This is a genomic window from Paraburkholderia fungorum, from assembly GCF_046026025.1.
Lineage (GTDB): Bacteria > Pseudomonadota > Gammaproteobacteria > Burkholderiales > Burkholderiaceae > Paraburkholderia > Paraburkholderia fungorum_E.
The window spans coordinates 57,672-140,454 of sequence record NZ_JAQQFL010000024.1 but is presented as its reverse complement, the minus strand read 5'-3'; the positions used below and the strand labels follow the sequence as shown (position 1 = coordinate 140,454).

Genomic DNA, 82,783 nt, shown 5'->3' with positions numbered 1-82,783 from the left:
GCCGCAAAGAAAAGTAGGCAAAAGAAAGCGGCTCAAACCGCCAGCTCATAAGCGGGTCCCCTGGCTTGGAGGGGGCAGTGGTGCATCTGGAATCGGTGCCCCCGCACACTCCGCACTGGTGACAAGGCACTCATTCGCTCCCACTCCGCACTACGTGCGTCGCGGACGGGTCTGCCAGGGAAATCAGGCGCTACACTTTGCAGAGCTGACGTTTTTTGGAAACGGGTTTCGGCGCGCGCAGCGCCGCCGGAAGTATGACGGCTTTGTCACTATGGCTGAATGTGCGAGGGCACGGATTCCAGATGCACCACTACCTCCTCCAAGCCAGGGGACCCACTTAAGAATTAGCGGTTTGAGCCGCTTTCTTTTGCCTACTTTGCTTTGCGGCAGGCAAAGAAAAGTAGGTGCCCCCCCGCACAGGGGGAACGCTAATAGACCACTAACAAAGCAAGGAAAGGCCAACACCAACACCAACGCCAGCACCAACACCACAAAACCACACCCCCCAAGCGCGAGCAAAAAAAACAACTTCCTCAACCACCCACAGCAACAGAAGCCACAGAAGAAGGACACAAAGGCGCAACAAACCCACCCCCCTTCCCGGCGGAGCCACCTTTAGGCACAGCAGAAACCATAGCCTGCACAGCAGCAGCCACCTGCAAAGCAATCCGCTGCAACGCCGCCCGATGCCCATTAACCAGCGCGTCATAGCCGTCGCCAACCGGCTCACTCACCACACTCCGGCAAGTCATCACAGCAGTCCCACGCACGGCCCGCACACTCCACACCGCATCGATCAACGCATGCGACCCCGGCCATGACTCGAACCGCTGCACATTCATGCTGACCCGGTACACCGGCGTCGCATCCGGATACGCAGTGCCATACACATCGATCGTGTTCAACTGCTGCGTCAGACTGGTCGACAAAGCACGGCGAATCTCGTCACCCGGCAACGAAGCCCAGCGCTCCTGCTCGAGCACCTTGACCTGCGTCGGTCCGGTCTGCACCACAAGCTGGTTCTTCGCCACCTGCGGCGGCACATCGATCGGCGCGACTTCGATCAGCCACGCCGGCGCAGCCGAAGTCCGCGCGCTAACCGGCGCCGCGGACCCGGCCGGCACACCATCGGCGCCGAGCGTATAAAAGCGGCTGCTCGGCGACGAACACGCCGCCATCGCCACCAGTCCGGCCAGAGCGCCGACATAAACAGCGCCGCGCACAAGCCCGCGCGGTGGGCGGGGGAGCCGGGCAAACATCATGGTTTATCTCCTGTTTTACCGCGCAACAGCGATTCCGGATGACGCTCCAGATAATCCGACAGCGCATTCAGCGACTGCAATGTGCGTGTCAGTTCCTGCAACGCCTGATGAACATCCGACTGCAACGGCGAGTCCTGCTGCAAGGTTGCCTCGGCCGAACCGAAGGTCTGCTTTGCCGCGGCCAGGGTGTCGCGCGCCTGCGGCACGACTTCCTTGTCGAGTCGCGTGAACAGCTGATCAGCGTTTTTCAGCGCGCTGTTCAGGTTCGAGCCGATCTGGTCGAACGGCACCTTGTCGAGCTTCTTCGCAATGTCGGCGACTTGCAGTTGCAGTTCGTCCAGCGTGTTCGGAATGGTCGGCAATTCGAGCGGATCACCCGTCACGTCAACCGTGGCCGGCGGCGCTTTCGGGAAAATATCGAGCGCCACATACAACTGGCTCGTAATCAGATTGCCGGTGCGCAACTGGCCGCGCAGGCCATGCTTGACGAGCTGTTGCAGCAAGGTTTGACCGGCGAGCGTGCCCGGGGTCGGCGCAGTTTCGCGGAAACGCTTGCCGAGGCGGTCCGGGTACAGGTTCATTGTCACCGGCATCGTGAAGCTGCGCGTCTTCGGATCGTAGTCGATGCCAATGTTGGTCACCTGGCCCAGCACGATGCCGCGGAAATCCACCGTAGCGCCAACCGACAAACCACGCAGCGACTGGTTGAAGTTCATGACCACACGCAACGGCACGCCGTCCGGTTCACGCATCGCGTCCGATTCATCCGGGGCGAGGCGGAACGTCATATTGTTCGGCGCCTGCGCGCCCACACCCTGGCCCATTGGCGACTGGAACGACAAACCGCCGACGATCACCGTCGCGAGCGATTGCGTATTCAGTTTGAAGCCGCTCGAGTCGAGCCGCAGATCGACCCCGCTCGCATGCCACCAGCGCGAGTTGGTGCCGACGTACTGGTCGAACGGCGCCGATACGAAGACCTGCATTGTCACGCCGGTGCCGTCCTTGTCGAGCGAGAAACCGACCACCTGACCCACCTGCACGCGCCGGTAGAAAATCGGCGAACCGATGTCGATCGAGCCGAGCGACTCGCCATGCAGAATGAACTGGTGGCCCTTCTGGTCGCCCGTGATAGGCGGCGGCGTTTCGAGGCCGACGAAGTTTTTCTCGGTGTCCGGCGAATGACCGGCGTCCGCGCCGATGTATGCACCCGAGAGCAACGTGGTCAGTCCGGACACGCCACTCGCGCCGACGCGGGGACGCACCACCCAGAAACGCGAATCCTTGACCGCGAAATTTTCGCCTTCCTTGGTGAGCTGCACCTGAACCAGCACGTGCGACAGATCTTTGGACAACGTGATGGTCTTCACCGAGCCGACGTCGACGTCCTTGTACTTGACCTTGGTCTTGCCTGGCTCGAGGCCCTCGGCGCTAATGAAACTGATGGCGATGGTCGGGCCTTTTTCGGTCACCGATTTGATCACGAGCGCGATGCCGATCAGCGCGGCGATCAGCGGAATCACCCAGACGAGCGAGGGCAGCCAGCGGCTGCGTGGCTCGATGTCGGGATCCGGCAATTGAGGCGGCAGCTTCGGTCCGTTCGAATCGTTGCGCGGCGCATCGGAGGCGGGCGTCGGTCCTTGCGGGCTAGTCATGGTCGAGGTCCTGAGGTTTTGGGGTACTGCCTTCCACGTTGTCCCAGATGAGCCGTGGATCGAATTGCATGGATGCCATCATCGTCAGGATCACCACCGAGCCGAAGGCGATCGCGCCCGGTCCGGCCGTGATCACGGCAAGCGACTTGAAACGGACCAGCGCGACGGTCAGCGTGACGACGAACACGTCGAGCATCGACCAGCGCCCGATCTTTTCGACCATCCGGTACAGCGTGGTGCGCTGATCCGGCCGCCAGCGCGAGCGGCGCTGCGCAGTGGCGGTGAGCAGCACGAGCACACTGAGCTTGAGCATCGGCACCATGATGCTGGCGATGAATACGATCACGGCCAACGGCCAGTCGCCCGAAGTCCAGAAGTACACGACACCGCTCATGATGGTGTCGTCTTCCGACCCGAGCAGCGACGACGTGTGCATCACCGGCAGCAAATTCGCCGGAATATACAGCAAGGCCGCGGCGATCAGCAGTGCCCAGGTGCGCATCAGGCTGTCAGGGTGGCGCCGGTGCAGTACCGCGCCGCAACGACTGCAGTGTTGCGGCGTGATGGAACGGATGCGCGGCTCCACGCGTCCGCACGCGTGGCAAGCGACCAGGCCGGCGCTCTTCGCGGTCACGTATTTCATCGTGCGCTCATCCTTGATGCGGCGCCGGCGGCGCGCCCGGCGGCAATGCGGGTTGAACCGTGCCTTGCACCGCAGGCGGCGCGGGCGGCCCATCAAGCGAACTGACGGCAAGCGCCGCGCTGTCAGCGGCGGTGCGCGGCAGCGGTCTCTTGCTGCGGTCGTTCAATTCGTCGGCGAGGTCCCACAGCACGCGCGGATCGAACGTCACGACCACCGCGATCATCAGCGTCAGCACGCCGAACGCGAAGAGCGCCGCTTCGGGAATCACGCGTGCGAGACTCACCATCTTCACGATGGTAATCAGCACGCCGAGCATAAACACTTCGATCATGCCCCATGGCCGCACGAACTGAATGGCGCGCAACACGCGATTGAAGGCGAGCGGCACATAGCCGGCGCGCAGCGGGATCAGCACGTAGAGCAGCGCGACCAGTTCGGTCAGCGGGAACAGGATGGTCGAGCAGAACACCATGACCGCGACGATCTGCATGTCCTCGCCCCATAGCGCGATGAGCGCGCCGAACAGGGTGGTTTGCGAGGTGATGCCGTTGGTTTCGAGTTCGACGATCGGGAAAGCCTGGGCGATGATGAACGTGATCAGCGCGGCCAGCGTCATCGCACAGATACTGTCGAGCTTGCGGGAGACGCCGCGATAGAGCGTCGCGCCGCAGCGCGGACAGCGCGCGACCGTGCGCCCGACAAGCCGCGGCTTGCTGAACAGGGCATCGCATTCATGGCACGCGATCAGGTTGTCATGTTCCATACGGCAGAAGGGCTAACGACGTGAGGACGGGCGTGCAATGCCGGTTTCGGGGCAGGGCCGGAGAAAAAGTGCAGCAATCAGCGTGGAACAATAGTATCAAACGCGCTTTGCCGCTGCGCCAGGCGTTGAACCCGGTGCAAGCGGTGAACCGGGCGTCGTCGAAAACGGGACTAGTCTTACACAAAAATGCTTCTCTCAGACAGCCTCCGTCCCCAATTGTTCAATGCCGGCCGGCAGGCGGGAGAATTTTCATGCGGGTGGCATTCAGCTCAGTCGGCTTTGCATGGGATCAGGGTAAGCGCTTTGCATGGGACGGGAGTAAGCGCTAAAGCGCTGACTCCCGTCGACAGCTTTGCATGGGACGGGAGTAAGCGCTAAAGCGCTAACACCCGTCGACAGCTAAAACGCTAACTCTGGTCCCCCGCAGCCAGCTTTTTCCGCTTGCGGTAGCATGGCGGCCTTGGCGTGTGCCGCAGCCGCCAGCCTTTCCATCAAATCGCACGATGCCGCATGCATGGGCGGCGTGGAATAGCCGAGCCGGCTGCGCCGTTAACCTCTCTTAGCTTGCGTTGACCTGTCATGGCACTCAATCCTTCTTTCGGCGGCCGGGAGTCGTACACGCGGACGGCTATCGCTTTTCACTGGCTGATCGCGCTGCTGATCGTATGCGGCTTCTCGCTCGGTTGGGTGATGACCGACATTCCCGGCTTCACGCCCACCAAGCTGCGCTACTTCTCCTGGCACAAATGGATCGGTGTGACGGTGTTCGCGCTCGCCGTGTTGCGCATTCTGTGGCGCGCCACCCATGCTTCCCCGCCGATGCCGCGCCGCATGCCGGCCTGGCAGCGCGGCGCCGCGCATCTCACGCATCTGCTGCTCTACGTGCTGATGATCGTGATTCCCGCTTCCGGCTATCTGTATAGCTCGGCGGCCAACGTGCCGGTGGTGTACCTCGGGCTGATTCCGCTGCCGCGTCTGATCGCACCGGACCCGCATCTCAAGGAACTGCTGAAAAACGTGCATATCGCGCTGAATTACACATTGCTCGTGCTGGTCGCGTTGCATGTCGCGGCGGCGCTCAAGCACCAATGGCTGGACCGCGACGGCTTGCTGTCGCGCATGCTCCCTTTCATCAAATAAGGATAACCATGAAAGTTTCGTTTTATCGTTACATGCTCGCGGCGTTCGCAGCAGCCTCGCTGACCGCGGCCGGCAGTGCGCTCGCGCAGGTCGACGTCACCAAAAGTTCGGTGACGGCAACCTCGAAGCAGATGAACGTGCCTGTGGAAGGTAAATTCGGTAAATTCACCGCGCAAGTGAAGTTCGACCCGGCAAAACCGGCCGACGGCAGCGCACAGTTCAGCATCGACGTCGGCAGTTACGACCTCGGTGACGAAAGCTATAACGACCAGGTTCGCGGCAAGGACTGGTTCGACGCGAAGACCTATCCGAGTGCAACCTTCGTCTCGAGCGCGATCGCCCCGGCCGGCGGCAATCAGTTCAAGGTCACCGGCAAGCTGACCATCAAGGGTAAATCGCAGACCGTCGTGGTGCCGGTCACGGTCACGCAGCAGGGCGCGACGCAGACATTCGACGGTTCGTTGCCAATCAAGCGCTCGCAATTCGACATCGGCACCGGCGAATGGAAAGACACCTCGGTGGTCGCCGATGAGGTGGTGATCAAATTTCATATCGTTGCCGCACGCAAGTGATAGTCGCTGCGCTCGTTGGGCGCAGCCGCTATCCTTCAAGAATTTCAGAAACGTAAGGAGCCTGAATTGAAAACTTCCCTGTTGATCGCTGTCGGTGCATTGGCGTCATCTTTCTCGCTCGGCGCATTTGCTGCCGTCGACACTTATCAGCTCGACCCGACCCACACGTATCCGAGCTTCGAGGCGGATCACTTCGGCGGCCTCTCGGTGTGGCGCGGCAAGTTCGCCAAGAGCTCCGGCACGGTCACGCTCGACCGCGCGGCCAAAACCGGCACAGTGGATGTCACCGTCGATCCGGCTTCAGTCGAGACCGGCAACACCAAGCTCGATGAGCATCTGAAAACGGACGCGTTCTTCGACGTCGCCAAGTATCCGTCGGTGACCTACAAGGGCACGGATATCAAGTTCGACGGCGACAAGCCGGTCGAAGTGATCGGCAACCTGACGATCCGTGGCGTGACCAAGCCGCTGAATCTGAAGATCGAATCGTTCAAGTGCATGCAGCACCCGGTGCTCAAGCGTGAAGTGTGTGGCGTGGAAGCGAGCGCTCATTTCGACCGCAGCGAATACGGCATGGACTTCGGCGCCAAGTACGGCTTCAGCATGGACACCAAGCTGCATATCCAGTCCGAAGGCATCAAGCAATAAGCGCTTTAACCAGCCTTTCGCCGATTTGTATTCAAGGCGAGTCATGGTACGGCGCGTTGCGCCGCAACAAAAAAACCGCTTCGTTCGCTTTTGCGACGAAGCGGTTTTTTATTGGCCGCCTGAAACGCCGAAAGCCTTGCGCGGCGGCCACGGCTTATTTGCCGCTCGCATCGGTTTAATTTTTCAGGTACATAGAGCGCTGGTTCCGTACTGGTTGTGCGCGCACCCAGTTCGGCAATGTCCAACGTAAAACCTACGTTAAAAATATTTCGCGCGCATTGGAGATCTGCATGAATACAACGACAGCAGCAAGCCTCGCGGGGAGCCGGCAGAATTCGTGGCGCGCGGTGGTTGCCGCCTCGATCGGCAACGCGCTGGAATGGTTCGATCTGGTGGTCTATGGTTTTTTCGCGGTCATCATCGCGAAGCTGTTTTTCCCGGCGGGTAACGACACGGTTTCGCTGCTGCTGACGCTGGGCACTTTCGGCGTGTCGTTCTTCATGCGGCCGCTCGGCGCGATCGTGATCGGTGCTTACGCCGACCGCGCCGGGCGCAAGGCGGCGCTCACGCTGTCGATCCTGTTGATGATGTGCGGCACGCTGATCATCGCGGTTCTGCCGACGTATCAGAGCATCGGCATCGCGGCGCCCGTGATTCTCGTGCTGGCGCGTCTCATGCAAGGTTTTTCGGCGGGCGGCGAATTCGGCAGCGCCACGGCCTTTCTTGCGGAGCACGTACCGGGGCGGCGTGGTTTCTTCGCGAGCTGGCAGGTGGCGAGCCAGGGACTGACCACGCTGCTCGCGGCCGGCTTCGGCGTGGTGCTGACCGGCAAACTGTCGCCGGAGCAGATGGCCTCGTGGGGTTGGCGCGTGCCGTTCTTCTTCGGTCTTCTGATCGGACCGGTTGCGTGGTACATCCGCACCAAACTCGACGAAACGCCTGAATTCCTCGCGGCGGAAACCACCGCGACGCCGTTGCGCGATACCTTTGCCAGCCAGAAGCTGCGCCTCGTGATCGCGATCGGCGTGGTGGTGCTCGGCACGGTGTCGACCTATCTGGTGCTGTTCATGCCGACGTACGGCGTGAAGCAGTTGGGATTGGCGCCGTCGGTTGCGTTTGCGGCGATTGCGCTGACCGGCTTGATCCAGATGGTGTTCTCGCCGCTGGTCGGCCATCTGTCGGACCGTCACGGGCGCACCACGATCATGCTGATCTCGGCGTTGCTGCTGCTTATCCTGATCAATCCGGCCTTCGTGTATCTGGTCGCGCATCCGACCTTCGGCACGCTGATTGCGCTGCAGATCGTGTTCGGCTTTCTGATGACCGGCTACTTCGCGGCGCTGCCCGGTTTGCTCTCCGAGATGTTCCCGGTGCAGACGCGTACCACGGGCATGTCGCTGGCCTATAACATCGCCGTGACGATCTTCGGCGGCTTCGGGCCGTTCATCATCGCGTGGCTGATCAGCTTCACGGGGTCGAAGGCCGCGCCGAGCTACTACATGATTCTCGCCGCGGCCATCAGCCTGGTGGCGCTGATGGCCGCGCGCCGCAAGCTTGGGTTTCGCTGAGTCTGTGCTGCGTTACGCTGCCCGGCGATAGCGTCTCGCGACAGCGCAGGGCAGTCGCCCGGGTGGAGAGATAGTCAGACAGCGCCGGGTGACAACACAGTCGTGAAGGCGGTAAACGTAAAAGGCCGGTTCGTGAGAACCGGCCTTTCTTTTTGCGAGCGGGTCAGATGTCCGCGTGCGGCAGGATCAGACTTGTGCGCCTGCGTTTGGATCGTCCGGATCGGTGCGTTCCTTCTTGTCCTTCACCAGATCTTCGCGCTTCACGCCGAGCCACATGGCGAGCGCCGCTGCGACGAACACCGACGAGTAGATACCGAACAGAATACCGACCGTCAGCGCGAGAGCGAAGTAGTGCAGCGTGGGGCCGCCGAACAGGAACATCGACAGCACCATCATCTGCGTGCAACCGTGGGTGATGATCGTGCGCGACATCGTGCTGGTGATCGCGTGGTTGATCACTTCGATCACGGTCATCTTGCGTTCGCGGCGGAAGGTTTCACGAATCCGGTCGAAGATAACGACGGATTCGTTCACCGAGTAGCCGAGCACCGCGAGTACCGCGGCCAGCACCGACAGCGAGAACTCCCACTGGAAGAACGCGAAGAAGCCGAGAATGATGATCACGTCGTGCAAGTTCGCGATCACGCCGGCGATTGCGTACTTCCATTCGAAGCGGAACGACAGATAGATCACGATGCCGATGACCACACAGGCCAGCGCCATCAGGCCGTCGGTCGCGAGCTCCTTGCCGACCTGCGGGCCGACGAACTCGACGCGTTGCAACTGCACCTGCGGGTCCTGGCCCTTCAGCGCGCCCATTACCTGGTCGCTCTGTTGCGCCGACGTGTAGCCCTGCTTGAGCGGCAGACGGATCAGCACGTCGCGTGAGGTGCCGAAGTTCTGCACCTGCGCGTCGGGATAGCCCAGCTTGTTGAGCGTGCCGCGCACCGGTTCGAGCGGTGCGGCGCCCGGATACTGCACTTCGACGACGGTACCGCCGGTGAATTCCACCGACAGATGCAGCCCGCGATGTAGCAGGAAAAATACAGCAGCGACGAACGTCAGCAGCGAGATTGCGTTGAAGATCAACGCACGCTGCATGAACGGAATGTCTTTGCGGAAACGGAAAAATTCCATGGTCTTGTTCTCCGGGACTCAGCGGGATGAACCCGGTTTCTGCGGCGTGTTCGACGAACCCGACGCGTCGCGACGGCGCACGGTCGGCTTGCCACGCGCCTGTGCAGCAGCTTTGGCCTTGGGCTTGGCGCTTGCCGCGGCGACGGCACGTGCGGTGTCGGTCGCGGCGTCGTCGTTACCCAGGTAAGCTGCAGCGCCGTCGATACCTTCCGGTTGCGGACGCCACACCTGACCGATGGCCAGCGACTTGAGCTTCTTCTTGCCGCCGTACCAGAGGTTGACGATGCCGCGCGAGAAGAACACCGCCGAGAACATCGACGTCAGGATGCCGATACAGTGAACCATCGCGAAGCCGCGCACCGGGCCGGAGCCGAAGGCGAGCAGCGCGAGGCCGGCGATCAGCGTGGTGACGTTCGAGTCGAGAATCGTCGCCCATGCATGTGCGTAGCCGTTCTGGATCGCCAGTTGCGGCGGCGCGCCGTGGCGCAGTTCTTCGCGCACGCGCTCATTGATCAGCACGTTCGCGTCGATCGCCATACCGAGCGCGAGCGCGATAGCGGCGATACCCGGCAAGGTGAGCGTGGCCTGCAACATGGACAGCACGGCGATCAGCAGCAACAGGTTGACCGACAGGCCGATCATCGAGATCACGCCGAACAGCATGTAGTACGCGATCATGAAGACGGCGATCGCGACGAAGCCCCACACCACCGAGTGGAAGCCCTTGTTGATGTTGTCCGCGCCAAGGCTCGGGCCGATCGTGCGTTCTTCGATGATGTCCATCGGCGCGGCCAGCGATCCGGCGCGCAACAGCAGCGCGAGGTCGGCGGCGGCTTGCGGGTTCGGCTGGCCGGTGATCTGGAAGCGGTCACCGAGTTCCGACTGGATGGTCGCCACCGTCAGCACTTCGCCCTTGCCCTTTTCGAACAGCACCATCGCCATCGGCTTGCCGATGTTGTCGCGCGAGACGCTGCGCACTGCGCGGCCACCCGCCGAATCCAGACGGATATTGACCGACGGGCGTTGATGTTCGTCGAAGCCTGCCGATGCGTCGATGATGCGGTCACCCGTGAAGATGATCTGCTTGCGCAACAGCACCGGCGTCTGGTTGCCCTGGGTGAACAGTTCGTCGCCCGGGGGCACCGGGTCGCCCGGATTCGGATGCGTGTTGACCGGGTCGGCGAGACGCGCTTCGAGCGTTGCGGTTCGGCCGATGATGTCCTTGGCCTTCGCCGTGTCCTGCACACCCGGCAGTTCCACCACGATACGGTCCGAGCCTTGCTGCTGGATCACCGGCTCGGCCACGCCGAGTTCGTTCACGCGGTTATGCAGCGTGGTGATGTTCTGCTTGAGCGCGGCGTCCTGCACGGCTTTCTGCACCGCCGGCGTGAACGTGCCGACCAGTTGCACACCGCCGTCCGGGTTCGTTTGCGAGGCCCACTGGAGTTCACTGATGCTGCGGCTCAATTGCTTGGATGCCGCATCCGCCGTGGCCTGGTCGGCGAAATTGATCACCACCGTCTGGTTGACGCGGTTCACGCCGCCGTCGCGGATGTTGTTGTCGCGCAGCATGGTGCGAGCATCCGATGCATCGGAGTCGAGCTTCTTGTTGAGCGCGCCGGCCATGTCGACCTGCAGCAGGAAGTGCACACCGCCGCGCAGATCGAGACCGAGGTACATCGGCAGGGCATGCAAGGCGGTCAGCCAATGCGGCGACGCGCTTTGCAGGTTCAGCGCCACGACGAACTGCGGATCGGTCGGGTCGCTGTTCAGCGACTTCTGCAGCAGGTCCTTCACACGCAATTGCGTGTCGGTGTCCAAGAGCCGCACGCGAATGTTCGCGTTGGTCGACGAATTGTCGAACGTGACGTCTTCAGGTTTGATCTGATTGGCAGCAAGCGCCGCTTCGACCGCCGACAGCGTAGTCGAGTCGAGTTTGACCGTTGCCTTGCCGCTCGACACCTGCACCGCCGGCGCTTCGCCGAACAGATTGGGCAGGGTGTACACGAGGCCGATGACCAGAGCCACCAGCATCACGGCGTATTTCCAGAGGGGGTAGCGATTCATGAGTGGTCCAACGGGAAGGTTGGCTTGGAAGCGATGCGTCCGGCGATGAGCGCGGGCGGTTCAGCGTTGTTTTGCGAAAACCGCCGGCGAGGCCGCGCCGGACGCGAGAGAGCAGGCCTTACAGCGACTTGATCGTGCCCTTCGGGAGAATCGTCGTGACCGACGCTTTTTGCACGGTGATTTCCGTGCCTTCCGAAATTTCGACGCCGACGTAAGCCTCACCCACCTTGGTCACCTTGCCGACGATGCCGCCATTCGTCACGACTTCATCGCCCTTCGCCATGGCGGAGAGCATGTTGCGATGTTCCTTCTGGCGCTTCATTTGCGGGCGAATCATGATGAAGTACAGCACGCCGAACATCAGGATCAGCGGCAGGAAGCTCATCAGGTTCGATTCAATGCCACCTGTTGCTGTGCCTTGGGCGAAGGCATCGGTAATGAACGACACGTTGGTCTCTCCGTTATAAATCGAAACAATCAAAAAAATCAGCCGGTTATTCTACCACTGGCCTGACGGGGGTCGGCGCGGCGAATCGGCTTTCCGATCAACCGTTTAAAGCCTTTTTTGCCGTGCGCGAAAGTTAATTGTAAGGTTTTCCGCGCAGTGCCAACCGATTCTTCCGTCAAATTCGTTAGTCTCGTCAGCCAATTCCCGCTTGATTCCCGTTTGCCGGCTAGCCGATGCCGCGCGCGCGGTTCTCATGGAAGCGCTTGCGGAAGGGCTCGAACAGTTTTGCGTCGATCGCATCGCGCATTTCCTGCATCAATTCGAGGTAATAGTGCAGGTTGTGAATCGTGTTCAACTGCGCACCGAGGATTTCCCCTACACGATGCAGATGGTGCAGGTAGCCCCGGGTGAAATTTCGGCAGGTGTAGCAACCGCATTGCTCGTCGAGCGGGCGTAGCGAGTTCTTGTGCGCGGCGTTGCGGATCTTGATGTCGCCGAAACGGGTGAAGAGCCAGCCGTTGCGCGCGTTGCGGGTCGGCATCACGCAGTCGAACATGTCGACGCCGGCGGCCACGCCCGCCACCAGGTCTTCCGGCGTGCCGACGCCCATCAGGTAGTGCGGCTTGTCGGCCGGCAGCTTCGGGCCGATATGGTTCAGCACGCGCATCATGTCTTCTTTCGGCTCACCGACCGACAGGCCGCCGATTGCGAGACCGTGGAAATCCATGTCCGCGAGACCCGCCAGCGATTCGTCGCGCAGGTCCTCGAACATGCCGCCCTGCACGATGCCGAAGAGCGCGTTCGGATTGCCGAGGCGGTTGAATTCGTCGATCGATCGTTTGGCCCAGCGCATCGACATGCGCATCGAATCGGCGGCTTCCTGATGCGAAGTCGGTACGTTGTTGGTCGCGTACGGCGTGCATTCGTCGAATTGCATGACGATGTCCGAGTTCAGCACCTTCTGGATCTGCATCGACACTTCCGGCGACAGGAAAAGCTTGTCGCCATTGATCGGGGACGCGAACGTGACGCCATCTTCAGTGATCTTGCGCAGATCGCCAAGCGAAAACACCTGAAAACCACCTGAGTCCGTCAGGATCGGTTTCTTCCAGCCCATGAAGCTGTGCAGGCCGCCGTGTGCCTCGATCGTTTCCAGGCCCGGGCGCAGCCACAGGTGAAACGTGTTGCCGAGGATGATCTGCGCGTGCATTTCTTCGAGCTCGCGCGGCTGAACCGCCTTCACCGTGCCGTAAGTGCCGACCGGCATGAAGATCGGCGTTTCGACCACGCCGTGATTCAGCGTGAGGCGACCGCGCCGCGCCTGGCCGTCGGTGCCGAGCAGTTCGAATTTGAGGCCGTTGTCAGGGCGGGCGGGGGTGTCCTCGCCGTGGCTCGCGCAGGTATTGCAAGTACCGCTTGTATCGTGGGTATGACCGTCGGTCATGGAGACTCCTGTGCTACCGGAAAACAGTCCGGCGCAAATAGTGGATGCCGCCGGGTAAGCCACGGCGGCTGGGTAAAGAAAACTCGAGATACAACAACGATCCGCAGCGGCACGCGTGCGCAAGAAGGCCGGAGCGATTGCCGTTACACCAACACGGCAAGGAGCGGCAGACTACCGCGCGCGCTGCCGGCGCGCAACGCTATCGCACGGGAAATCGCCGTGCGGCACGGAACGGTTCAGACATCGCGGCGCGTCAGCAACATCGCGTCGCCATAACTGAAGAAGCGGTAACGCTGTTCGATCGCATGTCGATACGTTTCACGGATAGTCTCAACGCCCGCGAATGCCGACACCAGCATCAGCAGCGTCGACTTCGGCAAATGGAAATTCGTCACGAGCCGGTCGACCACGCGGAATTGATAACCGGGCGTAATGAAAATATCGGTTTCCGTGCTGGCCGCGCCGAGCGGGCGTCCGGCCGCTTCGGCATCGCGCGCGGCGGCTTCGAGCGCGCGCATCGACGTCGTGCCCACCGCGATCACGCGGTTGCCGCGCGCGCGCGTCGCCGCGATCTTGTCGGCGAGCGATTGCGGCAGGTGATACCACTCGCTGTGCATCTTGTGCTCGGCCAGATTCTCGACCCGCACCGGCTGGAAGGTGCCCGCGCCGACGTGCAGCGTGAGGGTCGCGCGCTCCACGCCGCGGGCGTCGAGCCGCGCGAGCAGCGCGTCGTCGAAGTGCAGGCCGGCGGTGGGCGCGGCCACCGCGCCGGGGTTCTGCGCGAACACCGTCTGGTAGCGGGTTTCGTCGGTCGAGTCGGGATCGTGCTCGATGTACGGCGGCAGCGGCAGGCGGCCGAATTGTTCGATCAGCGTCAGGCAGTCGTCCGGGAAATGCAACGTGTAGAACGGCTCGACGCGCTCGCCGACCGTCACGTCGAACGCGTCGGCCAGACGAATCGTGGTGCCCGGCTGCGGGCTCTTGCTCGCGCGGATCTGCGCGAGCGCTGTGCGCTCGCCGGTCAGACGCTCTACCAGTACTTCGATCTTGCCGCCACTGGCCTTCTGGCCGAGGAAGCGCGCCTTCAGGACTTTGGTATCGTTGAAGACCAGCAGATCGCCGGGCGCGATGCACTCGGGCAGCTCGGCAAAGCGGCGGTCTGTGAGACGCGCGGGGCTCACCGTGTTGTCCACTTCGAGCAGACGGCTGGCGCTGCGCTCAGGGAGCGCCACTTGCGCGATCAGCTCGGGTGGCAGATCGAAATCGAAATCGGAAAGCGTAAACATGCGGACGACTGGAAGCGAATTGGGACTGAATTGAGCCGAAGCCGGAGCCGGGCGGCTATGATTGCGGGACGCCTGAGCGGCCCGCGGGGCCGCACGCTATATGGCGGCGACACCTTTGACAGCCGATATTGTACTTGCGAAGCAACCCATGCCTTTGTCCGAACGCCGATTGCCCTCCGTTACCGATGAAGTGAGCGCCGAGCCGAAGCGCCGCGTCTCGCGGGGTAAAGCAGCGGCGGCGGACTTGAGCGAGCCCGGCGCGGGTGTCGCGCAAGAGAGCGACAAGGCCGCGCGGGAAGACGAAATGGTTGACCCATTCGGTGACAAACCCGCGGGCAAATCCGCGGGCAAAGGCGCCGGCAAGCCTGCTGCCAAGGCTACTGCGAAACCCGTGGCCAAACCCGCCGACAAGCTCGCCAAACTCGGTCTCACGCGCGACATCGATCTCGTTTTGCATCTGCCGATGCGCTACGAAGACGAAACCTCGCTGACACCGATTGGGCACCTGCTGCCCGGCGGGATCGCACAGACCGAAGGCGTGGTGTTCGACAACGAGATCGCCTATCGCCCACGTCGCCAGTTGCTGGTGAAACTGCGCGACGACGCCGGCGACGAACTCGTGCTGCGTTTTCTGAATTTCTACGGTTCGCAAGTCAAGCAGATGGCGATCGGCGCGCGGCTGCGGGTGCGCGGCGACGTGCGCGGCGGTTTCTTCGGCATGGAGATCGTGCATCCGGCGGTACGCGTGGTGGACGAAGACACACCGCTGCCACAAGCGCTGACGCCGGTGTATCCGAGCACCGCAGGCGTGACGCAGGCGTATCTGCGCAAGTCGATCGACAACGCGTTGTCGCGCACGTCGCTGCCGGAGTTGCTACCCGCGCCGATCGCGCAAGCTCATCTGCAGCCGCTCGGCGTGCCGGCCCTGATGGATGCCGTGCGCACGCTGCATCACCCGGGCGCGCAATCGGATGAGACCGCGTTGATCGACGGCACGCATCCCGCGTGGGTGCGCATCAAGTTCGAGGAATTGCTGGCGCAGCAGATGTCGTTGAAGCGCGCACATGACGAGCGCCGCACGCGTGCGGCGCCGGCCATGCCGCGCCGGAAACTGGGTGACGAAGCGGCGCTCGTGGCGCGTTTGCTGAAGGCGCTGCCGTTTTCGCTGACAGCGGCACAGGAGCGTGTGGGCGGCGAGATCGCGCTCGATCTGACCCAGCCGCATCCCATGCAGCGGCTGCTGCAGGGGGATGTCGGCAGTGGCAAGACGATCGTGGCCGCGCTGGCCGCGGCGCAGGCAATCGATGCGGGTTACCAGGCCGCGTTGATGGCGCCGACCGAAATCCTCGCGGAACAGCACGCGCGCAAATTGCGCGGCTGGCTGGAGCCGTTGGGGGTGAGCGTCGCGTGGCTGGCCGGCAGTTTGAAGACCCGCGAAAAGCGCGCCGCGATCGAAGCGGCGGCGCTCGGCACGGCGCAGTTCGTGATCGGCACGCACGCAATCATTCAGGATGCGGTCGAGTTCGCCCGGCTGGGGCTCGTGATCGTCGACGAACAGCATCGTTTTGGCGTGGCGCAGCGGCTCGCGTTGCGCGCGAAGGCGCAGAACGCGGCCGACGGCGCGCACGATTTTCAGCCCCATCAACTGATGATGTCGGCAACACCGATTCCGCGCACGCTGGCGATGACCTATTACGCCGACCTCGACGTGTCGACCATCGACGAACTGCCGCCTGGACGCACGCCGATCCTGACCAAGCTGGTCGCCGACGCGCGGCGCGAAGAGGTGATCGGCCGCGTGCGCGAAGCCGCGCTGACCGGACGGCAGGTGTACTGGGTGTGTCCGCTGATCGAGGAAAGCGAGACCTTGCAGTTGCAGACCGCGGTGGAGACGTACGAAACGCTGGTGGCCGCGCTGCCCGAATTGAATGTCGGTCTGGTGCATGGCCGCCTTGCGCCGGCGGAGAAGGCGGCGGTGATGGACGCGTTCACGCGCAACGAGGTGCAGTTGCTGGTGGCGACGACGGTGATCGAAGTGGGTGTCGACGTGCCGAATGCCTCGCTGATGGTGATCGAGCATGCGGAGCGGTTTGGGTTGGCGCAATTGCACCAGTTGCGAGGGCGGGTGGGACGCGGCAGCGCGGCTTCGGTTTGCGTGCTGCTCTATACCGGGCCGCTGTCGATCACGGCGCGGGCGCGTTTGCAGACCATGCGGGAAACGACGGACGGGTTTGAAATCGCCCGGCGCGACCTCGAGATTCGCGGTCCGGGGGAGTTTCTCGGCGCCCGGCAGTCGGGTGCGGCCATGCTGAGGTTTGCCGACCTGCAGAATGATCAGTGGCTGATCGAGCCGGCCAGAGAGGCCGCCGCGGCTCTGCTCGAAAAGTATCCCGAAGTCGTGATGCAGCACCTGGCCCGGTGGCTCGGCGCTCGTGAGCAATATCTGAAGGCTTGAGAAGCGGTCTTTGATGGCGTGTCCTTGATGGCGGACACGCCCGTCTGCCCACGTACAAAAGACCAAAAAGTTGGCGAACCGACCCTATAGGTGTATAACTAGAACCTATCGAACTATCTGCACTGATTGATCCCCCAATGACGCTCACCGAATTGAAATACATCGTTGCGGTTGCTCGCGAGCGGCACTTCGGCCGGGCCGCCGAGGCGTGTTTTGTCAGCCAGCCGACCTTGTCGGTGGCCATCAAAAAGCTCGAAGACGAACTTAACGTGCAGATTTTCGAGCGCGGCACGAGCGAAGTCAGTGTCACGCCGATCGGTGAACAGATCGTCACGCAAGCCCAGCGCGTTCTGGAACAAACGCTTGCCATCAAAGAGATCGCGAAACAGGGTAAAGACCCGCTGGTCGGGCCGCTGCGCCTTGGCGTCATCTATACGATCGGGCCGTATCTGCTGCCCACGCTGGTCAAGCAGATGATCAAGCGCGTCCCGCAGATGCCGCTGATGCTGCAGGAAAACTACACGATCAAGCTGATCGAACTGCTCAAGCAGGGCGAAATCGACGTCGCCATCATGGCGTTGCCGTTCCCGGAAACCGGTCTGATGCTGCGCCCGCTCTATGACGAGCCGTTTGTCGTCGCCTTGCCGTCCGGTCACGCGTGGGAAACCCGCCCGAAGATCGACGCTGAGGATCTCAAGCAGGAAACCATGCTGCTGCTCGGCAGCGGCCACTGCTTCCGCGATCACGTGCTGGGCGTGTGCCCGGAACTGATGCGTTTCTCGCAGAATGCGGACGGCATCCAGAAGACCTTCGAAGGTTCGTCGCTGGAAACCATCCGTCATATGGTGGCAAGCGGCGTCGGCATTACCGTGCTGCCGCGCATGTCGGTGACTGAGGTCAAGCCGCACGCCGGCGGTATCGACGCCGGCCTGCTCAGCTACGTCGCGTTCGGCGAACCGGTGCCGGATCGCCGCGTCGTGCTCGCCTGGCGCAAGAGCTTCACACGGATGCCCGCGATCGAAGCCATTTGTGACGCCATCAACGCTTGCGATTTGCTGGGCGTCAAAAAGCTCGAACTGCCCGTCGCCGTCAATTAGGCGGCGCGTCGCACTCAGGCCGACGGCCTCGCAACCCGGCGGTTGGACGGCCGCCTTAAGTGCCGATAGTTGCAATCCCTATCGAATAGATAAAATTAATCAAACACGATAATTCGATAGCATTGTTATAGTGTCCTCCATGGATCGCCCGATCCCCAAGACCCGGAGGAACTCATGACGCAATCGCCGCAATCGAACCTGCAGCAAGTCCAAACCGTCGCCGCTCAATCCGCTCGCGTGACCCCCGGCAGCTTCGCCGCCTCGGTGCGCAGCTTGCGTACGGTTGCGCTGTCCCTGCTGGTCGATCGGGCTTTATCCGCTTGAGCCGCAGGTATTGGCGCGCCATATCTCTCCCCGCATTCCGTTCCCAATAAAAGTTCCTCAGGAGTCCCGCATGTCCGAACGTAAGCTCACCAATGCAGCCGGCGCACCCGTCGCCGACAACCAGAATTCGATGACCGCCGGCGCGCGCGGTCCGGTTGTCCTGCAAGACGTCTGGCTGCTCGAAAAACTCGCTCACTTCGATCGCGAAGTGATTCCGGAACGCCGCGTTCACGCCAAGGGTTCGGGCGCATTCGGTACGCTGAAGGTCACGCACGACATCTCGCGTTACACGAAGGCCAAGGTGTTCGCCGAGGTCGGCAAGGACACGCCGCTCTTCATGCGCTTTTCGACGGTGGCAGGCGAGCGCGGCGCCGCCGACGCGGAGCGCGACGTGCGCGGTTTCTCGATCAAGTTCTATACGGAAGAAGGCAACTGGGACGTGGTCGGCAACAACACGCCGGTGTTTTTTATCCGCGATCCGCTGAAGTTCCCGGACTTCATCCACACGCAAAAGCGCGACCCGTACACCAACATGCGCAGCAATGTGGCGGCATGGGATTTCTGGTCGCGTCATCCGGAGTCGTTGCATCAGGTCACGATCCTGATGAGCGATCGCGGCATTCCGAAAAACTACCGGCAGATGCATGGCTTCGGCTCGCACACCTACTCGTTCATCAACGCGAACAACGAGCGCTTCTGGGTGAAGTTCCACTTCAAGTCGATGCAGGGCGTGGAGAACTTTACCGACGCCGAAGCGGCACAAGTGGTCGCACAGAACCGTGAAAGCGCGCAACAGGATCTGCTCACGAGCATCGATGCCGGCAACTTCCCGACATGGCGTTTTGCCATCCAGGTGATGCCGGAAGCGGAAGCCGCGAACTATCGCTTCAATCCGTTCGACATCACGAAGGTGTGGTCGCAGAAGGACTACCCGTTGATCGACGTTGGCACGATCGAGTTGAACCGCAACGCGGCGAACTATTTCGCGGACGTGGAGCAGGCAGCATTCACGCCGGCCAACGTGGTGCCGGGCATCGGCTTCTCGCCGGACCGCCTGTTGCAAGGCCGTTTGTTCTCGTATGGCGACACGCAACGCTACCGGCTCGGTACCAATCACCATCAGATTCCGGTGAATGCGCCGCGTTGCCCGGTCCACCATTCGTTCCATCGCGATGGCGCGATGCGCACGGACGGCAACCTCGGCGGCAACGTGAACTACGAGCCGAATCGTTTCGGCGACTTCGCGCAGGACAGCAATGCGGCGGAGCCGCCGCTTGCGGCGGGCACGGTCGATCGTTACGACCATCGTCTGGACGAGGACTACTACACGCAGCCGGGTATGTTGTTCGCGCTCTTCGATGCCGCGCAACGCCAGCGTCTGTTCGGCAACATCGCACGCCATATCAACGGGGTGCCGCAAGAGATCGTCGCGCGTCAGATCGAGCATTTCCGCCGCGCCGATCCGGCCTATGCGCAAGGCGTGATCGCCGCGCTGGCCGAGCTTGCTGAAGGCGGCAAGAAGTAAGCAGGTGAAGTGAATCGATGCAGGAGGGCGGGGCGCATCGGCGCCCCGCCGGTAATGATACGAATCGAAGGAGCACGATCATGATCCAGATGATGATGGCCACCATTGGCGGTGCGTCCGCCGTACGCGGCGCGCAACAGCGGCAAGCATTGACGCTGCGCAAGTTAGCGGGATTTGCGATCGTCTTGAGCGGATGGGCGGTGATCGGCGCGCAAGCACTGCAGCACGCGCTGAGCGCGTGATCGTGCATGAGGCCGTGGGTGCGGCAAGCGACCACGCGTCACACGAACACAGCTCTTTTCTAAGATAAACTGGCGGGCGTTCGAAGTGCCAGGTTTGCTATCCGCATGCCGTCACTTTGCCAAGCGGTTCGTATCACTCTTCAAGGGAGTCATCATGGCCAAGAAAGAAGCTGTACAGCACGTCAATATCGGAATCAGCGACAAGGATCGCAAGAAGATTGCAGAAGGTCTGTCGCGACTGCTCGCCGACACCTACACGCTGTACCTGAAGACCCACAACTTCCATTGGAACGTGACGGGTCCGATGTTCAACACGCTGCACCTGATGTTCGAAACGCAGTACAACGAGCTGGCGCTCGCGGTCGATTCGATCGCTGAACGTATTCGCGCGCTGGGCGTGCATGCGCCGGGCAGCTACAAGGAATTCGCGAAACTCTCGTCGATTCCGGAAGCGGACGGCGTGCCGGCTGCGGAAGACATGATCCGCCAACTGGTGGAAGGTCAGGAAGCCGTGGTGCGTACCGCACGCGCGATTTTCCCGTCGACGGAAGCCGCCAATGACGAGCCGACCGCCGACCTGCTGACGCAACGCATGCAAACGCACGAAAAGACCGCGTGGATGCTGCGCTCGATGCTGGCTTAAACGCCTTGGCGTTCGGGGCGTTCTGGGCGTTGTGCCCGGAATGTCGGCGCGGCGCTCGAGCGTTGCGTTGAATGGCAAGCCAAACAGGCCTCCCTTTGCGGGAGGCTTTGTTTTTTGCGGCGTCTGATCCGGACTGCGCCTGGGTTTGGGTCCCGGTTGCGGACTCTGCTGCGAACTCGGTTGGGGCGCCTAGCATATCGGCCTTCGCCGGCCTGAAGTCTGTCTGCCGTGCGCATCCCGTAAAATAGCGGCACCGTCTGCACTTCACCGAATCCGCCCATGTTCGCCCGACTTCCCCTGTATCTGCGCCTCGTGCGTATGGACAAGCCGATTGGCAGCCTGCTGCTGCTATGGCCGACACTCAATGCGCTGTGGATTGCATCCGGCGGCCACCCTCCGTGGCCGCTGCTGGTGATCTTCACGGTGGGCACGGTGCTGATGCGCTCAGCGGGTTGTGCGATCAACGACTACGCGGATCGGGACTTCGACCGCTACGTGAAGCGCACGGAAAACCGTCCGATTACGTCGGGCAAGATCAAGGCGTGGGAAGCCGTGGCGCTGGCGGCCGGCTTGTCGCTGCTAGCCTTTCTGCTGATTTTGCCGTTGAATACGCTGACCAAGGAGCTATCGGTGGCTGCGCTGTTCGTCGCCGGTTCGTATCCGTTCACGAAGCGCTTCTTTGCGATTCCGCAGGCGTATCTGGGCATTGCGTTCGGTTTCGGCATTCCGATGGCGTTCGCCGCCGTGCAGGATCACGTGCCGATGCTTGCGTGGGTCATGCTGCTGGCTAACGTGTTCTGGTCGGTTGCGTACGACACGGAATACGCCATGGTCGATCGCGATGACGACATCAAGATCGGCATTCGTACTTCGGCATTGACCTTCGGCCGCTTCGATGTGGCGGCGATCATGCTTTGCTATGCGCTCACGCTGGGAATTTACGTCGGCATCGGCATGATGCTCGGCTTCGGTGTGCTGTATTGGCTGGGATGGGCGGCGGCGGTGGGCTGCGCGATCTATCACTACACGCTGATCCGCAATCGTGACCGGATGGCGTGCTTCGCCGCGTTCCGTCACAACAACTGGTTAGGCGGCGCGTTGTTTGTCGGCATTGCCGCGCATTACGCGGCTGCTTCGTTTTAATTCTTTCGCACCGGCCGACCACCAACCGCCAACCGCGCTTACAGCTTGCCGAACTCGTCGCCCATTTCCTTGGCGCGCGCATCGGCGGCAAGCACGCCGCGTACGATTGCGTCCTTGATTCCGCTGGCATCGAACGACGCCAGCGCGGCCGCCGTGGTGCCGCCCTTCGACGTCACCCGTTCGCGCAACAGGCTCGGCGGTTCGTCCGAGTTGGCGGCCAATTGCGCCGCGCCGGTGAAGGTCGCGACCGCCAGCGCGCGGCCTTGGGCTTCATCCATGCCGAGTTGGCGCGCGGCTTCCTGCAACGCTTCGATGAAATAAAACACGTAGGCGGGACCGCTTCCCGAGATCGCGGTGACGGCGTCGATCTTCGCTTCGTCATCGAACCAGACCGTTTCGCCGACGGCGCCCAGCACCTGCGACGCGAGCGCGCGGCCGGTTTCGCCGACGCTGCCGGTCGCGACGAGGCCCGTTACACCCATGCCGATCAGCGCGGGCGTATTCGGCATCACGCGCACGATGCGAGCATGGCCGTTCAGCCAGCGCGACATGTCATCCATGCGAATACCCGCGACGATGCTGATTGCCAGTTGCGAGGCTTGCAGATGCGGCGCCAATGCCTCGGCGACGTTCTTCAGGATCTGCGGCTTCACCGCCAGCACGACTGCGTCGTACGACGCGAGCACCGCGTCTGCAGCGGCACCGGTCTTGATGCCGAACTGCTGCTCATTGCGCTTGCGCGCGTCTTCGTTAGGATCGATCGCGTACAGATCGGCGGGTGCGACGCCGCGCTTGATGAGGCCGCCGATCAACGCCGCCGCCATGTTGCCGCCACCGATAAAAGCAATTTTCATGATGTTCCGAAAGAGGTTCCGTGAGGGAGTCCGAAGAATCTGGCTAAGGTCAGTTTGGGTAATCTCGCGCGCCGAAGATCGCGGTGCCGACGCGCACGATCGTCGCGCCTTCCCGCACGGCGGCTTCGAGGTCGCTCGACATGCCCATGGAGAGCGTATCGAGTTCGAGGCCGTCATTGCGCAGGCGTTCGAACAGTTCGCGGAGTTGCCGATGCGGCACGCGTTGCTCGTCGATATCGCCGGCAGGTTCCGGAATCGCCATCAGGCCACGCAGATTCAGCTTCGGCAGCGCGGCGATGGTCTGTGCGACTTCCACCGCCTCGGCAATGCTCACGCCGCTTTTCGACGCTTCACCACTAACGTTGACCTGCAGGCAGACGTTCAACGGCGGCAGGTTGTCCGGGCGTTGCTCCGACAGCCGCTGCGCGATCTTCAGGCGGTCGACCGAATGGACCCAGTCGAAATTCTCGGCAACCGGTCGCGTTTTGTTCGATTGCAATGGTCCGATGAAATGCCATTCGAGCGCGGCCCGCAGATCGGCCAGCGCTTCGACTTTGGCGAGAGCTTCCTGCACATAGTTCTCACCGAACGCACGCTGACCGGCTGCGTATGCTGCGCGCACGTCTTCGGCGGGAAACGTCTTGGAGACCGCGAGCAAGGTGATCGAATGCGCGCCGCGTCCTGCGGCTTGGGCGGCGAGGGCGATGCGCTGCCGCACCGCTTCGAGGTTGTGAATCAGATCGGGCATGGAAGGGAGCCGGAGGGCCTGCGAAAGACAATGGTCGAATTATACGGACGCTGCCGCCTCGTGCCGCAGCCGGACACGGACACGGACACGGACACGGACACGGACACGGACACGGACACGGACACGGACACGGACACGCGAGGCTGCTTGCGGTGGCGCACCGCAAGTTACGTACCGCGCTTCGCGTTCGCGTTGGCGGTCAAAATCGATCGCTTCAGGTGGACAGCATATGCTCCACCAGTTCGATCCAGTGCGCGACCGGTGTCGATGTGCCGCTTTGCAAATGCGCAATGCAGCCGACGTTCGCCGACACAATCACCTGCGGCTCCTGCACCTGCAGCCGCTCGAGCTTCTGATCGCGCAGTGCGTACGAAAGCCTGGGTTGCGTCAGCGAGTAAGTGCCGGCCGAGCCACAGCAGAGATGGCTGTCGGCGGGCAGGCGCACTTCCACGCCGAGCGCCGCCAGCAGATGTTCGACCTTGCCGCGCACCTGCTGGCCATGCTGCAAGGTGCACGGCGGATGGAACGCCACCGTATGGATCGCGCGACGGCGCGTCACAGCGACGAGCGCCTCTTCGAACTCCGGCAGAATCTCCGCGACGTCGCGTGTCAGTTCGGTCACACGGCGCGCTTTTTCCGCATAGACGGGATCGTCGCGCAGCAGATGCGCGTATTCCTTGACCGTCGCGCCGCAGCCGGACGCGTTCATCACAATGGCTTCGACACCTTGTTCGACATACGGCCACCACGCGTCGATGTTGGCGCGCACGTCGTCGAGTGCTTCCTCGTGGTAGCCCAGGTGCAGACGGATCGCACCGCAACAGCCGGCTTCCGGTGCGATCAGTGTTTCCACGCCGACCGCGTCGAATACCCGCGCGGTGGCGATGTTGACGTTCGGCATCATCGCGGGTTGCACGCAGCCCGCGAGCATGAGCATCTTGCGCGGATGGTGCGCGGTCGGCCATTCAAGCGCACGCTGCCGCGCCGGCACCTTGTCGCGCAGTTTTTTGGGCAGGAGCGCACGGACATGCTGACCGAGGCGCATGGTCGGCGTGAACAGCGCGCTGTTCGGCACGAAGCTGGCGAGCAGCCGGCGCACCATCCGCTGACTGAACGGGCGGGTGACTTTCTCCTCGGTGATCTTGCGGCCGATCTCGACCAGCCTGCCGTATTGCACGCCGGATGGGCAGGTGGTCTCGCAGTTACGGCAGGTCAGGCAACGGTCCAGATGGACCTGGGTGCTGCGCGTGACCGCCGCGCCTTCCACCATTTGCTTGATCAGATAGATGCGTCCGCGCGGGCCGTCGAGTTCGTCACCGAGTATCTGATAGGTGGGGCAAGTCGCCGTGCAGAAGCCGCAATGCACGCAATTGCGCAGGATGGCTTCGGCTTCGTTGCCATCGGGCGTGTTGCGAATGAAGTCCGCGAGGTTGGTTTGCATCGCGTGGCTCACAAGTCGGGGTAGAGACGACCGCGATTGAAAATGCGGGCTGGGTCGAAGGCGGTTTTCAGGCCGCGATGGATTTTCATCAGCGGCGCGGGCAGTGGCGTGAAGACCCCCGCGCTGCGGTCGTAACCGATGCCGGTACGGAAAATGGTGGCATGGCCGCCGGCCTGTTTGGCGCTGATACGCACGGTTTGTGCGTCGGTGTCGGTGATCCACCAGCGCTGGCTGCCGCCCCATTCCATCAGTTGCGCGCCGGGTAATTGGAGCGGCTCGGTGATCGACGGCAGCGCGAGGCGCCACAGCGCGGCCTGCGGCGGGATGGCCGCAAAGAACGAATCGGTCTGCTCGCGCAGGCCGGCCCAGAAGCGCTCCGCCTCGACAGCGTCGACCACTTCGCCGCCGAGCGCCGTGCGCGCCGCCTTGACCGCGGCTTCCGCGCCGGCCATCCGCACGGCCAGCGTGCCGTGACGCCATGCGCTCGCGGTAATCGGCAGCGGCCGGCCGCCCCATTCGTTGAGCTTGCGGACCGCGTCTGTGCCGTTCATGTCGAATTTGAGCGTGGCTTCGGCCTGCGGCAGCGGCAGCACCTTGACCGACAACTCGAGGATCAGACCCAGGGTGCCGAGCGAGCCGGCCATCAAACGGGAGACGTCGTAACCGGCGACGTTCTTCACCACCTGGCCGCCGAAATGCAGTTTTTGGCCTTGCCCGTTCATGATGACCGCGCCGAGCACGAAGTCGCGCGCCGCACCGGCGGCCGGGCGGCGAGGGCCGGCTATGCCCGCTGCGATGCAACCGCCGAAGGTGGCCTGCAGCCCGAAGTGCGGCGGTTCGAAGGCGAGCATCTGATCGTGTTCGGCGAGTGCGGCTTCGATCTCCAGCAGGGGCGTGCCCGCGCGGGCCGTGATAACCAGTTCGGCGGGGTCGTAAGCGATGATGCCGCGATAAGCGCGCGTGTCGAGGATCTCACCTTCCAGCGTCTGACCGTACCAGTCTTTGGTGCCACCGCCACGGATACGCAATGTGCGCCCTTCGGCGCTGGCCGAACGCACGCGTTCAGACCAATTGGCGACGATGTCGTCCTCTTCCATGGTGCCCTGCTTCGTTGTGTTTCGATCGATTGTACCGGGCGGCGGCTCGCTGGCAACCCGGAGCGGACCCGCATCGGGTAATCAGGGTGGGAGCTGGGAAGCATGGCGGGCGGGGGGCATGCGGGATGCGTAGGCGGGGGAATGGGGCGGGGAGCGGACTGCGAGGCGGGCTGATGGAGAGTGGGGGCCCGCAAGCAATGTGGACCAAGCGGATCCGCACGGCGGGCGCGCCATGTGACGCTGCGCGCCCGTTCCCGGCCGGCAACGTCACAAGCCGTTTTAAAACCGCGGCAGGTCTGGATGCGGCAGCAAGCCGCCGCGCACGTGCATCTTGCCGTACTCGGCGCAACGGGCGCGGGTGGGAATGCCCTTGTCGGGATTGAGCAGGCCCGGCGCGTCAAAGGCGCGTTTGACCGCATGGAAGGTGTCGCGCTCTTCGGGCGAAAACTGCACGCACATCGAGTTGATCTTCTCGATGCCCACGCCATGTTCGCCCGTCACCGTGCCACCCAGTTCGACGCAGGTTTCGAGGATGTCGCAACCGAACGCCTCGGCGCGGTGCCACTCGTCCTGATCGTTGCCGTTGAAGAGGATCAGCGGATGCATGTTGCCGTCGCCGGCATGGAATACGTTGATGCAGCGCAGGCCATACTTCTTCTCCATCACTTCGATACGCGCCAGCAGCGGCCCGATACTGCGGCGCGGCACGGTGCCGTCCATGCAGTAGTAGTCAGGCGAAATGCGACCTGCCGCCGGAAACGCGTTCTTGCGCCCGGACCAGAAGCGCAGCCGCTCACTTTCCGAGCGTGAAATCTGGATGCGGGTGGCGCCCTGTTCACGCAGCACCGCGGTCATGCGCACGATTTCGTCGGCCACTTCTTCCGGCGTGCCATCCGACTCGCAGAGCAGAATCGCCGCTGCATCGAGGTCGTAGCCCGCATTGACGAACTCTTCGACGGCGCGCGTAGCCGGTTTGTCCATCATCTCCAGACCGGCCGGGATGATGCCTGCTGCGATGATGCCGGCGACCGCGTTGCCACCTTTCACGACGTCGTCGAAACTGGCCATGATGACCTGCGCCGTTTGCGGCTTCGGGATCAGCTTGACGGTCACTTCGGTGACGATCGCGAACATGCCTTCGCTGCCGATCAGTACCGCCAGCAGATCGAGCCCTGACGCGTCCGGCGCGAGCGAACCGAATTCGACGATTTCACCTTCCATGGTCACGGCGCGAACACGCAGCACGTTGTGCACGGTGAGGCCGTATTTGAGACAGTGCACCCCACCCGAATTCTCGGAGACGTTGCCGCCGATCGTGCAGGCGATCTGCGACGACGGGTCAGGCGCGTAGTACAAACCGTATGGCGCGGCGGCTTCGGAAATCGACAGATTGCGCACACCCGGCTGTACCGTGGCGGTTCGGGCGTACGAGTCGACTTCGACGATCTTGCGAAAGCGCGCGAGCGACACCACGACGCCGTGACGGATCGGCATCGCCCCGCCGGACAAACCAGTGCCGGCGCCGCGCGGCACGATCGGCACGTCGAGCCGGTTGCAGATTTGCACAATGCGCTGGACCTGCGACTCCGTCTCCGGCAATGCGACCGCCAGCGGCAGACGCCGGTAGGCGGCGAGACCGTCGCACTCGTAGGCGACGGTGTCTTCTTCGCGGTACAGCAGACAGTGGGTCGGCAGCACGGCCATCAGCGCCTGCACGACTTCGCGCTGGCGCTGGGCGAGCACTTCGGCCGTCAGTTCGACGGGTGCGTTCATATGACTTGTCTCCTGATGTCGTTCACTCTGCGTGCCCGCTCTGGCCTGGTCGTGGGGCAGCAGGCGTTGCCGCTGCTGCCGCAACTGAGCTAATGACGCCTCAAGCTGCCCAGGAAAAGATCTTGCCCGGGTTCATCAGATTGCGCGGATCGAGCGCGTGTTTGATGGAGCGCATCGTGTCGACGGCGACTTCACCGTGTTCTTCGAGCAGGAAATTCATCTTGTGCAGACCGACGCCGTGTTCGCCCGTGCAGGTGCCGTCCATGCGCAGGGCGCGCTGCACGATGCGATGGTTCAGGCGCTCGGCTTCGACGAGCTCTTCCGGCTTGTCCGGATCGATCAGGATTGCGACGTGGAAGTTGCCGTCGCCGACATGGCCGACGATCGGGCAGGGCAGCGGCGACGCGTTCAGATCCTGCTCGGTTTCCACCACGCATTCCGCGAGGCGCGAGATCGGTACGCAGACGTCGGTCGTGACGGCGCGGCAACCGGGCTTCAGTTGCAGCATCGCGAAGTAGGCGTTGTGGCGCGCGTTCCATAGGCGGCTGCGGTCTTCCGGCCGGGTCGCCCATTCGAAGCCTTCGCCGGCATTTTGCGCCGCGATCTCTTGCACCAGTTCGGCTTGCTCTTTAACACCGGCTTCGGTGCCATGGAATTCGAAGAAGAGCGTTGGCGCTTCACGCAATGTCAGGTTTGAATGGCGATTGATCGAGCGGATCGCAAGCGAGTCGACGAACTCGACGCGCGCGATCGGCACGCCCATCTGAATCGTTTCGATCACCGCGCGCACGGCATCGCCCATCGACGGGAACGTGCAGACCGCGGCCGAGACCGCCTCCGGCTGCGGATACAGGCGCACGGTAATTTCGGTAATCACGCCGAGCGTGCCTTCCGAGCCGACGAACAGACGCGTGAGGTCGTAACCCGCCGACGATTTGCGCGCACGTGTGCCGGTTTTGATCACGCGGCCGTCGGCGAGCACCACCGTCAGCCCAAGTACGTTTTCGCGCATCGTGCCGTAGCGCACGGCATTGGTGCCCGAGGCGCGCGTAGCCGACATGCCGCCGATGCTCGCGTCTGCGCCCGGGTCGATCGGGAAAAACAGGCCGGTGTCGCGTAGCGCTTCGTTCAACTGTTTGCGCGAGATGCCGGGTTCGACCGTGACGGTCAGGTCTTCGGCATTGATCGACAACACGCGGTTCATTTCCGACAGGTCGATCGATACGCCACCCTGGACCGCAAGCAGATGTCCTTCGAGCGACGAACCGTTGCCGTAGGGAATGATCGGCACGTTGTATTGGCCGCACAGCTTGACGATGGTTTGCACGTCTTCCGTATTGCGCGCGAATACGACGGCGTCGGGCAGTTGCGGATCGAACGGCGATTCGTCGCGGCCATGGTGGGCGCGGACGGCTTCGGCAGTGGAGACGCGCTCGCCGAAGGCGGCTTTGAGGGCAGTCAGCAATTCGGCGGGAAACGGCCGGCGCAACGGGGCCGGCGGCACGGGATGATTCACGCATGTCTCCTGATAGTAAGGCGGAGCTGTTCTACAGCTTGTGCTTCATTTTACGCCGATCGCCCGCAGGCCGGCGTCGGGCGCGGCTGCCGCTCCTATAATGGCGGCGACCTCGCGAAGCGCGCAATATGGATAACCCGGTGGCTTGCTTACCGGATTCACCGGATGGATTCATCGGTGCCGCGCAGACGCATTGTCACTGAACGAATGCATGGGAGACATCATGGGCAACCGCTTGAGCAAGATCGCCACCCGTACCGGCGACGACGGCACCACCGGTCTCGGCGACGGCCGCCGCGTACGTAAAGACAGCGCGCGGATCGCCGCAATTGGCGACGTTGATGAGCTCAATTCGAATCTCGGCGTGTTGCTGTGCGAATCGTTGCCCGACAACGTGCGGGCGGCCCTGGTCGCAATTCAGCACGACCTGTTCGATCTCGGCGGCGAGCTTTGCATTCCCGGTCATACGATGATTACCGACAAGCAGCTTGGCCGACTCGACGGCTGGCTGGCCGACTACAACGCGACGCTGCCGCCGTTAAAGGAATTCATTCTGCCCGGCGGCTCGCGCGCGGCCGCGCTTGCGCACGTGTGCCGGACGGTGTGCCGGCGCGCCGAACGCTCGATCGTCGCCCTCGGTGAAGGCGAGCCGATCAATGAGGCGCCGCGCCAGTATGTGAACCGGCTGTCCGACCTGTTGTTCGTGCTCGCTCGGGTGCTCAACCGCGCGGACGGCGGCAGCGACGTGTTGTGGCAGCACGATCGCAGCGCCGGCTAACACCACGATTCGGTCCCTTTAAGCACCGCAAGCACTGTGACAATTTGCCCGGGTCAAAATATCTCCTTAAAAATGTATTGTGTATGCATCTTTAAGGAGAAGTAGCCATGACCGCTCTCACCGCCGACCAGATCGCCCGCGTCAAAGCCACCGTACCCGTGCTCGCCGTACACGGCACGACCATCACCAAACACTTCTACAAGCGCATGTTCGCGCACCATCCTGAGTTGAAGAACGTGTTCAACCAGACTCACCAGAAGAGTGGCAATCAGCCGGAAACGCTCGCGAAAGCGGTGTATGCGTACGCCGCCAATATTGACAACCTCGGCGCGCTGGGGCCAACCGTCTCGCGAATCGCCCATAAGCACGCGAGTTTGAATATTCGGCCGGAGCAGTATCCAATCGTCGGGCGGCACCTGTTGGGCGCGATTGTCGATGTGCTTGGCGACGCGGTCGATCAGGAGACGCTTGGCGCATGGGAAGTCGCTTATGGGCAGCTCGCGGATATCTTTATTGGCGCGGAGGCCAAGCTCTATGAAGGTGCGGCGTGGAGCGGTTTTCGGCCGTTCAAGATTGCGCGCAAGGAAGTGGAGAGCGAGGAAATTACGTCGTTCTATCTGACGCCCGCCGATGGCTCGCCGGCTTGCGGCTTCGAGCCTGGCCAGTATCTGAGCGTGACGCGTTTCGTGGATGAACTCGGCGTCGATCAGCCGCGGCAATACAGCTTGTCGGATGCGCCGAACGGAAACTGGTTGCGTATCTCGGTGAAGCGCGAGGCCGGCTACGAAGATCTGGCCCCCGGCCTTGTATCAACCCTTCTGCACGACGGCGTGGAAGTGGGCGAAGTGGTGCATGTCAGTGCGCCGATGGGCGAATTCACGCTGAACCGCAAGACGACGACGCCCGTGGTACTGATCAGCGGAGGCGTGGGCGTGACGCCGATGACCTCGATGCTGTCCACCCTGCTCGCGGACCAGAGCGAGCGCCGCGTGATGTTCGTGCATGCCTGCCGCAACGGGCGCGTACATGCGTTCCGGCAGTGGCTTAACGATACGGTCGCAGCGCATCACAACGTCACACGCGCGGTGTTCTACGAGGCCATTGAAGCGTGCGATCACCCCGGCGTCGACTACGACTTCGAAGGCCGCCTCGACCTCGCGAAAATCGCCGGCAAGGTGATGGTTCCCGATGCGGATTACTACGTTTGCGGGCCGGTGCCGTTCATGCGCGCGCAATGCGAGGCGTTGGCCTCGCTTGGTGTGGATGCAGCGCGGATTCATACCGAAGTGTTCGGTTCAGGCGCGGTGCAGTGAAGCAAGGACGCATGGCGGGTGACGTGTGAAAGCACGTGTAGGGCGCGCCATGCGCCTCACCCAATCGCCAGTGTGACGGGCTTGCCGATCCGGCTCATCATTTCGACGAGCGTGTCGATAGTGAACTTGGTGGTTTTCATGTTGACTACGTCAGACACGCGCGGACGCGACACCATAAGAATCTCCGCTGCCTCAGCCTGCTTCAGATGATGCTGTTCGATCCAGCTGGACAGCTCGGTCATCAACTGCTCCTTGAGCAGCCGCGTGTCGTTGATCTGTTTCTGCGAAGCCGCGTGCAAGCGCTTCGCTTCTTCGGCGGAGAAGCCGAGTTCGAGAAACAGGTTCGCACCGGGTTTGGTTACGTGACGGATTTTTGTGTCGATCGTCATTTGTTAAGCTTTCCTATCTTTGATGATGGCTCGATACCGCATCTCGGCAATCTTTCTATCCTGCGGCCCCAGCTTCTGCGTTTTCTTCTGGAAGCAATGCAGTACGTACAGCGCTTCCACGAACTTGGTGACGTACATCACACGGTAGATGCCGTCGGCTTCCCTGATGCGAATCTCGCGTGTTCCTGCACCGATCGAATCAAACGGCTTCCAATCGTCCGGGTCAAGGCCAGCCTGAATCTTGCCAAGCTGAAAACCGGCCCGCCGACGGGGTTCCTCGGGAAAGGCGAGTAAATCGTGATAGCTGGAGCCCATCCAGCGAAGTTCTTTTTCCTGCTCCATAGCCGCCTTTCATGTACAAAATTTTATACGCAACATCCAGCCTGGTCAAGTCGTATCCGACCCGGCAACGAGTTGTCACGGTACATAAGCGGCGCCTGAAGCACCATTCGTCCGTTTGGCCAATAAAAAAACCCGGCTCGACGAGCAGGGTTTTTCGATGAAGCCACTGCAGCAATCGCGCAAGTGCGCAAGGCACGTCAAGCGACGTTCAATTGCCGCTGCCGCGCGCCACGCGCCGTTGTTTGACCGCTTCGGCGAGACCTTCCAGCACGGCGATGCTTTCGTCCCAGCCGATGCAGGCATCGGTGATGCTCTGTCCATACGTCAGCGTGCAGCCTTCCTGCAAATCCTGGCGGCCCGCGATCAGATGCGATTCCACCATCACGCCAACAATCCGTTCGTCACCCGAAGCAATCTGGCGGCCGATATCAGCGCATACCGGAATCTGGTTCTCATGCTTCTTCGAACTGTTCGCGTGGCTTGCGTCGATCATCAGACGCGCCGCGAGACCTGCCTTGCCGATATCGGCGCATGCCGCGTTGACGCTGTCCGCATCGTAGTTCGGCGTCTTGCCGCCGCGCAGGATGATGTGGCAGTCCTCATTGCCGGCGGTCGAGACGATGGCCGAGTGGCCGCCCTTGGTGACCGACAGGAAATGGTGCGGCTGCGACGCGGCCTTGATTGCGTCGACAGCGATCTTGACGTTGCCATCCGTGCCGTTCTTGAAGCCGACTGGGCACGACAGTCCCGAAGCCAGCTCGCGATGCACTTGCGATTCGGTCGTACGCGCGCCGATCGCGCCCCACGAGATCAGATCGGCGATGTACTGCGGGCTGATCATGTCGAGGTACTCGGTGCCGGCCGGCAGGCCGAGTTCGTTGATACGCAGCAGCAACTCGCGCGCGGTGCGCAGGCCGTCGTTGATCTTGAAGCTGTTGTCCATGTGCGGGTCGTTGATGAGACCCTTCCAGCCCACCGTCGTCCGCGGCTTTTCGAAGTACACGCGCATCACGATTTCGAGTTCGCCGGCGAAGCGCTTGCGCTGTTCGACGAGACGCCCGGCGTATTCCATCGCCGCCTTCGTGTCGTGAATCGAGCACGGTCCGATGATGACGATCAGACGGTCTTCCATGCCGTGCAGGATGCGATGCATCGCGTTGCGCGAGTTGTAGATCACGTCGGACACCGTTTCGTCGCAGGCGAATTCGCGGATCAGGTGAGCGGGCGGCGTGAGTTCTTTCAATTCGCGGATACGGACATCGTCGGTGTTGTGCGGGGGCATGTTTGTTCTCCTGAATCGGGTCGTAGCGTGTTCGCGCGGCAACGAGGGCTGCGATCAGACGGCGATCAGGCAGCGATGCCAGGGCGAACAACAATCAAAAAGATTTCAACGGCAAAAGTTTCAAAGGCGTGGGGCGAAAAAAAACCGCCAGGCTAGCTGGCGGTTTTCGTGAATTCTGAGTGTCTTGCGTGCACTAACACCCCTCTCGATCCGCCAGCGGTCTGAGATGCCAAAAAAAGTAAAAGTAAAACTTGGCGGACATGGCGAAATAGGTCGCTGGTCAAAAAGGGTGAATGACTTTATAACCCGTGCAAGCGCGGCTGGCAACCCGCAGGGTGTAAAAATGCGGTAATTCCGCATACTTCGCGCATTCTATGCACGAAGTATGCGTCTACATCAAAATCAGGCCGTACCGCCAACCGTCATCCGGTCGATACGCAGCGTCGGCTGGCCGACGCCTACCGGCACGCTCTGACCTTCCTTGCCGCACACGCCGACGCCCGAATCGAGCTTCATGTCGTTGCCGATCATGCTCACGTACTTGAGCGATTCCGGACCGCTGCCGATCAGCGTCGCGCCCTTCACCGGGTAGGTGACCTTGCCGTTTTCGATCATGTACGCCTCGGAGGCCGAGAACACGAACTTGCCGTTTGTGATGTCGACCTGGCCGCCGCCGAAGTTCACCGCGTACAAACCGTTCTTCACGGACGCGATGATTTCCTGCGGGTCTTTGTCGCCGTTGAGCATGTACGTGTTGGTCATGCGCGGCATCGGCAGTGCGGCATACGACTCGCGGCGCGCGTTACCCGTGACCGGCATTTTCATCAGGCGCGCGTTCAGCGTGTCCTGGATGTAGCCCTTCAGGATGCCGTCTTCGATCAGCGTCGTGCACTGGGTCGGATTGCCTTCGTCGTCGATATTCAGCGAGCCGCGGCGGTTCGGCAGCGTGCCGTCGTCGACGACCGTCACGCCCTTTGCCGCAACCCGCTCGCCGATCTGACCCGCGAACGCCGACGATCCCTTGCGGTTGAAGTCGCCTTCGAGGCCGTGGCCGATCGCTTCGTGCAGCAGCACGCCGGGCCAGCCCGGTCCGAGCACGACCGACATCGCGCCGGCCGGCGCCGGGCGGGCGTCGAGGTTGACGAGCGCTGCATGCACGGCGTCGTCGACGTAACCCGACAGCACTTCGTCGGTGAAATAGCCGTAGTCGAAGCGGCCGCCGCCGCCGCCGCTGCCGATTTCGCGGCGGCCGTTCTGCTCGGCGATCACCGTGACCGACACACGCACCAGCGGGCGGATGTCGGCGGCGAAACCGCCGTCGCTACGCGCGACCAGCACCACGTCGTATTCACCGGCGAGGCCTGCCATCACTTGCTGGATGCGCGGATCGCGGCCGCGCGCCATCTGTTCGATGCGCTCGAGCAGCTTGACCTTGGCGGTCGCGTCGAGCGAATGCAGCGGATCGGAGGGCAGGTACAGATCGCGCCCGGCGATGCCGGTCAGCGACGAGGCCGCCTTGATCTTCTGCTTGCCGCCGCCAGCCTTGGCGATCGAACGGGTGGCGAGCGCCGCCTGACGGATCGCTTCGGGCGACAGATCGTCTGAATAGGCGAAGGCCGTGCGGTCGCCCGACACGGCGCGCACACCAACGCCCTGGTCGATGCTGAAGCTGCCCGACTTCACGATGCCTTCCTCGAGACTCCATGCCTCGCTGCGCGTGTACTGGAAATACAGGTCGGCGTAATCGATCTTGTGCGTGAAGATCTCGGCGAGCGTGCGGGTCAGCAGGGATTCGTCGAGACCGTAGGGCGTCAGGAGAATGTCCTTGGCGGTGGCGAGATTACGGATACCGGGTTCGATGATGTTCATGCGAAGTATGTTCTGCTCGATACGAAGGATTCGGTTAGCGCTTCCATCACTGGGATATGGGTGACAGGCGCCGCACTTTCAATGTCAGGTAACACATCAGCAGCTCAGCACGCGGTGACGCCAGGCGGGCAGACTCTGCCGCACTTCGTCGATGCGCGCACGCTCGAGATTGCCGGCCACCACGCCGGCGCCTCCGTCGCGCACCGCGACGAGTTCGCCCCACGGGTCGATCAGCATGCTGTGGCCCCATGTCCGGCGGCCGTTCTCATGTTTGCCGCCTTGCGCGGCGGCCAGCACGTAGCACTGGTTTTCGACCGCCCGGGCGCGCAGCAGCATTTCCCAATGCGCGCGGCCGGTGGTGTAGGTGAACGCCGACGGCACCACGATCAGCGCGCAGTCGCCCATGCGCCGGTACAGCTCCGGAAAGCGCAAATCGTAGCAGACCGACAGGCCGACCCGGCCGAACGGCGCCTCGAAGGTGCGGACTTCATCACCGGGGCGGATGGTGCGCGCTTCGTCGAACGATTCTTCGCCCTTTTCGAAGTTGAACAGATGGATTTTGTCGTAGCGCGCGGCTTCGTTACCGTGCGGGTCGAACACCAGCGTGGTGTTCAGCACGCGTGCCGGTTCCTGCGACATCAACGGCAACGTGCCGCCGATTACCCACACCTTGTGGCGGCGCGCGGCATCGGCGAGAAAACGCTGGATCGGGCCGTCCTGGTAGGGCTCGCGTAGGGTGAGCTTGTCCGTGTCCTTGAAGCCCATGAAGCAGAAGTACTCGGGCAGCAGGACGAGTTGCGCGCCGTCGGCGGCGGCTTCGCCGATCAGGCGTTCCGCTTCGGCCAGATTGCGCTCGCGATCCGGTGTGCTCACCATTTGCAACGCGGCAACACGGAAGGCGCTTTCGGGGAACCCGCCGGACGCCGCAACGGGCGATGCGGTGGACGAAGCAGCGGACGAAGATGAAGAGACGTGTGTTTCGCTCATGAGCGTTTCGAAAAACTCCCGGCAAGGCGGCGGCGCGAACCGCTGGCGCCGCCTACGTCGTTCAAGGCTGGCTGGGACCCGGGGTGCGGCACGGCGCTTTTCTGATCAAACACAGGATCGGATCGGGCTTAGTGCGCGCCCACGGTCGAAGCCGGAGCGTCCATCTTACCGCGATCGCTCTTCACCCGCTCGACGTGCGGTTTCGACCACGAACCGGTGATCGCGTACTCACGCGCAAACGCCGTGGAGACCGATTTGCTGAATGCCAGATCGGCCACCAGCGCGCCCAGCCCGAGGAGCGGATTGATCACGGTCGCGGCGATCACGGCGGCGCCGGCGCTGACGGTCGGCACGATCTGCACGTGCAGATCCTGGGTTTCCTGTGCCAGATCCACCGAGCCTTTCATTTCAGCGCGGGCCGGTGCCGTCACCATCTCGAAGTTCTCGGTGCGGCCAATGCCATTATGGATCTCACCCGTAGCGGTGACGTGATCGAACGGCAGCCCTTCGCCGATCACGTCGCGGAAATTGAGCGTGGCGAAGCGCTCGAGGCTTTGCAGGCTGAGCACGCCCAGCAATTTTGCGACACCCGGGTCGACCTTGAGAATCTGCCCGTGGCGCAGGTCGACGGCCAGATTGCCGTTGAGCGTCGGGTAGTCGATCGTGGTTGGACCGCCGCGCCACACCACCTTGCCCGACAGCGTGCCGTTGCCGGCCTTGAGCGTGTGCGGCTGGCCGAAGCGCTCCAGCAACGCGCCGGCGTCCTTGATGTCGAGCTTGAAATCAAACACGGTACGGCGCGGCGTCGCTTCGTCGGCGGTGTTGCCGAGGCCCGTCGAGGTGCGCCAGTTGGCGGTGGCGCTTAGCGTGGCGGCGGGGTTGGTGATGTCGAGCTTGTCGAGTTGCCAGACCGGCACGCCGTCTTCCTCGAAGTTGTGCGCGTCGACTTCGAGCCGGCCAACGTTGCGATCGCGCACGATCAACTCGTTGACCACCAGATCGATCGACGGCATGTTCTGCGCCGGCGCCGAAATGGCCTGACCGAGCAGATCCTTGTCCGTGGCGGACGGAATCACCACGCGGGCAAAGCGCGCCTGCAGCGTGCCAGGCGAGGCCTTATTGGCGCCCGGCAGCCAGGAAACGTGGCCGGACACCTGGTTCGACGCGATGTTGGCCTGCCATTTGCCGTCCGTATGCGACGCGCCGACGATCACGCTATCCCAGTGCCGCTTGAGCAGCGTCAACGTGCCGATATGCAGCGCGAAGCGGTTCGGCAGGAACTGCGCGACGGCCGGATTCGGCGTAGCCGGTGCTGCTGCGGCGGGCGCGGGAGTGGGCGCGTCCTTGTTGCGCATCTGCGTGAGCAGCGCGCGCCAGGCGTCGGCGTCGAACGTTTCGAGGTCGACGGTGGCGATCACGCCATCGGACGGCAGGTCGGCGGGCTTGTTGACGCCGATCGCGCCGCTTACCACCGTCGGCGGTGTCTTCGACCCGGTTTGGGGCTCGTAGCGCAACAAATAGGTGGCGGCGATCGGACCGAAGGTGAGGTCGGCGCGCTCCAGGCCGGCTTCGCTCGTGTCGGTGGACGGCTTGACCGCGAAGCGCAGCGGCATTGGCATGCCGACCGGTTTGTCGAACGGTGCGGGGAAGTCGAGCGCAAGGCCGGTCAGATCGGAGTTTGCCGTGACCTCGGGCAAGCGCCCCTTCGCGCCGCGCACATTGAGCGCGTAGGGCGCGCTGCCGCTCATGCGCGTCAGCACCTCGGCGGCCGGGCCATGCAGATTCAGGCCGCGCGCCGCATCGACGGCGATGTGGCCGCCGAGGGCGAGCGCATAGGTGCCGTCCTGCTTCAGGCCGCCATCGGCGTGCACGTCGCCGCCGAGGAACTGGCCTGAGAGCCGGTCGAGCTGCGCGGTATGTTCGGTGAAGTGCACTTTGCCATTCAGTTGCGACAGCGGCGGCACGTTATCGACGGTCAGTCGGTTGTTGTGGAAGCCCACCGCGCCTTCCACACCGATATGCGGCTTCGGCGTGCGCGGCACGGTCAGTTTGAGCGCCAGCGCCGCGGGACCTTCGGCACGCACTTTCCCGGTCGCATGTTTGGACATGATGCCGAGCGAGCTCTCGTTGACGTAGTCGAGCATGTCGGCGAGCGGCCCACGGCCGTTGCCCGTGATGACGAGATCCGACGCCCTGGTTCCGAGATCGTCGATCTTGCCGTTCACCTTGTTCAACGCGACCTGCTTGTAATGGGCGCGGTCGATGTCGAAGCGCAGCAGGTTCTGCTTGAGTTCAAACACGCCGTCGATGCCGTCCAGCGGCGGCCACACGTTCGGCGTGCCGTTCTTCATCTTGCGCGGCGGGTACGGCGAAGGGTCGAACTTGCCGCCCTTGAATGGCGCAACGATATGGAAGATTCCGGCTTCCGGCGCGCGGGAGTAGGGGAATTTGGTCAGGTCGCCGTGGATTTCGATCGTCGCGCCGCGTGATGTGCCGGCTTGCAGCCCATGGCCCAGGTAAATGCGCAGTTTTTCGCTGATGCTGGTCGGCAGATAGCGGACGATGCGCGTGACCTGCGCGCGCTGGAAGTCGGCCTTCAGATCGAGCGAGCCGCGCCCGTGGCCGGGGTTGCTGTAGTTGGCCGTGGCGGTGGCGTCCGCGTCTGCGTTCGCGATGCCGAAGTCGGCCAGCTTGACGGTGAAGGCAGGGTGATTTTCGCCCGGCGCCTTCGGCGTGATGGTCCAGTCTGCCCGGCCATGCAAACGGTCGAGTGTCAGGCGCGGGTCGTCGAACACGCCCGGTAGCGTAATCGCGACGTTGGAGGTGTCGAGCGTCGCGGTGCCGTGTTTCTCGTCGGCGTCGACGCTGCCCCACAGGTTTTCAATGCCGGGAATGCCCGCGCGCGGGTGATTCAGCGCGGTGAGTCCCGGCGGCGGTTCCTGCGCGGCGAAGCTGATGCCTTGCAGATCGCCCTTGAAGCGATAGCGCTCGATCGGCTCGGCGCCGCTTGGCCGGCGGTCGCCGCCCGCCTCGCCCGATTCCGGTTTGCCGCGTTCCACCTCGATCACATAGTTCGCCACCATGCCGCGCGGATTGAAGCGCACCAGACTGTTCAGCAGGGGGCGCGGCAACGGCAGCGCACGGCTGAATTCGGCGAGGATGCCCAGGTCGACGCGGTCGCCGCTGAAGCTGACGAGTTGCCCATGCTGCAGCGAGGCGGTCCGGAAGCGGCCGTTCAACGTGGATAGCGCGAGGGTGCGAGTGAGCGGCGTGCCGTCGTCGAGCGGCGGCTGGCCGAGCTCGGCGTGCAGATTATTCAGTTGCAGCGTGTAGTCGCCCTGGTTGACCGCGACGCGCCACGAGAAGTTGGCGATCGGAACTTCCAGTTTGGGCTGGGTCGGGCGGACCCGCATCGAAACATTCGTGCCGGCCAGTTGCCCGCTGGCCGACGTCATGCGGCCATCGGCGAAATCGCCCCAGATCGCGTTGTCGATGCGGCCGGCGAACGTCTCGATCGGGAAATTGATGTAACGCGCCAAGGTCGGCAGATCGACCGGGCCGGTCGACATGTAGACCTGGCCGGCCCAGTTGACCGGCTTGCCGATCGCGGAGAGGCGGGCGTGTTTGAAATGCGTACGGAAGTCGATCGGCCCATGCAGGACCTGGCCGTCGGCGGGTGCCTGCAATGCGAGCCGGTGGTCGTAGCCGTCGTTGAGAATCGCGATCCGGATGTCGCGCAGGGCGAGTTCCGGCGCGTCGTGCTCGGCATCGCGCCAGCGCAGCACCCCGCCGCGCACCACGATCGCCTGCTGGCGCAGGAGCCACGTGGACAAGGTGTCGTTGCCGCTGTGCCGGGTTGGCACCGGCACACCCGCCACCGAGATGACGCCGTCGCTGTTGCGCGACACCAACACGTCCGGCTGATCGACGATCAGGCTGGACAGTGCCGGATGGAATTGCCAGAGCGACTTCCACGAGAGCGTGGCGGTGGCGTGCGGGATGGTCAGCGCCGCTTTGCCGTCGGCGTCGCGGATAACGATATCGGTGACGTCGAGGCCCGGCTGAAAACCGCTCCAATGCGGCGCCAGCTTGCCGATGGTGAACTGCGTGTGGAGCTTTCCGGAGACCGTGGCTTCGATGCGCGGCCGGAACGAGTCGACCCGCGGCAGCAGCACGTAACGCAGGCCGAGAAAGAGACTCGCCGCGATGAAGTACAGGACGAGCGCCAGCGCCAGGACCACGTGAAGGGTCCGACGCAGCACGATGTGGTCGCTTCCGCTCGCAGGCCGGACCTGCCCTGTTTCGTGCGGGTCGGCGGATTCGTTTCGCTCGGACATGCTGCGGCGGGTGGGCGTATGGTAGTTTTGCGAATTAACGACGAAATGTAACACACGGGAAAGCGTCGGCGGACCTCCGGCAAACCCTTTCTACATGCCGTCTCGCGACCTGCGCGAGGCGGTCTGGCTCCACTTGGACCCGTGTGCTACAGCGAACTGAACCACGCTGATAAAGCAACGAGCGAGCCAGACCCTTGATGACCGACGCCACTCTCCTGAGTTCCAGCTATTCACATTACGCGGCGCGCGCCGCGGCGGCCCGTCCGCAAATTGTGGCGCATGTAGCGGCGCTCGCGTCCGCGCCTCTCACACGCGAACGGATCGACACGCGCTTTGACGCGCTGTGTGCCGAGGCGGCCGGCACGGGCGGCGGCCCATTGAGCGAGGATGCACTCAAACGGGCTTTGCGCCAGTTGCGTACCGAAGTATTTTGCGCCGTGATGGAGCGCGACCTGGCGGGCGAGGCGGATGTCGCGGAAGTCACCGGCGCGATGACCGATCTGGCGGAAACGACGATCCAGCGTGCCTTGGCGGTCGTGTCCGCCGAGCTCGAAGCGCTTTACGGCGAACCGCGTGGACCACAGGGCGAGCGGCTCGCGCTCGGCGTGGTCGGGATGGGCAAGCTCGGCGGGCGTGAGTTGAACGTGTCGTCGGATATCGACCTGATCTTCGTCTATGAAGAAGACGGTGAGACCGCGGGCGCTCAGCGTTCGCCGATCGCGACGCAGGACTTTTTTACACGGCTGGGTAAGCGCCTGATCGGCGCATTGGCCGAGGTGACCGCCGACGGTTACGTCTTCCGGGTCGATATGCGCTTGCGGCCGAACGGCGATTCGGGGCCGCTCGTATGCAGCCTCGGCATGCTCGAAGAGTATTTCTACGTGCAAGGCCGGGAGTGGGAGCGTTACGCGTGGATCAAGGGCCGGCTCGTGTCCGAAGGGGCGAGCGAAGCGGCAGTGCGGCTGCAAAAGCAGCTCGACGCGATCGTCACGCCGTTTGTCTACCGGCGCTATCTCGACTTCGGTGTGATCAGCGCGATTCGCGCGTTGCATTTGCAGATTCGCCAGGAAGCGCAGCGGCGCGCCTCGATGCGGCCTGACAAGGCTGACGACATCAAGCTGGGGCGCGGCGGCATCCGCGAAATCGAATTCAGCGCGCAGGTGTTTCAGCTGATCCGGGGCGGCCAGGATGCCGGCTTCAGAGTGCGTCCGACGCTCGCCGTGTTGCGGCACGCGGCGACCCACGGGCTGATCGATACCTCGGTCTGCGTGAAGCTTTCACAGGCGTACCGCTTTCTGCGCGAGCTCGAACACCGCCTGCAATATCGCAACGACGCACAAACTCATGCGATGCCGGTCGATCCCGAGGAGCGTGCGGCGCTCGCGCGCGCCATGGGTTGCGACGACTATGCCGCGCTGATGCTCAAGCTCGACGCGCACCGCGAATTCGTCGAACAGCAGTTCGACCAGATTTTCGCCGACAAGGTGAGTGGCCGCGACGGTTGCGGCGCGCCGGAAGACGGCGCGGCGGCGTGGGTATGGAGCAGCGCGCTCGCCGACGACAGTGCTGACGAAGCGCTGCGTGCGCGTCTGATCGAACTCGGCGTGCCCGAGCCGGACGAGCTGCTGGCGCGTTTGCGCGCAGTGTGGCAGTCGTCGCGTTACGCGGGGCTCGCCGAGCGTAGCCGGCAACGCTTCGATATCGTCGCTCTGCGCGCGCTGGAAGCCGCGCGTACGCTGGAGCCGCCCGAGCGGCGTGGCGATACGGTCGCGCGTCTGTTCGACCTGCTCGAAGCCGTGAGCCGGCGCGGCGCGTACCTCGCGCTGCTGACCGAGTATCCGCAGGCGCTGCATCGGGTGCTGTCGGTGCTGGGTGGCTCGCGCTGGGCCGCCGGCTATCTGATTCGCCATCCGCAATTGCTCGACGAACTTCTCGACGATGAGGCCATGGACAGTCCGTTCGACTGGCCGGAGTTCAAGCGCACGCTGCGCTTGCGTCTGGCCGCGGCGGATGGCGTCGAGCAACAGATGGACCTGCTGCGCCACGCGCACCAGGCCGAGGTGTTTCGCATCCTGTTGATCGATCTGGCCGGCAGGCTGAGCGTCGAGCATGTAAGCGATCGCCTGTCCGAACTCGCCGACGCCGTGCTCGACGTCACGCTCGAAGCAGTCTGGAAGCAATTGGCCAAACGCCACCGCGAGGCGCCGAAGTTCGCCGTGATTGCCTACGGCAAGCTGGGCGGCAAGGAATTGGGTTACGCGTCAGACCTCGACGTCATCTTCCTCTACGACGATCCGGACGATGCCGCCGCCGACGTCTACGCCACCTACACCCGCCGCCTCATCACCTGGCTGACGACGGCGACCGGCGCGGGCACCTTGTTCGATGTCGACTTGCGGTTGCGGCCGAACGGCGAATCGGGTCTGCTCGTTACCGATCTGGACGCATTCCGCCGTTATCAACTGCGCGAAGGCGATGCCGCGAACACCGCATGGGTGTGGGAGCATCAGGCCTTGACCCGCGCGCGCTACTGCGCGGGCGACGCCGAAATCGGCGCGAAATTCGAGCAGATCCGCGAACAGGTGCTGACCACGCCGCGCGAGGCCGGACCGCTCGCGAAGGAAATCGTCGAGATGCGCGAGCGCGTCGAGGCCGGGCATCCGAACCACACGACGCTATTCGACCTGAAGCACGATCGTGGCGGCATGGTCGATATCGAATTCACCGTGCAGTATTGGGTGCTGCTGCACGCGGCGCGCGATCCCGAACTGATCCGCAATACCGGCAACATCGCGTTGCTGCGCGAAGTGTCGCGCTTTGGCTTGATGAGCGAGGCGGAAGCGGAGACGGTCGGCGCGGCTTATCGGACTTACCGGAAGTTGCAGCACAAGCTGCGACTGGATGGGATGGAGAAGGCGCGGGTCGATCCCGCGCTGGTGGTGACGGAGCGAGAGGTGGTGCTGGGGCTTTGGAAGCGGGTGTTTTCCAGCCCGAGTTCCTAGGCCGCCAGCATTTCCTTCGCGTGCTTGCGTGTCGTGGCGGTGATCTCCAGTCCGCCGAGCATCCGCGCGACTTCTTCGACGCGGCTCGCGCGGTCAAGCGAGGTCACGCTGCTAACCGTGCCGCCCTTGCCGTTGCCGGCCTTCGTCACCTGGAAGTGATGGTCGCCACGCGCGGCGACTTGCGGCAGGTGCGTGACGCACAGCACCTGACGCGCCTGTCCCAGTTGATGCAGCAGCCGTCCAACCACCTCGGCGACGCCGCCGCCGATGCCCGTATCCACTTCGTCGAAGATCAGAGTTGGTGTCGGGCTCGCGGCGCTCGCAATGACCGCCAATGCGAGACTGATCCGGGCCAGTTCGCCACCAGAGGCTACCTTCGCGAGCGGCCGCAGCGGCACGCCGGCATGACCGGCGACGCGGAATTCGATCTGTTCGAGCCCATGCGCGCCGCCTTCAGGCAGTTGCACCAGCGCCACTTCGAAGCTGCCGCCTTTCATCGACAGTTCGTGCATGCCGGTAGTCACGGCGGTGCCCAGGGCTTTGCCGGCCTTGGCGCGGGCCTTCGACAGTTTCTTCGCTTCGGTGAGGAAGGCTTCTTTCGCCTTGGCTTCGGACGCATGCAGACTGTCGAGATCGGCTGCAGCGTCGAGCGCGGCGAGTTGCGCTCGACGCGCTTCATGCTCTTGCGGCAGCGTTTCGGGCTGCAGGCGGAATTTGCGTGCCGCCGAGTGCAGCGCGTCCAGACGCTTTTCGACCTGGGCGAGCCGGTCGGGATCCAGTTCGAGCTTCTGCGCGTAGTGACTGAGCGAATAGGCCGCTTCCTGCAACTGGATCTCGGCCGGTTCCAGCGCCGCCAGCACGTCGTTCAGCGCCGGGTCGATCTCGGCCAGGTCACGCACCTTCGACACGATCGAGGCGAGGTGCGTGATCATCGCTTCGTCCGATTCGGACAGTGCGGTGAGCGCTCCTTGAACGCCGTCGATCAGATTGGCTGAATGCGACAGGCGCCGGTGCTCGGTGTTGACCTCTTCCCATTCGCCCGGCTGCGGCGAAAGTTTGTCCAGTTCGGCGAGCTGCCAGGCAAGCCGTTCGCGTTCCAGTTGCAGTTCGCGGTCGCGCGTTTGCGCATGTTCGACAGCCTGAACCTTCTCGCGCCACGACCGCCATGCACGCGTGACGGTCGCCGCGGTTTCCGTGAGGCCGGCATGGGTGTCGAACAGTTCGCGTTGGGCGTCCGGGCGCATCAGCAACTGGTGTGCATGCTGGCCGTGAATATCCACCAGCATCTCGCCGACTTCGCGCAACTGCGCGAGCGTCGCCGCCGTGCCGTTGATGAACGCCCGCGAGCGGCCGTTCGCATCCACCACGCGGCGCAGCATCACGGTGCTGTGATGACCGTCGTCGGCAGTCGCGCCGAGCGCCAGCTCGTCGAGCCATTGCTCGAGTTGCGCATGCGTGTCGAATTCCGCGGTGATGTCGGCGCGGCTCTCGCCGGTGCGCACCACGCTCGCATCGGCGCGAGCGCCGAGCGCAAGGGCCAGCGCGTCGATCAGGATCGACTTGCCGGCGCCTGTTTCGCCCGAGAAAACGGTAAAGCCGCTGTCGAATTCGAGATCGAGCGCGGCGACAATGACGAAGTCGCGTATCGAGAGGTGGCGAAGCATGGAGGTCGTCTGGTGAGCTTGATGTTCAGGGTTCGGCAGCGTGGTGTTCGCGGTCCGGCGGCCGGCGCTGCCTTCTGGCGGTTGGCATTCCGGCGGCCGGCGGTCCGGTGTTCCGGCGGCCTGGCCGCTCAGGGCTTGGGATCTTCTTCGTGCGACGGGTATTCGTTCCAGTGCAGCTTCTTGCGCAGCGTCGCGAAATGGCTGTAGCCGACCGGGTGCAGCATCGGCACGGTATGACGCGAGCGGCGCACTTCGATCGTGTCGCCCAACTCCAGCGAGGTGAACGACTGCATGTCGAAATTGACGTTCACTTCGCGTCCCGAGACAATCTGAATGCTCACCTTAGAGTCGTCCGGTAGCACGATTGGTCGATTCGACAGCGCATGCGGCGCGATCGGCACCAGCACGATGCCTTGTAATTGCGGGTGCAGGATCGGCCCCTGCGAGGACAGCGCGTAGGCGGTCGAGCCCGTAGGCGTGGCGACGATCAGGCCGTCCGAGCGCTGGTTGTACATGAAACGGCCGTCCACCGAGACATGCAGTTCCGCCATGCCCGAGAAACCGCTACGGTTGACCACCACGTCGTTGAAGGCAAGTGCGTGATAGATCGGCGCGCCGTCGCGCATGATGCGCGCTTCGAGCAGCATGCGTTCTTCGCGCTCGAAGTTGCCGGAGAGCATTTGCGGCACGATCTCGCGCATGTCGGAGATCGGAATGTCGGTGATAAAGCCGAGCCGCCCGTGGTTGATGCCGATCAGCGGTGTGCGGTAGGGCGCAAGCTGGCGGCCAATGCCCAGCATGGTGCCGTCGCCGCCCAGCACCACGGCAACGTCGGCACGCGCGCCGATCTCGGCGGGACGCAGCGCCGGATAGTCGGCGACGCCGATTTCGGCGGCGGTGTCGGCTTCGAAAACGACCTCGAAACCGCGTTTCGCGATACACGAGGCGAGCGCGGTCAGCGGCTCGCCAATGCCCGGCGTATTGTTGCGCCCGACGAGCGCGACGGTCTTGAACTGGCTAGTCACTTGCATGCCGGCATTACACCATAGGTAGGGCCTGAAAAGAACCGCAGACAGACCCGGTAGCGGGCCTGTTCAAGCGGGCTGCCAGAGCATTGAGCGATTATCGCTAGAATGGTGAAGCCTTGATGACACGGGTGCCGGTTGTTGTGCCGCGGCCTGCCACCGGCGGACTTGCCGCAATGGTGGCTGGCGGGGCGCCGGGCCCGAGCTTCGGCGACGCGCTGACACTGATGCTGGACACGCCACCAGTCAAGGCGCGGCACGGAATACCAGGCGCCGTCCCGCCAACCGGCGGCGCGATAGTCAGGGGTTGGCGCTGTTAGCGCTCGCTGTAGTCGCGTCATTGAGCTAAAATTTTCCGTCATGCTAGATCCCCGCGCACAAACCCTCCTCAAAACGCTGATCGAGCGCTACATCGCCGAAGGTCAGCCGGTCGGCTCGCGCACGTTGTCACGCTATTCCGGTCTCGAACTGAGCCCGGCCACGATCCGCAACGTGATGTCCGACCTCGAGGACCTGGGGCTCGTGATCAGTCCGCATACTTCGGCGGGCCGGATTCCGACGCCGCGCGGCTACCGGTTGTTCGTCGATACCATGCTGACGCTGGAATCCGCCGCGGACGAAGAAGCGGTGATGCGCATCGTCAAGACCACGCTGCAAGCGGGCGAACCGCAGAAAGTCGTCGCCGCGGCGGCTAGCGTGCTGTCCAATCTGTCGCAGTTCGCCGGTGTGGTGCTTACGCCGCGCCGCAGCCACGTGTTCAAGCAGATCGAGTTCATGCGCCTGTCGGACAAGCGCATCCTGCTGATCATCGTGACGCCCGAGGGCGACGTGCAGAACCGCATCATGGCGACCCAGCGCGACTTTTCGCCGTCGCAGCTGGTGGAAGCCTCCAATTACATCAACGCGCACTTCGCGGGCCTCTCCTTCGACGACGTGCGCCGCCGTCTGCGCGAAGAAATCGACGAACTGCGTGGCGACATGACCACGCTGATGCACGCCGCGGTCACAGCCAGCACGGACGAATCCGATACCGGCGAGACGGTGCTGATTTCCGGCGAGCGCAACCTGCTCGAAGTAGCCGACCTTTCGTCGGACATGGCGCGCTTGCGCAAGCTGTTCGATGTATTCGACCAAAAAACGAGTCTCCTTCAGTTGCTCGACGTGTCGAGTCATGCCGCGGGCGTGCAGATTTTCATCGGCGGCGAATCGAATCTGGTGCCGATCGAGGAAATGAGCGTGGTGACCGCGCCATATGAGGTGAACGGCAAGATCGTCGGCACGCTCGGCGTGATCGGGCCAACCCGCATGGCCTATAACCGCGTGATTCCGATTGTCGACATCACCGCGCGGCTGCTTTCCCTCACGCTCAGCCAGCAGTAGCCCGAGCTAACTATCCGGTTTGGGCTGGCTGCGGCATCTCGTGCTGCAAATGATGCGCGACGGCGCGTGGTTTGCCAATTGGCCGAATGGCCAGGGGTCCCTGGCGGACCTCGCAATGGACCGCGCCGCTATAATGAATTCCACTTGAACCGACTCGCCGCCCACAGCGGTTATCCCTGTTGCCTATGCGCTTCGACCTCGAGCGGCCTTCACAGAACGCCACGTCACACCGTGTCGCCGTGCTGCTGATCAATCTCGGCACGCCTGACGCGCCGACGCCGCGTGCGGTCCGTCGCTATCTCACGCAGTTCCTGTCCGATCCTCGCGTGGTCGAAATTCCAGCGCTGCTCTGGCAAGTGATCTTGCGCTTGTTGATTTTGCCGTTCCGCAGCCGTGCCTCGGCGAAAAAGTACGCGGCCGTGTGGATGCCGGAAGGCTCGCCGCTGCGTGTCTTCACGGAGAAACAGGTGGAGAGTCTGCGCCATCTGTTGCAATTGAACGACTACACGGTGCTGGTCGACTACGCCATGCGCTACGGCACGCCCGGCATTCCGGCCATGCTGAACCAGTTGAAGCTGGCCGGCGCCGAGCGCGTCTTGCTCGTGCCCATGTACCCGCAATACTCGTCGTCGACCACCGCCACAGCTTTCGACGACGCCTTTTCAGCGCTCAAGCGCATGCGCAATCAGCCGGAAATCCGCACGGTGCGGCAATACGCGGATCATCCGGCGTATATCGCCGCGCTCGTTGCTCAGGTGCATCACTACTGGCACCAGCATGGCCGGCCGGATTTCGCGGCAGGAGACAAGCTGGTGCTGAGTTTTCACGGCGTGCCCAAGCGCACCATGGATCTCGGCGATCCGTACCACGAGCAATGCCAGCAGACCGGCGCCTTGTTGACGCAGGCGCTGGGGCTGACGCAGGTGGAATGCCGCATTACGTTTCAGTCGCGCTTCGGCAAGGCCGAATGGCTGCAGCCGTACACCGCGCCCACCCTGAAGGAATTGGGCTCGGCGGGTGTGCGGCGTGCCGACGTGTTCTGTCCGGGCTTCACCGCCGATTGCCTTGAAACGATTGAAGAAATTGGCATGGAAGTGCGCGACGAGTTCCTGCATGCGGGCGGCAAGGAATTTCATCGGATTCCCTGCGTCAACGCCTCGCAATCGTGGATCGCGGCACTAGGCGAAATCGTTGCTCAGAATCTGCAGGGCTGGCCCGTACAGGCAGTGCCCGTTCCGCACACGACCGGGGCTTGAACAGGCTCATGAATTACAGGATTTCAACTGAACCGGGCGCGAAACTGCGCATCGACAAATGGCTGTGGGCGGCGCGCTTTTTCAAGACCCGCTCGCTCGCGGCGGATGCCGTCGACAAAGGGCACGTGCGCATTGGCGGTGCCAGCGTCAAGCCGGCCAAAGACGTGCGCGTCGGCGACCTGGTCGAGATCGAGATCGAGCGGATTGTCTGGCAGGTGGAAGTGCTGGGCGTGTGCGACGTGCGTGGCCCGGCCAGCGTCGCGCAGACGCTTTATGCGGAGACCGAAGAGAGCAGGGTGAAGCGCCAGGTCGAGCAGGAGCGGCGCAGGACGTACCGCGAACCGGCCGCCGCGTTACACGGCAGGCCGACCAAGCGCGACCGGCGCACTATCGACAAACTTTCAGGTGGGGATTGAACAACTGTTCCATCGTCGCGTGCACACCACCGTACTCGGTAGTGTGATCGTTGACGGCCCCGGACATGCAGATGGTCGTGGTGCCCGCGATCAGTACCAATGCGACCACCGATATTGCAAAGGTCAGTTTCACGGTACTCCCCTTGGGAAGATTCAGGACGGAAACAGGCGAATCAGGTGGAATTGAAAAATGCCGGTAAGGATTACGTTAGATTAGGGTTAACGTGTCTTTTCCGACGCTTTATTGGAGCATAGGCCACTTGTCGGGCGCACTCAATCTCAATCTGATTGCGACGCAATAATGGTTGTAACGGAGCATTTCGGCCGCCCGTCCCTGGTGCGAAAAGTTCCGGCAGAGGCGCTTGAATTGGGTCTTTCCGGCCCCATCTGCCGTTTCGAAATGCGTTAACGCACCAGGTTATGCACCAAGTTGTCTGTCGCAATTTTGCAACGCACAAATTGGGCTGGCTTTGAAGCGTTGCCGCCACTCTCAGCTTTAACTTTTTTGACGACTTTCAGCGACATGGAAAACACGCAAGAGAACCCGACGAGCCAGAATCCCACGCCCGCCGACGAAACCGCGCGCCAGGCCGCCGAGGCCGCGGCGTTGCAGGATGCGGCTGCAAACGCCCCTTCTGACGCACCGGTAACCGGCGCGGAAGCTGCATTGGCCGAAGCAGAGGCCAAGATCACCGAGTTGCAGGAAAGCTTCCTGCGCGCCAAGGCCGAGACGGAGAACGTGCGCCGCCGCGCCCAGGAAGATGTCGCCAAGGCCCACAAATTCGCGATCGAAAGCTTCGCTGAGCACTTGCTGCCGGTGGTTGACAGCCTCGAAGCAGCGGTTGCCCACTCGTCCGACGACCTGCAAAAGGTCCGTGAAGGCGTTGAACTCACGCTGCGCCAGCTTTCGGGCGCGCTGGAGAAGGGCCGTGTCGTCGCTTTGAACCCGGTTGGCGAGAAGTTCGACCCGCACCGTCACCAGGCCATTTCAATGGTGCCGGCCGATCAGGAGCCGAACACCGTCGTTGCTGTGCTGCAAAAAGGCTTCGTGATCGCCGACCGCGTGCTGCGTCCGGCCCTCGTGACTGTCGCGGCGCCGAAGTAAGCGCCACACGCTGTAGCACACGCTGTTTATCGGCCGTCCCGCCTGACAGGCGCTGTCATGGCGAACGTTCCGGTCGATGCCACTGCGTTCATGCTCCACGGCACGCCCACCTGGCTCTTCTTTTACCGAGGCAAGCGGCTCAACCAGGCAACTGACTGGCGCGGCCGCGGGCCACTCGATGCGGCGTTTGCTGCCGCGCGGGAAGGAATTGGCGGCCAATGCGGTCGGGAGCACGGCAGGTGGTGAAAAAAGCGGCAAAAGTTCGGCTGATTGAAAAAAATTAAAGACCGCATCGTAAAAGAGGTCTTGAAAACGATGCGGACGCACTTATGTTGAGTGCAGGTAGGAATTCAGAGCGGATCGCCGTACCGCCAGATGGGCAAAAACGGCGATTCCCGCAGCGATCAAAGTCAGGAGATTAGTAAAAATGGGCAAAATCATTGGCATCGACCTCGGCACGACCAACTCGTGCGTGGCGATCATGGAAGGCAATTCGGTCAAAGTGATCGAGAACTCGGAAGGTGCGCGCACCACGCCGTCGATCATCGCTTATATGGAAGACGGCGAAATTCTGGTCGGCGCACCGGCGAAGCGTCAGTCGGTCACGAACCCGAAGAACACGTTGTACGCGGTCAAGCGCCTGATCGGCCGCCGCTTCGAAGAAAAAGAAGTGCAGAAAGACATCGGTCTGATGCCGTACAAGATCATGAAGGCCGACAACGGCGACGCATGGATCGAAGTGCGCGATCAGAAGCTCGCGCCACCGCAAATCTCGGCGGAAACGCTGCGCAAGATGAAGAAAACCGCTGAAGACTATCTCGGCGAGCCGGTCACCGAAGCAGTGATCACGGTTCCCGCGTACTTCAACGACAGCCAGCGTCAGGCAACCAAAGACGCAGGCCGCATCGCCGGTCTGGAAGTGAAGCGGATCATCAACGAGCCGACCGCTGCCGCTTTGGCATTTGGTCTGGACAAGGCCGAAAAGGGTGACCGCAAGATCGCCGTGTATGACCTGGGCGGCGGTACGTTCGACGTGTCGATTATCGAAATCGCCGACGTCGACGGTGAAATGCAGTTCGAAGTGCTGTCCACGAACGGCGACACGTTCCTCGGCGGTGAAGACTTCGACCAACGCATCATCGATTACATCATTGGCGAGTTCAAGAAGGAACAGGGCGTCGATCTGTCGAAAGACGTGCTCGCGCTGCAACGCCTGAAGGAATCGGCTGAAAAGGCGAAGATCGAACTGTCGTCGAGCCAGCAAACTGAAATCAACCTGCCGTACATCACGGCCGACGCGTCGGGTCCGAAGCACTTGAACCTGAAAATCACGCGCGCCAAGCTGGAAGCGCTGGTTGAAGAACTGATCGACCGCACCATCGAACCGTGCCGCACGGCGATCAAGGACGCGGGCGTGAAGGTCGGCGAAATCGACGACGTGATTCTGGTCGGCGGTATGACCCGCATGCCGAAGGTGCAGGAAAAGGTTAAGGAATTCTTCGGCAAGGATCCGCGCCGCGACGTGAACCCGGACGAAGCCGTGGCCGTTGGCGCCGCGATTCAAGGTCAGGTTCTGTCGGGCGACCGCACGGACGTTCTGCTGCTCGACGTGACCCCGCTGTCGCTCGGCATCGAAACGCTCGGCGGCGTGATGACGAAGATGATCAACAAGAACACCACGATCCCGACCAAGCACGCACAGGTCTACTCGACGGCTGACGACAATCAGGGCGCCGTGACGATCAAGGTGTTCCAGGGCGAACGCGAAATGGCGGCAGGCAACAAGCTGCTGGGCGAGTTCAACCTCGAAGGCATTCCGCCGGCACCGCGCGGCACGCCGCAGATCGAAGTGAGCTTCGACATCGACGCGAACGGCATTCTGCACGTCGGCGCGAAAGACAAGGCGACCGGCAAGGAAAACCGCATCACGATCAAGGCGAACTCGGGTCTGTCCGAAGCCGAAATCGAAAAGATGGTGAAGGACGCCGAAGCGAACGCGGAAGAAGATCACAAGCTGCGTGAGTTGGCCGATGCCCGCAACCAGGGCGACGCGCTGGTCCACAGCACGAAGAAGGCGCTCACCGAATACGGCGACAAGCTGGACGCCGGCGAGAAGGAAGCGATCGAAACCGCGCTGAAGGACCTCGAAGAAACGCTGAAGAGCGGTTCGAGCGACAAGGCCGCGATCGAAGCCAAGATCGAAGTGGTGGCGACCGCCTCGCAGAAGATGGGCGAGAAGATGTACGCCGACATGCAGGCTGCGCAAGGTGCCGAAGCTGCGGCAGCCGGCGCGGCAGGTGCGGGCGCGTCGGCGGGTGGCGCGAGCCAGCAGCAGGACGACGTGGTCGACGCTGATTTCAAGGAAGTGAAGAAAGACTAAAGCCGGGTCGCAATTTGACCGTAAAGCCGCACACAGCACTGTGTGCGGCCTGGCTGCAAAACGGTTTGCTCCCGTCCGGGTGCATGAACCTGCAAAGCGGTTATCGCGCCTGGTGAGCCTTTTGGGGCTCTCCGGGCACATTTGTTTTATGGAGGGCGTTGTTTTGCGTCGCGTGAAAGCGGCACGAAGCAACGGCCGGACGAGTCGCAAGACTCCAGCATTCAAGAGGAGCCACCGCGTTCCATTGCGCGAGTGGCGTTGAACCGATATGGCGAAACGGGATTACTACGAGGTTCTGGGCGTCGCAAAGAACGCGAGCGACGACGAAATCAAGAAGGCTTATCGCAAGCTTGCGATGAAGCACCACCCCGACCGCAATCCGGGCAACAAGGATGCGGAAGAGCATTTCAAGGAGGTGAAGGAAGCCTATGAAATGCTGTCGGACTCGCAAAAGCGTGCCGCGTACGATCAGTACGGCCACGCGGGCGTCGACCCGAACATGGGCGGAGCCGGTGCGCAAGGCTTCGGCGGTTTTGCCGATGCGTTCGGCGATATTTTCGGCGACATCTTCGGCCAGGCAGCCGGCGGTGCCGCACGCGGCGGTGGCGGCCGTGCGGGACCGCAGGTGTATCGCGGCGCCGATCTGCGCTACAGCATGGAAATCACGCTGGAACAGGCCGCGCACGGCTACGACACGCAGATTCGCGTGCCGAGTTGGGTGTCGTGTGAAATCTGTCACGGTTCGGGTGCAAAGCCCGGCACCAAACCGGAAACCTGCCCGACTTGTAGTGGTTCGGGTCAGGTGCGGATGTCGCAGGGTTTCTTCAGCATCCAGCAGACCTGCCCGAAGTGTCATGGCACCGGCACCTATATTCCTGACCCGTGCGGCCATTGCCACGGCGCGGGCAAGGTGAAGGAAACCAAGACGCTGGAAGTGAAGATCCCGGCAGGTATCGACGACGGCATGCGCATCCGCTCGGCCGGCAACGGTGAGCCGGGTATCAACGGCGGTCCGTCGGGCGATCTCTACGTCGAGATTCACATCAAGCAACACTCGGTGTTCGAGCGCGACGGCGACGACCTGCATTGCCAGATGCCGATTCCGTTCACCACCGCAGCACTCGGCGGCGAGATCGAAGTGCCGACCCTCGCGGGCCGCGCGAGTTTCACGGTGCCGGAAGGCACACAGTCGGGCAAGACCTTCCGTCTGCGTGGCAAAGGTATCAAGGGGCTGCGTTCGAGCATTGCCGGCGATCTGTACGTGCACGTGCAAGTCGAAACGCCGGTCAAGCTCACCGAGTCGCAACGCGATCTGCTTCAGCAATTCGAGAAGGCACTCGTGGAAGGCGGCGCGCGGCATAGCCCGCAGAGCAAGAGCTGGTTCGATCGGGTGAAGAGCTTCTTCGATTAATAGCGGTTTGATTTGGTGGCAAGCATGACGGCAGATGAGCGCGACGCGGTTTTCGCGTTGCTCGACGATTGCGACGCGACGGCGGCGCGCCGTTCGAGTCGTCTGTACACGGGTTTTATGCATGAACGGGTTTGTGCGGAAGCCGCGCAACTCGAAACCGTGTGCGAGACCGTGGCTGCGGATACACACCGTGGTTTGCATGCTGTCGTGCTTGCCGACTACGAGTTTGGCCGGTGTCTTCTCGATGGCGGCCAAACGCGTAGGGCAATGAGAGAAACGCAGCGTGGCGATGCCACGCTGCGTTTTTTATTGTTTGAGCGTTGCGAGAAATTGTCGCGCGACGACGTCGATGCGTGGCTCGTGGAATGCGATGGCGGCGCGGTCGAGGCGTCTGTGGCGGGCACGGCGAACGTGCACGCGAGCGTCGATCCCACGCAATTCAACCAGGCGATCGATGCGGTCCATGCCGCTCTGCGCGCGGGCGATTCTTATCAGGTCAACTACACGTACCGGTTGGGTTTCGACGTGTTCGGCTCGCCGGCTGCGCTTTATCGGCGCCTGCGGGCGCGCCAGCCGGTGCCGTACGGTGCGCTGATTGCGTTGCCGGACGACCAGTGGGTCTTGTCCTGCTCGCCGGAGTTGTTCATCGAGAAAGAAGGCGCCATGTTGCGCGCCCGGCCGATGAAGGGCACGGCGCCGCGATCAGCCGACCCCGTGAGCGATCGTCATGCCGCCGAGTTCCTTGCAAATGACCCGAAGAATCGCGCCGAGAACGTGATGATCGTCGATCTGTTGCGCAACGATCTGTCGCGCGTGGCGCAGACGGGCTCCGTGAATGTGCCGGCGCTGTTTTCGGTTGAGCCGCATGGGGCGGTTTGGCAGATGACGTCGACGGTGCATTCGACGCTGCGCGCCGGGACGTCTTTCGCGCGGATCCTGCGCGCACTGTTTCCATGCGGATCGATCACCGGTGCGCCGAAGCATCGCACGATGCAATTGATCGACGAGCTGGAAAGTACGCCGCGTGGTCTTTACACGGGCGCGATCGGCTGGCTCGATACGCCTTCAGACACCGCAGGCGATACCGCTTGCGGCGACTTCTGCCTCTCCGTCGCGATTCGCACATTGACCTTGAGCCCGGCCGCGCGGGCGGGTGAGCTGCGAGGCAGGATGGGCGTCGGTGCGGGCATCGTGCTCGATAGCGTTGCCGCCGACGAATATGCGGAGTGCCAATTGAAGGCCAGCTTTCTGACCGGTGCCGAGCCGGGTTTCGAGCTTTTCGAGACGATGTACGCAACGCGGGAAGCGGGCGCGCGTCATGTGTCGCGTCATCTCGCGCGACTCTCGGCGAGTGCCGTGGCGCTGGGTTTCAAACTCGGCGATGAAAACGAAATTCGCGGGCAAATCGCGGAGAAATGTGCGGCGTTGCCAACGCAAATTCCGCACCGTATGCGGCTCGCGTTGAGCAAAAACGGCGCAGTGCAAATAACCTCGGCAGTGCTGATGCCGCTGGCCGGTTCGAGCGTCGGCGTGCTGCTCGGGCCGGATCACGCATTCCCCGCGACGCATGCCGATGATCCGCTGCTGCGGCACAAAACCACGCGCCGCGCCGAATATGATCGCGGCTGGCGCGAAGCGGAAGCGCAGGGCGCTTTCGACACGCTGTTCTTTAACGAGCGCGGCGAGCTGACCGAAGGCGGCCGTTCGAACGTGTTTGTGAAGCTGGCGGGGCAGTGGTGGACGCCGCCGTTAGAGTCAGGCGTACTGCCCGGGATCATGCGAAGCGTGCTGCTGGAGGATATCGATCTTCGCGCGACTGAACGTGTGTTGACGCGAGTCGATGTGCAGACTGCAGAGGCGCTTCTCGTGTGCAATGCACTGCGGGGCGCGATACCGGCGCACGTGCAGAGCTGAGGTAGGCCAGGACAGGTTAAGTCCAGTCGCTCGGCTGCCGGCGAGGGGTGTCGCGTGCGGCCTCAGCTCAACTCAACTACGGCGAATGCGCAGCAAGCGGGCCATCCATCCGGACAGGTGTGCATGCCATGTGGGCTCATGCACGTCATGCGCTGTGGTGGCGTGGTTGCGGATTCCGGCTACATCGATCAGGCAAAAGGGGCTCATGGTCATCTCTCTTGGGGTGGCGGCAGAGCCGCGTAAACAAAATAGACGAAGATAGACGACCACGTTTCCAGGTGATATCGGACGGGTCCCAAAACAGGCGCGAATACGCCTGATTTACCTGTTTCGCCAGCAGGCCGATGCCTAGAACGTGTGTTCCGGCCCCGGGAAGATGCCGTCCTTCACCGCACGCACATACGCTTCCACAGCAGCCTGGATGCTCGGCTGCCCCTGCATGAAATCCTTCACGAAGCGCGGCCGCTTGCCGGGGAAAATCCCCAGCATGTCGTGCAGCACCAGTACCTGCCCCGAGCAGTCCAGGCCGGCACCGATGCCGATCGTCGGAATCCTCAATTGCTTCGTGACTTCGCTCGCGAGCAGTGTTGGGATCGCTTCCATGACAATCAGTTGAGCTCCCGCGTTCTGCACGGCGAGCGAGTCGCGCAACAACTGGCTCGCGCCCGCCTCGGTTTTGCCCTGCACCTTGAAGCCGCCAAACGCATGCACGGACTGCGGCGTGAGGCCGACGTGCGCGCACACCGGAATCGACCGTTCGACCAGGAAACGCACGGTGTCCGCGAGCCACTCTCCGCCCTCGAGCTTCACCATCTGCGCGCCGGCGCGCATGAGTTCCACCGAGCTTTTGAAGGCGCCTTCCGGGGTACCGTACGTGCCGAACGGCAGGTCGGCGACCACGAGCGCCGAGGGCCGCGCCCGCGCGACGCTCGCCGTGTGATACGCGATGTCGGTGAGCGACACCGGCAGGGTGGTCGTCTGGCCTTGCAGCACGTTGCCGAGCGAGTCGCCGATCAGCAGCACGTCGACACCCGAGCGATCCAGCAGCGCGGCGAAGCTCGCGTCGTAACAGGTCAGCATGGCGATCTTTTCGCCGGCGTCGCGCATCGCCTGCAGTTTCGGCACGGTGATGGCGCTCCGGCTCGCTTCCTGCAAATAGGTCATGGGGGAAATCCGTTGAAGAAAGGAGGGGCGCGCCGCTTAAAGCGACGTGCCTTTGACAAAGAATTCCTTGCGGCCACGCATGGTTTCGATGCGTTCGGCGAGTAGCGCAAGGTCCGCGTCCGAGTCGAGCGGATTCAGATGTTCAGCGTTGACCGTGAGTACCGGCGTGCGGTCGTAGTGATAGAAAAACTCGTTGTAGGCGTCGCAGAGCGCGTGCAGATACGCATCGGAAATCTGCAGTTCCATGGGCACGGCCCGTTTCTGGATGCGTGCGAACAGCACTTCAGGACTGGCTTGCAGGTAGACCACGAAATCCGGTGCGGGCGCGCTCACGTCGAGTCGCGCAGCGAGGGCGCGATAAAGCTGCCACTCGTCTTCCTGCAATGTCAGACGCGCGAAGATCTCGTTCTTCTGCGTCATGAAATCGGCGATCAGCGGTGTGCCCGCCACATGCGCGGCCACGACGTCTTGCGCCTGCTGCGCGCGCTGCAAGGCGAAGTGCAATTGCGCGGGGAGCGCATAACGCGCGGTGTCGCGATAAAAGCGTTCGAGAAAGGGATTGTCCTGCGGCCGCTCGAACAACTCCTGCATCGACCAGCGTTGTGCGAGCCGCCGTGCGAGCGAAGTCTTGCCGACGCCGATCGGTCCTTCGATCGCGAGATAGCCAAAAGGCGGCCGCAGTTGCGGTGCGGTGACAGTGAGTGGCGGCGAATTCATTCGCAACGGTCCTTGTCGCCAGCAGGGGCGCCGGCAGCCAATGCGTTGAGCACTGGACACTGGCAGGGGCCCTTCACCTTTTCGATGCGTTGATCGCTCACGCCTTGAAGCAGCGCCTCGGCACGGCCGTAGCGCGGGATGATCAGCGCTGGGTCGATCTCGACGAGCGGCACGAGTGCAAAGGCGCGTTCGACCAAACGTGGATGCGGCACGATCAGATCGGCTTCGTCGATCGATTGATCGCCGAACAGCAGGATATCCAGATCCAGCGTGCGCGGGGCGTTGCGAAACGGCCGCTCACGGCCGAACTGGTGCTCGATCTTGTGGCACAGCGCAAGCAGATGCCGCACGGGGAGCGTCGTATCGATCTTCACGACGCAGTTGAAATAGTCGTCACCGCCCGCGTCGATCGGGGCGGTGCGATACAGGCTCGACTTGGCGAGCACGGTGATGGTGTGCTGTTGCGCCAGGCACACCACCGCGTCTTTCAGGGTCTGGCGCGCGTCCCCGAGATTCGCGCCGAGGCCAAGATAAGCAACCGTCATGGCATAACTTCCTGCAACTATCGTTCGACGGCAACAGCGAACGCCGTGTCAGTCATCGTGCGAGCCGTCATGGCCCGCGTCGGTGGCTGTGCGTTCGGCTGGCGTGCCGCCCTCCATTCCCTCGCCCGGGTTGCGGGTTCTGGCGCCACTGCTGCGCCGCCGTCGTTTTCTGGGGCTCCGGTCCTTCCCGCCTTGCGTGAGCAAAGTCTCACGCGCAGCGACGTCTCCTTCTATGAACTCCGTCCACCACGCACCGACCGACTCTTCGAGTTCGCCCGATTCGCAGCGCAACAGGAGGAAATCATACCCCGCTCTAAATCTTTGGTGTTCCAGCAGCTTCAGCGCGCTTCTTCCCGAGCGTTTTTCGAGGCGCAGTTGCAGGCCCCAGATCTCGCGCATATCCGCCGAGAAGCGCTTGTGGATCGCGAGTTTCTCGGTCTGCATGTCGAGGACTTCGTCCATTGCGCGATGCAGGGCCGGCACTGGATATTCACCGTTTGCTTCAAATTGTTGCCAGCGTGTCTGGACGTCGTGCCACAGCAGCGTGGCGAACAGGAAGCCCGGCGAGACCGGCTTGCCGGCGCGCACGCGGGCGTCCGTGTTGGACAGGGCGAGCGTGATGAACTTCTCGCCGATCGGCTGCTCCAGCACGACGTCGAGCAGCGGCAGCAGACCGTGATGCAGGCCTTCCTGGCGCAGACGTTTCAAACAGGCGAGCGCGTGGCCCGACAGCATCAGTTTGAGCATCTCGTCGAACAGACGCGCGGCGGGCACGTTGTTGATCAGATCGGCCATTTTGGCGATCGGCGCACGGGTCGTGTCTTCGATCTCGAAGTCGAGCTTGGCGGCAAAGCGCACCACACGCAGCATGCGCACCGGGTCTTCGCGATAGCGCGTGGCCGGGTCGCCGATCATGCGCAACAGACGCGCGCGCATGTCGGCCATGCCGTTGTGATAATCCAGCACGGTTTGCGTGGCCGGATCGTAGTACATCGCGTTGATGGTGAAGTCGCGGCGGGTGGCGTCTTCGTGCTGTTCGCCCCAGACATTGTCGCGCAGCACGCGGCCGCTGGCGTCCACTGCGTGCGTACGGCGGTCGAGTTCGTCGCGCTTGAGGCGGCGCGGCGGCGCTGCGTCTGCTGCGGGCGGGTCGACCAGCGCGCGGAAGGTCGAGGTTTCGATGATTTCCTGGCCGAACTGCACATGCACGATCTGGAACCGGCGGCCGATGATGCGCGCGCGGCGGAACAGCTTCTGCACCTGTTCGGGCGTGGCGTCGGTCGCGACGTCGAAGTCTTTCGGTTTGATGCCGAGCAGCAGATCGCGCACCGCACCGCCGACGATAAACGCGCGATGCCCCGCTTCCTGCAAGCCTTCGGTGACGCGAATCGCGTTCCGCGAGATCAGCGATTGATCGATGCCATGCACGTCGTGCGGAATGATGACCGGCACGTCCGGATCACGCACGGCTTTGGCGGCAGGCTGGCGGGCCGGCTTGCGGCGCGTTTTGCCGGCGCCGGACGCATTGCGTGCCGACGACTCGCCGGCTTCGTCTGCCTCGGCTGGGGCGGGCGGGGTGTCGTCAGCGGGCGCCGAGTCCTGGCCGAATAGCTTGCGGATAAGTTTTTTGATCACGAGGGTTGAAAGAGTTCGAGGATGCGCCAGCCTTTGGCCTGCGCGTGGGCGCGCAATGTGTCGTCGGGATTGGTCGCGATCGGATCGGTGACCTTCTCGAGCAGCGGGATGTCGTTGTGCGAGTCGCTATAGAAATAGCTGTGCTCGAAGTCGCTCCAGGTCTTGCCGAGCGATGCCAGCCACGCTTCGGTACGGACGATCTTGCCTTCTTTGTAACTCGGCGTGCCGGTGGGGCGGCCGGTGTACGGCGAATGCGGCTGGCCGTCGACGGTTTCCGCCTCGCAGGCGATCAGCGCGTCCACGCCGAACGCCTGCGCGATCGGGCGGGTGATGAATTCGTTGGTGGCGGTGACCACGCAGCAGAGATCGCCTGCTTCGCGGTGCTCCCTGACCAGTTCCAGCGCGACCGGGAAGATCGCCGGGGTGATCACTTCATGCATGTACTGCGCGTGAAGATCGGCAAGCTGAGCGCGCGTGTACTTCGAGAGCGGCGTGAGCATGGCGATCAGATAAGCGTGAATGTCGAGCTTGCCGGCTTTGTAGTCGGCGAAAAAGCGGTCGTTTTCACGGGCGAAGTTTTCCGCGTCGACCATGCCTTGTTTCACCATGAAGCGGCCCCATTCGTGGTCGCTGTCGGTGGGAATGAGCGTGTGGTCGAGGTCGAAGAGTGCAAGGTTAGCCATGGGGGCCTATTTTACTTGAAGCGGCGGCCGGGGACGCGGATGAGGCGGCGGCCGACGTGGATGACGCCGATGCGGCGGGCGCCGTGCGTCGGTCGTCGGCCTCCGGCGAGGCCAGCATGGTGCGCAGAAGCGGCAGCGTGACCGCGCGTTTCTGTTCCAGCGAGAAGCGGTCGAGCGCGTCGAGCAAGGCCATCAGGCTCGGCATGTCGCGACGAAAATGCGTGAGCAGGTAGGCGGGAACGTCGTCGGCGAGCATGATGCCGCGCTCACGCGCCGCATGTTTCAGCACGGCGGCTTTGCCTTCGTCCGGCAGTGGCGCGAGGTGAAATACGAGGCCCCAGCCGAGGCGCGTGCGCAGATCTTCGCGCACCGTCATGCCGATCGGCGCCGCATTGCCCGCGGCGACCAGCGCGCTGGTGGGATGCGCGCGCACTTCGTTGAACAGGTTGAACACGGCAATCTGCTGGGCCGCGGACAGGCCGTCGCAATCGTCGATCGCATACAGCGCGACGCGCGGGTCGAACGTGAAGGCGGCGAGGCTGCTCTGCGGGCCGGCAAAGCGTGCATGACCCGGCGGCGCTTCGTGGACCAGCGCCTGCAGCAGATGCGTGCGGCCGCTGCCGGCTTCGCCCCAGACATAGAAGGTGCGATCGGCCACTGGGCCGGCCGCGAGCGCGTTGTCGAGCTCGCGCAGCCGCGTGACCAGCTCGGCGTTGGCGCCGGCGAAGAAATTGTCGAATGTCGATGGCGGCGGGGTGCCGAGATCGAGCGTCAGTTGACGAAGCACAGTAGGTTAATGCCGAAAATGAGGCTTGGGCCACAAATGGCCCAGACATCGGGCCCTAAAACGTGAATGGACAGTCAATGAGCAGCCAGTGACTCAGTTGTTGTACAGCGTGCTTTCCAGATAGCTTTGACGCAACTCGCGCATCGCCACCGACAGAATGGCGCTGACCGGCAGCGCCAGCAACACGCCGAAAAAGCCGAATAGCTGGCCGAACGCGAGCAACGCGAAGATTACCGCGAGCGGATGCAGCCCGATCCGTTCGCCGACGAGGCGCGGCGTGAGGTAAAAGCTCTCCACGATCTGGCCGACGCCGTAAATCAACGCGACCGCACCGAAGCCGTACCAGTCGCCGAACTGCAACAGTGCCGCGAGCAGCGCCAGCGCGAGACCGGTTGCAAAACCGATATACGGGATGAACACCGCGAGGCCCGTGAAAATACCCACCGGCAGCGCGATCTCGAAGCCGGCGACGGTCAGCGCAATCGCATAGTAGACCGCGAGCACCGCCATCACGAGCAACTGGCCGCGCAGGTATTGCGACAGCATCTGGTCCATGTCGCGCGCGAGTTGCAGCGTCTTGTCGAGCCAGCGGCGCGGCACCACGATCTGCATGCGCGCGAGCATGCGGTTCCAGTCGTACAGCAGATAAAACAGCACGAGGGGCACCATCACGAGGTTGCCGACCACCGTCATCATCACGTTGCCGCTGGTGCGAACGGACGTCCATACGTACAGTGCGACCTGCTGCGCACTGCCTTCGAGCTGCCCCATCACGAGATCGCGGATACTGGCGAAATCGAGCGAGTCGGCGAGGCCCAGCATGGCAAGCTTGGGTTGCAGCCAGGCGCTCACGTGCGCAAACAGCACCGGCACCTGCTGCTTCAACTGCGGACCTTCTTTCTGGATGACGGCCAGTACCAGCAGCACGAGCAGCGTCATCAGCAAGGTAAACAGCAGCATCATCAGCAAGGCGGCGAGTCCGCGCGGCACACGCCGGCGCACCATCCACGCGACGCCCGGTTGCAGAATGTACGCGAGAATGGCGCCCAGCAGGAACGGCGTGAGGACCGGACTCAGGAGCCAGAGCAGAATGCCGACACCCAGCGCGATCGCCAGCCAGATAAAGGCGCGGCGCTGCACAGGTGTCAGGATCGAGGGGTTCTGTTGCAAAGTTGTTTCCCTGGTGTCGCCGGAACCGGATGATTCAAATCCAGCCAGCCGGCCGGCAACTCTGTATGGGACCAGAGTAAGCGCTGAAGCGCAAACTCTGGCCGGCATCGGGTAAAATCGCATTTTACCGACCTTCGAGCTATTCCCCATGAATCAACCGAAATCCGCCCCGAATTCAACTGATTCGGCCCAAGGTTTGTCGTATCGCGACGCCGGCGTGGACATCGACGCGGGCGACGCCCTTGTCGACGCGATCAAGCCCTTTGCCAAAAAGACGATGCGCGACGGCGTGCTGGGCGGCATCGGCGGGTTTGGCGCGCTGTTTGAAGTGCCGAAGAAATACAAGGAACCGGTGCTGGTGTCGGGCACGGACGGCGTCGGCACCAAGCTGCGCCTCGCGTTTCAACTGAACAAACACGACACCGTCGGCCAGGATCTGGTGGCGATGAGCGTGAACGACATTCTGGTGCAGGGCGCCGAGCCGCTGTTCTTCCTCGATTATTTCGCTTGCGGCAAGCTGGACGTCGCCACGGCGGCAACGGTCGTGAAGGGTATCGCGCATGGCTGCGAACTGTCCGGCTGTGCGTTGATCGGCGGCGAGACGGCCGAAATGCCGGGCATGTATCCGGACGGCGAATACGATCTGGCCGGTTTTGCGGTCGGCGCGGTGGAAAAGAGCAAGATTATCGACGGCAGCACGATTGCCCCGGGCGACGTGGTGCTCGGCCTGGCTTCGAGCGGCATCCATTCGAACGGTTTTTCGCTGGTGCGCAAGATCATCGAGCGTGCGCAGCCTGATCTGAATGCGGACTTCGATGGCCGTTCATTGGCCGACGCGCTGATGGCGCCGACGCATATCTACGTGAAGCCTTTGCTGGCCTTGATGCAGCAGATCGCTGTGAAGGGCATGGCGCACATCACCGGTGGCGGCCTGGTCGAGAATATTCCGCGCGTTTTGCGTGAAGGTCTGACGGCTGAGCTGGATCACCGTGGCTGGCCGCTGCCGCCGCTGTTCTCGTGGCTGCAGAAGCACGGCGGCGTGGCGGATGCGGAAATGCATCGCGTGTTCAACTGCGGGATCGGGATGGCGGTGGTTGTGTCTGCTGCTGATGCCGACGCTGCAATCGCGTCTTTGTCGGCCGCTGGCGAGCAGGTCTGGAAGATCGGCGTGATTCGCGAAAGCGCGGCCGGTGAAGCTCAGACGGTAGTGATCTAAGCAGCCAGCTTAACCAGCTTGACTCAAAGCTGGTTTGCCTGCGCGGCGTACGGAAAGAACGCGCCGCGCGGGTAAAAACCTCAAATCATCGCTTCAATCAAGCTCACCGCCTGCGCAGTCGCGCCAGGGTCGCAGCAATCCACCACAACCCGCTCCGTCATGCTGCGCAGCCACGTGAGCTGCCGCTTGCACAATTGCCGGGTAGCAAAGACCCCCTTGTCCCGCATGGTTGAATAGTCGACTGCGCCGTCGAGATATTCCCAGGCCTGTCGATACCCCACGCAGCGCATGGACGGCATCTCGGGCCGCAAATCCCCGCGCTCGCGCAATTTCACCACTTCGTCGATAAAACCATTGGCCAGCATGGCGTCGAAGCGCTTTTCGATGCGCGCGTGCAGCACGCTCCGCTCGGATGGCTCGAGCGCAATCGGCACGAAGCGCCACGCCGAAGCGGCGTCATCCGTTCGGGCGGGCGCGGCCAGCAAAGCGGACATTGCTTGTCCCGTCAGCATGAAAACTTCGAGTGCCCGCTGAATCCGCTGCGAATCGTTCGGCGCGAGGCGGGCGGCGGTAACGGGATCGATAGCGGCGAGCCGTGCGTGCAGCGCCGGCCAGCCGTCAAGGGCGGCGTCGGCGTCGAGCGTCGCGCGCACGTCGGCATTGGCGGCGGGCAGGTCGTTCAGCCCTTGCGTGAGCGCCTTGTAGTACAGCATGGTTCCGCCGACCAGCAGGGGCAGCCGCCCGCGTGCGCTGATCTCGCCGATCAGGCGCAACGTGTCGCTGCGAAATTCCGCCGCCGAATAGGCGCCAGTCGGATCCACGATATCGATCAGATGATGCGGTGCCACGGCGCGCTCTTCCGGCGTCGGCTTGGCGGTGCCGATGTCCATCTCGCGATAGACCAGCGCGGAATCGACACTGATGATTTCCACCGGCCTGCGTGTCGCCAGAGCCAGCGCGGCTGCGGTTTTACCGGATGCGGTTGGGCCGAGCAGGCAAGGGATCGGCGCGGGCGTGCGTGAAGTGCGCGAAGCGCTTGAAGTCATGGGCAGGACGGCGCGTGGCGAATGAGCGTAATCAGGCGCACCGTCATTGGCCGCGCATGAATAGCCGGTCGAGATCGGACAGCGTCAACTGATACCACGTCGGACGGCCGTGATTGCATTGGTCGGCGCGCTCGGTCGCCTCCATCTGACGCAACAGCGCGTTCATTTCATCGAGCGTCAAGCGCCGGTTCGCGCGCACCGCGTGATGGCACGCGAGCGTGCCGAGCAACTCGTGCTGCCGCTCGGTCAACACGCGGGAGCCGCCGAATGCGTGCAGGTCGGAGAGTACCGCGCGTGCCAGTGCCTGCAAGTCGGCGTCTTTCAGCAACGCGGGCACCGCGCGGATTGCGAGTGTGGTCGGCGACAGCACGGCGAGATCGAAACCGAGTGCGTCCAGTGTGTCGCGCTCTTCTTCGACTGTGCCGATTTCGATCGGATCGGCTTGCATCGTTTGCGGGATCAGCAGTGGCTGCACCGCGATCGTGCGATCGGCGAGGGCGTTCTTGAACTGCTCGTACAGAATGCGTTCGTGCGCGGCATGCATGTCGACAATTACGAGCCCATGCGCGTTCTGCGCGAGCACATAGATGCCGTGAATCTGGCCGAGGGCGAAGCCCAGCGGCTGTTCGTCCGAGGCGTTGAATGCAGGCGATGCGTACGACCCCGAGGTGTTGTACGGGGACGGCGCTTCCGCAGCCGAATCGCGCGCTTCGAACAGCGTCGCGCCTTCTACCGTGCCGGCGTTCGTGTCCCTGCGGCCGAAAAGCGCGTCGTAGAACGCCAGCGGTTGCGCAACCGGCAGCGTGCCCTGCGTCATGCGCGCCTGGCGCATCCAGCTATTGCCGGGTTGCGACGAGCCGAATCCGCTGCCCGTTGCGCCCCCCATCCCACTGCCGAAACCGCCTGCACCTGCGCCGAAGCCACTGCCACTGGAGCCTCCAACGCCCGCACCGCCCAGCGGCGTGGCGCCGAACGAAGCCGGGCCGCCCGTCGCCGCTTCCAGGTGCGCCGCATGTCCACCGGCGGTTGTTTCCGGCGACGCGCCCGCGTGCCGCGCCAACGCACGTTGCACGGCATGGAACACGAACTGGTGAATAGAACGGGAATCGCGAAACCGCACTTCGATTTTCGAGGGGTGCACGTTCACATCGACGGCTTCCGGCGGCAGATCGAGAAACAACACATAGGACGGATAGCGGTCGCCGTGCAGCACGTCTTCGTAGGCGGCGCGCGCGGCGTGCGTAAGCAGTTTGTCGCGCACGAACCGGCCATTGACGAAGAAATACTGCTGGTCGGCACGTCCGCGGCTCGCGGTCGGCAGGCCGGCGCAGCCGTAGACCGCGAGCGGTCCGGCGGATTCGTCGAGCGGCAAATGCGCCGTCGCGAAGGTTTCGCCAAGAATCTTCGCGACCCGCGCGGGCGGTTCGCTGGCATTCCAGTGTTCGACCGCCTTGCCGTTGTGCAGGACCGAAATCGCCACATCCGGCCGCGCCAGCGCGGCGCGGCGAATCTGTTCGAGGCAATGGCCGAGTTCGGTCTGTTCGCTCTTCAGGAATTTGCGGCGCGCGGGCGTATTGAAGTACAGCTCACGGACTTCGATCGTAGTGCCCTGAGTGCCGGCGGCGGGACTCAGCACACCGGTTTGCGCGTCGACGCGGACGGCGTGCGGCGCCTCGGCCGTGCGGCTCGTGATGCTCATCTGCGCGACCGACGCAATCGACGCCAGCGCTTCGCCGCGAAACCCCAGCGTGGCAACCGCTTCAAGTTCGGCGAGCGAGCGGATCTTGCTGGTCGCGTGACGCATCAGTGCGAGCGCGAGTTCGTTTTCGGGGATGCCGCAGCCGTCGTCGGTGATCGAGATGCGTTTGACGCCGCCTTCGTCGAGCAGGATACGGAGCGTCTGCGCGCCGGCGTCCAGCGCATTTTCCAGCAATTCCTTGACCACCGAGGCTGGCCGCTCGACCACTTCGCCGGCGGCAATCTGGCTGATCAACTGATCGGGAAGGGGCTGGATCGCCCGCAACGGGCGTGGGACGGGCGCGGCGGCGGAAACCGCGGCCGCGTCGGCGTTGCCGGCAGGCGTTTCGGAGAATTCTGACATGGCGAAATTATAGCGATTCGGCGCGAACAGGCTGGATGCGGGTCGAAGGGCGGGATCGCCGCGGTCTTGCGACCGACGAGCGTCAAACTGACGGATCGACCCAGGACGTCGAAGTTGTCCATGCACCGCAGTTTTTTAATCGCAACCGGGCACTTTCGGTATCATGACGCGGTCAATTTCCGGCGGCGAGCACGCGCTCGCTGCACATCGCCCGCAGGGCTGCTTTTGCGGCCGCTTCCGCCACGTTCACCTTCCCTTGATAAAGGACGCTTTTTGGACACGTTGCTACACTTCGTTAACCTTGTCTTGCATATCGACAAGTTTCTGGGCGACTTCATTCACGTGTATGGCACCTGGGTCTACGCGGTGCTGTTTCTTATCGTGTTCTGCGAAACCGGGCTCGTCGTTTTGCCATTTTTGCCGGGCGATTCATTGTTGTTCATCGGCGGCGCCTTTTGCGCGAGCGGTGAAATGAATCTCGGCCTGCTGATCGTGCTGCTGCTTGTTGCGGCGGTCGCGGGCAATACGGTCAACTACATGATTGGGCGGGCCATCGGACCACGAGTGTTCAATTCGCATATCCCTTTCCTTGAACGCTTCCTCGATCGCGCTGCGCTACAGAAGACTCATAACTTCTACGAAAAGCATGGTGGCAAGACCATCGTGCTGGCGCGTTTCATTCCGGTGGTGCGCACTTTCGCCCCGTTCGTAGCCGGCGCATCGGAAATGACGGTTAGCCGGTTCCAGTTGTTCAACATCCTCGGCGCGTTGTTGTGGGTGTTGCTGCTGGTGTTGCTTGGCTACTTCTTCGGCAACATTCCGTTCATCCGTCAATATCTGAATGTGATCGTGCTGGTGGGGATCGGCGCGGCCGTGGTGCCGGTTGTGCTTGGCGCGATATGGAAAATGACGCGTAAGAACGCCGCGGCCAAGTCGGGTAGCCGCTAACGCTTCACATAATACGAAGCTGGACGAACAAACGGCGTCGCGAATCTCGCGACGCCGTTTTCTTTTGAGGCTTGCCTTCTGCTGAGTTGGGCCGAAACCTCCAAACCCCGATAGGCTTAACTGACCATACGCGGCGCAAGCGGCGTTTCCGGTGTCGGATAACCTGCATCCTTGAAGGTCTGGATGATCGCGCGGTTGGTGTCGAAGTAGACCTGCCAGTAATGGTCGGTGTGCGTATAGGGCCGCACGCACAGCAACGGTCCTTCCGGCGTGAAGCTGAGTACTTCGATATCCGGCGCGGGACTCTCGGCCACGTTCGGAATCTGCGTGACAGCGGCCTTCAGCCGGCTCATTGCATCCGTAGGATCGACGCCGTTCGCGATCTTGGCGGTCAACTCGACACGCCGCACGGGCAATGCGCTGTAGTTCGAGATCGTGTCCGAAAAGATCTTGTTGTTGCCGATGATGGTCGTCACATTGTCCGGCGTCACGATGGTCGTGCCGAACAGTCCCAGCTCTGAGACCGTGCCCGTGACGCCGCCCGCCATGACGTAATCCCCCACCTTGAACGGCCGCAGCACCTGCATGAAGATGCCTGCCGCGAAGTGGGCGAGCAGGCCGCCCCACGCCGTGCCGATCGCAAGACCGAGGCCGGCGAGCAAAGCAGCGAACGAGGTGGTCTGAACGCCGAACACCTGCAGGATCGCGAGGATCAGCAGCAGGTTCAGCAGCACGCCGAGAATCGAACCGAGGTAATGAGCGAGGGTTGGATCGATGCGGCCGTTTTTCGACAGCAGCTTGCGAAGCAAGCCGGTGATCAGGCCAATGACCCAGCGGCCGACGACCCACAACACGATCGCGCCGAGTACCTTGGTGCCGAGGTCGATGCCTCGGGTCATGATGAACACGCGTACGGTTTCGAGATCCAAGATGTTCCTCGTTGGTTGAGTTGCCTTCGACTGATTGAACGGCGGGAGTGCAATACAGCGGCAAATGCCCGGTGGCGGGCGCAAACGGTAACCCTCGGTCTTCGGAAGTTATAGGCGACGGCGCGCCCATACGCAAGCTCCGTTCCTGACGATGATGCGGATTGCGTGACTGAAGAAAATGGCCCGAGTGGCGTTACATCGGCAGACGTGATTCGGAATACCGGGACGTGCGAATGACCAGTGCGTTGTTGTTTGATTTGGCGTGGCGCACGCGCCGCGCCGCGTACTGCCAGGCCAGTGCGGCAATGGCCGCCACCGCATAGGCGCCGCCGCGTTCGAAGAATGCACTCGACGTACTGAACTGGCCATACCGGCTCTGCGCATCGGCGAATACCAGAAAGGTCAAGGCGGCATCGAGCAGCAGCGCGGTCGATGCCAGCGCGACGAAAATATGCGCGCCATTGAGTGCGGCGCCAGGCACGAGCCGATTGCCCAGGCGGCACGCGCTTAGCACGATAGCCAGCAATGCAAGGTTCGAGACAAGGTCGAACAGAAAATTGGTCATATTGCCGGAATGAAAACGCAGGGATCTGCGGTGTTACCGAAGCGTCTGCTCACACGGCGCGACAGCGTGATTTGCAGAATGGGCGGCGATCATTGCACGTCTTCACATCTCGATAAATATCAACGTTCGGAGTCCGTTGTATCTGCTCGGTATCGGAGAGGCGTGCTGTAAGAGGGGCTTCATGGTTGCGTGAGGTGGTGTGAATTGCGCTGTGGGAATGCTTCACGCCTGAATGCGACCGTCGTAGCTTTCTGTTTGCTTGCCACAAATCTTTAACGATCCGCAGCGACAATGCCGGTCATGCCTTAGGTGGCATTTTTTCCGGGTTGCTTTGCACACGTGTGCAAAACACCGTGACGACTCCGCAAATTCAATGAGATATCGCATGAAACTGTTCAGTAGCCTGCGCGCCGTGTCCGTCGCGGTCGCCCTATCTGTCATGACCTTGAGCGTCAGCGCGGCTGATCTCGTGATCGCGGGCCGCGACGACATCTATGGCAAAGGCCTCGCGGAGGCGGTCGCCGGTTTCACGAAGCTGCATCCGGGCGCTGACATCGAGCTGCTGAAGCTGCCGAATGCGAATCTCTATCAGAAGCTGAAGCTGTCGATGCGCGAAGGAACCGGTGCATACGACCTCGTCATGATGGACGACACCTGGTCGCCCGAATTCATCGCGAACGGCTGGCTGAAGCCGCTTCCGGCCACGCTCGCCGATGCCGACATGGTCGCGTCGACCGTCGCGCTCGGCCGTGCGCCGTCGGGCGGCCTGTATGCGTTGCCGGTGGTCGGCAATGTTGAAATGTTCGCCTATCGCCGCGACCTGCTCGCGAAATACAAGCTGCAACCGCCGCGCAACTGGGACGAAGTGCTGAAAATCGCGCAGGTCGCCGGCGGTGCGGATGCAAGCGTATCCGGTGTGGTGTTTCGCGGCACCAAGGGCAACCCGGTTGTGACGGGTTTTATGCCGATTCTGTGGGCGTACGGTGGCGACGTGATCGACCAGGGCGGCAAGGTGACGATCGATTCCCCGCAAGCACTGGCGGCATTGAAGATGTTCATTGCGCTGAAAGCCTACGCGCCGAAGGACGTCGCGGTTTACGGCGCAGCCGAAGTGCGTGACGCCTTGCAAAAGGGTGCGGCGGCGCAGGCGCTCGAGGTGTGGCCGGCATGGATTCCGGCGCTCGACGATCCGAAGCAGTCTCGCGTGGTCGGCGAGGTTGCGCTGCAGGCGCCCCCTGGACAAGTGAAAGGACCTTCGCCGATGCTAGGCATCTGGCAGATGGCCATTCCGAAAGACGCACCGCATGCACCGCTGGCGCAGGAATTCCTCACCTACCTGACCGCGCGCGACACGCAGACGCGGCTTGCCGCGATGGGGATTCCGCCGACCCGCAAGAGCGTGTTTGAGGACCCGGCGCTCGTGCAGCAATTCCGCTGGTATCCGGATCAGCTCAAGGCGCTCGAGGCAGGCCGTGCCCGCCCGCGTGTGAAGGATTGGCAGCAGATCGAGAGCATTCTGGGCGACGCTTTGCAACTTGTGCTGACGGGGCAGCTTGCGCCCGACGCAGCACTGCATCAGGCCGCGCAAAAGATCACGCCGGCGATGGCCGCGGTAGTCAAATAACGGCGCGGCCTTGAGCAATCCCATGAGCGCCGTGCGTCGTTTTCTGCCATTGGTCCTGCTGGTCGGGCCGGCCGTGCTGGTACTCGGCGTACTGGCGCTGTACCCGGTCCTGCGCGTCCTGGTCGATTCGTTTTTCAGCGTCGACTACGCGTCGGGGCAGCGCGCCTTTACCGGGCTGGAAAATTATCGCTCGGTGCTCGCGGACAGTGAGTTTGCGGCGAGTTTCTTCAATACGCTGCAATTCACGGTCGTGGCGTCGGTCAGCGAGGTGGTGCTGGGCGGCGCTTTGGCGCTGCTGTTTTCCCGTGCATTTCGCGGCCGCCGTTTTGTCATGCCGTTCCTCATTCTGCCGATGATGCTGTCGACGCTGGTGTGCTCGGCAATCTGGCGCAACTGGCTGAACTACAGCGGCTTCCTGAATGCCTTGCTCGCGGTGTTCGGTTTGCCGGGCGTGCAATGGCTGTCCGATCCGAACCTGGCGATCTGGTCGCTCATTCTCGTGGACGTCTGGCAATGGACACCCATGGCATTCCTGATCATTCTCGCCGGCTTGCAGTCCATCGCTCCCGAGCTGTATGAGGCGGCCCGCACCGACGGTGCGAGTGAATGGCAATGTCTGCGCCACATCACGCTGCCGCTTATCGTGCCGCAGATCGTGCTGGCCATGTTGCTGCGTTCGATCGACACCTTCAAGCTGTTTGACAAGGTCTATGCACTCACGGGCGGCGGTCCCGGCAACGCGACGCAGACGCTGTCCACCTATGTCTATGACACGGGCTTCCGCTTCTTCAATGTCGGGCCGGCCAGCGCCGCTTCGGTGCTGATGCTCCTGGTGTCGGCCGTGCTGGTTTCGGCGAACGTATGGTTGTCGATCCGCAAGGCAGGCGCATGATGAATTCCGCTACGTCATCCCCTCATTTTCGTCCGGCGGGTCAGCATGCGGTGCTGTGGTTGCTGCGGGCCACCGCGCTGATCCTGTTGCTGCTGCCCTGCATCTGGATGCTCGGCGCCGCGTTCACGCCCACCCTCGAGCGTCTCGATCATCCGCTCGCGCTGTGGCCGCAGGTACCGACCCTGCAGCACTTTGAATCGGTATGGGCAAGCGGCATTGGCCGCCAGTTACTGAATTCGCTGCTCGTGAGTTGCGGCACCACGCTGCTGTCGCTGACACTCGCGTTTCCGGCCGCCTACGCACTCGTGCGCCTGCGCTTTCCGGCGCGCCTCGATCTGCTGTTCCTGATGCTGGTGCTGGCAGTCAAGCTGATGCCGCCGATTACGGTGGCGGTGCCGCTGTTCACACTCGCGAAAAACCTGCATCTGCTCGATTCCGAGTTCGGACTGATGCTTGCCTACCAGGTGTACACGCTCCCGCTGTCGATCTGGATGCTGCTTTCGTTCGTGCGAGAAATTCCCATCGACTATGAAGAGGCCGCCTGCCTCGATGGCGCCGGCCTCGCCCAGCGGCTCGTGCATATCGTGCTGCCGCTGTGCGCGCCCGGGTTGGTGGCCACCGCGATCTTCGTGCTGATCACCGCCTGGAATGAATTTCTGCTTGCCCTGCTGTTTCTCTCCACGCCGAGCCGCTTCACGCTGCCGCTCGCCGTGGCGGGCTATGTCACGGAGAACGGGATCGATTGGGGCGATCTGATGAGTGTCGGAATGATCGCGTCCTTGCCGACGCTGGCGGTCGCGGGATACGTGCAGCGGTACTTGTTGCGCGGCTTTTCCGGCGGGCTGAAATAAATCGAATAAAGCAGGCGTCACGCGCCGCTCGATGGCGCCTGCGTCAGGTGACATTGTCAATGTGCCGGGTGCCTGGGCGCCCGTCTACCTACCACACTGGAGATCCATTCAAATGAAGAAGCACTTGGTGGTCGCGATGGCGGCTGCAGGCCTTGCAGCGACCACGACGGCCCAGGCTCAGAGCAGCGTCACGCTCTACGGGGTCATCGATAACGGCATTGTCTATCAGAACAGCAGCACGTCGCGGGGTTCGACGACGGGTGGCCACTCCGCCGTCACGATGTCGAACGGCGCATGGGCCGGCAGCCGGTTCGGCCTGAAGGGCGGTGAAGATCTCGGTGGCGGTACGAAGGCGATCTTCCAGCTCGAAGCCGGCGTGAACAGTGCGAACGGAAACTCGCAGTTCACGGGTGGGATGTTTACGCGCCAGGGATGGGTGGGCTTGACGAATCCGGCCTACGGTACGTTCACGGCGGGTCGTCAGTACACCTCGTACTACACGCTGCTTTCGCCGTATAGCCCGACGACTTATCTGACGGGTTTTTTCGGCGCGCATCCAGGCGATATCGATTCGCTCGACACGACGATCCGCGCGAACAATTCGCTGGTCTATACGTCGCCGAAGGTCTACGGCTTTACGGTGAGCGGTTCGTATGCGCTTGGCGGCGTGGCGGGCAGCACCAATGCCGGCTCGACCTGGAGCGCGGCGATCCAGTATCTGAACGGCCCGTTCGGTATTGCAGCGGGTTTCCAGCGCGTCAACAATTCGACGCCCGGCGGTGGGGCATGGGGTGCCGCCTCGACGACGAACTCAGGCGGTCAGCCAGGCGTCTCGGCCATCAACAATGGCTACCAGACCGCGCAAGGACAGCAACGCGTCGCGGTAACAGCGGGCTACAAGTTCTCGCCGGCTTGGGACGTGTCGATGTCCTACTCGAATGTTCAGTACATCCCGGGCGTGGGTTCGTCGTTCCGCAACACGGCGACCTTCAATACGGCAGGCGCAGTATTGCACTGGAAGCCGACAGTGAGCTGGGATTTCGCGGGCGGGTATAGCTATACGCGCGCAACGCAATCGAACGGCATCACGAGCGCGGCGCAATACCATCAGATCTCGCTGACGCAGTACTACAGCCTGTCGGCGCGTACGGGTCTCTATCTGGGCGAAGCGTATCAGCACTCGAGCGGCAAGACGATCGGCTCGAACGGCGTGAACATCATCAACGCCACGGCGTCGATCGGCGACGGCTTCAATGGCTCGCCATCGTCGTCCGGTAGCCAGTTCACGGCGGGTGTCGGCATTCTGCACCGGTTCTGACCGTGGCCGCCGCTGCAAGGCGGCGCGCTGCACCCGGCTCCGCAGTTATGCGGGCTGCCTCTCATCGCGTATGAGGTTGGGAGGCAGCCGTCTGCTGTGGCATTGCGCCGTGGCTTGAGGCGACGGTATTACGACAGGAAATACACGGTGGCTACACTCACACTCCGTGCGGTCTGCAAGACGCGGCACGCTCGGCAACAGATTTTGCGCGACATCGATCTTGACGTGGCGGACGGCGAATTTGTGGTGCTGGTCGGTCCTTCGGGTTGCGGAAAATCGACCCTGTTGAGGATGACGGCCGGGCTCGAGAGCATAACGTCCGGCGACATCAGGATCGGCTCGCGTATCGTCAACGAGGTTGAGCCGCAAGAGCGCAATGTCGCGATGGTATTTCAAAGTTACGCACTCTATCCCCACATGACGGTCGCGCAGAACATCGCGTTTGGTCTGCGGATGCGCGGCATGACGCCGGAGAAAGTTCGCGAGCGCGTCGCGGCAACCGCACAGATGCTTTCACTCGACGCCTTGCTTGAGCGCAAGCCGCACGCGCTGTCGGGCGGACAACGGCAACGGGTCGCCATGGGGCGCGCGATCGTGCGCGAACCCGCGCTCTTTCTGTTCGACGAGCCGTTGTCCAATCTCGACGCCAAATTGCGTAGTCAGATGCGCGCGGAAATCCGCAACCTGCACGCGCGCCTCGGTACGACGACGCTCTATGTCACGCACGATCAGGTTGAAGCGATGACGCTGGCACAGCGAATCGTCGTGCTGAATCAGGGGAGCATCGAACAGATCGGCACGCCGGAGCAAATCTATGAACGTCCGCAGAGCACTTTTGTCGCCAGCTTCATGGGCGCGCCTGCGATGAATCTGCTGTACGGCCGACTCTCCGATGACCGGCGGCACTTCGACGTCAACGATGGACCGAGGATTGCCATTGCCGGCGTGAGCGATTCTGGCGTGGATATCGTGGCCGGTCGCGGGTGCGTGCTTGGCATTCGTCCCGAACACGTGATGCTGGCGGCCGCTGGCGAAGGAGCCGAGCAACCGATCCGCCTGCCTGTCGATGCGTGCGAGATGCTGGGGGCGGACAATCTCGCCTTCGGCAGCCTGGGCAAGCAGAGTCTGGTGGTGCGTCTGCCGTATCACCGGCGACCTGCGCCGGGCGAACTGCTCGACGTAATCTTGCCGGCCGGACAGCTTCATTTTTTCGACGCACCGAGCGGTCGGCGCATCGCTTGAATGGCGTTCAGGCGCAGCTTTTTCGCACTACGCCCGCTATCGGCACCACACAGGTGCGAGATGCGCCGGAGAACGCGTTCATACGCTCGATCAGCATGTCGGTCGCGGCATTCGCCAGAGCATGCGTGTCCTGCTGGATGGTGGTGAGTTGGTAGTTTTCATAGCTGGCGGCAGGAATATCATCGAAGCCCACCACCCGAAGCTCATCCGGCACACGGATCGCGAAGTGTTGCCGCGCGGCATCGATAAAACCCAGTGCGAGCAGATCGGACGAGCAGAACACGCCGTCGGGACGCACTTCCTGATTCAGCAGCGCATGCGCTGCCGCCATGCCGCATTCGTAGGTATCGGCCGCCGTGACGTGCGTCCCGACTGGATGGGCAAGCTGCGCGTTTTTCTTTGCAATGCGCTGGATGGCGCGAACAAAACCGGTGCCGCGCGATTTTCCGTTGTAACTGGTCTTCGTCGGCCCAACGAAAGCAAGCCGCGTAGCGCCGGCATCGACCAGCATTTGGGCAGCCAGCGCGGAGCCCGCTGCGTTATCGCTCACCGCGACGTCCGCGCCGGGCAGATTCGATGCGCGGTTGATCATGACGACGGGAATCTCGCCTTCGAGGTACTGGCGAGCGAGATCGAGCGGGGGCGACGCGGAGGTCATGATAATGCCGGCGATCCGGTAGCTCAGCAGCATGTCGAGCGATTGCTTGGTTTGTACCGGATCTTCCGCGTTCATCACGAGCGGGGTGAGCTGGTGGCGCCCGAGCGCGGCGATGATCTGCGACAGCAGCTTCGCGCGAAACGGGTTTTCGAAGCCCGCGGTGACGACGCCGACCATGCTGCTGCGCTGCATGATCATTTCCCGCGCGATCAGGTTGACCTGGTAGCCGAGGGTGCGGGCAGCCTCCATCACACGCTCCCGCGTTTCGGGTGCGATGCTGGCGGTAGGCGAGAAGGCGCGCGATACGGCAGAACGCGAGACACCGGCGCGGCGCGCGACATCGGCGGCGGTAACCCAAAGCGTTTGTTTCTTCGGCATGTGTTAACGAGTGAGGGGATGCAAAACTTGCTCCGCGCAGCTTGCCCGATCAAGAGGACAAGAAGATGACCGTCAAACAATATACAACGGCAGAAAGCGATTCCCAGGCCACTTAATCCATTCCAACCTATGCACATTGATACTGCCGCCCCGGCGCCGGCTTGCTGGATGTCGAACCTTTCCGACGATTCTGCGTTGAACCAATTAACGTTGCCGGGCAGCCACGATAGTTGCGCCTATACCGTGGAAGATTGCCTCGCGAAAACCCAAGGCGCGAGCCTGGCGGAACAATTGACGCGCGGCGTGCGGGTACTCGATATTCGTTGCCGGCATGAGGGTGATGTATTTCACATCAATCACGCGCGCATTCCGCTTGGCCTGATGTTCGACGATGTGATCGCCGTGTGCGCGGCGTTTCTGGCGCGGTGTCCCGGCGAATGTATCGTGATGTCGGTCAAGGACGAATGTGGCAGCCAGGACTGCTCGCGCAGCTTCGCACAGACGTTCGACTCGTATGCCGAGCGCTATGCAGACGTGCGCTGGTATCTGGGCGACACCATTCCGCGCCTGGGCGAAGTGCGCGGCTCGATCGTGTTATTGCGCAGGTTCGCAAGCGAGTCTGCGCTGGGGATCGATCTGTCGATGTGGCCTGACAATGCCACGTTCGAACTCGACCGGCCGGGAGCGGCCTTTTCCATTCAGGACGAATTTCGCGTACCGGTCGAGGTATCGATCGATTACAAATATCGTGCGATCGAGGCACTCCTTGTTCTCAGCGGGTCGCGTGCGTCGGAGCGCTGGGTCGTCAATTTCTGCAGCGGTACTGGAATGGGCGCAAATCCACGCAGGGTGGCCTGCGGAAGCGGCCGGCGTCGCGGTATCAACGACATGCTGACCGAGCGCCTCGTGACGTACGACGGACCGTGCGGGACCATGATGATCGACTTCTGCGAGCACGCGGACTGGGCGCTGGTTCGCGCGCTGGTGGCACGCAATGCTAGCGGACTCTCAATGCCGACTTAGTTCGGCTTACCCTGGCTGTGGTGCGTCAGGAGCAGCAAGCGCAGGCGCGAGATATCAACGGAGGGGTTTCCGACGAATCAGGACAACTCTTGATGCCGCGCTGCTTCCCCATTGTTTTCGGTCTACTTTGCTACCGGACGGTCGCCATACCTGTCCGTCAAAAGGATTCAGGTTCATGCATCCCATGCTCAATATCGCTGTCAACGCCGCCCGCCGCGCGGCGCAGATCATCACCCGCGCGTCGTTCGACCTCGATCTGCTCCAGGTCAGCAAGAAGCAGCACAACGATTTCGTTACGGAAGTCGATAAGGCATCCGAAGCGGCGATCATCGATACGCTGAAGACCGCCTACCCCGATCACGCGATCCTCGCCGAAGAATCCGGCCAGTCGGACAACGAGTCCGAATTCCAGTGGATCATCGATCCACTCGACGGCACAACGAATTTCATCCACGGCTTTCCGTACTACTGCGTGTCGATCGCCCTCGCGCACAAGGGGACGGTCACGCAGGCCGTGGTCTACGACCCGACCCGCAATGACCTGTTCACGGCCACGCGTGGCAGCGGTGCATTCCTGAATGACCGCCGAATTCGCGTGGCGGCGCGTGACCGTCTCGCAGACGGCCTGATCGGCACCGGTTTCCCGTTTCGCGATACGGCGGACCTCGACGCCTACACGCGCCTGTTCGTCGAAATGACCGGGGCTTGTGCCGGCCTGCGCCGTCCGGGCGCAGGCGCGCTCGATCTCGCTAACGTCGCGGCCGGCCGCCTCGACGGCTTCTTCGAACAGGGTTCCAGTGCGTGGGATATGGCGGCGGGCAGCCTGCTGGTTACGGAAGCGGGTGGCCTGGTTGGCGACTATGTCGGGGGTTCCGATTTCTTGCGCGTGGGTGAAATCGTCGCGGGGAACCCGAAGTTATATGCGCAGATGGTGCCCATGCTCACGGGGTACAGTCGCACGAAACTGGGATTGCCGTGAGGCCTGCAGAGGGAGAGGGGCGCGTGTTCTTTGCCCCTCTTTTCAGACGGTTTTCACGCAGTTGCGCGGGCAATTACGGCTCGTCGGATTCGCGTAGCTGAATTTGCGCACCAAAGAAAAAGGGCTCAGCTTGCGCTGAGTCCTTTAAATCTTTGGTAGGCCGTACGGGATTCGAACCTGTGACCAACGGATTAAAAGTCCGCTTAAAAATGCATGTAATTCAATGAGTTACCGTTGTTTCTTCTCTTCATTCGTCCGCAATTTAAGACGTTCGCCATCGCGCTGCAAGTACTTTCTGCTACGATTGCGGAGCATTTTTCCCGCCGTGTTGGCAACCTGCGACTGCCTGTTGAGCGACGCGGTGTCAGTGGCTTGGTTGCGATAGATAGTTATGCCGCCCGTTTGCGGGCGAAGTGAGATTCTGCTATTATGAAAGCCTATGCACCAAGCCGTCTGGCCCAATGACTTCATGTCTGAACACTGGGGCAGCTATGTGTAGGACGGTACCTAGGAGAGCACCAGAAACGTTTCGTTTTAGCGCCGCAATCCTTTGTATCGCCTCTGCGGGTGGAATACTGCGATAGAGACGAATTTAAGCGGAATTGACCTAGTCAATCTCCGCTTTTTTCATTAGTGGAAGTCGTTGCTGAACATGTTGATGTGGCTGGTCTCCTTTACAGACACGATCTCATCGTGACAGTTCGGGAATTCCCCGCTAATTCTAGGCTTATCACCCGCTCTACGAGTGACGTTGAAGTGTCGATCGAAAGGGATCCTCTTCCCAAATCTAAAATTTCCGCAGATTTCGCACGCCAAGGTATGGGGTGCGCCCGTGGCCGGGAGGGCGTGCCGCTCCGGGCCATACTCGAAATGCTTGTTGCTGTCGTCTATCCAATATAACGTCCTATACGCGGACTTCCGTCGTGGCAAATCTGCTATCACACCAGTCGGTTCGATGAAACTTAAATGCTCGGTAAGCCGGCCAGATATGTTTTCGGAATGACATTTGAATCTCATCGGGGATGTCCGCGAGCACGTCGCGCTCTTCTTCGATGTCCGTAAGCTGCTTGCGCAGTAGGTCCCGGTCGCGCTTCATGGTGTTCCTTTGGTCTAGTTTGGACGCCCCGTTACCTACAAGTCCTAGCGCATCATGACCGGTGCATGCGACGATCGGAATCACGACGGTCAAGAATCTGCTTCGAATCGTTTTGGTACCTCTCAAGGAGACCATAGTCGCCGTTGCTCAGGTTTCCTTGCTCGCGGTAGCTATCAACCAGTGCGATGGAATCGACCAGGTTGGAACGCAAGGCGATGACATCATTCATTTCCTGCGCGCCTAGCGGCAGTTGACGTACTGCTGTCATTCGTTGCAGGAGTTCGGCAAATTCGACACTTGTGATCGAGACAAGTGCTGCTGATTGTTGTCGCCGCATCGCTTCGACGTTTCGCGCGATGAAGTGCAGCGTGTCGAACGCAAGATTCCCGATTTCTGCACGGGTTTGCTCCGCACGCCCCTTCCGTTTTTTCTGCTCGCTGCTTTGCGCATTGCTCGCGTACCAGACGATCACGCCGAGCGTGCCTAATGCCTGCAACCAATATGCCATGACGGCCGGACTGTAGCCCCCGATGGAACTTCCGTTCTGCGATCCGGTCACGGTGCCGAAAAACGCCAGTATAACTACCGCAACAGCGATCAAGAGAACCGTAACGACACGTCTAGGGTTTTGCATGACGATGGTAGATTTGCTTATGTGAATTGTTAGGTGTTCTTCGATGCCGATGGTACCAGTGGTGACCGGTGACCACCCTGGAGTAATAGTTTGCTCAGACGGTTGTCGTGTACAGCGAGGATCAAGGCAGTCAGATCGATGCCTTAACTGTACTGTCAGGATCCACTCGTTGCCCGCTCACGGCCGACGCAGGCCGCACGCGGCTGCTGCGCTTTCTGGGAGAGGAAGTTGTTGGAGCAACTGTTTCATCTGGTGTTGCATTTCCGTTCCGGACGTCCCGCGGAAGTGGATACGCCGTATCCGCATGAAGAAGTCGATCGGCTGCACTGGCGCTCGACGTGATTATAAAGAGCAAAGGCGTGGCCACCAGGTTGATTGCAGACAGTATGCCGACCACGATCGGATTAACTGTGCGGGTGACTGGACCACCGAGGACCAGTAGCACATACCCGGTCATGATGATAGCGAGTACCACGCCAGACACCTGGCTAAGCGAGAGTCGAGGATTCCTACGCGCATCTTCATAGCGCTTTCCGTCCAGACTGAGCCTTACAAATCCACGAGCCTGTCCGATTGTTCTTAACACGACCATCGGGTTGTCGCGCTCGAGTGCAAACCGGATGTCGTCGCCGGATAGTTCGATGCGTAGGGCATCCCGCACAGCCACTTGTAACGCCCCAGACGATGCAGTACGCCAACCCTGATTACCCTTCAGGAGTGCGTAGAGGCGCTTCGTACGTCCCTGCGAGAAACGCAGCGTGCCATGTCGAAACCTGATCCAGGTTACGGCACCTACGATTGGTGCGCTGAGTATGGATACGACGGTGGCGAGATGACTTTGCTCGAGAAAAGTAAGGACGGCACTGAAGCTCATAGGCACTCCGACTCGATCGACGAGTTGCAATGTTATCAACCAACGATACGTCGTGAAAAAATTGATCGGGTGACGGCCGGCAGAAGAGCCCTGCGTTTCTATCGAACCCAGGCGATGATTCCGGGGGGGAAGACCGATGAAGCGATACGTCTCGCAAGCAGAGGGCTCTCGATATGCTTATTCGAAGCTAATGTTTTCGGTCGTTGCCCAGCCCACTTTGTTCGCGCACTGACCTGACAATATCTTCACCCTTTGCCACATATCGAGACCAGCCATCTTGGCCGTTTCGCCTTCATAAAGCGAAATGGGTGTGCCGGCCGGTGCAAGGCACACTTGAAGGTTCGGGGCGGTGGCGGCATCGAGTGTCGGCCGGGAGACGACAAGGCTTGCACCTGCTGAGCGATTCCGCAGCACATAACCCTTCTGATGAGGGGTTGCCGAACTGCCATAGTTGATCGTCACATTTCCTTGGTTTGTACCAATGGCAGGGCTTTGCGTACCTGCGGTCGACACTTGAGGCTTCAGCTCATCTTGCGATGCTGCTACCGGCGGATAGAAGTACAACGCGAGACTGACGATGGATGCGGCAGAGCCCCAAAATCCGATCTTTTCTATCATAGATAGATCCCTGTGCCATGAAAGCAATTTCGAAAAATACATGATGTCATAGTGAAGCTGTGTGGCCTCCTCGGTATATCGGTGAAAATGGCGCAATCTTTAGTGCACATGCGGTTGCTTTTATGCGTATTGCGTGTGTTTCGGTATGGTGAGCTAATCCGACATTAATCACTTGTGCTCTGCGACATCTGGCATGCGAAACGACACGCCTGTAAGATCGCTATAGCGACGTCAGGCCTAGGGCTCAGATCGAGTACTTCCTTTGATGAGGTCATGTAAGCCTCTGGGGGAGAGTCGGATCGAACAATTTCGCTCTAACAATCCACCCAACTGAAGCGGCATCAAAACTTTCTAGCGTGTCGAAAGAAACCACGGCGATTTCCATCAGGATTGCCTGAGAAACCACCAGTGCGGGCTGCTTCAAGGAGATGAGCTCATGGCCGCCTTCGAGGGCCAATCCGCGAGTGTTACCAATGCCAACGGGTTAAGCAGCGACCTGATTCAGATAGTATCGCTGCGTGATTGCTACAGGTGACAGGTAGTGAAGTCGGGCCTGCCTGCGTTGCCTGTTATAGAGGATCGCCATGTCTTGATAGTGGCGTGGTCATACGCCCGGGCGCGCCCCTTGTATTTTCCGTCCGCTTTTGCGATCGCGATGCCCCGGCACTGCATCTCAACGCGGTTCAGATAGTCGGCTTCGCGCTGCGTGGCCATGAACGCCAGAACCGCGTCGCGCGTCGCTTTCTCGA

The 82,783-nt window shown here is 62.3% G+C and carries 69 protein-coding genes and 1 pseudogene (1 of these 70 running past the window's edge); 31 read left to right on the top strand and 39 right to left on the bottom strand.

The features are described from left to right. Positions 1-533: 533 nt before the first annotated feature. The 4 genes from PQR67_RS24565 to PQR67_RS24550 are packed head-to-tail and all read right to left on the bottom strand — an operon-like array spanning position 534 to position 4,323. Entirely contained in the window at positions 534-1,262 is a 729-nt protein-coding gene (locus PQR67_RS24565) for a PqiC family protein (RefSeq protein ID WP_408464961.1), read from the bottom strand. Further along, positions 1,259-2,917: a PqiB family protein gene (locus PQR67_RS24560; protein WP_408464959.1), complete on the bottom strand. Its 1,659-nt coding sequence runs from the start codon at positions 2,915-2,917 to the stop codon at positions 1,259-1,261. The genes PQR67_RS24565 and PQR67_RS24560 overlap by 4 nt, the downstream gene beginning before the upstream one ends. Continuing rightward, positions 2,910-3,560: a paraquat-inducible protein A gene (locus tag PQR67_RS24555; RefSeq protein WP_408464957.1), complete on the bottom strand. Its 651-nt coding sequence runs from the start codon at positions 3,558-3,560 to the stop codon at positions 2,910-2,912. The genes PQR67_RS24560 and PQR67_RS24555 overlap by 8 nt, the downstream gene beginning before the upstream one ends. Positions 3,561-3,567: 7 nt before the next feature. After that, positions 3,568-4,323, bottom strand: coding sequence for a paraquat-inducible protein A (locus PQR67_RS24550; protein ID WP_408464955.1), 756 nt, complete (start codon positions 4,321-4,323; stop codon positions 3,568-3,570). A gap of 579 nt (positions 4,324-4,902) precedes the next feature. Between PQR67_RS24550 and PQR67_RS24545 the strand changes: the two genes are divergently transcribed. The 3 genes from PQR67_RS24545 to PQR67_RS24535 all read left to right on the top strand — a co-directional run bounded on the left by PQR67_RS24545 (position 4,903) and on the right by PQR67_RS24535 (position 6,683). Beyond that, positions 4,903-5,463, top strand: coding sequence for a cytochrome b (locus tag PQR67_RS24545; protein WP_408464953.1), 561 nt, complete (start codon positions 4,903-4,905; stop codon positions 5,461-5,463). An 8-nt stretch (positions 5,464-5,471) separates the two neighbouring features. Next, complete coding sequence (locus tag PQR67_RS24540) at positions 5,472-6,035, top strand: YceI family protein (protein WP_408464951.1); 564 nt, start codon at positions 5,472-5,474, stop codon at positions 6,033-6,035. 78 nt (positions 6,036-6,113) lie between these two features. Further along, a complete protein-coding gene (locus tag PQR67_RS24535) occupies positions 6,114-6,683 on the top strand; it encodes a YceI family protein (protein ID WP_408464973.1) in 570 nt (189 codons plus the stop codon). A gap of 41 nt (positions 6,684-6,724) precedes the next feature. On the opposite strand, the gene PQR67_RS24530 is transcribed toward PQR67_RS24535, so the two are convergent. Continuing rightward, positions 6,725-6,928 carry a hypothetical protein gene (locus tag PQR67_RS24530; RefSeq protein WP_408464950.1) on the bottom strand — a complete coding sequence of 68 codons (204 nt, stop codon included), beginning with the start codon at positions 6,926-6,928 and terminating at the stop codon, positions 6,725-6,727. Between the two features lie 45 nt (positions 6,929-6,973). Here PQR67_RS24530 and PQR67_RS24525 point away from each other — a divergent pair, with 45 nt between their 5' ends. Beyond that, positions 6,974-8,251, top strand: coding sequence for an MFS transporter (locus PQR67_RS24525; protein WP_408464948.1), 1,278 nt, complete (start codon positions 6,974-6,976; stop codon positions 8,249-8,251). A gap of 186 nt (positions 8,252-8,437) precedes the next feature. Here the strand turns inward: PQR67_RS24525 and secF are convergent, their stop codons facing one another. From secF to queA, 5 genes are all read right to left on the bottom strand, one after another. Beyond that, entirely contained in the window at positions 8,438-9,388 is a 951-nt protein-coding gene (gene secF / locus PQR67_RS24520; RefSeq protein WP_408464946.1) for a protein translocase subunit SecF, read from the bottom strand. Positions 9,389-9,406: 18 nt separating this feature from the next. Next, positions 9,407-11,455, bottom strand: a complete 2,049-nt coding sequence (gene secD, locus PQR67_RS24515; protein WP_408464944.1) for a protein translocase subunit SecD — start codon at positions 11,453-11,455, stop codon at positions 9,407-9,409. A 118-nt stretch (positions 11,456-11,573) separates the two neighbouring features. Next, positions 11,574-11,903 carry a preprotein translocase subunit YajC gene (gene yajC / locus PQR67_RS24510; RefSeq protein ID WP_169486259.1) on the bottom strand — a complete coding sequence of 110 codons (330 nt, stop codon included), beginning with the start codon at positions 11,901-11,903 and terminating at the stop codon, positions 11,574-11,576. 226 nt (positions 11,904-12,129) lie between these two features. Continuing rightward, positions 12,130-13,347, bottom strand: a complete 1,218-nt coding sequence (tgt, locus tag PQR67_RS24505; RefSeq protein WP_408464942.1) for a tRNA guanosine(34) transglycosylase Tgt — start codon at positions 13,345-13,347, stop codon at positions 12,130-12,132. 236 nt (positions 13,348-13,583) lie between these two features. Next, positions 13,584-14,633 (bottom strand): tRNA preQ1(34) S-adenosylmethionine ribosyltransferase-isomerase QueA, encoded by a 1,050-nt coding sequence (queA, locus tag PQR67_RS24500; RefSeq protein ID WP_408464940.1) that lies wholly within the window; start codon positions 14,631-14,633, stop codon positions 13,584-13,586. 148 nt (positions 14,634-14,781) lie between these two features. Here queA and recG point away from each other — a divergent pair, with 148 nt between their 5' ends. From recG to ubiA, 7 genes are all read left to right on the top strand, one after another. Then, positions 14,782-17,088 carry an ATP-dependent DNA helicase RecG gene (gene recG / locus PQR67_RS24495; RefSeq protein ID WP_408464938.1) on the top strand — a complete coding sequence of 769 codons (2,307 nt, stop codon included), beginning with the start codon at positions 14,782-14,784 and terminating at the stop codon, positions 17,086-17,088. Between the two features lie 137 nt (positions 17,089-17,225). Then, a complete protein-coding gene (locus tag PQR67_RS24490) occupies positions 17,226-18,185 on the top strand; it encodes a LysR substrate-binding domain-containing protein (RefSeq protein WP_408464936.1) in 960 nt (319 codons plus the stop codon). Positions 18,186-18,359: 174 nt separating this feature from the next. Beyond that, on the top strand, positions 18,360-18,509 hold the full coding sequence (locus tag PQR67_RS24485; RefSeq protein WP_408464934.1) for a hypothetical protein: 150 nt from the start codon (positions 18,360-18,362) through the stop codon (positions 18,507-18,509). A 70-nt stretch (positions 18,510-18,579) separates the two neighbouring features. Then, a complete protein-coding gene (locus PQR67_RS24480) occupies positions 18,580-20,034 on the top strand; it encodes a catalase (protein WP_408464932.1) in 1,455 nt (484 codons plus the stop codon). A gap of 80 nt (positions 20,035-20,114) precedes the next feature. Then, positions 20,115-20,276 (top strand): hypothetical protein, encoded by a 162-nt coding sequence (locus tag PQR67_RS24475; protein ID WP_408464930.1) that lies wholly within the window; start codon positions 20,115-20,117, stop codon positions 20,274-20,276. A gap of 154 nt (positions 20,277-20,430) precedes the next feature. Further along, positions 20,431-20,919: a Dps family protein gene (locus PQR67_RS24470; RefSeq protein WP_054037764.1), complete on the top strand. Its 489-nt coding sequence runs from the start codon at positions 20,431-20,433 to the stop codon at positions 20,917-20,919. 279 nt (positions 20,920-21,198) lie between these two features. Beyond that, positions 21,199-22,062, top strand: a complete 864-nt coding sequence (gene ubiA / locus PQR67_RS24465) for a 4-hydroxybenzoate octaprenyltransferase (protein ID WP_408464928.1) — start codon at positions 21,199-21,201, stop codon at positions 22,060-22,062. A gap of 38 nt (positions 22,063-22,100) precedes the next feature. Here ubiA and proC read toward each other — a convergent pair whose 3' ends face one another. From proC to PQR67_RS24435, 6 genes are all read right to left on the bottom strand, one after another. Beyond that, entirely contained in the window at positions 22,101-22,916 is an 816-nt protein-coding gene (proC, locus tag PQR67_RS24460) for a pyrroline-5-carboxylate reductase (RefSeq protein ID WP_408464926.1), read from the bottom strand. A 49-nt stretch (positions 22,917-22,965) separates the two neighbouring features. Further along, on the bottom strand, positions 22,966-23,664 hold the full coding sequence (locus tag PQR67_RS24455) for a YggS family pyridoxal phosphate-dependent enzyme (protein WP_408464924.1): 699 nt from the start codon (positions 23,662-23,664) through the stop codon (positions 22,966-22,968). Between the two features lie 214 nt (positions 23,665-23,878). Continuing rightward, positions 23,879-25,105, bottom strand: a complete 1,227-nt coding sequence (gene glcF, locus PQR67_RS24450; protein ID WP_408464922.1) for a glycolate oxidase subunit GlcF — start codon at positions 25,103-25,105, stop codon at positions 23,879-23,881. An 8-nt stretch (positions 25,106-25,113) separates the two neighbouring features. Further along, a complete protein-coding gene (glcE, locus tag PQR67_RS24445; RefSeq protein WP_408464920.1) occupies positions 25,114-26,202 on the bottom strand; it encodes a glycolate oxidase subunit GlcE in 1,089 nt (362 codons plus the stop codon). 279 nt (positions 26,203-26,481) lie between these two features. Then, positions 26,482-27,975: an FAD-linked oxidase C-terminal domain-containing protein gene (locus tag PQR67_RS24440; protein ID WP_408464918.1), complete on the bottom strand. Its 1,494-nt coding sequence runs from the start codon at positions 27,973-27,975 to the stop codon at positions 26,482-26,484. Positions 27,976-28,075: 100 nt separating this feature from the next. Beyond that, on the bottom strand, positions 28,076-29,491 hold the full coding sequence (locus tag PQR67_RS24435) for an FAD-linked oxidase C-terminal domain-containing protein (RefSeq protein WP_408464916.1): 1,416 nt from the start codon (positions 29,489-29,491) through the stop codon (positions 28,076-28,078). A gap of 223 nt (positions 29,492-29,714) precedes the next feature. Here PQR67_RS24435 and PQR67_RS24430 point away from each other — a divergent pair, with 223 nt between their 5' ends. After that, entirely contained in the window at positions 29,715-30,269 is a 555-nt protein-coding gene (locus tag PQR67_RS24430) for a cob(I)yrinic acid a,c-diamide adenosyltransferase (protein ID WP_408464914.1), read from the top strand. Positions 30,270-30,376: 107 nt separating this feature from the next. Then, positions 30,377-31,582, top strand: a complete 1,206-nt coding sequence (gene hmpA / locus PQR67_RS24425; protein WP_408464912.1) for an NO-inducible flavohemoprotein — start codon at positions 30,377-30,379, stop codon at positions 31,580-31,582. Positions 31,583-31,638: 56 nt separating this feature from the next. Here hmpA and PQR67_RS24420 read toward each other — a convergent pair whose 3' ends face one another. The 6 genes from PQR67_RS24420 to PQR67_RS24395 form a co-directional block, all read right to left on the bottom strand. Beyond that, complete coding sequence (locus PQR67_RS24420; RefSeq protein ID WP_408464910.1) at positions 31,639-31,971, bottom strand: helix-turn-helix domain-containing protein; 333 nt, start codon at positions 31,969-31,971, stop codon at positions 31,639-31,641. Positions 31,972-31,974: 3 nt separating this feature from the next. Further along, entirely contained in the window at positions 31,975-32,313 is a 339-nt protein-coding gene (locus PQR67_RS24415; RefSeq protein ID WP_408464908.1) for a type II toxin-antitoxin system RelE/ParE family toxin, read from the bottom strand. 208 nt (positions 32,314-32,521) lie between these two features. After that, positions 32,522-33,595, bottom strand: coding sequence for a 3-deoxy-7-phosphoheptulonate synthase AroG (gene aroG / locus PQR67_RS24410; RefSeq protein ID WP_408464906.1), 1,074 nt, complete (start codon positions 33,593-33,595; stop codon positions 32,522-32,524). A 402-nt stretch (positions 33,596-33,997) separates the two neighbouring features. After that, complete coding sequence (gene tldD, locus PQR67_RS24405; protein WP_408464904.1) at positions 33,998-35,464, bottom strand: metalloprotease TldD; 1,467 nt, start codon at positions 35,462-35,464, stop codon at positions 33,998-34,000. A gap of 96 nt (positions 35,465-35,560) precedes the next feature. Further along, positions 35,561-36,451 carry a carbon-nitrogen hydrolase family protein gene (locus PQR67_RS24400; RefSeq protein WP_408464902.1) on the bottom strand — a complete coding sequence of 297 codons (891 nt, stop codon included), beginning with the start codon at positions 36,449-36,451 and terminating at the stop codon, positions 35,561-35,563. A 128-nt stretch (positions 36,452-36,579) separates the two neighbouring features. Continuing rightward, positions 36,580-40,788 carry a YhdP family protein gene (locus PQR67_RS24395; protein WP_408464900.1) on the bottom strand — a complete coding sequence of 1,403 codons (4,209 nt, stop codon included), beginning with the start codon at positions 40,786-40,788 and terminating at the stop codon, positions 36,580-36,582. A 197-nt stretch (positions 40,789-40,985) separates the two neighbouring features. Here PQR67_RS24395 and glnE point away from each other — a divergent pair, with 197 nt between their 5' ends. Then, positions 40,986-43,790 carry a bifunctional [glutamate--ammonia ligase]-adenylyl-L-tyrosine phosphorylase/[glutamate--ammonia-ligase] adenylyltransferase gene (gene glnE / locus PQR67_RS24390; protein WP_408464898.1) on the top strand — a complete coding sequence of 935 codons (2,805 nt, stop codon included), beginning with the start codon at positions 40,986-40,988 and terminating at the stop codon, positions 43,788-43,790. On the opposite strand, the gene recN is transcribed toward glnE, so the two are convergent. Together recN and PQR67_RS24380 are read right to left on the bottom strand one after the other, a co-directional pair. Continuing rightward, entirely contained in the window at positions 43,787-45,454 is a 1,668-nt protein-coding gene (gene recN, locus PQR67_RS24385; protein WP_408464896.1) for a DNA repair protein RecN, read from the bottom strand. The genes glnE and recN overlap by 4 nt on opposite strands. Positions 45,455-45,582: 128 nt before the next feature. Next, on the bottom strand, positions 45,583-46,485 hold the full coding sequence (locus PQR67_RS24380; RefSeq protein ID WP_408464894.1) for an NAD kinase: 903 nt from the start codon (positions 46,483-46,485) through the stop codon (positions 45,583-45,585). Between the two features lie 354 nt (positions 46,486-46,839). Here PQR67_RS24380 and hrcA point away from each other — a divergent pair, with 354 nt between their 5' ends. From hrcA to pabB, 7 genes are all read left to right on the top strand, one after another. Next, positions 46,840-47,859 carry a heat-inducible transcriptional repressor HrcA gene (hrcA, locus tag PQR67_RS24375; RefSeq protein ID WP_097391357.1) on the top strand — a complete coding sequence of 340 codons (1,020 nt, stop codon included), beginning with the start codon at positions 46,840-46,842 and terminating at the stop codon, positions 47,857-47,859. 185 nt (positions 47,860-48,044) lie between these two features. After that, the gene (hemH, locus tag PQR67_RS24370; protein WP_408464892.1) at positions 48,045-49,115 is read left to right on the top strand and encodes a ferrochelatase; all 1,071 of its coding nucleotides are present in this window, start codon (positions 48,045-48,047) and stop codon (positions 49,113-49,115) included. 8 nt (positions 49,116-49,123) lie between these two features. Further along, positions 49,124-49,531 carry an RNA-binding S4 domain-containing protein gene (locus PQR67_RS24365; RefSeq protein ID WP_408464890.1) on the top strand — a complete coding sequence of 136 codons (408 nt, stop codon included), beginning with the start codon at positions 49,124-49,126 and terminating at the stop codon, positions 49,529-49,531. Between the two features lie 523 nt (positions 49,532-50,054). Beyond that, positions 50,055-50,636: a nucleotide exchange factor GrpE gene (gene grpE, locus PQR67_RS24360; RefSeq protein ID WP_408464888.1), complete on the top strand. Its 582-nt coding sequence runs from the start codon at positions 50,055-50,057 to the stop codon at positions 50,634-50,636. Between the two features lie 427 nt (positions 50,637-51,063). Next, positions 51,064-53,016, top strand: coding sequence for a molecular chaperone DnaK (gene dnaK, locus PQR67_RS24355; RefSeq protein ID WP_408464886.1), 1,953 nt, complete (start codon positions 51,064-51,066; stop codon positions 53,014-53,016). A gap of 268 nt (positions 53,017-53,284) precedes the next feature. Then, on the top strand, positions 53,285-54,427 hold the full coding sequence (gene dnaJ / locus PQR67_RS24350) for a molecular chaperone DnaJ (RefSeq protein ID WP_408464884.1): 1,143 nt from the start codon (positions 53,285-53,287) through the stop codon (positions 54,425-54,427). A gap of 24 nt (positions 54,428-54,451) precedes the next feature. Then, positions 54,452-56,341 (top strand): aminodeoxychorismate synthase component I, encoded by a 1,890-nt coding sequence (gene pabB / locus PQR67_RS24345; protein ID WP_408464882.1) that lies wholly within the window; start codon positions 54,452-54,454, stop codon positions 56,339-56,341. 348 nt (positions 56,342-56,689) lie between these two features. On the opposite strand, the gene panB is transcribed toward pabB, so the two are convergent. The 7 genes from panB to PQR67_RS24310 all read right to left on the bottom strand — a co-directional run bounded on the left by panB (position 56,690) and on the right by PQR67_RS24310 (position 63,042). Continuing rightward, on the bottom strand, positions 56,690-57,505 hold the full coding sequence (panB, locus tag PQR67_RS24340) for a 3-methyl-2-oxobutanoate hydroxymethyltransferase (RefSeq protein WP_408464880.1): 816 nt from the start codon (positions 57,503-57,505) through the stop codon (positions 56,690-56,692). 36 nt (positions 57,506-57,541) lie between these two features. Then, positions 57,542-58,222: a deoxynucleoside kinase gene (locus PQR67_RS24335; protein ID WP_408434961.1), complete on the bottom strand. Its 681-nt coding sequence runs from the start codon at positions 58,220-58,222 to the stop codon at positions 57,542-57,544. Continuing rightward, positions 58,219-58,767, bottom strand: a complete 549-nt coding sequence (folK, locus tag PQR67_RS24330) for a 2-amino-4-hydroxy-6-hydroxymethyldihydropteridine diphosphokinase (protein ID WP_408464877.1) — start codon at positions 58,765-58,767, stop codon at positions 58,219-58,221. Before folK ends, PQR67_RS24335 begins: the two co-directional genes overlap by 4 nt. Before the next feature lie 48 nt (positions 58,768-58,815). Further along, entirely contained in the window at positions 58,816-60,402 is a 1,587-nt protein-coding gene (gene pcnB / locus PQR67_RS24325; RefSeq protein WP_408464875.1) for a polynucleotide adenylyltransferase PcnB, read from the bottom strand. Next, a complete protein-coding gene (locus PQR67_RS24320; protein ID WP_279224133.1) occupies positions 60,399-61,085 on the bottom strand; it encodes a histidinol-phosphatase in 687 nt (228 codons plus the stop codon). The genes pcnB and PQR67_RS24320 overlap by 4 nt, the downstream gene beginning before the upstream one ends. After that, complete coding sequence (hda, locus tag PQR67_RS24315) at positions 61,078-61,872, bottom strand: DnaA regulatory inactivator Hda (RefSeq protein WP_408464873.1); 795 nt, start codon at positions 61,870-61,872, stop codon at positions 61,078-61,080. Before hda ends, PQR67_RS24320 begins: the two co-directional genes overlap by 8 nt. Before the next feature lie 93 nt (positions 61,873-61,965). Then, positions 61,966-63,042, bottom strand: coding sequence for an AI-2E family transporter (locus PQR67_RS24310; RefSeq protein WP_408464871.1), 1,077 nt, complete (start codon positions 63,040-63,042; stop codon positions 61,966-61,968). A gap of 148 nt (positions 63,043-63,190) precedes the next feature. Here PQR67_RS24310 and purM point away from each other — a divergent pair, with 148 nt between their 5' ends. After that, positions 63,191-64,258: a phosphoribosylformylglycinamidine cyclo-ligase gene (purM, locus tag PQR67_RS24305; RefSeq protein ID WP_408464869.1), complete on the top strand. Its 1,068-nt coding sequence runs from the start codon at positions 63,191-63,193 to the stop codon at positions 64,256-64,258. 80 nt (positions 64,259-64,338) lie between these two features. On the opposite strand, the gene miaA is transcribed toward purM, so the two are convergent. Then, a complete protein-coding gene (gene miaA / locus PQR67_RS24300) occupies positions 64,339-65,253 on the bottom strand; it encodes a tRNA (adenosine(37)-N6)-dimethylallyltransferase MiaA (RefSeq protein WP_408464971.1) in 915 nt (304 codons plus the stop codon). Here miaA and PQR67_RS24295 point away from each other — a divergent pair. Beyond that, positions 65,180-65,329 (top strand): hypothetical protein, encoded by a 150-nt coding sequence (locus PQR67_RS24295; RefSeq protein WP_408464974.1) that lies wholly within the window; start codon positions 65,180-65,182, stop codon positions 65,327-65,329. The genes miaA and PQR67_RS24295 overlap by 74 nt on opposite strands. 18 nt (positions 65,330-65,347) lie before the next feature. On the opposite strand, the gene mutL is transcribed toward PQR67_RS24295, so the two are convergent. Beyond that, the gene (gene mutL, locus PQR67_RS24290; protein ID WP_408464867.1) at positions 65,348-67,405 is read right to left on the bottom strand and encodes a DNA mismatch repair endonuclease MutL; all 2,058 of its coding nucleotides are present in this window, start codon (positions 67,403-67,405) and stop codon (positions 65,348-65,350) included. 273 nt (positions 67,406-67,678) lie between these two features. Between mutL and PQR67_RS24285 the strand changes: the two genes are divergently transcribed. Next, on the top strand, positions 67,679-68,353 hold the full coding sequence (locus PQR67_RS24285) for a DedA family protein (RefSeq protein WP_408464865.1): 675 nt from the start codon (positions 67,679-67,681) through the stop codon (positions 68,351-68,353). Positions 68,354-68,469: 116 nt separating this feature from the next. On the opposite strand, the gene PQR67_RS24280 is transcribed toward PQR67_RS24285, so the two are convergent. Further along, positions 68,470-69,282 (bottom strand): mechanosensitive ion channel family protein, encoded by an 813-nt coding sequence (locus tag PQR67_RS24280; RefSeq protein WP_408464863.1) that lies wholly within the window; start codon positions 69,280-69,282, stop codon positions 68,470-68,472. Positions 69,283-69,475: 193 nt separating this feature from the next. Next, on the bottom strand, positions 69,476-69,847 hold the full coding sequence (locus PQR67_RS24275; protein WP_408464861.1) for a hypothetical protein: 372 nt from the start codon (positions 69,845-69,847) through the stop codon (positions 69,476-69,478). A 385-nt stretch (positions 69,848-70,232) separates the two neighbouring features. On the opposite strand from PQR67_RS24275, the gene PQR67_RS24270 reads away from it, so the two are divergent. From PQR67_RS24270 to ugpC, 5 genes are all read left to right on the top strand, one after another. Further along, positions 70,233-71,471, top strand: coding sequence for an ABC transporter substrate-binding protein (locus PQR67_RS24270; protein WP_408464859.1), 1,239 nt, complete (start codon positions 70,233-70,235; stop codon positions 71,469-71,471). A gap of 22 nt (positions 71,472-71,493) precedes the next feature. Further along, a complete protein-coding gene (locus PQR67_RS24265) occupies positions 71,494-72,363 on the top strand; it encodes a carbohydrate ABC transporter permease (protein ID WP_408464857.1) in 870 nt (289 codons plus the stop codon). After that, entirely contained in the window at positions 72,360-73,214 is an 855-nt protein-coding gene (locus PQR67_RS24260; RefSeq protein WP_408464855.1) for a carbohydrate ABC transporter permease, read from the top strand. The genes PQR67_RS24265 and PQR67_RS24260 overlap by 4 nt, the downstream gene beginning before the upstream one ends. Before the next feature lie 112 nt (positions 73,215-73,326). Continuing rightward, positions 73,327-74,532, top strand: coding sequence for a porin (locus tag PQR67_RS24255; RefSeq protein ID WP_408464853.1), 1,206 nt, complete (start codon positions 73,327-73,329; stop codon positions 74,530-74,532). A gap of 147 nt (positions 74,533-74,679) precedes the next feature. Further along, a complete protein-coding gene (gene ugpC / locus PQR67_RS24250; RefSeq protein ID WP_408464851.1) occupies positions 74,680-75,774 on the top strand; it encodes a sn-glycerol-3-phosphate ABC transporter ATP-binding protein UgpC in 1,095 nt (364 codons plus the stop codon). 7 nt (positions 75,775-75,781) lie between these two features. Here ugpC and PQR67_RS24245 read toward each other — a convergent pair whose 3' ends face one another. Continuing rightward, positions 75,782-76,810: a LacI family DNA-binding transcriptional regulator gene (locus PQR67_RS24245; RefSeq protein ID WP_408464849.1), complete on the bottom strand. Its 1,029-nt coding sequence runs from the start codon at positions 76,808-76,810 to the stop codon at positions 75,782-75,784. A 195-nt stretch (positions 76,811-77,005) separates the two neighbouring features. On the opposite strand from PQR67_RS24245, the gene PQR67_RS24240 reads away from it, so the two are divergent. Both PQR67_RS24240 and PQR67_RS24235 read left to right on the top strand, forming a co-directional pair. After that, complete coding sequence (locus tag PQR67_RS24240) at positions 77,006-77,833, top strand: phosphatidylinositol-specific phospholipase C (protein WP_408464847.1); 828 nt, start codon at positions 77,006-77,008, stop codon at positions 77,831-77,833. A 175-nt stretch (positions 77,834-78,008) separates the two neighbouring features. Beyond that, complete coding sequence (locus tag PQR67_RS24235) at positions 78,009-78,812, top strand: inositol monophosphatase family protein (RefSeq protein ID WP_408464845.1); 804 nt, start codon at positions 78,009-78,011, stop codon at positions 78,810-78,812. A gap of 1,148 nt (positions 78,813-79,960) precedes the next feature. On the opposite strand, the gene PQR67_RS24230 is transcribed toward PQR67_RS24235, so the two are convergent. The 3 genes and pseudogenes from PQR67_RS24230 to PQR67_RS24220 form a co-directional block, all read right to left on the bottom strand. Next, complete coding sequence (locus PQR67_RS24230; RefSeq protein WP_408464843.1) at positions 79,961-80,542, bottom strand: hypothetical protein; 582 nt, start codon at positions 80,540-80,542, stop codon at positions 79,961-79,963. A 1,051-nt stretch (positions 80,543-81,593) separates the two neighbouring features. Then, on the bottom strand, positions 81,594-82,034 hold the full coding sequence (locus tag PQR67_RS24225; RefSeq protein WP_408464841.1) for a hypothetical protein: 441 nt from the start codon (positions 82,032-82,034) through the stop codon (positions 81,594-81,596). A gap of 576 nt (positions 82,035-82,610) precedes the next feature. Then, a pseudogene (locus PQR67_RS24220) lies at positions 82,611-82,783 on the bottom strand (recombinase family protein); its annotated part runs 70 nt beyond the window's last position; the annotation flags it as partial.

Coding starts and splice junctions, on each gene's coding strand:
- PQR67_RS24565 (WP_408464961.1), bottom strand. CDS start 1,262: ATGATGTTTGCCCGGCTCCCCCGCCCACCGCGCGGGCTTGTGCGCGGC.
- PQR67_RS24560 (WP_408464959.1), bottom strand. CDS start 2,917: ATGACTAGCCCGCAAGGACCGACGCCCGCCTCCGATGCGCCGCGCAAC.
- PQR67_RS24555 (WP_408464957.1), bottom strand. CDS start 3,560: ATGAAATACGTGACCGCGAAGAGCGCCGGCCTGGTCGCTTGCCACGCG.
- PQR67_RS24550 (WP_408464955.1), bottom strand. CDS start 4,323: ATGGAACATGACAACCTGATCGCGTGCCATGAATGCGATGCCCTGTTC.
- PQR67_RS24545 (WP_408464953.1), top strand. CDS start 4,903: ATGGCACTCAATCCTTCTTTCGGCGGCCGGGAGTCGTACACGCGGACG.
- PQR67_RS24540 (WP_408464951.1), top strand. CDS start 5,472: ATGAAAGTTTCGTTTTATCGTTACATGCTCGCGGCGTTCGCAGCAGCC.
- PQR67_RS24525 (WP_408464948.1), top strand. CDS start 6,974: ATGAATACAACGACAGCAGCAAGCCTCGCGGGGAGCCGGCAGAATTCG.
- secF (WP_408464946.1), bottom strand. CDS start 9,388: ATGGAATTTTTCCGTTTCCGCAAAGACATTCCGTTCATGCAGCGTGCG.
- secD (WP_408464944.1), bottom strand. CDS start 11,455: ATGAATCGCTACCCCCTCTGGAAATACGCCGTGATGCTGGTGGCTCTG.
- tgt (WP_408464942.1), bottom strand. CDS start 13,347: ATGACCGACGGTCATACCCACGATACAAGCGGTACTTGCAATACCTGC.
- queA (WP_408464940.1), bottom strand. CDS start 14,633: ATGTTTACGCTTTCCGATTTCGATTTCGATCTGCCACCCGAGCTGATC.
- recG (WP_408464938.1), top strand. CDS start 14,782: ATGCCTTTGTCCGAACGCCGATTGCCCTCCGTTACCGATGAAGTGAGC.
- PQR67_RS24490 (WP_408464936.1), top strand. CDS start 17,226: ATGACGCTCACCGAATTGAAATACATCGTTGCGGTTGCTCGCGAGCGG.
- PQR67_RS24485 (WP_408464934.1), top strand. CDS start 18,360: ATGACGCAATCGCCGCAATCGAACCTGCAGCAAGTCCAAACCGTCGCC.
- PQR67_RS24480 (WP_408464932.1), top strand. CDS start 18,580: ATGTCCGAACGTAAGCTCACCAATGCAGCCGGCGCACCCGTCGCCGAC.
- PQR67_RS24475 (WP_408464930.1), top strand. CDS start 20,115: ATGATCCAGATGATGATGGCCACCATTGGCGGTGCGTCCGCCGTACGC.
- PQR67_RS24470 (WP_054037764.1), top strand. CDS start 20,431: ATGGCCAAGAAAGAAGCTGTACAGCACGTCAATATCGGAATCAGCGAC.
- ubiA (WP_408464928.1), top strand. CDS start 21,199: ATGTTCGCCCGACTTCCCCTGTATCTGCGCCTCGTGCGTATGGACAAG.
- proC (WP_408464926.1), bottom strand. CDS start 22,916: ATGAAAATTGCTTTTATCGGTGGCGGCAACATGGCGGCGGCGTTGATC.
- PQR67_RS24455 (WP_408464924.1), bottom strand. CDS start 23,664: ATGCCCGATCTGATTCACAACCTCGAAGCGGTGCGGCAGCGCATCGCC.
- glcF (WP_408464922.1), bottom strand. CDS start 25,105: ATGCAAACCAACCTCGCGGACTTCATTCGCAACACGCCCGATGGCAAC.
- glcE (WP_408464920.1), bottom strand. CDS start 26,202: ATGGAAGAGGACGACATCGTCGCCAATTGGTCTGAACGCGTGCGTTCG.
- PQR67_RS24440 (WP_408464918.1), bottom strand. CDS start 27,975: ATGAACGCACCCGTCGAACTGACGGCCGAAGTGCTCGCCCAGCGCCAG.
- PQR67_RS24430 (WP_408464914.1), top strand. CDS start 29,715: ATGGGCAACCGCTTGAGCAAGATCGCCACCCGTACCGGCGACGACGGC.
- hmpA (WP_408464912.1), top strand. CDS start 30,377: ATGACCGCTCTCACCGCCGACCAGATCGCCCGCGTCAAAGCCACCGTA.
- PQR67_RS24420 (WP_408464910.1), bottom strand. CDS start 31,971: ATGACGATCGACACAAAAATCCGTCACGTAACCAAACCCGGTGCGAAC.
- PQR67_RS24415 (WP_408464908.1), bottom strand. CDS start 32,313: ATGGAGCAGGAAAAAGAACTTCGCTGGATGGGCTCCAGCTATCACGAT.
- aroG (WP_408464906.1), bottom strand. CDS start 33,595: ATGCCCCCGCACAACACCGACGATGTCCGTATCCGCGAATTGAAAGAA.
- tldD (WP_408464904.1), bottom strand. CDS start 35,464: ATGAACATCATCGAACCCGGTATCCGTAATCTCGCCACCGCCAAGGAC.
- PQR67_RS24400 (WP_408464902.1), bottom strand. CDS start 36,451: ATGAGCGAAACACACGTCTCTTCATCTTCGTCCGCTGCTTCGTCCACC.
- PQR67_RS24395 (WP_408464900.1), bottom strand. CDS start 40,788: ATGTCCGAGCGAAACGAATCCGCCGACCCGCACGAAACAGGGCAGGTC.
- glnE (WP_408464898.1), top strand. CDS start 40,986: ATGACCGACGCCACTCTCCTGAGTTCCAGCTATTCACATTACGCGGCG.
- recN (WP_408464896.1), bottom strand. CDS start 45,454: ATGCTTCGCCACCTCTCGATACGCGACTTCGTCATTGTCGCCGCGCTC.
- PQR67_RS24380 (WP_408464894.1), bottom strand. CDS start 46,485: ATGCAAGTGACTAGCCAGTTCAAGACCGTCGCGCTCGTCGGGCGCAAC.
- hrcA (WP_097391357.1), top strand. CDS start 46,840: ATGCTAGATCCCCGCGCACAAACCCTCCTCAAAACGCTGATCGAGCGC.
- hemH (WP_408464892.1), top strand. CDS start 48,045: ATGCGCTTCGACCTCGAGCGGCCTTCACAGAACGCCACGTCACACCGT.
- PQR67_RS24365 (WP_408464890.1), top strand. CDS start 49,124: ATGAATTACAGGATTTCAACTGAACCGGGCGCGAAACTGCGCATCGAC.
- grpE (WP_408464888.1), top strand. CDS start 50,055: ATGGAAAACACGCAAGAGAACCCGACGAGCCAGAATCCCACGCCCGCC.
- dnaK (WP_408464886.1), top strand. CDS start 51,064: ATGGGCAAAATCATTGGCATCGACCTCGGCACGACCAACTCGTGCGTG.
- dnaJ (WP_408464884.1), top strand. CDS start 53,285: ATGGCGAAACGGGATTACTACGAGGTTCTGGGCGTCGCAAAGAACGCG.
- pabB (WP_408464882.1), top strand. CDS start 54,452: ATGACGGCAGATGAGCGCGACGCGGTTTTCGCGTTGCTCGACGATTGC.
- panB (WP_408464880.1), bottom strand. CDS start 57,505: ATGACCTATTTGCAGGAAGCGAGCCGGAGCGCCATCACCGTGCCGAAA.
- PQR67_RS24335 (WP_408434961.1), bottom strand. CDS start 58,222: ATGAATTCGCCGCCACTCACTGTCACCGCACCGCAACTGCGGCCGCCT.
- folK (WP_408464877.1), bottom strand. CDS start 58,767: ATGACGGTTGCTTATCTTGGCCTCGGCGCGAATCTCGGGGACGCGCGC.
- PQR67_RS24320 (WP_279224133.1), bottom strand. CDS start 61,085: ATGGCTAACCTTGCACTCTTCGACCTCGACCACACGCTCATTCCCACC.
- purM (WP_408464869.1), top strand. CDS start 63,191: ATGAATCAACCGAAATCCGCCCCGAATTCAACTGATTCGGCCCAAGGT.
- PQR67_RS24295 (WP_408464974.1), top strand. CDS start 65,180: ATGATTTCCACCGGCCTGCGTGTCGCCAGAGCCAGCGCGGCTGCGGTT.
- mutL (WP_408464867.1), bottom strand. CDS start 67,405: ATGTCAGAATTCTCCGAAACGCCTGCCGGCAACGCCGACGCGGCCGCG.
- PQR67_RS24275 (WP_408464861.1), bottom strand. CDS start 69,847: ATGACCAATTTTCTGTTCGACCTTGTCTCGAACCTTGCATTGCTGGCT.
- PQR67_RS24270 (WP_408464859.1), top strand. CDS start 70,233: ATGAAACTGTTCAGTAGCCTGCGCGCCGTGTCCGTCGCGGTCGCCCTA.
- PQR67_RS24265 (WP_408464857.1), top strand. CDS start 71,494: ATGAGCGCCGTGCGTCGTTTTCTGCCATTGGTCCTGCTGGTCGGGCCG.
- PQR67_RS24260 (WP_408464855.1), top strand. CDS start 72,360: ATGATGAATTCCGCTACGTCATCCCCTCATTTTCGTCCGGCGGGTCAG.
- PQR67_RS24255 (WP_408464853.1), top strand. CDS start 73,327: ATGAAGAAGCACTTGGTGGTCGCGATGGCGGCTGCAGGCCTTGCAGCG.
- PQR67_RS24245 (WP_408464849.1), bottom strand. CDS start 76,810: ATGCCGAAGAAACAAACGCTTTGGGTTACCGCCGCCGATGTCGCGCGC.
- PQR67_RS24235 (WP_408464845.1), top strand. CDS start 78,009: ATGCATCCCATGCTCAATATCGCTGTCAACGCCGCCCGCCGCGCGGCG.
- PQR67_RS24230 (WP_408464843.1), bottom strand. CDS start 80,542: ATGCAAAACCCTAGACGTGTCGTTACGGTTCTCTTGATCGCTGTTGCG.
- PQR67_RS24225 (WP_408464841.1), bottom strand. CDS start 82,034: ATGATAGAAAAGATCGGATTTTGGGGCTCTGCCGCATCCATCGTCAGT.